We start from the raw sequence: 111,803 nt of genomic DNA, 5'->3' as shown, positions 1-111,803 counted from the left end.
CCTGCTGGGCCGCCTCCCCCTCGACCGGGCGCTGGCGGCGGCCCGCCCGCACTTCCGCATACGCGAGGTGGCGGGCCCCCTCCCGCATGCGATGGAGGCCCTGGCACAGGCGTCGTCCCACGGCAACGCCTTCCTCCTCACCGGCACCGAGGACACGTACCACCTCCTGGACCGCCCCGACCCTGCGCTCCTGGACCGTACGATTCCGGCCGATCGCCCCGAGGCCTGGCGCACGCTCGACGCCACGGTGCTGCACTCCACGCTCCTCGGCCACGTCTGGGGCATTCCGGAGGACTCCCCCACCGACGTCTCGTACATCCACGACACACAGGCGACGGTCGACAAGGCGCGCCGCGACGGCGGCACGGCGGTCCTGATGCACCCGGTCCGCGAGGAGGTCGTCCGCGAGCTGGCCCGCCAGGGCGTGACGATGCCCCGCAAGTCCACGTCGTTCGGCCCGAAGCCGGCCACGGGCCTGGTGCTGCGCACGCTGACGGACGACTGAACCCGGCGACAACGACGAACGGGCGGGCTCCCTGAGGAGCCCGCCCGTTCGTCATGTCACGCTCTACCGCTCGTCGCGCTCGTCACCGGCGCTGTCGTCCTTGGGCGCCGCGGCACCGTCCTCCGCACTGTCGTCGAAGGCGTCCACGAACTCGACACCGTCCAGCTCGGCCAGCCGGTCCGACGCGTCCGTGCTGCCGTCCTTGTCGGCCTCGACGGCCTTGGCGAACCACTCCCGCGCCTCGTCCTCGCGCCCGGCCTCCAGCAGCGCGTCGGCGTACGCGTAGCGCAGCCGAGCGGTCCACGGCTGCGTGGAGTTCGAGGCGAGCTCGGGGCTCTGGAGCGTCACGATGGCGGCGTCCAGCTGCCCCATGTCGCGCCGCGCGCCGGCGGCCACGAGCCGCATCTCGACCTGCCCGGCCTTGTCCAGCTTCGACACCTCGGGGGCGCCAGCCATGTCTAGGGCCTTCTCGGGACGCCCGAGGCCGCGCTCGCAGTCGGCCATGAGCGGCCACAGGTCCACGGTCCCGGTCATCCGCCGCGCGGCCCGGAACTCGGCAAGCGCCTCGCTGTACTTCTGGTTCCCGTACGCGGCGAATCCGGCGGCCTCCCGCACTCCGGCGACGCGCGAGGCGAGCCGCAGCGCGATCCTGGAGTACGCGTACGCGCCCTCCGGGTCCTCGTCGATCAGCCGGGCCACCATCACGAGGTTGTTGGCGACATCCTCGGCGAGGCCCCTCGGCAGGGACTGAAGTTCCTGCTGCACGCTCTTGTCGAGCTCGGCACCGGAGACGTCCTCCGGAATCGGCAGCCGCTTGATCGGCTCACGGTCCCGCTCCCGCTCGTCCCGGAACCTGGACCCACCACCACGCCGGTCATCACGGCGGTCGTCCCGACGATCATCACGCCGGTCGTCCCGCCCACGGAACCCACCGGGACGCCCACCCCGGTCGTCGCGCCGGAAGCCGCCACCACGGTTGTCGTCGCGGCGGTCGTCACGGCGCGGACCACGGTCACGGTCATCGCGACGGAAGCCACCGCCGCGGTTGTCGTCACGGCGGTCGTCACGACGCGGACCACGGTCCCGGTCATCGCGGCGGTCGTCCCGGCGGAAGCCACCGCCGCGGTTGTCGTCGCGCCGGTCGTCACGACGCGGGCCACGATCACGGTCGCCGAACGAACGGTCATCGCGGCGGTCGTCACGGCGCGGACCACGGTCACGGTCGTCGCGACGGAAGCCACCGCCGCGGTTGTCGTCGCGGCGGTCGTCACGGCGCGGGCCACGGTCACGGTCGTCGCGCCGGAAACCCCCGCCACGGTTGTCGTCACGCCGGTCATCCCGACGCGGCCCACGATCACGGTCACCGAACGAACGGTCATCACGCCGATCGTCCCGGCGGAAGCCGCCGCCGCGGTTGTCGTCACGGCGATCGTCACGGCGCGGGCCACGGTCACGGTCGTCCCGCCGGAAACCCCCGCCACGGTTGTCGTCACGCCGGTCATCCCGACGCGGCCCACGATCACGGTCACCGAACGAACGGTCATCGCGGCGGTCATCACGCCGATCGTCCCGGCGGTCGTCGCGACGGAAGCCGCCACCACGGTTGTCGTCACGGCGGTCATCACGGCGGAAGCCACCGCCGCGGTTGTCGTCGCGCCGGTCGTCCCGACGCGGCCCACGATCACGGTCATCACGGCGATCGTCGCGGCGGAACGCAGGACGCTCCCGGTCGCCGTCCCGACGGTCCCGGCGCGGGCCGCCGGTGTTGCCGCGGAACCCGCCCCGGTCGCCACTGTCCCGTCGGCGCTGGTCGCGCTCCGGTCGCTCGTCGGGAGAGTTGGTGGCCATCGGTGGACTCCTGTCTTCGGTACCGCAGTCATTCTCACGCAACCGGGATGCCGGCGCGCTCCGAGAAGAGCACTTGCTCTTGAAATACAAAAAGGACCCTTGGTCCCCAGCATGTGTGCCGGGACCAAGGGTCCTCTCAAAAATAGTTCGGCGGCGTCCTACTCTCCCACAGGGTCCCCCCTGCAGTACCATCGGCGCTGTGAGGCTTAGCTTCCGGGTTCGGAATGTAACCGGGCGTTTCCCTCACGCTATGACCACCGAAACCCTTTCAGACATCCCCCAGAGGGGACATGTGAACAGGGCGGCGAACTAGCACACTCTTCAATTGATTAAGTGAAACTGTTCAGCCAGCACAACTGTTCGTTGTCTGGGAACAACACAGTGGACGCGAGCAACTGAGGACAAGCCCTCGGCCTATTAGTACCAGTCACCTCCACACCTTGCGGTGCTTCCAGATCTGGCCTATCAACCCAGTCGTCTACTGGGAGCCTTAACCCCTCGAGGGGGTGGGAATACTCATCTCGAAGCAGGCTTCCCGCTTAGATGCTTTCAGCGGTTATCCTTTCCGAACGTAGCCAACCAGCCATGCCCTTGGCAGGACAACTGGCACACCAGAGGTTCGTCCGTCCCGGTCCTCTCGTACTAGGGACAGCCCTTCTCAATATTCCTACGCGCACAGAGGATAGGGACCGAACTGTCTCACGACGTTCTAAACCCAGCTCGCGTACCGCTTTAATGGGCGAACAGCCCAACCCTTGGGACCGACTCCAGCCCCAGGATGCGACGAGCCGACATCGAGGTGCCAAACCATCCCGTCGATATGGACTCTTGGGGAAGATCAGCCTGTTATCCCCGGGGTACCTTTTATCCGTTGAGCGACGGCGCTTCCACAAGCCACCGCCGGATCACTAGTCCCGACTTTCGTCCCTGCTCGACCCGTCGGTCTCACAGTCAAGCTCCCTTGTGCACTTACACTCAACACCTGATTACCAACCAGGCTGAGGGAACCTTTGGGCGCCTCCGTTACCCTTTGGGAGGCAACCGCCCCAGTTAAACTACCCATCAGACACTGTCCCTGATCCGGATCACGGACCCAGGTTAGACATCCAGCACGACCAGAGTGGTATTTCAACGACGACTCCCTCGATACTGGCGTACCGAGTTCAAAGTCTCCCACCTATCCTACACAAGCCGAACCGAACACCAATATCAAACTGTAGTAAAGGTCCCGGGGTCTTTCCGTCCTTCTGCGCGAAACGAGCATCTTTACTCGTAGTGCAATTTCACCGGGCCTATGGTTGAGACAGTCGAGAAGTCGTTACGCCATTCGTGCAGGTCGGAACTTACCCGACAAGGAATTTCGCTACCTTAGGATGGTTATAGTTACCACCGCCGTTTACTGGCGCTTAAGTTCTCAGCTTCGCCACACCGAAATGTGACTAACCGGTCCCCTTAACGTTCCAGCACCGGGCAGGCGTCAGTCCGTATACATCGCCTTACGGCTTCGCACGGACCTGTGTTTTTAGTAAACAGTCGCTTCTCGCTGGTCTCTGCGGCCACCCCCAGCTCAGAGTGCAAGACTCATCACCAGGAATGGCCCCCCTTCTCCCGAAGTTACGGGGGCATTTTGCCGAGTTCCTTAACCATAGTTCACCCGAACGCCTCGGTATTCTCTACCTGACCACCTGAGTCGGTTTAGGGTACGGGCCGCCATGAAACTCGCTAGAGGCTTTTCTCGACAGCATAGGATCATCCACTTCACCACAATCGGCTCGGCATCAGGTCTCAGGCACAAGCTGTCCGGATTTACCTGGACAGCGCCCTACACCCTTACCCCGGGACTACCATCGCCCGGGCTGGACTACCTTCCTGCGTCACCCCATCGCTCACCTACTACCAGCTTGGGCCGGCGGCTCCACCACTTTCCATTCCCCGAAGGGTCCGGAACGGCTTCACGGCCTTAGCATCACTGGATTCGATGTCTTTCGCGTCACAGCGGGTACCGGAATATCAACCGGTTATCCATCGACTACGCCTGTCGGCCTCGCCTTAGGTCCCGACTTACCCTGGGCAGATCAGCTTGACCCAGGAACCCTTAGTCAATCGGCGCACACGTTTCTCACGTGTGTATCGCTACTCATGCCTGCATTCTCACTCGTGAACCGTCCACAACTACCTTCCGGTGCTGCTTCACCCGGCACACGACGCTCCCCTACCCATCACAGCGGGCGTTGGCCCTATAGCTGCAATGACACGACTTCGGCGGTACGCTTGAGCCCCGCTACATTGTCGGCGCGGAATCACTTGACCAGTGAGCTATTACGCACTCTTTCAAGGGTGGCTGCTTCTAAGCCAACCTCCTGGTTGTCTCTGCGACTCCACATCCTTTCCCACTTAGCGTACGCTTAGGGGCCTTAGTCGATGCTCTGGGCTGTTTCCCTCTCGACCATGGAGCTTATCCCCCACAGTCTCACTGCCGTGCTCTCACTTACCGGCATTCGGAGTTTGGCTAAGGTCAGTAACCCGGTAGGGCCCATCGCCTATCCAGTGCTCTACCTCCGGCAAGAAACACACGACGCTGCACCTAAATGCATTTCGGGGAGAACCAGCTATCACGGAGTTTGATTGGCCTTTCACCCCTAACCACAGGTCATCCCCCAGGTTTTCAACCCTGGTGGGTTCGGTCCTCCACGAAGTCTTACCTCCGCTTCAACCTGCCCATGGCTAGATCACTCCGCTTCGGGTCTTGAGCGCGCTACTAAATCGCCCTGTTCGGACTCGCTTTCGCTACGGCTTCCCCACACGGGTTAACCTCGCAACACACCGCAAACTCGCAGGCTCATTCTTCAAAAGGCACGCAGTCACGACTGCATGTGCAAGCACATACAGCGACGCTCCCACGGCTTGTAGGCACACGGTTTCAGGTACTATTTCACTCCGCTCCCGCGGTACTTTTCACCATTCCCTCACGGTACTATCCGCTATCGGTCACCAGGGAATATTTAGGCTTAACGGGTGGTCCCGCCAGATTCACACAGGATTTCTCGGGCCCCGTGCTACTTGGGTGTCTCTCAAACGAGCCGCTAACGTTTCGACTACGGGGGTCTTACCCTCTACGCCGGACCTTTCGCATGTCCTTCGTCTACATCAACGGTTTCTTACTCGTCTCACGGCCGGCAGACCGTAAAAGAGAGATCCCACAACCCCGCACACGCAACCCCTGCCGGGTCTCACACGTATACGGTTTGGCCTCATCCGGTTTCGCTCGCCACTACTCCCGGAATCACGGTTGTTTTCTCTTCCTGCGGGTACTGAGATGTTTCACTTCCCCGCGTTCCCTCCACACTGCCTATATATTCAGCAGCGGGTGACAGCCCATGACGACTGCCGGGTTTCCCCATTCGGAAACCCCCGGATCAAAGCCTGGTTGACGACTCCCCGGGGACTATCGTGGCCTCCCACGTCCTTCATCGGTTCCTGGTGCCAAGGCATCCACCGTGCGCCCTTAAAAACTTGGCCACAGATGCTCGCGTCCACTGTGCAGTTCTCAAACAACGACCAACCACCCGTCACAACCCACCGAAGCGGATCTTTACCGGGGCCGGCACTGAAGGCGACCGTTACGGCCGTACCTTCAGACACCCAACAGCGTGCCCGACACCACTCGCCCGTCCATCTCGCTTTCCACGCCGAAGCAGTACTTGCGACCAGAGCAGGTCAAGTGTGCCGAATAATCAACGTTCCACCCATGAGCAACCACCGTCGAACGTGTGCCGACGTAATGGCCCTGGACCACCAGACAATGTCTGGCGGCCTAGATGCTCCTTAGAAAGGAGGTGATCCAGCCGCACCTTCCGGTACGGCTACCTTGTTACGACTTCGTCCCAATCGCCAGTCCCACCTTCGACAGCTCCCTCCCACAAGGGGTTGGGCCACCGGCTTCGGGTGTTACCGACTTTCGTGACGTGACGGGCGGTGTGTACAAGGCCCGGGAACGTATTCACCGCAGCAATGCTGATCTGCGATTACTAGCAACTCCAACTTCATGGGGTCGAGTTGCAGACCCCAATCCGAACTGAGACCGACTTTTTGAGATTCGCTCCACCTTGCGGTATCGCAGCTCATTGTATCGGCCATTGTAGCACGTGTGCAGCCCAAGACATAAGGGGCATGATGACTTGACGTCGTCCCCACCTTCCTCCGAGTTGACCCCGGCGGTCTCCTGTGAGTCCCCATCACCCCGAAGGGCATGCTGGCAACACAGAACAAGGGTTGCGCTCGTTGCGGGACTTAACCCAACATCTCACGACACGAGCTGACGACAGCCATGCACCACCTGTACACCGACCACAAGGGGGCGCCTGTCTCCAGACGTTTCCGGTGTATGTCAAGCCTTGGTAAGGTTCTTCGCGTTGCGTCGAATTAAGCCACATGCTCCGCTGCTTGTGCGGGCCCCCGTCAATTCCTTTGAGTTTTAGCCTTGCGGCCGTACTCCCCAGGCGGGGCACTTAATGCGTTAGCTGCGGCGCGGACAACGTGGAATGTTGCCCACACCTAGTGCCCACCGTTTACGGCGTGGACTACCAGGGTATCTAATCCTGTTCGCTCCCCACGCTTTCGCTCCTCAGCGTCAGTAATGGCCCAGAGATCCGCCTTCGCCACCGGTGTTCCTCCTGATATCTGCGCATTTCACCGCTACACCAGGAATTCCGATCTCCCCTACCACACTCTAGCTAGCCCGTATCGACTGCAGACTCGGGGTTAAGCCCCGAGCTTTCACAATCGACGTGACAAGCCGCCTACGAGCTCTTTACGCCCAATAATTCCGGACAACGCTTGCGCCCTACGTATTACCGCGGCTGCTGGCACGTAGTTAGCCGGCGCTTCTTCTGCAGGTACCGTCACTTTCGCTTCTTCCCTGCTGAAAGAGGTTTACAACCCGAAGGCCGTCATCCCTCACGCGGCGTCGCTGCATCAGGCTTTCGCCCATTGTGCAATATTCCCCACTGCTGCCTCCCGTAGGAGTCTGGGCCGTGTCTCAGTCCCAGTGTGGCCGGTCGCCCTCTCAGGCCGGCTACCCGTCGTCGCCTTGGTGAGCCATTACCTCACCAACAAGCTGATAGGCCGCGGGCTCATCCTTCACCGCCGGAGCTTTTAACCCCCATCCAGGAGAATGGGAGTGTTATCCGGTATTAGACCTCGTTTCCAAGGCTTGTCCCAGAGTGAAGGGCAGATTGCCCACGTGTTACTCACCCGTTCGCCACTAATCCACCCCGAAGGGCTTCATCGTTCGACTTGCATGTGTTAAGCACGCCGCCAGCGTTCGTCCTGAGCCAGGATCAAACTCTCCGTGAATGTTTCCGGGATATCCCGGTGACACACACGAGAGCGGAACAGTCGGAGGAATAATCCGGCCGTTCACAGCGTCCTCGCTGTGCGCCTACCAGCCAATGACCGGCAGGACTTTTCAAAGGAACCTCGTCCCAGCGGATGCTGGAGACGGGGTATCAACAAATTTTGGCGTTGATTTTTGGCACGCTGTTGAGTTCTCAAGGAACGGACGCTTCCTTTGTACTCACCCTCTCGGGCTTTCCTCCGGGCGCTTCCCTTCGGTATTTCGTGTTTCCAACCTTACCAGATCCGTTTTCCGTTCCGTTTCCGGTTCGGATTTCATTTCCGGTGGCCGTTGGCGGGCCTTTGCCTTTCGGCGTGTCCACCACATTAGCCGAATCTCCTGGCAACTCATAATCGAGATTCGCGGGTTCGAATTTCGACATGCGAGCACGCCGAAGAGACCCCGTCGAGGGAGATCGTAATGAGTGGTTTGGCCGCTTCCGGTGGTTGGCTGAGCGCCAGTTCCGGCTTCAGCGGCTCGGGCCACATTACGGATCCCGCAGGGGCGCGTCAAGTTGAGCGGCGGCGGGGCGTGTGGGCCCGATAAGGGCTCACCGTCGGGTCGTTGGCCACCCAGAAGCGCCAGGGGTGGACGCCCCCCTCGCCGGACACTCCGGTGCGTGGGCCGTTGCGTACCTGGTCAGCGGGTACCGGGGTGCCGTGCAGGACGCGCAGTGGGGAGTCCGCTCCGGCGCAGGCGTCGGTGCCGTCCAGGGATCGGTCCACGGCGAGGGCGGTGGCCATGCGGGCCGGGCCTTTGGCCAGTTCCTTGTCGTGCCGGGCCGATAGTCGACGTTCGCGGGCCAGTTCGGCGCCCGCCGTGATCTCGCCGGCGCGGAGGAGTACGGCGCTCGCTCTGCCTTCTTCGCCGCAGACCAGGTTCATGCAGTGCCACATGCCGTAGGTGAAGTAGACGTACACGTGTCCAGGGCGCCCGAACATCACGCTGTTGCGGGCGGTCCGGCCTCTGTAGGCGTGTGACCCGGGGTCGTTCGCACCGTCGTACGCCTCGACCTCGGTGAGGCGGAGCTCGATCGGCCCGTCGGGGGTGCGCCGGACCAGCGTGCGTCCCAACAGGTCGGGGGCTACTTCCAGTACGGGTCGGTCGAAGAACTCACGTACGAGGGGCGTACGGTCAGGGGCCGCGATCATGCCCTCCGAGGGTAGTGGAGCGGGCGGGACGGGGCTCGGCGGAACCGGGCACGGGTGTCCCGCGTTTGTAGTCAGCAGTATCAGCAGTGGTTCGCACACACGGAGGAGATCGGGTCATGGGGTTCAAGCGGCTGTTGGCGAGTCTGGGTGCGGGCGGGGCGTCCGTGGAGACGGTGCTCACCGAGGTCAATGTCGTCCCCGGTGGTGTCGTTCAGGGTGAGGTGCGGATCCAGGGCGGGTCCGTCGACCAGGAGATCGAGGGGCTTTCCGTCGGTCTCCAGGCGCGGGTCGAGGTCGAGGGCAACGACCAGGAGACGAAGCAGGACATCGAGTTCACCAAGGTGCGGCTCGGGGGTGCATTCGAGCTGAAGGCGCAGGCCGTGCACGCCGTTCCGTTCGGGCTCGAGATTCCGTGGGAGACGCCGGTCACGACGATCGACGGGCAGCAGCTGCGCGGCATGAACATCGGCGTGACGACCGAGCTGGAGATCGCCCGGGCCATCGACTCGAGCGACCTCGACCCGATCAATGTGCACCCGCTGCCGTCCCAGCAGGCGCTGCTCGACGCCTTCATCCGGCTCGGCTTCCGGTTCAAGAGTGCGGACATGGAGCGCGGGCACATCCGGGGGACGCGGCAGAAGCTGCCTTTCTACCAGGAGATCGAGTTCCACCCGCCGCAGCAGTACCGGGGGCTCAACCAGGTCGAGCTGAGCTTCGTGGCCGACGACCGGGAGATGGACGTCGTACTGGAGATGGACAAGAAGCCGGGGCTGTTCAGCGAGGGCAGCGACACGTTCCGGTCGTTCGTCGTCGGGCACCACGACTTCCAGGGCACGGACTGGTCCGCGTATCTGAACCAGTGGCTGTCCGAGGTCGGCAGCAAGCGGAACTGGTTCTAGGGTTTCAGGAGCAGGGCCGTCAGGCTCTGTGGGACCAGTGTTTCCGTAGATCCAGGAGGTGTCGTTGTGACCGAGCAGCCCACGAGGGCTTCGCTTCCTCATGACTTTCATCCGCAGGTGCCGTCGTTCACCGTCGTGAGCCAGGACTTCGAGCCGGGCGGGACGCTGGACGACGCGCAGGTGTACGCGGCCGGGAACACGTCGCCGCACCTGCGCTGGGAGGGCTTCCCGGCGGAGACCAAGAGCTTCGCCGTGTCGTGCTTCGACCCGGACGCGCCGACCGGCAGCGGGTTCTGGCACTGGAGCGTGTTCGACATCCCGGCCTCGGTGACCGAATTGCCGGTGGGCGCCGGCAGCGGCAAGTTCGAGGGGCTTCCCGAGGGCGCCGTGCAGGTGCGCAACGACTATGGGACGAAGGAATTCGGGGGCGCCGCGCCGCCGCCCGGGGACCCCGCCCACCGTTATGTGTTCACCGTGTACGCGGTGGATCAGGAGAAGCTCGGTCCGGATTCGGATGCTTCTCCCGCTTTCGTCGGGTTCAACCTGCGGTTCCACACGATCGCCCGGGCCCAGGTCATCGCCGAATACGGGGCTCCCGCCGAGGGCTGATCCGCTTTCCCAGCGTTCACCGAACGTTTGCCCGCCCCTGGTCATGGAATTGATCAGGGGCGGGCAGTTTTTTTCCTGGTCCCCCAGGGGGCCGCAGTTATTGCGTTGTCCATCTCGGCGTGCACGGCCAGAGTTGACGCACGGACGCCGAGGGGCGATCCGCTGCGTACGGGAGGTGGGCAGGGTGCGGGACACACTGGTGCTGAACGCGAGCTTCGAGCCGCTCTCCACTGTGACGCTCAATCGAGCCGTCGTGCTGGTGTTGCAGGACAAGGCCGTCGTCGAGCAGGTCCACCCCGAGCTGCGGATGCGCGGGGCGGCGATCGACATCCCGGTGCCCCGGGTGATCAGGCTGTGCAGGTATGTCCGGGTGCCGTTCCGAAGACGCGCGCCATGGTCCAGGCGGGGCGTACTCGTACGGGATCAGCACCGGTGCGCGTACTGCGGCAAGCGGGCGACGACCGTCGACCACGTGGTGCCGAAGTCGCACGGCGGTGCTGATTCCTGGCTGAACACGGTGGCGTCCTGCGCCGACGACAATCACCGCAAGGCGAACCGGACGCCCGAGCAGGCGGGGATGCCGCTGTTGCGACAGCCGTTCGAGCCGACTCCCGCCGACGCGATGCTGCTGTCGCTCGGTGCCGGCGGGCGGGCCGGGCTGCCGGACTGGCTGGCGCAGACCGCCGCGTAGACATGACAGGGCGAGGGCCCGCCGACCATGTGGTCGGCGGGCCCTCGTCGTGTACGGGCGGGGAACTAGTCGATCGGCGGCTGTTCGCGGCGCGGCTGGGGCGGCGTCGGCATCACCGGCGGCGTCTTCGCGTCGCTGCCGCCCGGCGTGGCGCCGAAGTTGCCGAAGGCGCCCGAGAGGCCCTTGAGGGCGTCGCCGATCTCGCTGGGGACGATCCAGAGCTTGTTGGCGTCGCCCTCGGCGATCTTCGGGAGCATCTGGAGGTACTGGTACGAGAGCAGCTTCTGGTCCGGGTCTCCGGCGTGGATGGACTCGAAGACCGTACGGATGGCCTGGGCCTCGCCCTCGGCGCGCAGGGCCGCGGCCTTGGCCTCACCCTCGGCCCTGAGGATCGCGGACTGCTTCTCACCTTCGGCGGTCAGGATCTGCGATTGCCGGATACCTTCGGCGGTGAGGATCGCGGCGCGCTTGTCACGGTCGGCGCGCATCTGCTTCTCCATCGAGTCCTGGATGGAGGTGGGCGGCTCGATCGCCTTGAGTTCGACGCGGTTGACGCGGATGCCCCACTTGCCGGTGGCCTCGTCGAGGACGCCGCGGAGCGCCGCGTTGATCTCCTCGCGGGAGGTCAGGGTCCGCTCCAGGTCCATGCCACCGATGATGTTTCGCAGGGTGGTGACCGTGAGCTGCTCGATGGCCTGGATGTAGCTGGCGACCTCGTACGTCGCGGCCCGCGCGTCCGTCACCTGGTAGTAGATGACGGTGTCGATGTTGACCACCAGGTTGTCCTGGGTGATCACCGGCTGCGGCGGGAACGGCACGACCTGCTCGCGGAGGTCAATGCGGTTGCGGATCGAGTCGATGAACGGGACGACGATGTTCAGGCCCGCGTTCAGCGTGCGTGTGTAGCGGCCGAAGCGCTCCACGATGGCGGCGCTGGCCTGCGGGATGACTTGGATGGTCTTGATCAGGGCGATGAAGACCAACACCACCAGAATGATCAGGACGATGATGATCGCTGACATCGAGTCTCCCGTGCCCCTCGTACCGTTCGTACCGTCGTGGTTCCGGCGCGCCCGCGCCGGAAGATCATGAGGTCTTGCGCGTCGAGTGTGTCAGAACTGCCCACGTGGCGGGGCTGGTTCGGGCCACATATCGGTTCACATGACGATCGCCGTGGCCCCTTCGATGTCGACCACGTCGACCTGGCGGCCCGGCTCGAACGCCGCGTCCGCGTCGAGGGAGCGGGCCGACCAGATCTCGCCGCCCAGCTTGATCCGTCCGCCCGCCTGTCCGTCGACGCGCTCGACGACGACGGCCTGCTTGCCCTTCAGGGCCTCGATGCCGGTGGCGAGTTGGGGTTTCTGGGAGCGGTGCCGGTTGGCCACGGGTCGTACGACCGCGATGAGCGCGCACGAGACGACCGCGAAGACGACCACTTGGAGTACGACACCGCCGCCCATGCCCGCCGTGACGGCACCTGCGACGGCGCCGACGGCCAGCATGCCCAGTTCGGGCATGGCGGTGATGACGAGCGGGATTCCGAGTGCGGCCGCCCCGATCAGCCACCACACCCATGCGTCGATGTCTGCCACACGGCCATGGTAGATCCGCAACTGCCGCGCGGACAGGGGCCATCCGGTCCGCGCGGGGGCGCGCAGAGGCTCAGCTCAGGGGCAGGCCGGTGGCGGTCCAGCGGCCGTTGCTCTCCTCGACGACCAGCGGGAGGCCGAAGCACTTGGAGAGGTTGCGGGAGGTGAGTTCGAGCTCGATGGGGCCCGCGGCGAGGACCCGGCCCTGGCGGATCATCAGGACGTGCGTGAAGCCGGGGGCGATCTCCTCGACGTGGTGCGTGACCATGATCATCGACGGGGCGATCGGGTCGCGGGCGAGGCGGCCGAGGCGGCGCACCAGGTCCTCGCGGCCACCGAGGTCGAGGCCCGCGGCGGGCTCGTCGAGGAGGAGCAGCTCGGGGTCGGTCATCAGGGCGCGGGCGATCAGCGTGCGCTTGCGCTCGCCCTCGGAGAGCGTGCCGAACTTGCGGTCCAGGTACTCGCTCATACCGAGGCGGTCGAGGAACGCGCGGGCGCGCCGCTCGTCCACGTCCTCGTACTCCTCCTGCCAGCCGGCCGTCATGCCGTAGGCGGCGGTGAGTACGGTCTGCAGGACGGTCTGCCGCTTGGGCAGCTTGTCGGCGAGCGCGATGCCGGCCATGCCGATGCGCGGTCGCAGCTCGAAGACGTCCGTGCCGGGCTTGCCGAGGGTCTCACCGAGGATCGTGGCGGTGCCGGCGCTCGGGTAGAGGTAGCTCGAGGCGACGTTCAGGAGGGTGGTCTTGCCCGCGCCGTTGGGTCCGAGGATGACCCAGCGCTCCCCCTCCTTCACCGACCAGGAGACCTGGTCCACCAGAGCCCGGCCCTCGCGGACCACGGATACGTCCTCCAGCTCCAGTACATCGCTCATGAGCGCGTTGTCTCCCATTGCAGTCTCGTCTGTTCGCCGCGTCCGTCATGCCTTCGCATACTTCCTGCTCGGCACGGCCCCCAGGGAAAACCTACGCCACCGCCCCCGCGGTCCATTCCATCGGTCTGGCTTTTGGCGGCTTTGCGGGCTTCTAAGGTGGGGCGCATGCTCACTGAACCACGCTCTGGACGCCTCGCGGCCTGGGGAAATGCCCTTCTTGGCGGATTTGTCGCACCTGATGACGCGGCGCTCGCGATTGTCGGCGAGGACGCCTCGCACCGGGTGACGGGGCTGCCGGGCGAGGACGGGCCCGTCGGCCTGACGCTGGCGCTCGGCCGTCTGCGGGCGCTGGGCGTCGGCGGGCTGCGGGTGGCACTGCCCGCGCCGGGCCATCCGCTGGGGCTCAGTGGGCCGCCTGAGTTCAACGCGCGGGCCCTGGAGGCCGAGGAGGCGGTGGTCTGTCACGGCGCCGCGCTCGGGCTGGTCCCCGAGGTGTACGAGGCCGGTCCCGAGGGCGACGTGCATGTCGAGGTGGTGTGGCACTGCCTGCCCGTGCGGGAGGCACCGCCGGCGGATGTGCCCTCGCTCTCCGAGGCCGAGCGGGAGCTGGCGGAGGCGCTGCGGGACGCGACCGAGGTGCTGACGCGCCTCGACGTGGCCGGGTCGGGGCCGGTGTCCGAGGCCGCGGTGGACGCGTACCGGGCGCGGGCCGAGCGGGGGCGCGAGGCGCTCGCGCCGGGGTACCCCGGGCGGGCCGTACGGGTGCTGGAGCTGGCGCAGCGGGTGGGGCTGCTGGTCTCCGTGGCGTACGACAGCGGGCACGGGGGCGCGGTCAGCGCGTCGGAGATGGGGGCGCGGGCGCTCGCGCTGCGCCCGGTGGAGCGGACGGCCCGGCGCGCGCAGGTGGCCGCGTACAACGCGTTCGTGGAGGAGCGGGAGCGGGGCTGAGAGCGGGGCCGGGCCAGGCGGCGGGCAGCGCTGCGGGCCAGGCAGCGGGCAGTAGGCAGCAGGCAGGGAAAGGCCCCCACGGAGCGGGTCCGTGGGGGCCTTTCTGTGCCTCGGGGGCAGCGAACCTCAGTTGTTCGCCGCGGTGTTGCCGAAGGCCGGGTTCAGCAGGCCGATCACGTTGACGGAGTTGCCGTCGACGTTCACCGGGACGTGAACCGGAACGCCGACGTTGTTGCCCGAGCCGACGCCCGGGGAGTTCGCGGCCACGCCGTCGGCGTTCGAGTCGGCGAAGGCGGCACCGGCAGAGGCACCCGCGGCGATACCGGCGACGGCGACGGCAACGGCGGCCTTCTTGGCGATGTTCATGAGAAGCGTTCCTCCAGATATTGCGGTCCGACCCCAGCCGCGGGGTCGCACGCTGAGAAACGCGCGGGGCGCGCGACAGACACGGGACGCCCCCTGGATCCGCTCGATTGGATCAATAGGCCGACGATTCGACCAGCCGCGCTATCGAACGGGAGAGCGACCCCCGGAAAAGCGGACCGGCCCCGCGGGGAACACCCCGGGGGCCGGTGAGACCTGAGCGCGCGTCAGCCGTTGTAGCCGTTGTTCGCGAACGCCGGGTTGAGGGCGCCGATCACCGTGGCGGTGTTGCCCACGGCGTTCACCGGAACGTGGATCGGGACCTGAACCAGGTTGCCCGAGCCGACGCCCGGGGACTTCGTGGCGTGGCCGTGGGCCTGCGCGCCGTCGGTGGCAGAGGCGAGTCCCGCACCGGCGGCGACAAGGCCACCGGCCACGAGGGTGACGGCCGCGGCCTTCTTCAGGTTCTTCACTTCTGGATCCTCCTAGCGGTCGCCGCGACACGATCGCCGCAGCACGCATTGGAGAACGCCGCACCGCCCGAAGGGATGCGCCATTCGGGGGACATCTACACGACGGTATGAATTCCAGAACGGAGTATGACGCTCCGCGTTGCCGCCGCTTCGGTGTGCCCGCGCGTGCCTCTCAGCCCGTGACACCGTGCCGCACGGCCCACAGGGCGGCCTGGGTGCGGTCCGACAGGTCGAGTTTCATCAGGATGTTCGAGACATGGGTCTTCACCGTCTTCTCGGAGAGGACGAGGGCGCGGGCGATCTCCCGGTTCGAGCGGCCGTCGGCGATCAGGCCGAGCACCTCGCGCTCGCGCTCCGTGAGGGAACCGCCTCTCCCCTGGCCGTTGTTGCCGTCCTCCTGGGCGAGCAGGGCGCCCGCCACCTCGGGTTGCAGCAGGATGTGGCCCGCGTGGACGGAGCGGATGGCGCCGGCCAGCGCGTCGGGGTCCACGTCCTTGTAGACGTAACCCGCGGCCCCCGCGCGCAGGGCGGGGACGACGGTGCGCTGCTCGGTGAAGCTGGTGACGATCAACACCTTGGCGGGATTGTCGAGTTCGCGGAGCCGGCGCAGGGCGTCGACCCCGTCCATGACCGGCATCTTGACGTCCATGAGGACGACGTCGGGCCTCAGCTCCTCGGCGCGGGCGACTCCTTCGGCGCCGTCCGCCGCCTCGCCGACGACCTCGATGTCGCCCTGCACCTCCAGGAAGGTGCGCAGGCCCCTGCGGACGACCTGGTGGTCGTCGACCAGCAGTACCTTGATCGGGTCAGCCACCGGGGACCTCCATCTCGATCGTGGTGCCCTTGCCGGGCTCCGAATCCACTGTGAGCCGGCCGCCGACACCACCGGAGCGGTCGCGCATGGAGACGAGCCCGAGGTGGCGGCCCGCGCTGCGGATCGCCTGGGGGTCGAAGCCCGCTCCGTCGTCGATGACGCGCAGCACGGCGCCCTGGCCGTGCTTGTCGAGCGTGACCCGCACCTTCTCCGCTCCGGAGTGGCGCAGCGCGTTGTGCAGCGCTTCCTGGGCGACGCGCAGCAACGCCTCCTCCTGGGCGGCGGGCAGCGCCTTTATGCCGCTGGTCGTGAACGTGACGTGCGCCGAGTGGGCGCGGTCGAGCACCTGGGCCTGTGTGCGCAACGTGGCCACCAGGCCGTCCTCGTCGAGGGCCGCGGGGCGCAACTCGACGACGGCCGCGCGCAGTTCGTCCGCCGCCTCCGCCGCGAGCTCCGCCACGTGCCCCAACTCCCCCTTGGCGCGGTCCGGGTCACGGTCCATCAGCGTCGCTGCGGCCTGCGCGGTCAGGCGCAGCGAGAAGAGCTTCTGGCTCACCGCGTCGTGCAGTTCGTGGGCGATCCGGGAGCGCTCCTCGGCGATGGTGAGCTCGCGGCTGCGCTCGTAGAGGCGGGCGTTCGTGAGCGCGATGGCCGCGTGCTGGGCGAGGATCCCGAGCAGTTCCTCGTCGTCCTGCGTGAAGCCGCAACCGCCTTGCGGTTTGGGGCAGTTCTTGTTCGCGAGGAAGAGCGCGCCGATGGTCTCCTCGCCGTCCTTGATGGGCAGGCCGAGGAAGTCGGACATGTCCGGGTGGGCGGAGGGCCAGCCCTCGAAGCGGGGGTCCTTGCGGACGTCCGCGAGGCGCTCGGTCTTCGCGTCGCGCAGCATCGCGGCGAGGATGCCGTGCTGGCGCGGCAGCGGGCCGATGGCCTTCCACTGCTCCTCACTGACGCCGTCGACGACGAACTGGGCGAAGCCCCCGTGGTCGTCCGGCACGCCGAGCGCCGCGTACTCGGCGTCGAGCAGCTCGCGGGCCGAGGCGACGATCGTCTTGAGGACGTCGCGCACCTCGAGATGCCTGCTCATGGCGAGGAGCGCGGCGCTCACCGCGGCCAAGCCTGTACGTGGACCCTGACTCATGACCTCACCGTACCGGCGGGGTGCGACAGCCGGATCGGGCCGACGGCGCCCTTCGCCTAGGTCGGTCGGCGTAGGGCGAAGGACCCTGCGTTGTTGCTGCTCGCGTACGAGGTGCCGAGGGCCGCCGGGTTCCTACGTTGAGGACACGACGCACAACGGATGACGTACTCAAGGGGACGGTTGTCATGGCGGTAGCGATCATCACGGGGGCCTCACGAGGGTTCGGGAGGGCGCTGGCGACGGCGCTGGCGGAGCGGGGCTGGGATCTGGTCCTGGACGCGCGCTCCGCCGGTCCGCTGGAGGACGTCGCGGAGCGGCTGCGCAAGCACGGTGGGGCCGTGAAGGCCGTGCCGGGGGATGTCGCGGACGGCGGGCACCGGGTGGAACTGATCGCCGCGGCGTGGGAGCTGGGCGGGCTCGATCTTCTGGTGAACAACGCGAGCGTGCTGGGCGCGGAGCCGCTGGTGCCGCTCGAGGGGCATTCGCTGGACGACTTCAGGGCGGCGCTCGAGATCAATGTGGTGGCACCGCTCGGGCTGCTCCAGGAGGCGCTGCCGCTGCTGCGCGAGTCCCCCGCCGGGACGGTGATCGCCATGAGTTCGGACGCGGCCACGGAGGCGTACCCCACCTGGGGCGGCTACGGGGCGACGAAGGCGGCCCTCGACCAGCTCGTGGCGGTGCTCGCGGTGGAGGAGCCGGGCCTGCGGGTGTGGGCGGTGGATCCGGGCGGGATGCGCACGGACATGCTGGCGGCGGCCGAGCCGGACGAGGATCTGAGCGAGGTGCCGCGCCCCGAGGACGTGGTGCCCGCGTTCCTGCGCCTCCTGGACCGGCGGCCCGCGAGCGGACGCTACTCGGCCCCGTCCCTCCTGGAGGCGTGATGGCGCTCGCGCTGCGGGTGCCCGAGGAGCTGTCGGCGCGGGTCCCGGCCGAGCAGCGGGGGCCCGGCCGGGACAGATCGTCCGTGCGCCTTCTGGTGTCGCGCGGCACCGCCGCCACCCATCACCGCTTCCCCGAGCTGCCGTCCGTGCTGCGGGCCGGGGACCTGCTCGTCGTCAATACGTCCCCTACATTGGCGGCCGCCGTGGACGGGCGGGTCGGGCACGCGCGCGTGGTCGTGCATTTCTCGACGCGCGGCGACGACGGGCGCTGGGCGGTCGAGCTGCGGGCCCCGGACGAGCGGGGCACCACGGGGCCGCGCCCCGGCGGGCCCGCCGGGTCCGTGGTCGCGCTCCCCGGAGGCGTACGCCTCGTATATGAGGAGCCCCTGGCGGCCGGGAGCGAGCGGCTGTGGTGGGTGCGGGCGACCGGGGACGTCCCGGCGCTGCTCGGCCGGCGGGGGCGGCCCATCCGCTACTCCTATACGGAGCGGGACCAGCCGCTGTCCGCCTACCAGACGGTGTTCGCGCTGCCGTACGCCGCCGGGGCGGGCAGTGCGGAGATGCCGAGTGCGGCGCGGCCCTTCACGGAGTCGATCGTGTCGCGGCTCGTGAGCCGGGGGGTGCAGTTCGCGCCGATCACGCTGCATACGGGAGTGGCGTCCGCCGAGTCGCACGAGCCTCCTTATGCGGAGCGTTTCGAGGTGCCCGAGGCGTCGGCCCGCCTGATCAACGCCGCGCGGGCCGCGGGGCAGAACGTCATCGCCGTGGGGACCACCGCCGTGCGGGCCGTCGAGTCCGCCGTGGACGGCGAGGGGGTCGTGCGGGCGGCGCGCGGCTGGACGGAGCTCGTGGTGACGCCCGAGCGCGGGGTGCGGGTGGTGGACGGCCTGCTCACCGGGCTGCACGAGCCGGAGGCCTCCCATCTTCTGATGCTGGAGGCGGTGGCCGGACGGGCCGCGGTGGACCGTGCGTACGAGGAGGCGCTGCGGGGGCGCTACCTGTGGCACGAGTTCGGCGACGTGCACCTCATCCTTCCGGAGGAGAACCCTCACGCTGTGCGTTGCAGTGGCAACTGCCGGTGAGTTCTGGAGGGGGTGCGTGTGACGCCACCCATAGGGCCCACGTCACGTACGAAGGTCCGTAGTGGATGAGTAAGGGACTTAGGTCCCTTTGCAGCGCCGGGACAGGGAGTCGGACATCGGCTTCCTGTCCCTTTTCGTTCCCCCTCGGCGCACTACCCGGCTTCGTAGATCACACCTTTGCCTCGGCATTTTGCGGCCGCTAAGAATGTCCATCGTTGTTCGGCGCCGCGGGGTCCTACCCGTGGGGTTCGTGTCCTAAACACGACCGCCCGGTCCCCGGGTCGGCGAGCGACTTCCGTTCTTAGAGAGGTCCCCATCTCATGTCCAAGCACGCCAACGCCGGCCATAGTCAGCTGACCCGCACCCACAAGTTCTCGCTCGCCGGTGTCGCCGCTCTCGGTGCCGCCGCCCTCGCGGTGACGCTGGTGCCGGGTCACGACACGCAGGCTTCGGCGAAGGACGAGACGGTCGCCGCCGCTCCGGTCGCCTTCACCACCGAGGCCGGCGCGAAGCAGATCAAGGACGTCCACGCCAGCGTCACCGACCAGCAGGCCGCCGCCAGCGAGAAGGCCAAGCAGGCCGAGGCCAAGGCGAAGGCCCGCCAGGAGGCCGAGGCGAAGAAGAAGGCCGAGGCCGAGAAGAAGGCCCAGGCCGAGGCCCAGGCGAAGGCCAAGGCCGCCGCCGAGGCGAAGGCCAAGAAGGAGCGCGAGGCCCAGGAGGCCGCCGCGCGTGCCGCCGCCCGCAAGCCGGTCTACGCCAACAACCTGGACGGCTGGATCAAGGAATCCCTCGCCATCATGAAGGACAAGGGCATTCCGGGCTCGTACGACGGCCTGCACCGCAACATCATGCGTGAGTCGGGCGGCAACCCGAACGCGGTGAACGGCACGGACATCAACGCCATCAACGGCACGCCGTCCAAGGGCCTGCTTCAGGTCATCCAGCCGACCTTCGACGCGTACCACGTCGACGGCACCGCCAACAGCCTGACCGACCCGGTCGCCAACATCGTGGCCGCGGCCAACTACGCGGCCGACAAGTACGGCTCCATCGACAACGTGGACAGCGCGTACTGATGCCTGTAGTCGGGACCTCCAGGTCCAGCACTCGCTGAACCCCCACGGCACGAAGGGCGGCACCATACGGTGCCGCCCTTCGTGTTTCTTACGTACGTAGTACGTAAGCCGGTCACTTGCGCATGACCTCCGGCTCGTGGCGCCGCAGCAGGCGCGCGACCGCGAAGCCGCAGGCGATGCCGAGCAGGATCAGGACCGTGAGGTTGAGGCCCCACTGGCCGACCGAGTGCTCCCACAGCGGGTCCAGGTCGTTCGGCTTCTGCGGGTCCCACGGCGGCATCAGGTGGCCGAGGTCCAGGGTGGCGCCCGCGGCGCCGACCGCCCAGCGGGACGGCATCAGCCAGGCGAACTGTTCGAGGCCCACGGTGCCGTAGATCTGGAAGAGCACGCCGGTGAACACGACCTGGACGATCGCGAACATGACGAGCAGCGGCATCGTCTTCTCCGAGGTCTTCACCAGCGAGGAGATGACGAGCCCGAACATCATCGACGTGAAGCCGAGCGCGATGATCGAGATGCACAGCTCGGCGGCCGGCGGCAGCACCAGACCTTCCTTCGGAAGGTCACGCGTCGAGAAGCCGATGGCGCAGATGATGACGCCCTGGATGGCCGTGATGAAGCCGAGGACGATGACCTTGGACATCAGGTACGCGGAGCGGGACAGGCCGGTGGCCCGTTCGCGCTCGTAGATGACCCGCTCCTTGATCAGCTCACGGACCGAGTTGGCCGCCGCCGAGAAGCACATGCCGACCGCGATGATCAGCATGATGGTGCCGGCGTCCCCGTTGAACTTGGACGGTGGCTTGGGCGGGCCCAGGCCGAAGTCGGCCGGGATGACCACCGAGACGATGCCGAGGACCGCGGGCAGGATCACCATCAGACCCATGAAGCCCTTGTCCGAGGCGATCACCGAGCAGTAGCGCCGGATCAGCGTGATCAGCTGGGAGCCCCAGGGCTGCGTCTTGGGCGCCTTGATCGCGGCGGGCGGCGACACCGGATCCGACTGCGCGGCGACGGCGTCGATGTCGGCCGCGTACATCTGGTAGTGCTGCGAGCCCTTCCAGCGGCCCGCCCAGTCGTAGTCGCGGTAGTTCTCGAACGCCGAGAACACGTCGGCCCACGTCTTGTAGCCGAAGAAGTTGAGGGCCTCCTCCGGCGGGCCGAAGTAGGCGACCGCGCCGCCCGGCGCCATCACGAGCAGCTTGTCGCAGAGCGCCAGCTCGGCCACGGAGTGCGTGACGACGAGGACCGTGCGCCCGTCGTCGGAGAGTCCGCGCAGGAGCTGCATGACGTCGCGGTCCATGCCCGGGTCGAGGCCGGAGGTCGGCTCGTCCAGGAAGATCAACGACGGCTTGGTGAGCAGCTCGAGGGCCACCGACACGCGCTTGCGCTGGCCACCGGAGAGGGAGGTGACCTTCTTCTCCTTGTGGATGTCCAGCTTGAGCTCGCGCAGTACCTCGTCGATGCGCTGCTGGCGCTCCTGCTCGCTGGTGTCCGCGGGGAAGCGCAGCTTGGCGGCGTACTTGAGCGCCTTCTTGACGGTCAGTTCCTTGTGCAGGATGTCGTCCTGCGGGACCAGACCGATGCGCTGGCGCAGCTCGGCGAACTGCTTGTAGAGGTTCCGGTTGTCGTAGAGGACGTCGCCCTGGTCGGCGGGCCGGTAGCCGGTGAGCGCCTTCAGGAGCGTCGACTTTCCGGAGCCCGAGGGGCCGATGACCGCGATCAAGGACTTCTCGGGGACGCCGAACGAGACGTCCTTGAGGATCTGCTTGCCGCCCTCGACGGTCACCGTGAGATGGCGCGCGGAGAACGAGACGTCACCGGTGTCGACGAACTCCTCGAGCCGGTCGCCGACCAGGCGGAACGTGGAGTGGCCCACGCCCACGATGTCGGTGGCGCCGAGCAGCGCCGTGCCGCCCTTGGGGATCGGCTGGCCGTTGACGTACGTGCCGTTGTGCGAGCCGAGGTCGTGGATCTCGAAGCGGCCGTCGGGCGATGCGTGGAACTCCGCGTGCAGCCGCGAGACCTGGAGGTCGGAGACCACCAGCTCGTTCTCCAGGGAACGGCCGATGCGCATGACGCGGCCCAGTGCCAGCTGGTGGAACGTGGTGGGGCTGCGGTCGCCGTACACGGGCGGGGCCCCCGCGACCCCGCCGGCGCCCTGCTGCTGCGGCACCTTCTGCGCCTGCGGCTGCTGTTGCCACTGCTGCGGTGGCGCCTCGCGCTGCTGGGGCGCCTGTTGGGACCAGCTCGGCTGCTGCTGGTACTGCTGCGGAGGCGGCTGCTGCGCGAGACCCGCGGCCTGCTGCTGCGCCTGGTGCGGCGAGGCAACGGCGGCGGCGCGGGCGCTGCCCTGCACGGTCAGGCAGGGGCCGTCGGTGGAGTTGCCCAGGTGCACGGACGAGCCGGGGCCGATCTCCATCTGGTGGATCCGCTGCCCCTGCACGAAGGTGCCGTTGGTCGAGCCGTGGTCCTCGATGACCCAACTGCGGCCGCCCCAGCTGATCGTGGCGTGCCGCCAGGACACCCGGGCGTCGTCGAGCACGATGTCGCCCTGCGGATCGCGTCCGAGGGTGTACGGCCTGGACGCGTCGAGCGTCCAGGTCCTGCCATTCAATTCCAGTACGAGTTCAGGCACTCCATGCCCCACTGAGTTGTCCCCCGAGTTTTGCCCCGTCATGGGGAGTCTAGGGATGTCGAACATCGTGAGGAACTATTTCAGGAAGCCCTCCGTGACCGAAAGGCGGGCCTTGCGCCGAGCGCGTTCGCACCTCCCGTACGCCCCTTGGCTCCCGCCCCGTTGACGGTACGGATGCGGCCCCGGAGAGTGGTAGTCGCCCACAACTCCCTACGGATCATGAGCAAATGGGGCCTTGGGGACAGGGCGGGGCGGATCGGGGGGGTCCTTGATGGCCTTGGCGGAGAGCGGCCAAGGGGCGAAGCGGCGCGCACGTGTGCCCGTCGGCGATGTCCTGCTGTCCGCGGTGGCGGCGGTGAGCTGGGCGTTCATCGCGATGGCCGGAGTCGCGGCGCTCGGCCTGCACTTGCTGGAGGCGGACACCGCGGCCTCGCTCGGGCCGATGACGGCCGCGGTGGTGGCGCTCGCGGCGGGCGGCAAGGTGACGCCGTCCGGGGACGTCTCGGCCTTCGGGCTCGACGGCGCGCAGGCGAAGACCGCGATCGACATCGCACCGCTCGGCGTGAGCCTGGTGGGCGCGCTCGCTCTCAGCTGGTTCTTTCTGCGTTCCCTGCGGGCGGCGGGGGTGGAGGTGTCCCCCGGTGAACTCCTCGCGCGCGCGGGGGCCCTGGTGGCGCTCTTCGTGGCGATGATGGGCGGCCTCGCCTGGGCCGGTCACGACATCATCACGATCGACGGCTCGCAGCTCGGGCTCGACGACATCACGGGCGGCGGGAAGGGACTTCCGGGGGGCATCGCGGACAAACTGCCGGGCGGGATCGGCGGGTTGCTGCCCGACAAGATCGGCGATCTGGTCGACGCGAAGGCCTCCGTCGGGTTCACCGTGGAGACGGTTCCCTCGCTGCTCGGCGGCGCGGCGTTCGCGGTGGGGGTCCTGGTGATCGCCCTGCTCGCGTCGAGGCGCACTCCGCTGCCGCGCGCGCTCGCCCCGCTGCACGGGACCGTCCGGCCCGCCGCATCGGCGCTCGTCGCGGTGCTGCTGATGGCGGTCGTCGCGGGCCTGGCGGCAGCGGCGTACGCGATGATCGGCGACGACCACCCGAAGCGGATCGCGGGCGCCGCGCTGCTCGGGGCGCCCAACGGGGTGTGGCTCGGCATCCCCCTCGGGCTCTTCGTGCCCTGGGACGGCAAGGCGACGGGCGAGCTGGCGAAGCTGCTGCCGGATCCGCTGGACGAGCTGCTCAGGGCGTCGGCGAACGAGCCGGTGACGCTGGGGCGGCTCGCCGAACTCGACGGCAGGGTATGGCTGTTGGGCGTCGCGGCGGGCGTGATGATGCTGCTGGCCGGGGTGCTGACAGCGGTGCGCTCGCCCGTGACGCGGGGCGTGTGGGGGTTCGCGGGACGGTGCGCGTTTCGCCTCGGGGGCGTGACGGCGCTCGCGCTGCCGCTCCTGGTGTGGCTCACCGAGGTGTCGGCGGGGGCCTCGCTCTCGGTCCTCGGCTTCGACGCGTTCGGGGCGGGCATCGAGCTGCACGGGCGGACCGGGACGGCGGTGCTGCTCGGGGCGGCGTGGGGGGCGGGGGCGGGGGCGCTTGGCGCGGTTCTGGCGTATGCGACCGGGAGGGCCCGGCCGGCGCCGCTCTCGGACGGCGGGCCGCCGGGGGCGTCGGGGCCGTACCGGCCGAGCCGGCCGTACCGGCCGGCCAATCCCGATACGAATCCGTATCTGAAGCCGTATCGACCGTGACGGGTGGTCCGGGGGCGCGGTCTCGGGGCTCTGCCCCGGACCCCGCGCCTCAAGCGCCGGCGGGGCCTGAAGGATCGCCGCAAGAGCTTGATCTGTCGGGCCTGCGCTCAAGGGGTGGGCTTGATTGCGGTGGCCGTACACAGGACCGATAACGTAGGGCCCATCATGAGCGCTTCGCAGCCCCAGCCCACCGCTGATGCCCCGCCCGTGGACGTTCCGGCGGACGTCCCCACTCTTCTGGTCAAGATCTTCGGCAAGGACCGGCCCGGTATCACCGCCGGGCTCTTCGACACCCTCGCCGCCTACTCCGTCGATGTCGTCGACATCGAGCAGGTCGTCACGCGCGGCCGTATCGTCCTGTGCGCCCTGGTCACCCAGCCGCCGGCCGGGCTCGAAGGGGATCTGCGGTCGACCGTCCACAGCTGGGCGGAGTCGATGAAGATGCAGGCGGAGATCATCTCCGGCATCGGCGACAACCGTCCGCGCGGCACGGGCCGCTCCCACGTCACCGTCCTCGGCCACCCGCTCACCGCCGAGTCGGCCGCGTCGATAGCGGCCGCGATCACCGGCACCGGCGGCAATATCGACCGTATCTTCCGGCTCGCGAAGTATCCGGTGACGGCGGTCGAGTTCGCGGTGTCCGGCACCCCGACGGAGGCGCTGCGCACCGTCCTCGCCATAGAGGCCGCGAAGCTGGGCGTCGACGTGGCGGTCGTCTCCGCCGGGCTGCACCGGCGCGCGCAGCGGCTCGTCGTGATGGACGTCGACTCGACCCTCATCCAGGACGAGGTGATCGAGCTGTTCGCGGCGCACGCGGGCTGCGAGGACAAGGTCGCCGAGGTGACGGCGGCGGCGATGCGCGGCGAGCTCGACTTCGAGCAGTCGCTGCACGCGCGCGTGGAGCTGCTCGCGGGCCTCGACGCCTCGGTCGTGGAGAAGGTGCGCAGCGAGGTCCGGCTGACGCCTGGCGCCAGGACCCTCATCCGTACGCTCAAGCGTCTCGGCTACCAAGTGGGGGTCGTCTCGGGTGGGTTCACGCAGGTCACGGACGACCTGAAGGAGCGCCTCGGGCTCGACTTCGCGCAGGCGAACACGCTGGAGATCGTCGACGGGAAGCTGACCGGCCGGGTCACGGGCGAGATCGTGGACCGCGCGGGCAAGGCGCGGCTGCTGCGGCGGTTCGCCACCGAGGCGGGGGTGCCGCTGGAGCAGACCGTGGCGATCGGCGACGGCGCGAACGACCTGGACATGCTGAACGCGGCGGGGCTCGGCGTCGCCTTCAACGCCAAGCCGGTCGTGCGCCAGGCCGCGCACACCGCGGTGAACGTGCCGTTCCTCGACACGGTGCTCTATCTGCTGGGCATCACGCGCGAAGAGGTCGAGGCCGCGGACACCCTGGAGCCGTAGGACAGCGTGCGTGGGGCCCGGTACCGGTGATCGGTACCGGGCCCCTCGTCGTACGTATGACGGAACGGGCGGTGGCGGTTACTCGCTCGGCGCCCAGTAGTCGACGAGCGTGGCGGTGCCGGGCTCCAGGCTCTTCCACGGTCCGGTGAACGTGAGCACGGAGAACGCGGCGGTCGGGAAGCCACGTCGGTTCAGCCGCTGCCGGGCGTCGCCCTCGGCGTCCGCGGCGAGGATCTCGGAGAGGGCCTGCACACCGGGGTTGTGGCCGATCAGCACGGCGTCGTGCACGTCGTCCGGCGTCTCGTTCAGCACCGCGATCAGCTCGCCGGGCGACGCCTCGTAGATCCGCTCCTCGTACACGGTCTTCGGTCGCTCCGGCAGCTCCTGCACGGCGAGCTTCCAGGTCTCACGGGTACGCGTGGCGGTCGAGCACAGGGCCAGGTCGAAGGTGATGCCTGCGTCGGCCAGCTTGCGGCCGGCTACGGGGGCATCCCTGCGGCCCCGCTCGGCGAGCGGCCGCTCATGATCGGAGACCTGCGGCCAATCCGCCTTGGCATGCCGGAAAAGGACAATCCTGCGGGGTTCTGCGACGCTCATGCGTCCCAGCTTCGCATGAAACCCTCGGCCGGGCGCAGGGAGTTGACGGGGTCACTCAGCACGAGTGACGGCGTGCCCGGCACCCAGGGCCTGATCCGAACGACAGGTCCTAAGGCAGTACGAGATCCTTGGCGCTCGCCAGCATGCGCATGATGCTCGGGTCGCCGGAGGCGGCCTGGGCGTCGGACGGGTTGAGGATCAGCAGGAGCAGCGCCACGAAGGCCACGGCCGGAAGCACGATGGCCCACCACGGCAGCCGGATGTCGACGCGACCCGGGGCTGCCGTGCGGGGCCGGGTGTGCGTGGGGGCTGACATCGACATGGCTGCTGCCTCCGGGGGCCGTGATCCGTATGCGCTTCGTGCGGTGTGCCGACGATCTCGGCGGCACTTCGAAGGTACGCAGCCGGGGGCTCCGGTCCCATCCGGTGATCCACCCACTTCACCCTGACACTGGCCCCCTAGGGGATGGTGGAGTTAACCCCACCCCGCCCCGGGGGCCGGTCCTAGGGTGCGGCGATGGACGCGATGATGCCGACGACGACCGTGATGGCCAGCATCGCTCCGAGCACGAGGAGCAGCTTCTTCTGGCCGTTCTGGGGATTCGGCTCGAGCACAGGCGACATGCGCCAAGTGTCGCACCTGTCCCCGCCCCTCAGGACGCCGGGGCCGCCTTGTGCGCCTCGCCCGCCTCGTCCTCGACGGTGCGGTTGCGGCCCGCGAACACGCCCACCACGATCTGCGGCACCATCAGCGCGGCCATGAGCGCGATCGGCGCGCCCCAGCCCCCGCTGTGCTGGTAGAGGACGCCGACGAGCAGCGGCCCGGGGATCGAGATCAGGTAGCCGGTGGACTGCGCGAAGGCGGACAGCTTGGCGACGCCCGCGCCCGTGCGGGCACGCATGCCGACCATGGTGAGCGCGAGCGGGAAGGCGCAGTTGGAGATGCCGAGCAGCAGCGCCCACGCCCACGCGCCGGAGGCGGGGGCGAAGTACAGGCCCGCGTAACCGGCGAGACCGCACAGGCCGAGCGCGATCACCATGGGCCCCTGGCTGGGCAGCCGGGCGGCCATGCGCGGGATGACGAAGCCGAGCGGAATGCCCATCGCCATGGTGACGGCGAGCAGCACGCCCGCGGTCGACGCGGAGACCCCCGAGTCACGGAAGATCTGCGCCATCCAGCCCATCGTGATGTACGCGGCCGTGGCCTGGAGCCCGAAGAAGACGGCGAGCGCCCAGGCGGTACGGCTGCGGGCGATGCGCAGCCCGGTGCCCTCGGCGGCCCGCGTCGCCTCGGCGGCGGGTACCGCGGCGGCCGCCAGGGTGGAGGTGTCCTTCTTGCGGACGAGCGGCAGCCAGGCCAGGGCCGCCGCGACGGCGAGCACCGCCCACACCGCGAGCCCGGCCTGCCAGCTCCCGCCGAGCGCCGAGGTCACCGGCACCGTCGCGGCGGCCGCGGTGGACGTGCCGAGGGCGAGGGCCATCGAGTACAGGCCGGTCATGGTGCCGACCTTGTCGGGGAACCAGCGCTTGACGATGACCGGCATCAGCACGTTGCTGACCGCGATGCCCATCAGGCCGAGCGCGCTCGCCACGAGGAAGCCGGCGGTGCCGCCGGTGAACGGGCGGATGACGAGGCCCGCGGCGATGGCGAACATGCCGGCGCAGACGACGGCGCTCGGCCCGAAGCGCTTGGCGAGCCGGGGCGCCATCACGCCGAAGATCGCGAAGCAGAGCGGCGGCACGGAGGTGAGCAGTCCGGCGACGCTGCCGCTCATCCCGAGCCCGTCGCGGACCTCTTCGAGGAGGGCGCCGAGGCTGGTGATGGCGGGCCGCAGGTTCACCGCGGCGAGCACGATGCCGACCATGACCAGTCGGACCACCCACGCGCGCGGGGCGGGCTGCTCGGTCCGCAGGGGGGTCTGGGGGTCGGCGCTCGGTGGTGCCATCGTCGGGGTTTCCTCACTAGCCATGAGGCCATCTTAGAATCATGGGATGATTGGCTGTCCAATCGTCTCCACGCGCGACTCCAGCACGCCTCCGCCCGCACGAAGGAACGTCATGCCGCTGACCTCGCCCCAGCGCTCGGCCCTGTCCGAGCAGGTCATCTCCGCCCTGCGCGCCCAGATCTCCTCGGGCGAGTGGCCGGTGGGCTCCCGGATCCCGACGGAGCCCGAGCTCGTGGAGCAGCTGGGTGTGGCCAGGAACACGGTGCGGGAGGCGGTCCGCGCGCTCGCGCACAACGGCCTGCTCGACATCCGGCAGGGCTCGGGCACGTACGTCGTGGCGACGAGCGAGCTGGCGGGCGTCATGCAGCGGCGGTTCGCGGAGGCCGCCCCGCAGGACATCGCCGAGCTGCGCGCCACGCTGGAGTCGAGCGCGGCGAAGTTCGCGGCGGAGCGGCGCACCGAGCGCGACCTGAAGCAGCTCGACGCGCTGCTGGTGCGGCGCGAGGAGGCCTGGTCGTCCGGGGACGCCGAGGCGTTCGTGTCGGCGGACGCGACGTTCCACCTGGCCGTGGTGGCCGCGTCCCACAACGAGGTGCTGACGGCGATGTACGCGGACCTCGGCGAGGTCATGCGGGACTGGCTGCGCGAGGACGTGGGCGAGCAGCTCACCGCGGAGAACCACATGGACCACGCGACGCTCGTCGACGCGATCCGGGCCGGGGACGCCGAGGCCGCCGCCAAAGAGGCCGCGCGCTATCCGTTCGACTGCCGACCCGGCCGGCTCAGCGCGCCGGCCTGTGGTGACTGACCCAGGCGGTCCGCACGTTCTTCCAGCACCGGCCGTCCACCCGCAGCGTCTGCGCCGGGAACACCGCCTTCGGGCGTGAATCGGTGTCGATGTCCCACCACTTCGCGCACTCGACGTGCAGGGCGACGCGGTCGACCGTCGGGTACGGGTTGTGGCAGGTGGCGCTCACGCGGTCGCGGTCGATCTCGACCCGGCAGTCCGCGCCGAACCGCTCCCGCTTTTTGTCGGCCACGCGCGCGTGGCCGCCCTTTTCGGCTGTCGTCCCCTGCGCCGGGGCGCATGCGGCGAGGCAGGGCAGCGATATGAGCAGGACGACGGCGGCGGTGAAACGGGGGTGCACACGCACGTAGGGACCTCCTCGCACCAGCGTGCGTGGAGGTCCCTACGGCTCGCCCGGCCGGTGGGCCGAACGAGTGAGCCGGAGATCAGGCGCCGATGGCGTGCAGACCGCCGTCGACGTGCACGATCTCGCCCGTCGTCTTCGGGAACCAGTCCGAGAGCAGCGCGACGACGCCGCGGCCCGCCGGCTCCGGGTCCTCGAGCTTCCACTCCAGCGGGGAGCGGCTGTCCCACACGGACGCCAGCTCGCTGAAGCCGGGGATCGACTTCGCGGCCATCGAGCCGAGCGGACCCGCCGAGACCAGGTTGCAGCGGATGTTCTGCTTGCCCAGGTCGCGCGCCATGTAGCGGCTGGTGGCCTCCAGGGCGGCCTTGGCCGGGCCCATCCAGTCGTACTGCGGCCAGGCGAACTTGGCGTCGAAGGTCAGACCCACGACGGAGCCGCCCTCGGTCATCAGCGGCAGCAGCGCCGTCGTCAGCGACTTCAGGGAGAAGGCGGAGACGTGCATGGCCGTGGAGACGGACTCGAACGGCGTGTTCAGGAAGTTGCCGCCGAGGGCGTCCTGCGGCGCGAAGCCGATGGAGTGCACGACGCCGTCGAGGCGGTCGCCCAGGTGCTCACGGACCTGGCCCTCCAGGCGGGCGAGGTGCTCGTCGTTCGAGACGTCGAGCTCCAGGACCTTGACCTTGTCCGGCTCGGGCAGCTTCTTGGCGATGCGCTCGGTGAGCGTCGGCCGCGGCCAGGCGGTGAGGATGATCTCCGCACCCTGCTCCTGGGCCAGCTTCGCGGTGTGGAAGGCGATGGAGGACTCCATCAGCACACCGGTGATGAGGATCTTCTTGCCCTCGAGGATTCCTGCCATGGTTCAGTGACCCATTCCCAGTCCGCCGTCAACCGGGATGACGGCTCCAGTGATGTACGCGGCGTCGTCGGAGGTCAGGAACTTCACCACTCCGGCGATCTCCTCGACCTGCGCGTACCGGCCGAGCGGCACCTGCGACACGATGCCCTTGCGCTGCTCGTCGGTGAGCGCCTGGGTCATGTCGGTGTCCACGAAACCGGGGGCGACGACGTTGAAGGTGATGTTGCGCGAACCGAGCTCACGGGCGAGCGAGCGCGCGAAGCCGACCAGGCCCGCCTTCGAGGCGGCGTAGTTCGCCTGTCCCGCGGAACCGAGCAGCCCGACGACCGAGGAGATCAGGACCACGCGGCCCTTCTTGGCGCGCAGCATGCCGCGGTTGGCGCGCTTCACGACCCGGAAGGTGCCGGTGAGGTTGGTGTCGAGGACGGACTCGAAGTCCTCCTCGGACATGCGCATGAGGAGCTGGTCCTTGGTGACGCCGGCGTTGGCGACGAGGACCTCGACGTTGCCGTGCTTCTCCTCGATCTCCTTGTACGCGGCGTCCACCTGCTGGGTGTCCGTGATGTCGCAGCGGACGGCGAGGGCGCCGGCGTCGACGAGCTCCTTGGGGGGCTCTCCGGAGCGGTAGGTGAAGGCCACCTTGTCGCCCTGCTCCAGGAAGGCCTGGGCGATGGCGAGGCCGATGCCCCGGTTTCCCCCGGTGACGAGAACCGAGCGGCTCAACGGATCACCCTTTCGTTCGGCGGTCAGGTACCCGTTGAACCTATCCGGCCGCGACACCGGGTGCCGAATCCGGGGGCGACAGGGCGAGGGGGTGCTGTCTGTGGGGTTCCCACAGACAGCACGTGTCGTGGTTCACTCACACGCACCGTGCCGTGACCGAAGGGGAAGCCGCCCATGGCCCATGAGATCGATCAGTCGTTCCTCGCACTGCCCCTACGGGCACTCGCCGACGCCGCCCTCGCGCGCGCACGCGCGTTGGGAGCGGAGCACGCGGACTTCCGTCTTGAGCGGGTGCGCGGGGCTTCGGTGCGGCTGCGGGACGCCAGGCCGTCGGGGTCGTCCGACATCACTGACCTGGGATACGCCGTGCGCGTCGTACATGGCGGAACCTGGGGGTTCGCCTCCGGTGTCGATCTGACGATGGACGGCGCGGCGAAGGTGGCCTCGCAGGCCGTGGCGATGGCGAAGCTGAGCGCGCAGGTGATCGAGGCCGCCGGGTCCGACGAGCGGGTCGAGCTGGCGGACGAGCCGGTGCACGCGGAGAAGACCTGGGTCTCCTCGTACGAGATCGATCCCTTCACCGTGCCGGAGGAGGAGCGGGCCGGGCTGCTCGCCGACTGGAGCGCGCGGCTGCTCTCGGCGGACGGGGTGTCCCATGTGGACGCCTCCTTGTACTGCGTCCACGAGAACAAGTTCTATGCGGACACCGCGGGAACCGTCACGACGCAGCAGCGCGTGCGGCTGCACCCGGAGCTGACCGCGGTCGCGGTGGACGACTCCAGCGGTGAGTTCGACTCCATGCGCACGATCGCGCCTCCGGTCGGGCGCGGCTGGGAGTACCTCACCGGAACCGGCTGGGACTGGGAGTCCGAGCTCGCCGAGATCCCCGAGCTGCTCGCCGAGAAGATGCGGGCGCCGAGCGTCAAGGCGGGCGCGTACGACCTGGTCGTGGACCCGTCCAATCTGTGGCTGACCATCCACGAGTCGATCGGGCACGCCACCGAACTGGACCGCGCGCTCGGCTACGAGGCGGCGTACGCGGGCACCTCCTTCGCCACCTTCGACCAGCTCGGGAAGCTCAAGTACGGCTCCGAGATCATGAACGTCACCGGCGACCGCACCGCCGAGCACGGGCTCGCCACCATCGGGTACGACGACGAGGGCGTGGCCGGGCAGTCCTGGGACCTGGTGAAGGACGGCACCCTCGCCGGGTACCAACTCGACCGGCGCATCGCCAAGTTGACCGGCTTCGAGCGCTCCAACGGCTGCGCGTACGCGGACTCCCCCGGGCATGTCCCCGTGCAGCGCATGGCCAATGTGTCGCTCAAGCCGGATCCGGGCGGGCTCTCGACGGAGGACCTGATCGCGGGCGTCGACCGGGGGCTCTACCTGGTCGGCGACCGGTCGTGGTCGATCGACATGCAGCGCTACAACTTCCAGTTCACAGCGCAACGGGCCTACGCGATCCGGGGCGGGAAGCTCGCCGGGCAGGTGCGGGACTTCGCGTACCAGGCGACGACGACCGACTTCTGGGGCTCGATGGCGGCGGTCGGCGGCCCGCAGACGTACGTCCTGGGCGGCGCCTTCAACTGCGGCAAGGCCCAGCCGGGCCAGGTCGCGTCCGTGTCGCACGGCTGCCCGAGCGCGCTCTTCAAGGGCGTCAACATTCTGAACACCACGCAGGAGGCCGGTCGATGAGCCCGCGTACCAGCAAGCCGTACGAGATCGTCGAGCGCGCCCTGGAGCTGTCGCGGGCCGACGGCTGCGTGGTCATCGCCGACGAGACGTCCACCGCCAATCTGCGCTGGGCGGGCAACGCGCTCACCACGAACGGCGTGACGCGCGGGCGCACCCTCACCGTCGTCGCGACGGTCGACGGCAAGGAGGGCACGGCGTCCGGCGTCGTGTCCCGCTCGGCCGTGACCGCCGACGACCTGGAGCCACTGGTGCGCGCCGCCGAGGAGGCCGCCGCCAAGGCGGGGCCCGCCGAGGACGCGCAGCCGCTGATCGGCGACGTACCGCACTCCCCCGACTTCACGGAGGCGCCCGCCGAGACCTCCTCCGCCGTCTTCGCGGAGTTCGCGCCCGCGCTCGGCGAGGCGTTCGCACGCGCGCGTGCCGGCGGCCGCGAGCTGTACGGGTTCGCCAACCACGAGCTGACCAGCAGCTACCTCGGTACGTCCGCGGGCCTTCGGCTGCGGCACGACCAGCCCAACGGGACCCTTGAGCTGAACGCCAAGTCGCACGGGCGCAGGCGCTCGGCGTGGGCGGGCCGCTCCACGCCGGACTTCAAGGACGTCGACCCGGCGGCGATGGACGCGGAGCTCGCGACGCGGCTCGGGTGGGCCGAACGGCGCATCGACCTGCCGGCCGGGCGCTACGAGACGCTGCTGCCGCCGACCGCCGTCGCGGATCTGCTGATCTACCAGATGTGGTCGTCCGGGGCGCGGGACGCGACCGAGGGCCGCACGGTGTTCTCCAAGCCCGGAGGCGGTACGCGGGTGGGCGAGCGGCTCAGCGAGCTGCCGCTGACCCTGCGCAGCGACCCGCACGAGCCGGGACTCGAATCGGCGCCGTTCGTCCTCGCGCACTCCTCCAGCGACGCCTCGTCGGTGTTCGACAACGGGCTGCCGGTCGGCGCCACCGACTGGATCCACGAGGGGAAGCTCGCGCACCTCACGACGACCCGGCACAGCGCCGGGCTCACCGGTCAGCCCGTCGCCCCCGCGATCGACAACCTGATCCTCGACGGCGGCGGTGCCAAGTCCCTGGACGAGATGGTCGCCGGGACCGAGCGGGGCCTGCTGCTCACCTGCCTCTGGTACATCCGCGAGGTGGACCCGGCGACGCTGCTGCTCACCGGCCTCACCCGGGACGGCGTGTACCTCGTGGAGAACGGCGAGGTCGTCGGCGAGGTGAACAACTTCCGGTTCAACGAGTCGCCGGTCGGGCTGCTCGGCCGGGCCACGGAGGCCGGGCGGACGGAGAAGACGCTGCCGAGGGAGTGGGGCGACTGGTTCACTCGTGCCGCGATGCCCGCGCTGCGGGTGCCGGACTTCAACATGAGCTCGGTCAGCCAGGGCGTCTGAGGCCGGGCGCCGAAGAATCGGGTACGGCGCTGTCGGTGGCCGCCCATAGACTGGCAGGGTTCCAGCAGACCTGTTCAAGGAGAACCAGAACCGTGACCGACATCGTCGACGACCTGAAGTGGCGTGGCCTGTGGGCCCAGTCCACTGACGAGGACGCACTGCGCAAGGCGCTCGCGGACGGTCCGGTCACGTTCTATTGCGGCTTCGACCCCACCGCGGCCTCCCTGCACGTGGGGCACCTGGTGCAGGTCCTCACCATGCGCCGGCTCCAGCACGCGGGCCTGCGCCCGCTCGCCCTGGTGGGCGGGGCCACGGGCCAGATCGGCGACCCGCGCCCGACGGCGGAGCGCACGCTGAACGACCCGGAGACGATCAAGCTCTGGGTCGCTCGCCTGCGCTCCCAGATCGAGCCGTTCCTCGACTTCGAGGGTGAGAACGCGGCGACGATGGTGAACAACCTGGACTGGACCGCGGGCATGTCCGCGATCGAGTTCCTGCGCGACATCGGCAAGCACTTCCGGGTCAACAAGATGCTGACCAAGGACTCCGTGGCCCGCCGCCTGGAGTCCCAGGAGGGCATCAGCTACACGGAGTTCAGCTACCAGCTGCTCCAGGGCATGGACTTCCTGGAGCTGTACCGCCGCTACGGCTGCACGCTCCAGCAGGGCGGCTCCGACCAGTGGGGCAACCTCACGGCCGGGCTCGACCTGATCCACCGCCTGGAGCCGGACGCGGAGGCGCACTGCATCGCGACGCCGCTGATGGTGAAGGCGGACGGCACCAAGTTCGGCAAGTCCGAGGGCGGCGCCATCTGGCTCGACCCGGAGATGACGACGCCGTACGCGTTCTACCAGTTCTGGCTGAACACGGACGACCGGGACATCTCCAAGTACATGCGGATCCTGTCCTTCAAGTCCCGCGAGGAGCTCGAGGAGCTGGAGAAGCAGACCGAGGAGCGGCCGCAGGCCCGTGCCGCGCAGCGCGCGCTGGCCGAGGAGCTGACGACGCTGGTGCACGGAGCCGACTGGACGGCCGCCGTGATCTCCGCGTCGAAGGCGCTGTTCGGCCAGGGCGACGGGAACCTGGCGGACCTGGACGAGGCGACGCTCGCCGCGGCCCTGTCCGAGCTGCCGAAGGCGGAGGTCACCGAGCTCGGCCCGGTCGTCGACCTGTTCGCCGAGGTCGGCCTCGTGGCCAGCAAGTCGGCCGCGCGCCGCACGGTGAAGGAGGGCGGCGCGTACGTGAACAACGTCAAGGTCGCCGCCGAGGACTTCGTGCCCGGCGCGGACGAGCTGCTGCACGGCCGGTGGCTGGTACTGCGGCGCGGCAAGAAGAACCTCGCGGCCGTGGAGGTCAAGGGCGCGTAGGGTTCCCGCCCCGCGCACCTGCCCCGCACACCCGGAAGGCCCGGCCCGCCACTCAGGCGGTGCCGGGCCTTCACCCGTTTCCGGGCCTCGCTCCCGTCGCCGGGCCTCGCTCTCGCTCTCGCTCTATGCCTTGCTCTTGTTTCCGCGCAGCGCCACCCACAACCGGTCGCCCACGCCCACCACGACCACCGCTCCGATCAGCTGGAGCAGATGGCGGATCCAGTCGATGCCCTTGGTGTCGTTGACTCCCATGCCCGTGGCCGCCCAGTTGCCCAGGACGCTGCCGATGATGCCGAAGACCACTGTCAGCCAGAGCGGAATCTGCTGCTTGCCCGGCAGGATCGCCTTCGCGATCAGGCCAAGCACCAGGCCCACGATGATCGCCCACAACCAGCTCATGTCGTTGCCTCCTCGCACGGTGCGGGGGCGCTCAGCGGCCGCCCACGCGATCAGTCTCGCCGCGTACGCCATACGGCGCATGTCGGACAGCTCCGTACGTGGTACAGCGCAGGCCACGCTCCCAGGTCAGGCCCGCCCCCGGTCTCGTAGTCGACGCATACCGGGCGTACCGTGGACGCAGTCCGGTCCGGGGAGAGTCCGGCGAGCTGGCGGGTGGTGGAATGTGATGCGGAAGCGCAAGGACAGCGGTGGGGCAGAGGTTTTCCGGATCACGGGAGCCCGGCAGGGTCTCGCCGACGATGTCCGCGGCCGGCAGCGCCGGTACATCATCTCGATGTCGGTCCGTACCGTTTCGGTGATCCTGACGGCCGTGCTGTGGAACGTGGAGCGGCACGTCGCCATCGTGACGCTGGTGCTCGGCGCGCTGCTCCCCTACGTCGCCGTGGTCTTCGCCAACGCGGGCCGGGAGAACGCCCCCTCGCTTCCGTCGACCTTCGTGCCCGCACCCTCGCGCCCCATGATCTCGCCGGTTCCGGCCGCCGACCCCGCGGAATCCGCCCCGGAGGACCGGGCCTGAGCGACGGCCGGGCCCGGGGTGCAAGCGGTCGACAAAGCTCAAGAAAAGCTCAGATCAATCATGTTGTTCCGGTGCCGGGCGGCGGGTCCCCCGTGACATACTGCGTGAGCGCTCCGCATCCCCCGTCGGAGCGACGGACCGACGCCGGGCAGCTCCCCCCGTGGCTGCTCGGCGTCGCCATTTCCGGGGTCTTCCGAGGGCCTCTCCGGGAGGATTCCCAGGGCGTTTAAGGTTGACGCGTGAACCTCGCGAACCTCTCAGGACCGTCGCCCGAAACTCCCCAGTGCTCGGCCAAGGGCTGTCGCGCCGACGCGGTGTGGGTACTCGCGTGGAACAACCCGAAGCTGCACACGCCGGAGCGCCGCAAGACCTGGCTGGCCTGCGACGAGCACCGCGAGCACCTGACCAAGTTCCTCGGCGTGCGCGGGTTCCTGAAGGACGTCGTGGCGCTCGCGGAGTGGGAAGACCCCGAGGCCGAGGGCACCCAGGGCACCGAGGGCTGAGGGCCCGGCCTCAGCCGCCGATCGCCGACATCGGGCGGTCCGGCTGGAGGAACGACGGGTCGTCGAGGCCCGAGCCCGCCTTCTTGCCCCACATGGCGCGCTTCCAGATGGCGGCCAGCTCCTCGTCCGGCATGTCGGAGCGCAGGGCCGCCCGCAGATCCGTCTCCTCCGTGGCGAACAGGCAGGTGCGGACCTGTCCGTCCGCCGTGAGCCGCGTGCGGTCGCAGGCCGAGCAGAACGGGCGGGTCACCGAGGCGATGACGCCGACGCGGTGCGGTCCCCCGTCCACGATCCAGCGCTCGGCGGGCGCCGATCCGCGCTCGCCGGCCCCTTCCTCCGTCAACTCGAAGCGCGTACGCAGCGAGGCCAGGATGTCGCCCGCGGTGATCATGCCCTCGCGCTTCCAGCCGTGCTGGGCGTCGAGCGGCATCTGCTCGATGAAACGCAGCTCGTACTCGTGCTCGACCGCCCAGGCGAGGAGGTCGGGGGCCTCGTCCTCGTTCAGCCCCGGCATCAGGACGGAGTTGACCTTCACCGGGGTCAGGCCCGCGTCGCGCGCCGCTTCGAGGCCCTCGATGACGTCCTGGTGCCGGTTGCGCCGGGTCAGGGTCTTGAAGACGTCGGGGCGGAGGGTGTCCAGCGAGACGTTGACCCGGTCGAGGCCCGCCTCCTTGAGCGCTCCCGCCGTGCGCTTGAGCCCGATCCCGTTCGTCGTCAGGGACATCTTCGGGCGGTTCTCCAGGGCCGCGACCCGCTCGACGATGCCGACGAGGCCGGGCCGCAGCAGGGGCTCGCCGCCGGTGAAGCGGACGTCGGTGATGCCGAGGTCGGTGACCGCGATGCGGATGAGGCGGACGATCTCGTCGTCGTCGAGCAGATCCGGCTTGGCCAGCCACTGCAAGCCCTCCTCGGGCATGCAGTAGGTGCACCGCAGATTGCACCGGTCGGTCAGCGAGACCCGCAGGTCGGTTGCCACTCGGCCGTATGTGTCGATGAGCACGTGGGCCCCCTCCCTCGGCGGGTTCTTACCTACTGATCCCGAGCCTACGTGACGGGTATGACAGCGACAGGTCGTGCGCCGTCCAAAGTGCGTGCCGTGCCCCTCGTAGGGACCTACGACGCGGGGCACGGCACAAAGGGAGACGTAACGGGTCAGTGGGCTCCGGTACCCGTCAGGGAGCGGACCTCGAGCTCGGCGTACTTGCCCTTGTCGGCCTTCTCCTTGGCGACGTACGTGCCGATGATCCCCAGCAGGAAGCCGACCGGGATCGAGATGATGCCCGGGTTCTCCAGCGGGAACCAGTGGAAGTCGACGCCCTTGAACATCGAGGTCTTCGGATTGCCCGAGACGACGGGCGAGAAGAGGACCAGGAAGACCGCCGTGAACAGGCCGCCGTAGATCGACCACAGCGCGCCGTTGGTGTTGAAGCGCTTCCAGAACAGGGAGTACAGGATCGTCGGCAGGTTCGCGGAGGCCGCGACCGCGAAGGCCAGGGCGACCAGGCCCGCCACGTTCAGGTCGCGGGCGAGCGCGCCCAGCGCGATCGAGACGATGCCGATGAAGACCGTGGCCCAGCGGGCCGCCTTCATCTCCTCCTTCTCGGAGGCCTTGCCCTTCTTGATGACGTTCGCGTAGATGTCGTGCGCGAACGAGGAGGACGAGGCGAGGGTCAGGCCCGCGACGACCGCGAGGATCGTGGCGAAGGCGACCGCCGAGATCGAGGCGAGCAGGATCGCGCCCCAGCTGGAGTCGACGCCGCCCAGATGGAGTGCCAGCAGGGGTGCCGCCGTGTTGCCCGCCGGGTTGGAGGCGATGATCTCGTCCGGCTTGATGAGCGCGGCGGCGCCGAAGCCGAGCGCGATCGTCATCAGGTAGAAGGCGCCGATGATGCCGATGGCCCAGTTGACCGACTTACGGGCCGCCTTGGCGGTCGGCACCGTGTAGAAGCGGATCAGGATGTGCGGCAGGCCCGCCGTGCCGAGCACGAGCGCGATGCCGAGCGAGATGAAGTCGATCTTCGACGTGGAGGTGAGGCCGTACTTGAGGCCCGGCTCGAGGAACGCGGAGCCCTTGCCGCTGTTCGAGGCCGCCGTGCCCAGCAGGTCCGAGACGTTGAAGTTGAACTTCAGCAGGACCAGGAAGGTCAGCAGGATGGCACCGATGATCAGCAGCACCGCCTTGACCATCTGCACCCAGGTGGTGCCCTTCATGCCGCCGATGGTGACGTACACGATCATCAGGACGCCGACGAGCGCGACGATGAGGATCTTGCCCGCGTCCGTGGTGATGCCGAGCAGCAGCGAGACGAGCACGCCCGCGCCCGCCATCTGCGCGAGCAGGTAGAAGATCGAGACGACGATGGTCGAGGTGCCGGCCGCCGTGCGCACCGGGCGCTGCCGCATCCGGTAGGCGAGCACGTCGCCCATCGTGTAGCGGCCGGAGTTGCGCAGCGGTTCGGCGACCAGGAGCAGGGCGACGAGCCAGGCGACCAGGAAGCCGATCGAGTAGAGGAAGCCGTCGTAGCCGAAGAGGGCGATGGCGCCCGCGATACCGAGGAACGACGCGGCGGACATGTAGTCGCCGGAGACCGCGAGGCCGTTCTGGAAGGCGGTGAACTGGCGGCCGCCCGCGTAGAAGTCGGACGCGCTCTTGGTCTGGCGGCCCGCCCAGACGGTGATGACGAGGGTGGCGACGACGAACACGGCGAACAGGCTGATGATCAGCGGCCGGTGCTCGCTGGCCTCGGCGGCCAGGGTGATGTGGGACAGGTGGGGGTTCACGCGCCGCCCTCCAGACGGGACTTGATGGCCTCGGCCTTCGGGTCGAGCTTGGTGGCGGCGTGCCGCGAGTACCACCAGGCGATGAGGAACGTGGTCAGGAACTGGCCGAGCCCGAGGACGAAGGCGACATTGATGTTGCCGAACACCTTGGTGCCCATGAAGTCGCCCGCGTAGTTCGACAGCAGCACGTACACGAGGTACCAGGCGATGAACGCGAGGGTCAGCGGGAAGGCGAACGAGCGGTGCGCGCGGCGCAGTTCACCGAACTCCGCGCCTTCCTGCACCTCGATGAACTTCTCGGTGGAGGGCAGTGCGGGCCCGTCGTGCGGGCTGCCCTGCTGCGGTGGTGGTGCGTCGGTGGCCACGGACTCTCCTCGCGATGGGGTGCTGTCTCTCGAACCTGAACGTGATCTGGATCACGTGGGCCGGGTCGCGATGGTAGAGCTCCCCGACCCCCTGCACAACGGCACGGGAGCACGGTCGACGCGGTTCAACTCACTTTGTTCTTTCGGAACTTCTTTCGGAATTCATTGATGACCTGCGGCGACCAGAGATACCTTCACACCGCACCACGCGTCATGTACCTGCCCGACAACGACTCGTGTACCGGGCATTTCCATAAACGACGGATGATGTGGAGACCCCATGGCTCATCTGCCTTCCAGACGCCTGCCGTCCCGGCGGCGCCTGGCCCTCGCCCTGCCGATCGGTATCGCCCTGACGGCTTCCTTCGGCTTCCTGCCGTCCGCGACAGCGGCACCCGCCACCGACTCACCCTCGGCGGCGGCGAGTTCGGCCTCCGCACTCGCGTACGTGGTGAACACGCGCGGCACCGATGCCCGCACGATCTCCTCGGTGGGCAGGGCGATATCCGCGGCGGACGGCTCCATAGTCGAGACGTACGCGAAGATCGGCGTCTTCGTCGTGCACTCCTCGAACCCCGACTTCGGCAAGCAGCTGCGCGCGGTGAAGGGGGTGGCCTCGGCGGGCGCGACCCGCACGGCGCCGTTCACACCGTCCGGCACCACCGAGGAGGGCGCGGTCCAGAAGCTCTCCAAGGCTGAGGCCAAGTCGCTCGCGGCGAAGGCGGATTCCGCGCAGGAGCCTCTCGAGGCCGACCAGTGGGACCTGCGGGCGATGGGCGCCGACAAGGCCGCGAAGATCAACCCCGGCAGCAAGAAGGTCACCGTCGGCGTCATCGACACCGGTGTGGACGACACCCACCCCGACCTCGCCCCGAACTTCTCCGCGTCGCAGTCCGCCAACTGTGTCGGCGGCAAGGCGGACACCTCGCCGGGCGCCTGGCGGCCCGCGAACCCGGACCACTACCACGGCACGCACGTCGCCGGTGAAATCGCCGCCGCGCGCAACGGGATCGGCGTCGCCGGTGTCGCGCCGGGCGTGAAGGTCGCGGGCATCAAGGTGGCCGACCCGGTCAGCGAGCTGTTCTACCCGGAGAGCGTGGTCTGCGCCTTCGTGTTCGCGGCGGACCATGGCATCGAGGTCACCAACAACAGCTACTACGTGGACCCGTGGCTCTACAACTGCATGGACGACCCCGACCAGCGGGCCATCGTCGACGCGGTGAACAGGTCCCAGCTGTACGCCCAGAAGAAGGGCACCCTGAACCTGGCGTCGGCGGGCAACTCCAACCACGACCTGGACTCCGACGCGATCCTGGACGACTCGAGCCCTGACGACTCGACGCCGGTGAACCGCACGATCGACCCGCACAGCTGCTTCGACGTCCCGACCCAGCTGCCGGGTGTCGTCACGGTGAGCGCGACGGGCGTGACCAAGGCCAAGTCCTACTACTCGACGTACGGCAACGGTGTCATCGACATCGCGGCGCCGGGCGGCGACAAGTACCAGATCCCGGCGGACACCCCGTCGAAGAACGGCCGCATCCTGTCCACGCTGCCGGGCAACCAGTACGGCTGGCTCCAGGGCACGTCGATGGCCTCGCCGCACGCCGCGGGCGTCGCCGCGCTCCTCAAGTCGACGCACCCGAAGGCCACTCCGGCGCAGCTCCAGTCGCTGATGAAGGCGCAGGCCGACAAGGAGCCGTGCCCGACCGCCTACGACGGGGACGGCGACGGCACGGTCGACGCGGTCTGCGAGGGCACCGAGCGGCGCAACGGCTTCTACGGATACGGGATCGTCGACGCGCTGAAGGCCGTCAAGTAACCCGCACCGCGGAGAGCACATGAGCAGGGGCCGGGTGGCGCACGCCACCCGGCCCCTGTGTGCGCCGCCCGTGTGCCGGGGCCAAGTGCTGCGCGATAGTGCGGACATGACACATGCGCCCCATCCCCCGGTCGACGCCCGGGCCGCGTGGGCGGCGCTCGGCGGCGACCCCGCCCTGCTCGCCCGCGTTTCGTACCGCACACGCGCGGGTGCGCTGCCCGCCCGCCTCCCCGTCGTCGACCTGGCCAGAGCCTGCGTCGGCTGCTGCTCCCTCGCGGCCGCCGAACTCGCCGCCACGCGCGCGAGGCATTCCGTCGGCGCCATCCGGGTGCGGGTCGACGACGGAGCGGTGGCCACCGCGTTCACCAGCGAGCGGCATCTGCTGATCGACGGGCGCGCGCCCGTCAACTTCGCTCCGCTGTCGCGCTTCTGGCGGACGCGGGACGGCCGGCTGCGCACCCACGCGAACTATCCGCACCACCGGGCCCGGCTGTGCGCGGCCCTCGGGGTGGCCGCGGACGCCGGCGTGGACGAGGTGGCGGCGCTGCTCGCGGAGCGCTCCGCGTTCGAGGTCGAGGAGACGGTGTACGCGGCGGGCGGCCTGGCCGTCGCCCTGCGCACGCCCGACCAGTGGGCGGCGCATCCGCAGGGCGCGCTCGTCGCCGAGGCACCGCTCCTGACGCTCGACCGGGTCGACACGGCACCGGTCCGTGCGCTGTCGCGCGGGGTGCTCTCGCCCGCGGCCGGGATCCGGGTCCTCGACCTCACGCGGGTCATCGCGGGGCCTGTCGCCACGCGCACCCTGGCGCTGCTCGGGGCGGACGTGCTGCGGGTGGACGCGCCGCAGCTGCCCGAGGCGGCGGACGCGCACGCCGACACCGGTTTCGGCAAGCGCTCGACCCGGCTCGACCTGACGGACGCGGTGGACCGGCGCACCTTCGACGAGCTGCTCGCGGGCGCGGACGTGGTGGTCACGGGGTACCGGCCCGGCGCGCTCGACCGGTTCGGGCTCTCTCCGGAGGCGCTCGCCGCGCGGCGGCCGGGGCTCGTGGTGGCGGCGCTGTCGGCCTGGGGCGGGTACGGGCCGTGGCGCGGGCGGCGCGGCTTCGACAGCCTCGTCCAGGTGGCGGCGGGCATCGCGGCCGCCGAGGGCTCCCCCGAGCGCCCCGGGGCGCTGCCCGCGCAGGCGCTCGACCACGGCACGGGATATCTGCTCGCGGCGGCGGTGCTGCGCGCGCTCACGGAGCAGACGACGGACGGCGGTACCCGGGTGGTGCGCCTCGCGCTCGCGCAGACGGCCGCCTGGCTCCTCCAAGGGGCGCACCCGAAGGACTACGGCGAGCGGGCGGAACCGTACGCGGCGGAGGATCCGGCCGCCTGGCTGACCGAGGCGGACAGCCCGATCGGGCGGCTGCGGCACGCCCTGCCGCCCCTGTCGTTCGGCGGAGGGCCCTCGAACTGGGCGCGTCCCCCGGGGTGTTGGGGCACGGACGAGGCCGGGTGGCTGCCGGCCGGGTGAACCGCGGGGCCGCGAAATCGCGTCCTATGTAGTCGTGAACCGAGTAGTCGTGCACCGATCCGGCGCAGCACCGGACCCCTCCCCACGTCGTCCGGATTCCCATGCCCCACTTGTTGGTCTGCGCTTGCCGGGTCCCGTGCCACCTGGTGAAGATCCAGTGGTGAGCTCCATACCGCCGCCCACCGAGGCACCCGTTCCCGTCGGGGCCGACTTCTCCCTGCGCAGACCCGGCGCGGGGCGCGCCGTCGCCGTGCTCGTGCTCGTCGCCGTGGCCGCGCTGATCCCGCTGCTCGGGCCGCGCGCCGCGCTCGAGGGCACCGGGGAGGCCGCGGCGCCCGGCGTCGGCGTCATCGCGCTCCTGCGCACGGTCCTGTTCGGGGCGTTGTGCGTCCAGGCGGGCGAGGTGTTCGCCGGGTTCCTCGCGCGCAAGGTGGACCCGCTGCGGGAGCCGCCCCGCGCCTGGTCGGCGTACGCGCCGTGGGCCGGGTTCGCGGCCGCGCTCGGGCTCGCCTCCGTGGTGGCGTCGGGGAATCTGCTCCCGAACGGCGTCGCCGCCCTGGACCTGGGCGGCCTGGGCGGGACGCGGGACGGGACGCTCGCGCTGGTGGAGGTCAACGGCTTCCTGCTCGCGGGCCTGTGCGCCCGCCTGCGGCGTCCGGCGACGGCGCTGCTCCCGCTGGCCGCCGTGACGGTCGCGGAAGCGCTGAGGGCGCATCCGGCGGCCGAGGACAGCGCGCTGCTCGGCTCGGGTCTCACCCTGATCCATCTGAGTTGCGCCGCCCTGTGGGTGGGCGGGCTGCTGTACGTGCTGCGCACGACGTACGCCTGGCGCACGAGCGCCCCCGAAGCGGGCACGGCACTGCTCGGCCTCTACGCGCGCGTGGCGGCGGTACTGCTCGCGGCCATCACCGCGACGGGCGTGTGCAGCACCCTGCGCCGGATGCCGCCGAGCACGGTCCTCGACCAGCTGACGACGACGGCGTACGGGCGCGTGCTGCTCGCGAAGGTGCTCCTCGTCGCCGTCGTCGCCGCGCTCGCCCTGGCGGCACGCCTGCGCCTGCGCCGCGCCCCCGACCGCGGGAAGGCGTACGTACCCGCGCGCGCGGAGGTCGTGGTCCTGGCGGTCGTGGTGGCGGTGTCGGCGGCGCTGACGGCGCTGCCGGTGCCGATCCGGTGGTGACCGGCCGCCCGGCCCACAGCGGTCAGTTGGTGACCATCTGGCCCACAGCGGTCAGTTGGTGACCATCACCTTGAGGGCGGCGCGCTCGTCCATCGCCTTGTAGCCACCGGGCACGCCCTCGATGTCGACCGTCATGTCGAAGACGGGCGACGGGTCGATGGACCCGTCCAGGACATCGGGCAGCAGGTCGGGGATGTACGTGCGGACGGGGGCGACGCCGCCGCGCAGCGCGATGTTGCGGTCGAACATGACGCGCAGGTCGACTCCGCCGCCGCTGCCGTGCGGGACGCCCACGAAGCCGATGGCGCCGCCGTCGCGGGTGATGTTCACGGCGGTGTTCATGGACTGCTCGGTGCCGACCGCCTCGATCACGGCGTGCGCGCCCTGGCCGCCGGTGAGTTCGCGGACCGCCGCGACCGCCGCATCGCCGCGCTCGGCGACGACGTCCGTGGCGCCGAAGCGGCGGGCGATGTCGGTGCGGACCTCGTGACGGCCGAGGGCGATGATCCGCTCGGCGCCGAGCCGCGACGCCGCGAGGACGCCGCACAGACCGACCGCGCCGTCACCGACGACGGCGACCGTGGCTCCCTTGCGCACACCCGCGCCGAGCGCCGCGTGGTGGCCGGTGCCCAGCACGTCGGACAGCGTCAGGAGGGCGGAGAGCAGCCGGTCGTCCGAGGCCGCGTCGGCCGGCAGCGCGACGAGCGTGCCGTCGGCGTACGGAACGCGCACGGCCTCGCCCTGGCCCCCGTCGAAGCCGACCGCGCCCCAGAATCCGCCGTGCTCGCACGACGTGGTCAGGCCCTCGCGGCAGTAGTCGCACACCCCGTCGGACCACATGAAGGGCGCGACGACCAGGTCCCCGCGCTTGAAGACGGACACCTCGGAGCCGGTCTCCTCGACGACGCCCAGGAACTCGTGCCCGATGCGCTGCCCGGCCTGCCGCGCGGCCTCGCCCCGGTAGGCCCAGAGGTCGCTGCCGCAGATGCAGGCGCGCAGGACACGCACCACGGCGTCCGTGGGCAGCACGACGGCGGCGTCGGGAACGTCCTCCACGCGCATGTCGAACGGGGCGTGGATGGTGGTGGCGCGCATGGGGGGTCCTTTGTGCAGGTCCCGCAATCGATACAGGTCAGTATCGATGCAGGTCAGTGAGCGACGCGCCGGGTTTCGACGCGCCTTTCACGGTACGCCGAAGGCGGCGCGGCCCGCTCCCCGAGCACGCCCCGGGCGAGCAGGTACTGCGCCGCCACGTAGGTGCCCATGACCCAGAAGTCGGGGCGCGGCAGGGCAGGCCAGTCGGCGATGCCGGTGGCGATGAGCGAGTCCGAGAGCAGGAACAGGGCGCCGCCCACGCCGGCCACCGCCCCGAGCCGCGAGGAGGCGAACGCCATGCAGGTCAGCAGCACGCTGTACGCGGCGACCGGCCCGCGCATGTCGGGTGGCAGATCGGGCCACAGGGCGACCACGGTCACGACGAGCGCGACCCCGTACGCGGCCGCGAGCAGCGCACCACGCGCGCGTACCGTTCCTTGCCGCTTGAACAGCACCAGGTAGCAGACGTGCCCGACGGCGAAGGCGCCCATCCCGGCGAGGAACACGAGGTCCTGGTCGAACAGCAGCGCCACGTCGCCGCACCACCCCAGCAGCAGGGCGGCGCACAGCAACCGGGGGCCTCGGCAGGCGATCACGTAGGCCGCGAGCAGCGGCATGAGCAGGGGCTTGAGGACGACGTGTGCGCCGTGCGCGTCCGCGAGCAGCGCGACGAGGTCCGCGGCGCAGGCCACGAGGAAGAGCGCGCGCCACATCGGTGCGGAAGGCCTCACGCGGCCCCCTCCGTGACCTTCTGCGGCGCGTTCGGGGCGCCGGTGGGCTCCGGCTGCCACCCCGGGCCCCGGAAGACCCTCCCGGCCCGCTCGCGCCAACTGGCGGCCTCCTTGAGGTCCTTGGCGATGGCCGCGTACTCGTGGGTGGCGACGCGCAGCGGGTTGTACGTGTTGATGTTCTTGGTGAGTCCGAACTCGGGGCGCTCGACCTCCGCCACCCACGAACCGAAGAGCCGGTCCCAGACGATGAGGATCCCGCCGAAGTTCCGGTCCAGGTAGCCGCCCTGGGAGGCGTGGTGGACGCGGTGGTGGGAGGGCGTGTTGAAGACGAACTCGAAGGGCCGCCACATCTTGTCGATGCGCTCGGTGTGGATCCAGAACTGGTATACGAGGTTGACCGACGAGCAGAACGCGAGCGCCGCGGGGTGCACGCCGAGCGCGATGAGCGGCAGGTAGAACGGCCACACGGTCAGGCTCGTCCAGGGCTGCCGCAGCGCCGTGGTCAGGTTGAACCTGCGGCTGGAGTGGTGCACCACGTGGCACGCCCACAGGATGCGGATGACGTGGTGCCCGCGGTGCGACCAGTAGTAGAAGAAGTCCTGCCCGAGCAGCATCAGCGGGATCGTCCACCACAGGACGGGCACGCGCAGCGGCGTCAGTTCGTAGACCGCCGTGTAGATCGCGACGATCGGGATCTTCCACAGGAAGTCGAAGACCAGGCTTCCGAGCCCCATGGTGACGCTGGTCGCCGCGTCCTTGGTCTCGTAGCCGGCGGCATCCTCGTCGGGGTGGATCCGGACGCTGACGATCTCCACGATCGTGAGCAGCACGAAGGCGGGGATCGACCACAGCACGGCGTCGGGCAGGTTCGGGGTCGGCATGCCTGCACCGTAAGCGCCCCGACCTGTCCCCGGCTATAGGTAGTTACCGACAAGTAGTACCGCCGGTAAGGGGTCAGACTCCGGCGGCTCCCAACAAAGATCCCGCCGCATACGTGACGCCCATCGCGAGCGCTCCCCCGGCCACGTTGCGCCACACCGCGGGCCGCACCGCCGCGCCGCCCGTCCGGGCGCTGCTGTAGCCGGTGAAGGCGAGCGCGACCAGCACGGAGCCGACCGTGACGGGCAGCCGCCACGCGGAGGGCGGCAGGACGATGGCGAGCAGCGGCAGCAGGGCGCCCGCCGTGAAGGCGAGGAAGCTGGCCCAGGCGGCGTGCCACGGGTTGGTGAGGTCGTCGGGGTCGATACCGAGCTCCACGCGCGCGTGGGCGCGCAGCGCGTCCCGTTCGGTGAGCTGCTCGGCCGCCTCGCCCGCCACCTCGCGGCTGAGCCCGTACCCCTCCAACAGGCCGGTGAGTTCGGCAAGTTCGGCCTCCGGCTGCTCCTTCAGCTCGCGCCGCTCCATGGCGATGGCGGCCATCTCGGAGTCGCGCTGCGTGGACACGGAGACGTATTCGCCCGCGGCCATGGACATCGACCCGGCGAGCAGCCCGGCGAGGCCGGCGGTGAGCAGGGTCGAGCGGTCGTCGGTGGCCCCCGCGACGCCGACGACGAGGCCCGCGGTGGAGACCACGCCGTCGTTGGCGCCGAGCACGGCGGCGCGCAGCCAGTTGAGCCGCGAGCCGAGCGCGCCGCCGTGGGACTCGTCATGGGTGGATTGCGCTCCGGTTTCCGTCACGCGGTGAGCATGCCACCCGGCGCGTCACCACACGCGTACCGACGCCCCTGGCGCGAACACCGGGCTGGTCGCGTCCGCGGGCGGCTCCTTGAGCGGCTCGTCGATCTCCGCGACCGTCGGGCCCACGCGAGCCGCGATCGGGTCGAGGAGGCCGAGGTCGAAGCCGTAGACCCGGGCCGCGTTGCCGCCGACCATCGCGGCGATCTCGTCCTGCGGAAGCCCCGCGTAGGCGATGCGCAGGCCCTCGCGCGTGTACGGGTGCGTGCCCTCGTCGTGCGGGTAGTCGCTGCCCCACATGATCTTGTCGAGGCCGATCCGGTCCCGCAGGGGCACTTCGTGAGGCCGCATGAAACTCGCGCCCACGTAGCAGTTCTCGCGCCACACCGTAGAGGGGCCCTTGCCCATCGAATCGGCGAGCCCGGCGCCGAACTTGGCCTCGGCCGTGTTCGCCTTCGTGGCCGCCCTGACCAGGCGCGCGTGGTAGTAGTCCAGCATGTCAAGGACGCCGGGGATCCAGCCCGAGCCCTGCTCCGTGAGGACGAGCCTCAGGTCGGGGTGCTTGCGGAAGGCGCCGCCGAAGACGAGGTGCCACAGGGCGCGGTGCGAGAACCACGTCGTCTCGACCATGAACACCGCGCGGGCGGCCGGTTCGTCGCCGAGCGGCGGGGACGCGGAGCCCGCGTGGTGGTTGACCGGGACGCCGAGTTCGGCGCAGGTCCGCCAGATCGGGTCGTACGTCGAGGAGTACAGCTCGGGGAGGCCGGAGCCCGGCGGCGTACCGGGCAGCAACAGGCCGCCCTTCAGGCCCGCTTCGGCCGCCCAGCGGATCTCCTTGACGGCCTCGTCGACGTCGTTGAGGAGGATCTGGAAGACGCCCGCCCTGCGGCCCGGCGCCGCGGCGCAGAAGTCCGCCAGCCACCGGTTGTGGGCGCGCAGTCCCGCCCAGCGCTGCTCGAACTCCTCGCGGGTGGGCGCGGGCGCCATGAGCGAGGCGGACGGGAAGAACGGCGGGATGGTGTTCGGGAAGACGACCTCGGCGACGATGCCGTCCTGCTCCAGCTCCCGGACGCGTCGCTCGGAGTTCCAGTTCCGGTCGGCGGTGTCGGCGAGCAGGTCCGCGTAGGGGTTCACGTAGTCGGCCGCCCACGCGTCGAACGCTTCGTGGTGCCGCGTCTCCAAGTACGGCTTGTAGTCGAGGAGATCGGCGCCCGCGTGGCAGTCAGCGGAGATGACGGTGTACCTGTCCTGAGGAGTGTTCACGGGGTCACCCCGATGTGCGGGAAGTCGTTCTCCGTCAGCCAGTGCCGCCCCACCTCGCGCGAGCGCGCCCAGGACGCCTCCACGGCGCTCTGGTCGGCTTCCTGGCCCAGGTCGGCCGGGGTCGGACCGATGCGGGCCGCGAGCGGGGCCAGCTTCGCGGTGTCGAAGCCGAACACCTCGGCGGCGGACAGACCGAGCATCCGCCGGGTCTCGGAGACCGGGATGTCGTGGAAGGTCTTGCGCAACCACGCGCGCGTGTCCGGCCACGTCCCTTCGGGGTGCGGGAAGTCGCTGCCCCACAGGATGTTGTCGACGCCGATCTCGTAGCGCTGGGCGAGTTCGCGGCGCTTGGTGTTGGTGGCGCACACGAAGACCTGCCGGTCCAGGTACTCGGCCGGGGAGCGCTTCAGCTCGGCGAACGGGGACAGCTTCTTGCCGCCGTGCGCACCCAGGTAGAGCCGGTCCATGAACCACAGCAGGTTCGGCAGCCACCAGCACCCCGACTCGGCGACGCCGAACTTCAGCCCCGGGTGCCGCTCGAAGGCGCCCGACCAGAGCAGGAACCACAGGGGCCGCGCCGGCCACCACGTCACTTCACTCACGTAGATGCCCAGATGGTCGCCGTACTCGTGGCGCGGCGCCGCCCCCGAGTGCGTCACCACGGGCATCTCGCACTCGGCGGCGGCCGCCCACACGGGGTCGTAGCGGCGCGCGTGGTACGGGTCCTGGTCGACCCACATGGAGGGGATCATCAGGGCGCCGAGCCCCGACTCCTTGGCGCGGTGGATCTCGGCGACGACCTTGTCGGGGTCGGCGGTGACGGGCAACAGGGCGACGCCGCAGTGCCGTTCGGGGTGCTGCCCCACGAACTCGGCGAGCCACCGGTTGTGGGCCTGCGCGCCCGCCATGCCGAGTTCAGGGTCCTGGTCGCCGGAGAGGCCGAGCCCGACGCCGAAGGGCGCCGCCGTCTGGCTGTCCACGGCGTCCGCGTCGGGGAAGACGACCTCGGCGGCCACCCCGTCGCCGTCGAGCTCCTTGAGGCGCTGTGCGGTGTCCCAGCCGCCGCGCAGGCCCTCTTCGTTGTCCTCGAACCACTTGGCGGCGAACGCGTCGTTGCGGATGCCGAGCCGGGTGGCCTCCTCGCGGCGCTTGTCCCGCTCACCGAGGAATTCGTCGAACTCGCGGTGGAAACGGCTGTCCAGGTAGGGCCGGTACTCCTCGGTCGGCAGGCCGGCGTGGCAGTCGGAGGAGATGATCAGGTACGGGTCTTGGTCGGTCATTCGGTCGTCACACGTCCCCTCGTGCTCAGTTCGTGCTCAGTCGAGAATGAAGCTCTCCAGGTACGCCGGGTTCTCCCGGTCCAGCATCGACTGCGACCGCGCCCGGATCTGCCTGTCGCTGTGCTCGCTCGGCGGGAGGATCCAGAACCGGTCCGCCGCGATGCCCTCGGCCACGAAGTCGGCGACCTCCTCCACGGGCGTGAACGCGATCTCCTTCCCGGCCTCCTTCATGGCGGCCTCCCACTGGTCGAGACTGCGGTACGGCGTCTTGCGCGGCCGCTCCTTCGCGAACCGCTCGGGCCGGTTGCGGTGCGACTCCCACAGACCTGTGCGCAGCATGTGGGGACCGGGGAACAGCACGGACGCGCCCACGCGCGCGTGCTCCGCCTTCAGATGCGCGTACAGCGACTCGGTCATGGTCACGACGGCCGCCTTCGTCACCGCGTACACGGACGCCGTCGGCAGCGGCGCGATGCCGCCGTCCCCGGAGGACGTGTTGACGATGTGGCCCGGCTCGCCGCTCTCGATCATGCGCGGCACGAAGGCCTGGATGCCGTGGAAGACACCCCACACGTTGACGTTGAACGCCCACTTCCAGTCGTTCGGTTCGTGCTGCCACATGCGGCCCTCGGCGCCCGAGCCGACGCCCGCGTTGTTGCACAGCACATGGCAGCCGCCGAACGTCGCGTACGTGTCCGCGGCCAGGTCCATGACCTGCTCGCGCTCTCCGACGTCGACCACGCGCGCGTGCACGGTCGCGCCGGTGCGCCGCAGCTCCTCGGCGGCACTCTCCAGCGCGCCCTTCTCGACGTCGGCGAGGACCACCTTCAGGCCGTCCGCCGCGAACCGCCGCGCCATGGCGAGCCCGATCCCGCTCGCCGCGCCCGTGACGACGGCGACCTGTCCCTCGCGCAGCTCCATGTCAGGCGCTCCCCTCGGGCGGTCCGTCGTGGATCTGCTGGGGGTCGTCGTAGCGCTGGTGGATGTACGGGAGCAGGGCCTGGGCGCTGACCCGCTCGACGACCTTGCCCTTCTGGTCGGTGGTCTTCTCGCCGATGGTGATCTCCACCAGGTTCCGCACCGGAAGGTCGGCGACCGGATCGAACATGGACTCCCGGAGGACGACGTCCCCGGTGATCCGCTCCAGCTTCCTGACCTTCTCGTTGCGCAGGCAGTGCACCAGGACCGGCTCCCCGTCGAAGCCCGAACCGTCCACTCCGGGAAGGAACTTGAAGTAGAAGTCGGTCTTCTGCGTCGGCTCGGGGATCGGCAGGCTCTCGCTGACGGCGCCGCGCACCTCCACGAACGCGATGCCGTGCCGCGCGAGCGCCGCCTTCACCACGAGCCCGTCGCGCTCCACGGTGACCTCGCCGAGCTTCTTCGGTTCGCCGAAGACCTCGCGCCCGCCGATCAGCGCCCGCTCGTGCGTCATCGGCATGACGAGCGGATACCAGCCCTCCACTCCCCCGTGCTCGGCGGCGACGGCCACCGAGCCCGCGCCCAGCGGATAGCCCGGCAGGTCGACATTGCTGATGTTGGCCCGCACCAGGGGCCGCCCGGTGGGCTTCAGGGGCGGCGGCAGCACCGCGGCCACCGCGTCCGGATCGGACTCCCACACGGCCACCACACCGGTGGACCAGATGTCGGGAAGCTTGCTGCTCGCCGAGCGCGAAGCGGCGATCTCCGCCTCACTGCGCGCTCCGTACCGTACGCGTGCCATGTCGTACCACCCTTCGAACGAGACGTGATGGGGGTCGTTCGGTCGTGCGGTCGGTCGGTCGTGCGGTCAGTCGTGCGATGTCGTGCTGTCGTTCCGCGAGGCGCCTGTAACACAGTTACACCGGAGGCGATGAAGGGTAAAGACATGTGCACCGGACAGGGACGGGGAGGCGAGAAGTGACCGCACGCGCACCGCTCACCCGTGAAGAGGTCGTCGCCGTCGCCGCCGGTCTCGTCAAGCAGCACGGCCCGCAGGCGCTCACCATGCGCAAACTCGCGGCCGAACTGGGCACGGCCGTCACGTCGATCTACTGGCACGTCGGCAACCGCGAGTCCCTGCTCGACGCCCTCGTGGAGCGCACGGTCGCCGACCTCGGCGGCTTCCGGCCGAGCGGGACCACGCCACAGGACCGCGTCATCTCCGTCGCCCGCACGCTGCGCCGCCGGCTGCGCGCCCACCCGCACCTGATCGCGATGGTCCACGAACGCGGCCTCACCGAGCGGATGTTCCTGCCCGCGCAGCAGGCTCTGGTGCACGAGGTGCACGCCGCCGGGCTGCGCGGGAAGCCCGCCGCCGAGGCCGTGCGCGCCGTCCTCTTCCACGTCGTCGGCCACGTCCTCGTCGAGCGGAACCGGGAGCGGGCCCCGGCCCAGCACCCGCGCGAGGAAGAACTGTGGGGCGCGCGCTCCGCGGAGGGGGACCGGGAGCTCGCCCGCGCGCTCGCCGCGCCCGCCGACCCGGAGCGGATCTTCACCACGTCCGTGCGTGCCCTGGTGAAATCGCTCCTGGATCCGCCCACTTGAGCCGCGACGTGATCCGCGACACGGCTCGCGGGGAAGGCGCCGACCGGAGTGTCAGTCCCGGCCCGTATCCTCTGGGACCATGCTCGAAGACCATCCGACCGCAGCGTCCGCAGCCTCCTGGCCGGCCGCGTATCCGAAGGGATACGCGGTCGTCGACGTGGAGACCACCGGCCTGTCCCGGGACGACCGGATCATCTCGGCCGCCGTCTACCGCCTGGACGAGCGGGGCGATGTCGAGGACCACTGGTACACGCTGGTCAACCCGCAGCGCGACCCCGGCCCCGTCTGGATCCACGGCCTGACGACGGACGTGCTCACGGCCGCCCCGCTGTTCGCGGACATCGCCGAGGAGTTCGCCGCCCGCCTCGACAACCGCGTCCTGGTCGCGCACAACGCGGTCTTCGACTGGTCGATGATCGCCCGCGAGTACGCGCGCGCGGAGCGCACCGCCCCGGTCCGCCAGCGCCTGTGCACCATCGCGCTCTCCAAGGAGCTGGGCCTGCCGCTGCCCAACCACAAGCTGGAGTCCCTCGCGGCGCACTTCGGCGTCGTCCAGGAGCACGCGCACAACGCGCTGGACGACGCGCGCGTGCTCGCGGAGGCCTTCCGCCCGAGCCTGCGCACGGCCGCGGCGGGGAACGTACGGCTGCCGCTGCTCGAATGCCGCCCGCTCACCGAGTGGTCGGAAGGCTCGGTGCCGCGCCAGTCCGGGTCCTCCGCCTACCGGGGCGGCGGCGGTGGCACCTGGCGCGCCTCCCGCAAGCGCCCCGCCTGCCCGTACCCGAACCCCGGCCGCTACGAGCCGGGCCTGCCGCTCAAGCAGGGCATGCGGGTGGCGTTCTCCGGGGACACGTCGGTCGACCGTGAGCTCCTGGAGGACCGGGCGGTCGACGCGGGCCTCCATGTGGCGACGAGCCTGTCGCGGCTCACCAGTCTCCTGGTGACCAATGACCCGGACTCGTACACGTCGAAGGTCGTGAAGGCGAAGCAGTTCGGGACGCCGGTGATGGACGAGGCGGCGTTCGGACAGCTGTTGCAGGACGTGGCCCCGGCGGACGCCAAGTAGCGCGGCCGCGGACTCCTCGCACGAGGGGGCAGACGGGTGAACGCGGGGCGACTCGCCCCGCCACCGCTCGCCCCGGCACCGCCCGGACACCCACCCTGTGGCGCATGGCACGTTGTGAGGTCTGCGGAAACGACTACGGCATGTCCTTCGAGGTGCACGCGCAGGGCGCGGTGCACGTCTTCGACTGCTTCAGCTGCGCCATCCACCGCATGGCGCCGATCTGCGAGCACTGCCGGTGCCGCATCATCGGGCAGGGCGTCGAGGTCGACGGGCACTGGTTCTGCGGGGCGCACTGCTCCCGCGCGGAGGGGAAGGTGGGCATCGTCGACAACGTCTGAACCCTTCGGCACACGCCCGCCGCAATCGGGCGCACCCCACTGAAAGCACCCCATGCCCGCCGCTGTACGGTCATGGGGTGTACCGCTTCCTGTTGACCCGGCAGTGGGTGATCCTCACCCTGGTCGCCCTCGTCCTCATCCCCACGATGATCCGGCTGGGCATCTGGCAGATGGACCGCTACCACGAGCGCGACGCCCGGAACCAGCTGGTCACGGACGCGCTCAACGCGAAGTCCGTACCCGTGGAGGACCTGGCGTCCCCCGGACACGTCGTCAACAGCCACGAGCGGTACCGCTCGGTGACCGCCAAGGGCCGCTTCGACACCGAGGACGAGCTCGTGGTGCGCCGCCGCGTCAACTCGAACGAAGAGGTCGGCTACCACGTCCTGACCCCGTTCATCCTGAAGGACGGCAAGGTCCTGCTGGTCAACCGCGGCTGGATCCCGGCGAACGGGGCGCAGACCTCCTTCCCGAAGGTCCCCGCCCCGCCGCGCGGCGAGACCACCGTCACCGGCCGCCTGATGCCCAACGAGACGACCGAGGCCAGCGGCATCAAGGACCTCAAGGACCTGCCCGAGCGGCAGATCATGCTGATCAACAGCAAGGAGCAGGCCGAGCGCCTGGGCAGAACGGTCCTCGGCGGCTACGTCGCCCAGACCGCGCCCGAGCCGAAGGGCGGAACCCCCGAACTGGTCGGAGCCCCCGGCAAGGAGGACTCCGCGCTGAACTACGCGTACGCGATCCAGTGGTGGCTGTTCGCCGCCGCGGTGCCCGTGGGCTGGGTGGTGCTGGTGCGGCGCGAGCTGCGGGAGCGGCGCCGCAAGGAAGAAGAGGCCGCCACGGCCGAGAGCGGAACGCCGGCCGCCGTCGCCTGACCGGGCGACGGCCGAAAACTCTCATGCAGCACCCCGCCTCTCACGGGGAACCCATGGCGTGTGCGCCCACATATCGAGGACTACGCCCTCATCGGTGACCACCAGACCGCCGCGCTCGTCGGCAGGGACGGGTCGATCGACTGGCTGTGCCTGCCCCGGTTCGACTCCCCCGCCTGCTTCGCCGCGCTGCTCGGCGGCGAGGACAACGGCCACTGGCGGCTCGCCCCCACAGGAGCGAAAAACTGCACCACGCGCGCGTACCGCCCCGGCTCCCTCGTGCTCGACACCGAGTGGGAGACCCCTGACGGTCGCGTTCGCGTCACCGACTTCATGCCGCAGCGCGACCGGGCCCCGGACGTCGTCCGCATCGTCGAGGGCCTCAGCGGACGCGTCACGATGCGCGGCACCCTGCGGCTGCGCTTCGACTACGGCTCCGTCGTGCCGTGGATGCGCCGCGCCGACGGGCACCGGGTCGCCGTCGCCGGCCCGGACTCGGCCTGGCTGCGCAGCGAACCGCCCGTCCACACGTGGGGCGAGGACTTCGGCACCCACTCGGAGTTCACGGTCGAGGCGGGCGAGAAGGTCGCCTTCGTCCTGACCTGGCACCCTTCGCACGAGCAGCGCCCGCCGCTGATCGACCCGCACGAGTCGCTGCGGCACAGCCTGGAGGACTGGCGGGCGTGGACGGACCACTGCACCTACGAAGGCCCGCACAAGGAAGCCGTACTCCGCTCCCTGCTCACCCTCAAGACCCTCATCTACGCGCCGACCGGCGGCATCGTCGCCGCCCCCACCTCCTCGCTGCCCGAGGAGATCGGCGGCGTACGGAACTGGGACTACCGGTACTGCTGGTTGCGCGACTCGACCCTGACGCTCGGCGCGCTGCTCTCGGCCGGCTACGTCGACGAGGCCGAGGCGTGGCGCGACTGGCTGCTGCGGGCCGCCGCGGGCGACCCGGCCGACCTTCAGATCATGTACGGCCTCGCGGGCGAGCGGCGCCTTCCCGAGCAGGAGCTCGACTGGCTGAGCGGCTACCGCGACTCCCGTCCCGTGCGCGCGGGCAACGACGCCGCGCATCAGCTCCAGCTGGACGTGTACGGCGAGGTCGTCGACTCCCTCGCGCTCGCACGCCGCGCGGGGCTGAAGGCCGGGGCGCACGCCTGGCGGCTCCAGTTGGCGCTGCTCGACTTCCTCGACGCGTCATGGCGCGAGCCCGACGAAGGGCTGTGGGAGGTGCGCGGGCCCCGCCGGCACTTCGTGCACTCGAAGGTGATGGTGTGGGTCGCCGCCGACCGCACCGTGCGCGCCATGGAGGACGACCCGAGCCTGCCCGGCGACATCGACCGGCTGCGCAAGCTGCGCGACGCCGTCCACCGGGAGGTGTGCGAGCGCGGCTACGACACGGAGCGCGGCACGTTCACCCAGTTCTACGGCTCGTCCGAACTGGACGCGGCCCTGCTGCTCATCCCCCGCGTCGGCTTCCTGCCACCGGACGACCCGCGCGTGATCGGCACGGTCGACGCGGTCCGGGACGAGCTGTCGTACGAGGGTCTCCTGCGCCGCTACAGCGCCGACGGGACCGGCGTGGACGGGCTGCCAGGACAGGAGGGCGCGTTCCTGGTCTGCGCGTTCTGGCTCGCGGACGCCCTGCACATGACGGGGCGCACGAAGGAGGCACGCGAGCTGTTCGAACGCCTTGTGGCGCTGCGCAACGACGTGGGGCTGCTCGCCGAGGAGTACGACCCCGTGGCGGGCCGGCAGCTCGGCAACTTCCCGCAGGCGTTCAGCCACATCGGCCTCGTCGGCACGGCGCTGACCCTGTTCGGCACAGCGGGCGAACGAGAGGGAGGATAGGACCATGGATCTTGGACTGAAGAACCGTGTGTACGTAGTCACCGGCGCGACGCGGGGCCTCGGCAACGCTGCCGCGCGCGAGCTGGTCGCCGACGGCGCGAAGGTCGTCATCAGCGGACGCGACGAGCAGAAGGCCAAGGAGGCGGCGGCCGAACTCGGGCCGAACGCGTACGGCGTCGCCGCCGACAACTCCGACCCGGACGTCGCCGAGCGCCTCATCGGGGCGGCCCGCGAGCAGTTCGGATCCTTCGACGGGATCCTGGTGAGCGTCGGCGGGCCCGCGCCCGGCTTCGTCGCCGACAACACGGACGAGCAGTGGACGGCCGCGTTCGAGTCCGTGTTCCTCGGGGCAGTGCGGCTCGCGCGGGCCGCCGCGGCGCAGCTGGAGGAGGGCGGCGTCATCGGGTTCGTGCTGTCGGGCTCCGTGCACGAGCCGATCCCCGGCCTCACCATCTCGAACGGGCTGCGCCCCGGGCTCGCCGGTTTCGCGAAGTCCCTGGCGGACGAGCTGGGGCCGCGCGGCATCCGCGTGATCGGGCTGCTCCCGGCACGCATCGACACGGATCGCGTGCGCGAGCTGGACGGCCTCGCGGCGGACCCGGAGGCGGCGCGGACGGCGCAGGAGTCCCGTATCCCGCTGCGGCGGTACGGGACTCCCCAGGAGTTCGGGCGGACCGCGGCGTTCTTCCTGTCCCCCGCCGCGTCCTACCTCACGGGTGTGATGCTGCCGGTGGACGGGGGCTTCCGGCACGGCTTCTGACGGCCGGCGGCAGGGCTCAACTGACCCGTTCCGCGCGGTGCTTGACCGCCCGCAGGCGGACCTCCGTCGGAAGTTCCGCGAGGCCCGCGGAGTCCCTCGCCTGCTTCAGGGAGTCCTGGCTCAGCAGGCGCAGGGCCTCGCCGGGAACCGCGTGCGGCTCCAGGCTGAGGGTCGCGCGGGCCTGCGGAGTGGAGCGGCGGCCGGTCAGCCGCACGCCGGCCCGGTGGACCCCGTCCAGGGACTCCGCACCACTCGCGAGGACGTTCTCCAGGGCCCGGCCCCGCAGCAGCGCCCCCTCGCCGTCGCCGCTGTCGACCAGCACCTCGGCGAGCCTGCGGCGCCGCAGCTGGGCCACCAGCCACCACAGGGCGAGCAGCACGACGACGCCGAGCACGGCGATCACGGTCGGCCAGAACCAGCCCTCGTCGTGCCAGCGCGCCCGGTCGGCATCGCTGACCAGCACGTCGTCCGGTCCGTCGTGGATCCACCACGACGGCGGCTTCACCCCGAGCCCCACGGCGAGCACCGAGCCGCCGCCGAGTACGAGGACGAGCCCGAGCAACCCGAGCACGATCCGGTTGACGGTCCTGAGCACGCCGCTCACCCCTTCTTCCCCGGCCGCGCGACCCGCACGGACAGACCCGGCGCCTTGCCGAGCCCCAGCGCCTTGATCCCGTCGCCGAGCGTGGCGTCCAAGTCGGCGCGCACGTCGTCGAGTTCACGGAAATGCGAGAGTGCCCGCACGTCCACCTTGGAGCGCTTCACCCGGACCCGTACGGACTGCACGCCCGAGACCTCCATGGCCCGGTCGCGCAGCACCATCGCCGCGGCGTCCCGGTGCAGCACCGCGCGGACGTCGGGGTGGGTGCGGCGCATCGGCAGCAGCGCGCGCAGGCCCGGCGTCGCCGCGAGCAGGATCAGCCACAGGCCGAGCGCGGCCGCGACGCCCGCGCCGACGAGGACGGCGGTGTCGTCGAGGGTCCGCGTGGCGAGCTCGTCCGCGAGCGTCTGCCGCCACGACATGGACTCGCGGCCCGCCCGCACCGCGGCCACGTCGTAGAGCAGCAGTCCCGCGGCGGCCAGGATCACCAGGGCCACGAGGGCCGCGGGGACCCGCCGCGCCGCCCAGAGGCGGCTCGCCTTCGGTTCGCTCTCCAGCGTGGGATGCGGTTCGTACGAGGCTGCGGACGCCGACTGGTCGAGCGTGCTGCCGTCCCTCTCGACCACCGGAATCGGCCGGGTGGGTTCGCTCATCGGATTCTCCCCCGGTCCGTTCCACGGGTGTGCGCCGAGTGCAGCCGCTCGACCTGGACGGCCACCTCGGGCACTTCCATTCCCGCCAACTCCCTTACCCGCTGCGACACTTGACGACGCACGGCACCGCACTGGCGGCCGATGTCCGTCGGGTACTCCAGCTCAAGGCTGATCCGCACCCGCGCGCTGCCCTGCCGTACGGTGACCGTGGCGCCCGGCGCCGCCCCGTCCTCGGGGACCCGGTCGAGTGCCTCTCGTGCCGCGTGCGCGGCGATCTTCGCGACGACCCGGTCGGCGATCCGGGTCGCGCCGCGCTCGGCCGGCGCGACCTGTGCCGCCATCGGTCACCCCCGCCGATCGCCGCGCGAACGGAAGAACTCGCCGAATTCCAGGTCCCCTTCCAGGAACCGGCCCGCGACGAAGCCGATGGCGCCGAGCGCCGCCACCAGCAGGAAGGCCCCGAAACCGCCGAAGTATCCGGCGAATCCGAGGGCCATGCCGGCGATCATGCCGACCACGGCCAGATTCATCGTGCGCTCCTCCTAGGGAAGCCCGTAGCTACGCGGACGGATCTCACTGGAGCCGGGACTCCGGCTCCTCGTCCTCCTCGTCCGGCAGCTTCACGTCGCTGACGGCGATGTTCACCTCGACGACCTCGAGCCCGGTCATGCGCTCGACGGCGACGATCACGTTCTCCCTGACGGCGCGTGCGGTGTCCGCGATCGACACGCCGTACTCGACGACGATCTCCAGGTCGAGCGCCGTCTGTACCTCGCCGACCTCGGCCTTCACCCCGCGCGACACGGACTTGGCGCCACCGGGAACCCGGTCGCGCACCGCGCCGAACGTGCGGGAGAGGCCGCTACCCATGGCGTGGACGCCGTCGACGTCGCGCGCCGCGAGGCCCGCGATCTTCTCGACGACGCCGTCGGCGATCGTCGTCCGCCCCCGGCCTGCGGGGTCGCCGCCGCCCCGCTTGGTCACATTGGTCTTGGCTGCGGCCGAACCGGGCGTCTCGCCCGGCTTCTGCGCGGTGTCACTCATCGGGCCGTCCCCTCGGTGAGGTGGGATCTCGGTGGGTGCTGCTTTCTTTTGCCCACATTAAGTCCAGCAACAGGAAGGCGCGCTCGCTATGGGGCAGCCTGGGGCAATGACGGCTGATCGATGGACACAGGCAGTGCGCACGCAGCTGGGGCTCGGCAGGCTGCTGCCGCTCGGCGGGCCGCTGGACGGCGCGTGGGTCACGGAACCGGCGGCGGCACAGGCGCTGCGCCGTGCGGTGCAAGGGGTGCGCGGCGTGCGGCTCGGCGCGCTGCGCATCGGTCTCGCCGACCCGGACACGGTGGCGGAGGCGGCGGTTCCGGCCCCGCCGAGTGCCCTGCCGCCGGGGGCCCTGCGGCTCACGGCGGACTGTGCGGCGACGGCGGAGGAACCGCTGCCGGTTTCCGCCGATCGGCTGAGGGAGGCGCTCGCGGGGGCGGCGGAACGGGTGGGGCTCGTGGTGTCGGAGGTGGATCTCCAGGTCACGGCGCTGCTCGATGAGGCCGATCGGGCGAAGGAGGCTCCGGATTCCGGTTCCGTCGGTGAGCCGGAAGCCGCCGCGTCGAATCCGGGCGGATCCTCCGGGGACGCGGCTCGCGTTGCCGAGGCGGCGCTCGGGGTGCCGGGGGTGACTCGGCTGACCGGGGCGCTCGGTGGTCTCGGCCGGGCGGTCCACATCGAGGAGTCACCGGGCGGGGCCGCGCTCCCCCGTCGTCATGTGCGAGTGGAGCTGGCGGTGGCGGCGGACGTCCGCGCGATCGAGGTGACCGGGGCGGTCCGGGCGGCGGTGGCCAAGGCCCTCCCGAACAACCCGACGGTCGCGGTACTGGTCACGGAACTCACGACGTAGACCGCCCCCGCCGCCCCTTCCCGTCCCGCCCCTGGGGGCTACGCCCCCCCCAGACCCCCTGTCCTCAATCGCCGGACGGGCTGGAAGGGCGGAAGGGCGGCGTCGGGTGGGCTGGGCGTCAGTCGCCGAGGCCGGACAGGTCGCGCAGGCGGCGGCCCTGGGCGGCTCGTTCCGCGGCGCGCTGCTCGTCGAGGGTGCGGCCGGTGACGCCCTGGAGGAGCGCCTTCGTCTCGATCACGGCGTCGCGGGGCGCGGCGACGAGGGCCGCGACCAGGTCCTGGGTCGCGTCCGCGAGCTCGCTCGCGGGGACGGACACATTGGCCAGGCCGCTGCGGACGGCCTCGTCGGCGTGGATGTAGCGGCCGGTGACGCAGATTTCCAGGGCCCGCGCATAGCCGACCAGCGAGACGAGCGGGTGCGTGCCCGTCAGGTCCGGCACCAGGCCGAGGCTGGTCTCGCGCATGGAAAATTGCACGTCGTCGGCGACGACGCGCAGATCGCAGGAGAGGGCGAGCTGGAACCCTGCCCCGATGGCATGCCCCTGCACCGCGGCGACGGTCAGGATGTCGCTGCGCCGCAGCCAGGTGAACGCGTCCTGGTACTCGGCGATCGTCGCGTCCAGGACGTCGTCGTCACCGCGCGCCAGGTCGATGAAGGACGGCTCGCCGTCGAAGCCCTCGGGCGTGAAGGCCTGCCGGTCGAGGCCCGCGGAGAAGGACTTGCCCTCACCGCGCACCACGACGACCCGCACGGACCCCGGCAGGGCACGCCCGGCCTCGCCCAGCGCCCGCCACAGGGCGGGACTCTGGACATTGCGCTTGTCCGGGTTGGTCAGGCAGACCGTGGCGATCGCATCGTCGACGGTGAGCCGGACGCCGTCCTTGTCGAGCAGCGGTGCGGGCTGGTTCATCTGGACCTCCGGGTCTGCGCAGCCGTACGGCACGTCGTCGTACGCGACGTAAGTGACTGCACAGTAACCACCCGGCCGGACAGCGGACCGACCGGGTGGTCAGTTGGGCCCAGTGAGCCGAGCGAGCCCCGCGAGGGTCAGGCCGACGCGGCCTTCTTGCCTCGCGTGGCCCCGCCGCGACCGCGCAGCGTGACCCCGGATTCACTCAGCATCCGGTGGACGAAGCCATACGAGCGACCGGTTTCCTCGGCCAATGCCCGAATGCTTGCACCGGAGTCGTACTTCTTCTTCAGGTCTGCCGCGAGCTTGTCGCGCGCGGCGCCGGTTACCCGGCTGCCCTTCTTCAGAGTCTCGGCCACCCGTGCCTCCTCGTGGGAAGTGCGCTCTGGATTTCCCATGATCACCCCTTGCGGCGTTCCTGGCCACCCATTCGGCAAGGTCCATAGACCCCCAATTCCGGGCTCGCCGGGGATCCACACGAGTGGAATCCGGAATTCCGGCGGGGTTTCGGGGCCCTCGAATGCGCCTGCACGAAAGAAGCGGCAGGTCAGCCATGGGCCAGGCGCCACAAGGGCGCCATGGCCGACGCGGCCCCAAAATCCGTGCACGACACACCTGGGTACGAGGCGATCTCACCCAGATGAAGGATCACGGATCGGCCGAATGATCCAGATGGAGTGGATCAGCCAGTGGATCAGTCGGCGGATCACTCGGTGATCAATCAGTGGATCACCTAGTGATCAAGGAATGGATCGCCGGCCGGGCCGCCGTTCCGATCATGCGAGGGCGACGAGATCCGCGTACGTCTGGCCCCACAGGTCCTCGATTCCGTCCGGAAGGAGAATGATCCGCTCCGGCTGGAGGGCCTCCACGGCACCCTCGTCGTGCGTGACGAGGACGACGGCGCCCTTGTAGGTGCGCAGCGCGCCGAGGATCTCCTCGCGGCTGGCCGGGTCGAGGTTGTTCGTGGGCTCGTCGAGGAGCAGCACGTTCGCCGAGGACACCACGAGGGTGGCGAGGGCGAGACGGGTCTTCTCGCCGCCGGAGAGGACCCCGGCCGGCTTGTCGACGTCGTCGCCGGAGAACAGGAACGAGCCGAGCGTCTTGCGCACCTGGATCAGGTCGAGGTCCGGGGCGGCGGAGCGCATGTTCTCCAGGACCGTGCGCTCCGGGTCGAGGGTCTCGTGCTCCTGCGCGTAGTAGCCGAGCTTGAGGCCGTGGCCCTCGATGACCTGGCCCGTGTCGGGCTTCTCGGCGCCGCCGAGGAGCTTGAGCAGGGTCGTCTTGCCCGCGCCGTTGAGGCCCAGGATGACGACGCGCGAGCCCTTGTCGATGGCCAGGTCGACGTCCGTGAAGATCTCCAGGGAGCCGTACGACTTCGACAGACCCTCGGCCATGAGCGGCGTCTTGCCGCACGGCGAGGGCTCGGGGAAGCGCAGCTTGGCGACCTTGTCGGACTGGCGGACCTCTTCGAGACCGGCGAGGAGCTTGTCGGCGCGCTTGGCCATGTTCTGCGCGGCGACGGTCTTGGTCGCCTTGGCACGCATCTTGTCGGCCTGCGCGTTCAGCGTCGCGGCCTTCTTCTCGGCGTTCTGCCGCTCGCGCTTGCGGCGCTTCTCGTCCGCCTCGCGCTGCTGCTGGTAGAGCTTCCAGCCCATGTTGTAGACGTCGATCTGGGAGCGGTTGGCGTCCAGGTAGAAGACCTTGTTGACGACCGTCTCGACCAGTTCGACGTCGTGGGAGATCACGATGAAGCCGCCGCTGTACGTCTTGAGGTAGTCGCGCAGCCAGATGATCGAGTCCGCGTCCAGGTGGTTCGTGGGCTCGTCGAGGAGCAGCGTGTCCGCGTCCGAGAAGAGGATGCGGGCCAGCTCGATACGGCGCCGCTGACCGCCGGAGAGCGTGTGCAGGGGCTGGCCCAGCACACGGTCGGGGAGGTTGAGCGCGGCGGCGATGGTTGCGGCCTCGGCCTCGGCGGCGTACCCGCCCTTGGTGAGGAACTCCGTCTCCTGGCGCTCGTACTGCCGCAGGGCCTTGGCCTGCGTGGCGCCCGAGCCGTTCGCGATGCGCTGCTCGTTCTCGCGCATCTTGCGCATCAGGACGTCGAGGCCGCGGGCCGAGAGGATGCGGTCACGGGCCAGCACGTCGAGGTCGCCGGTGCGCGGATCCTGCGGCAGATAGCCGACCTCGCCGGAGCGCGAGATGGTGCCGCCGGCCGGCTGGCCCTCGCCCGCCAGGCACTTCGTGAGGGTCGTCTTGCCCGCTCCGTTGCGGCCGACGAGGCCGATGCGGTCGCCCTTGGCGACACGGAAGGAGGCGTTCTCGATGAGGATGCGCGCGCCGGCACGCAGTTCGATACCCGATGCGGTGATCAAGGGAGGTACTCCAGGACAGGATTAACGGCTGGTTGACAGGGCGGGGGCCAATCAGCGCCGCTAATGCACCCAGAGAAGGAACGTCATACGAACCAGTTTAACGGTGCCGTGCAAGCTCTTTTCCCAGCCGCCCGCGTCCCCCGTTCGGCCCCCCGCATCAGGCCGCTCCGACCAGGGACGTAACAGGATGAGGGGTCGATGCCCGGCGAGAAGGCGGTGCGCATGCAGTTCGACGACGACGCGCGTCTGGACACCTCGGAGGTCCAGGACGTGCGCGGCAGCCGGCTCCCCGGCGGGCGGGCCACCATGGGCGGCGGCCTCGTGGGGGTGATCGCGCTCGTCCTCGGGCTGCTCTTCGGCACGGACCAGTTCGGGCTCTCCGACGGGACCACCGGCGCCCCGGCGGCGCGGATGTCCAGCGAGGCGCAGGTCCAGGACCAGTGCAGGACGGGCGCGGACGCGAACAGCAGGCAGGACTGCCGGACGGTCGCCGTGGTCAACAGCGTGCAGGACTTCTGGGGCGCGGAGTTCCGGCGCAGGGGCGCCACGTACACGCCCGCTTCGACGGTGTTCTTCACCAACCAGGTCGCCACCGCGTGCGGCTCGGCGACCTCGGCGGTCGGGCCGTTCTACTGCCCCGGGGACCGGCGGGTCTATCTCGACCTCGGCTTCTTCGACGAGCTGCGCACGAAGTTCGGTTCGAGCGGCGGGCCCTTCGCGCAGGCGTACGTGGTGGCGCACGAGTACGGGCACCACGTGCAGAACCTGACGGGGACGCTGAACCGCGCCCAGGACGGGCGCACGGGCGAGAACAGCAACGCGGTCAAGGTCGAGCTCCAGGCCGACTGCTACGGCGGCGTGTGGGCGCGGCACGCGACGCGCACGCCCACCGAGTCCACCGGCAGGCCGCTGATCACCAGCCTGACCGACGCGGACATCCGCGACGGCCTGGACGCCGCCGCGGCGGTCGGCGACGACCGGATCCAGGAGCGGTACCAGGGCCGTGTGACGCCCGAGACATGGACGCACGGCTCGGCCGCGCAGCGCCAGCAGTGGTTCTACCGGGGCTTCGAGAGCGGCGACATGGCCCAGTGCGACACCTTCCGGTGAGCCCGGGCCACTGACCTCCTACGCCCCGCCCGTGTGCACCTGGAAGGCCGCCCTGCGGACCGCCTTCGCGAGCGCCGGGTCGGGGTGCGCGGCGGCGAGCGCGACGAGCACCTGCACCGTGCGCGGGTGCCCGACGGCGCGCACCTCCTCGATCAGCGCGGGCACCGTGGGCTGCACCGCGGCCTCCAAGTGCCGTACGAGGAGCGGGGCTTCGCCGTGGTCGGCGACGGCGGCGGCGGTGTCGACCCACAGCCAGGTCGCCTCCTCGCGGCTGAGGACCGTGTGCACGTCCTCGGGGTCGGCGCCCTCGTACTCGGCGAGCCACAGCAGGGCGTAGGGGCGCAGGTGCGGGTCGTCGGCGGCGCGCCGGACCTCGGGCTCGGCGGGGGCGCCGACGACGCGCAGCGCCTCGAAGGCGAGTCCGCGCAGCAGGGCGTCCTCGCCGCGCGCGGCGTCGAGGAGGTCGGTGACGGCGGTGCCGATGTCGCGGGCGGCGAGCCAGGCCCGGTACTCGTCGCGCGCGGCCTTCGGGCGCAGGCGGGCGCAGCCGCGCAGCATGTCCTCCGCGGACACCTCGATGTTCCCCGCCGGGGACTGGGCGGCGACGCAGATCTGCTCCAGCTTGACCCACACCGCCCAGCTGCCGAGCGGGGTGAGGGTGGCGTGCCCGTCCTCGTACGTGAGCGCGCCGACGGCGGCGAGGCCGCGCAGGGACCATTCGAGCAGCGGGAGCAGCGGGGTGTCCTGCGGCGGGGTCGGCTCCGGCTGGGGCCCGAAGGGGATCTCGCAGCGTTCGTTGCGCAGCTCGGTGACGCGCTGGTCGAGGAGGTCCAGGAGCTGGACGGCGGCGACCCGGTCGGCCATCAGCTGGAGGAAGCTCAGCAGCTGCGGCACCGCCTCGACGACCTCGGCCACCGCGGCGGGGTCGACCTCCTCCGGCGCCGGGTGCACCAGCGACCAGGCGTCGAACAGGGCGACCCAGCCGCGCAGCACGGCGGTGTCGTCACGGTCCCAGGCGCGCAGCCGCCAGCCGGGCCGGGCGCTGGCCCCGTGCACCTCGACGAGCCCGGCGAGGCGGGCCGTGTCCCAGTCCGCGCGGACCTGATCGACCGTCAGTCCCAGCTCGTCAGCGGCGCGCAGGGCCGTCGCGTCGGCGAGGGTGCCCTTGCCGTCGCGGGCGGCCATGCTGTTGCCGGGGCCGATCCTGGTGTCCGCCCAGCGGGCCACGCGGACGGCGGCGGCCAGGTCGCGGCGCGCGGCGCGGGCGAGCTCCGCGGGCGGTGGGGTGCCCTCCGGTGGGCGGGGGGCGGGACGGCGTGCGGCGACCGGCCGCGGGGTCGGGGCGGCCAGGGGCTGGCGGCGCGGGCTGACGAGTCGGAGCCGGGAGTCGCGCGGGGTACGGGACGTCACGAAGGGCAGTCTCCCGGTTGACCCTGCCAATTCCCAAACGGGGGCCCTGTACTGCCGTTACATCAACGGCGTCAGGAACCTTCGCAGCGCCTCCTCGTAGCCCTTCGCGTCCGCGTTCCACATCGCGTTGTGCGGGGCCTCGTCGACCTCGTGGAGGGTGACCAGGTCCGGGCGGCGGTCCGCCAGGCGGCGGGAGAGCGCCCACGGTGACACCTCGTCGCCGGGGCCGTGGACCAGGAGCGTGGGGACCTTGAGGGCGCGCGGGTCCGCGGCCTCCGAGAGGCGCTCGCCGGTCAGGCCCGTGCGGCCCTGGGCGGCGCGGACCGCGAGCGGGAGCAGCGCGCCCGGGCTGCGGCGGGCCCGCGCCAGGGCGCGCAGCGTCGCGTCCCAGCTGAGCACCGGCGAGTCGAGGACGAGGCCCTTGATCCGGTCGCGCAGGGCCGAGTGGGCCGCCGCGTGCAGGGCCATCGCGGCGCCCGTCGACCAGCCGAGCACGATGACGTCGCGGGCGCCGTAGCGCACGGCGTAGCGGATCGCCGCGTCCAGGTCGCGCCACTCCGTCTCGCCCAGGTGGTTCAGGCCGTCCGGAGAACGGGGCGCGCCGAGGTCGCCGCGGTAGGCGAGGTCGAGCACCGGGAACTGGTGGTGGTGCAGGAACTCCATGAGGTTCATGGGGTGTTCGCGGGTGGTGCCGAGCCCGTGCACGGCGATCACCCAGGTGTCGCGGGAGCCGGGCAGGAACCAGGCGGGCAGCGCGCCGAGCTCGCCGGGCACGTCGACGTCGGCGTGGTCGAGGCCGAGCGCGGCCTTGGGGTCGCCGATGTGCACCTGGGGCGTGAGCCAGGCCTTGGCGCCGGGTTCGAGCGTCCCGTGGGTGACCCGCTCCAGGCGGCGTACGACGGTGTCGGCGGAGGTCGTGGCCGATTCGACGACCGGGCCGACCACCGCGTGGTAGCCGTCGCCCTGCAACCCGTACCTGCCGGGGCGCAGCGAGGCCAGGTCGCGGGTCAGGGTGACCTGGCCGGCGGCGGTGGCGTGCACGGTGAGTCTCGGCTCGGTGGGCAGCGGACGGCCCGCGGGCGCCTTGAGCGCGGCGTCGCTGGCCAGACGGCCCGCGGCGATCGCGGCGACCGAGGCCCCCAGGGCGGCGGTGACGGCAACGGCCGTCGCTTTGGCGGTGCGCACCCGTCCAGTGTCGGGGCCCGGGCCCGCCCCGGCCAGTGGGGCGACGGTCACGGGTGACGCGAACGGCGCGTACCGGTCAGCCGGCGCCCTGCTGCCCGTACCCGCCGAGCCGCTCCCCCACCTCCCGCAACTGCTCCCCGGTCAGCAATGAAGGGGTGCGGCCGGGGACGGAGTGGGCGGTGAGCCACAAGCGGCACATCCACTCCAGTTGGGCGGTGCGGTCGTAGGCGGCGGCGAGGGTGGCTCCGTATGTGAGGGCGCCGTGGTTCTGGAGCAGGCAGCCCGTGCGGTCGGCGAGCGCGCGCAGCATGTTCTCGGCCAACTCCCGCGTGCCGTACGTGGCGTAGGGGGCGACCCGGACGGGTCCGCCGAGCGCCGCCGTCATGTAGTGCACGGGCGGAAGCTCGGACACGAGGGTGGAGACCGCGGTGGCGTGCACGGCGTGGGTGTGCACGACGGCGCGGGCGTCGGTGTGCCGGTAGACGGCGAGGTGCATGGGCAGCTCGCTGGTCGGCTTCAGGGTGCCGGCCCGTCGCTCGCCGTCGAGGCCGACGGCGAGCAGATCGTCCGGGCCGAGCTCCTCGTACGGGACGCCGGTCGGGGTGACCAGCACGGTGTCGCCCACCCGCGCCGAGACGTTGCCCGAGGTCCCGACGACCAGGCCGTCGGCCACCGTCCGGCGGGCCGTCGTCACGAGGTCCTGCCATGCCGCGTCGAGTTCCCGGAGCTGTGTCATGGCGCGCATCCTGCCAGCCACTTGGCGGAGGCCGAGCCTCCGGAATACCCCATATGGGCATTGATCACCCTCAGGGGTTGTATGGCCGACCTTGACCGGGTAACTGATGATCTCTCGCTACTCTCTGGGAGTTCCCTGGGGATTTGTCATGCACGTCGTCACTTTCGGGGGGTATCCATGGCTCTCAGCCGCACCGCGTCCCCGCGTCGCCACCGCGTCGCCGCACTCACGTCCGTCGCCGCACTGACCATCGGCGGCACCCTGCTCGCGGAGCTGCCGGCCCAGGGCGCGGGCAAGCCGCGCGGGCACGACGTCTCGTCGCACCAGAAGAACGTGAACTGGCAGAAGGCCCGGAACCAGGGCGCCCGTTTCGTCTACGTCAAGGCGACCGAGTCGACCAACTACCGCAACCCCTACTTCTCCCGGCAGTACAAGGGCGCCCGGAACGCCGGCATCATCCGCGGCGCCTACCACTTCGCACTGCCGCACAAGTCCTCCGGTAGTGCGCAGGCCTCGTACTTCGTGCGCAACGGCGGGGCGTGGCGGCGCGACGGCTGGACGCTGCCGCCGGCGCTCGACATCGAGTACAACCCGTACGGCAAGGGCAAGCACCCCTGCTACGGGCTGCGGAAGTCGACGCTGGTGTCCTGGGTCAAGTCCTTCAGCGACCAGGTCGTGCGCAGCACGGGACGCCGTCCGGTCATCTACACCAACGCGCGATGGTGGAAGCAGTGCACCGGAAACAGCCGGGCCTTCGCCGGCAACCACGCGTTGTGGCTCGCCCGGTACGACCGGAGCGCGGGCGCACTACCGGCGGGCTGGGGCTACTGGACGTTCTGGCAGCACGCCGACAGCGGCCGCCTGCCAGGTGATCAGAATCTCTTCAACGGCTCGATGTCCCAGCTCAAGCGGTTCGCGCGGGGGTAGCCGAAAGGCCCGGCCGAAGGTCCCCGGAGCCCATGGTTCCGGGGCCGGAGGCGGCTCGAACCGGAACCCGGGGCGCCGCCTGCCGACAAGCGGAGCGACCGCCCTCCGGATCGGGTCACCGGGGCGCCCGGCCCAGTTCATCTTCCGTTCACTCGGGCTCTTTACGTTCCAAGAACCACTGACGTCCAACCGAAGCCTGGGTAAATGGAACACATCACGCTGCTCCTAGCGATCGTGATCGTTACCGCGCTGGTCTTTGATTTCACCAACGGTTTCCACGACACCGCCAACGCGATGGCCACGACCATCTCGACAGGCGCCCTCAAGCCGAAGACGGCGGTGGCCATGTCCGCCGTGCTGAACCTCGTCGGAGCGTTCCTCTCCGTCGAAGTGGCCAAGACGATCTCCGGCGGCATCATCAATGAGAACGGCCTCAAGACGGAGGTCATTTTCGCGGCGCTGGTAGGCGCCATCCTCTGGAATCTGCTGACCTGGCTGCTCGGCCTGCCGTCCAGCTCCTCGCACGCCCTGTTCGGTGGCCTCATCGGCGCCGCGGTCATGTCGATGGGCTGGTCCTCGGTCAACGGCGGCACCGTCGTCACCAAGGTGCTGCTGCCCGCGGTGGCCGCGCCGCTCGTCGCCGGCATCGCCTCGATGCTGGCCACCCGCCTCACGTACCGCATCAGCAAGAAGACGGACGAGAAGGCGACCGCCAAGGGCTACCGCGCCGGGCAGATCGCCTCCGCGGGCCTCGTCTCCCTCGCGCACGGCACGAACGACGCGCAGAAGACGATGGGCATCATCACCCTCGCTCTGATCACCGGCGGCGTCATCGCGCCGCACGCCGACCCGCCGCTGTGGGTCATCGTCTCGGCCGGTGTGGCCATCGCCCTCGGCACGTACCTGGGCGGCTGGCGCATCATCCGCACCATGGGCAAGGGCCTCACCGAGCTCGCCCCGCAGCAGGGCTTCGCCGCCCAGACCAGTGCGGCGACCGCGATCCTGGCCTCCTCGCACCTGGGCTTCTCGCTCTCCACCACGCAGGTCTGCTCCGGCGGCGTGATGGGCGCGGGCCTCGGCCGCAAGGGCGGCGTCGTCCGCTGGTCGACCGCCTCCCGGATGTTCATCGCGTGGGGTCTGACGCTGCCGGCCGCTGGCCTGGTGGGCGCGGGCGCCGAGTTCCTGACCAAGCAGGGCCCGTGGGGCATCGGTCTCACCGCGGCGCTGCTCGTGACCGGCTCGGCGATCATCTGGAAGCTGTCGCGCCGCAACTCCATCGACCACACCAACGTCACGGCCGACGAGCCGCACGCCGCCCCCGCGCAGGAGGCTCCGGGCGTCGTCACGACCGCGATCGCCTCGGTCACCCCGCCGCCGGCGGGCACGGTCGAACCGGCCGGGTCCGAGGCGAAGAGCACCGAGCGGCCGAAGGCCGGAGCGGTGAACGACCCCGCGCGCCCCGCCGGCGCCACGCTGTAAGGAAGCAGGACAGGTATGAAGATCGACTGGGCGGCCCTCGGCTCCGTCTTCGGTGTCTCGCTCGTGGTCACCGTGGCCCTCGTCGGCCTGTTCACCCTCGGCATCGTCGGCCTCTCCAAGCGGGAGTCCACGGCGCGCGAGGGCGGCTCGGCGGCGGTCGCGACGTCCGGCGCCTACGCCTGCTTCGCCCTGTGCGCGGCGGCCGTGGCCTACGGGATCTATCTGATCGTGGCCTGACAGGGCCCGATGACGCACGGATGGGGTGCGGGACGTGCGACGTCCCGCACCCCATCCGCGTACTGAACAGCAAGTTGACGTGCCAACTCGGCGCGTGGTGGACTTCCCCCGCCATATACGGCAGCAGTTGAGGAAGCCGGTGCGAATCCGGCGCGGTCCCGCCACTGTGAGCCCCCTTCTCCAAAGGGGCGAGCCAGGAACTCTCGCTGCCGGTCTCGTCGAACCAGGGCGTGGACACCCTGAGTGAGGACACCACCGCCATGTTCGCCCCGCGCGGCACTTGGCGGCACGAGCGCGTGTACGCGTGCGGTGCCGCCGCCGGAATCTTCGCCGACCTTCTGCTCGGCGATCCGCGCCGAGGGCACCCCGTCGCCGGATTCGGCCGCGCCGCCGCGGCCGTCGAGCGCGGGCTGTGGCGCGACCACCGCGGCGCGGGCGCCCTGCACACCGTGGTGTGTGCCGGAGGCGCCGCCGCTCTCGCCGCCGTCGCCTCCCGTGCCGTACGCCGCTCCCCCGCCGCCTCCGTCGCGCTGACGGCCGCCGCCACCTGGGCCGTCGTCGGCGGCACCTCGCTCGGCCGCGAGGCGCGCGGCGTGGGGTCCGCCCTGGAGGCCGGGGACGTGGAGCTTGCGCGGGAGCTGCTGCCCCGGCTGTGCGGCCGTGACCCGCAGGGACTCGACGCCGACGGGATCGCCCGCGGCGTCGTCGAGTCCGTCGCCGAGAACACCTCCGACGCCGTCGTGGGCGCGCTCGTGTGGGGCGCGATCGGCGGGGTGCCCGGCCTGGTCGCCTTCCGCGCGGTGAACACGCTCGACGCGATGGTCGGGCACAAGTCCGCGAAGTACCGGCGGTTCGGCTGGGCCTCGGCCCGCCTCGACGACGTGGCCGGCTGGCCGGGAGCGCGCCTGACCGGCGTCCTCGCGGTCCTCGCCGGTGGCAGGCCCCGGCAGGCGCTGGAGGCGTGGCGGGCGGACGCCGGGCGGCACCCGAGTCCGAACGCGGGCGTCGTCGAGTCCTCCTTCGCGGGGGCGCTCGGGGTGCGGCTCGGCGGGACGTTGGCGTACGGCGGCCGGGTCGAGCACCGGCCGGTGCTGAACGCGCCGGGGCGCGCGGTCGAGGTGCGTGATGTGGATCGGGCCGTGCGGCTGTCACGGCGGGTGTCTCTGTTGGCGTTGGGAGTCTGTGTGGGTGCGCGACTGGCTGTACGGGCGCGGGGGCGGCGATGACGGGCGGAGGGCTGCTCGTCGCGGGGACGACCTCCGACGCCGGGAAGAGTGTCGTCACCGCCGGGATCTGCCGGTGGCTGGTGCGCCAGGGCGTGAAGGTCGCGCCGTTCAAGGGGCAGAACATGTCCCTGAACTCGTTCGTCACCCGCGAGGGCGCCGAGATCGGGCGCGCGCAGGCCATGCAGGCGCAGGCCGCGCGGGTCGAGCCGAGCGCGCTCATGAACCCCGTCCTGCTCAAGCCGGGCAGCGACCGCAGCAGCCAGGTCGTCCTCATGGGCAAGCCCGTGGGCGAGCTGAGCGCGCGGGGCTACCACGGGGGGCGGCAGGCCTCGTTGATGGACACCGTCGTCGGGTGCCTGGAGGAGCTGCGGGCCACCCATGACGCCGTGATCTGCGAGGGCGCCGGATCGCCCGCCGAGATCAATCTTCGGCGCACCGACATCGTGAACATGGGGCTCGCGCGGGCCGCGCGGCTGCCGGTGCTCGTGGTGGGCGACATCGACCGGGGCGGGGTCTTCGCCTCGTTCTTCGGGACGACGGCGCTTCTCGCTCCCGAGGACCAGGAGCTGCTCGCCGGGTATCTCGTCAACAAGTTCCGGGGCGATGTGAGCCTGCTGGAACCCGGGCTCGACATGCTCAAGTCCCTTACGGGACGCGACACTTACGGCGTCCTGCCGTTCCAGCACGGCCTCGGCATCGACGAGGAGGACGGGCTCCGGGTGTCCCTGCGGGGCGCCGTTCGGGAGTCGCTCGTGGCGCCGCCCGTCGGCGAGGACGTGCTGCGGGTCGCCGTGTGCGCGGTGCCGCTGATGTCGAACTTCACCGATGTGGACGCGCTGGCCGCCGAGCCGGGTGTCGTCGTGCGGTTCGTGGACCGGGCCGAGGAGCTCGTCGACGCCGATCTCGTGGTGGTGCCGGGGACGCGTGGGACGGTGCGGGCGCTCGACTGGCTGCGCGAGCGAGGGCTCGCGGACGCCCTTGCGCGGCGGGCGGCCGAGGGCCGTCCCGTGCTCGGGATCTGCGGCGGGTTCCAGCTGCTCGGCGAGACCATCGAGGACGAGATCGAATCCCGGGCCGGGACCGTCGACGGGCTCGGACTGCTTCCCGTACGGGTGCGGTTCGAGGCGGAGAAGACCCTCGCGCGACCGGTCGGCGAGGCGCTCGGCGAGGACGTCGAGGGGTACGAGATCCATCACGGCGTCGCCGAGGTGCTGGGCGGGGAGGCCTTCCTCGACGGGTGCCGGGTCGGGGCCGTGTGGGGGACGCACTGGCACGGGTCGCTGGAGTCGGACGGGTTCCGGAGGGCGTTCCTGCGGGCTGTCTCCGATGCGGCGGGGCGGCGGTTCGTGCCGGCGCCGGACACGTCGTTCGAGGCGCTTCGGGAGGAGCAGCTCGATCGGCTCGGGGATCTGATCGAGCGGCATGCGGATACGGCGGCGCTCTGGCGGTTGATCGAGGGTGGGGCTCCGGGCGGGTTGCCGTTCGTGCCTCCCGGGCCGCCGTGATGGGAAGTCTCCCCCGCCGCCCCTTCCCGTCCCGTCCCCGGGAGCTGCGCCCCCGGACCCCCCTAAAGGATTGCGCAGTTCCCCGCGCCCCTAAAACGTTCCACTCACTGGAGGTTGACGGCTGATGGCCACCCCTTACCCGTTCTCCGCCGTCGTCGGGCAGGACGATCTGCGGCTCGCCCTGTTGCTCAATGCCGTGTCGCCCGCCGTTGGTGGTGTGCTCGTGCGCGGGGAGAAGGGGACCGCGAAGTCCACCGCCGTACGTGCCCTGTCCGCGCTCATGCCGGGCATCGACGTCGTCTCCGGATGCCGGTTCTCATGCGATCCGGCGGCGCCCGATCCGCAGTGCCCGGACGGGCCGCACGATGACGCTCCCGGCGGCCAACGGGACGCCCGTATGGTCGAGTTGCCGGTCGGCGCGTCCGAGGACCGGCTCGTGGGCGCGCTCGACATCGAGCGGGCGCTCTCCGAGGGCGTGAAGGCCTTCGAGCCGGGGCTGCTCGCCGACGCGCACCGCGGGATCCTGTACGTCGACGAGGTGAACCTGCTGCACGATCACCTCGTCGACCTGTTGCTCGACGCCGCCGCCATGGGTGCCTCGTACGTCGAGCGCGAGGGCGTCTCCGTACGGCACGCCGCGCGCTTCCTTCTCGTCGGGACGATGAACCCCGAAGAGGGCGAACTGCGGCCGCAGTTGCTCGACCGGTTCGGGCTGACCGTCGAGGTCGCGGCCTCGCGCGAACCGCAGCAGCGGGTGGAGGTCGTCAAGCGGCGGCTCGCCTACGACGACGACCCCGAGGGCTTCGTGGGCCGGTGGGCCGAGGACGAGGCCGAGGTACGGGCCCGGATCGTCGCCGCGCGCGAGCTGCTGCCCCACGTGCGGCTCGGCGACCGGGCGTTGACGCAGATCGCGGCGACGTGTGCGGCGTTCGAGGTGGACGGCATGCGCGCCGACATCGTGATGGCGCGCACGGCCACCGCGCTCGCCGCGTGGGCGGGGCGCGAGGACGTCCTGGCGGAGGACGTGCGGCAGGCGGCGCTGCTCGCGCTGCCGCACCGCAGGCGCCGGAACCCCTTCGACGCGCCGGGCCTCGACGAGGACAAGCTCGACGAGACCCTGGACGAGTTCGGTCCTGAGGAGGAGCCCGAGGGTCCGGAGGGCGACGACGACCCCGACGGTCCCGGCGGCGGCCCGGACGGCGGCGGTCCCGGTGGCGGTGTGCCGCCGCAGCAGGACGGCCCGCACGACGCCCCGCAGGAGACCGGGGACTCCCAGGGCCCGCAGGAGACGCAGGACGCCCCGGCCGGTGACGACCGGGAGGACTCCCCCGAGGAGCCCGCCGCCGCCCCCGCGTCCGGAGGCGCCGCCGCCGAGCAGAAGCCCGTGGCGGCCGGTGAGCCCTTTCGTACGAAGATGCTGAGCGTGCCCGGCCTCGGCGAGGGCGCGGCGGGGCGCAGGTCCCGCGCGCGTACCGAGCACGGCCGCACCACGGGCGCGACGCGGCCCCGTGGCGCCCTGACGAAGCTGCACCTGGCGGCGACCGTGCAGGCCGCCGCCCCGCACCAGCGGGCGCGCGGGCGTTCGGGCCGGGGGCTCGTCGTACGCCGTGACGATCTGCGGCAGGCGACCCGCGAGGGGCGCGAGGGGAACCTCGTCCTGTTCGTGGTCGACGCCTCCGGGTCGATGGCGGCGCGGCAGCGGATGACCGCCGTGAAGGGCGCCGTGCTCTCGCTGCTGCTCGACGCGTACCAGCGGCGGGACAAGGTCGGGCTCGTGACCTTCCGGAAGTCGGCGGCCGAGGTCGCGCTGCCGCCCACGTCGAGCGTGGACGCGGCGGCGAGCCGCCTGGAGTCGCTGCCGACCGGCGGGCGCACCCCGCTGGCGGCCGGGCTGCTCAAGGCGCACGACGTGCTGCGCGTGGAGCGGCTGCGGGATCCGGCGCGGCGGCCGCTGATGGTCGTCGTGACCGACGGGCGGGCGACCGGCGGCCCCGAGCCCGTGCGGCTGGCGGGGCGGGCGGCCGGGCTGCACGCCGCCGAGGGCACCGCGTCCGTGGTCGTCGACTGCGAGACGGGCATGGTGCGGCTCGGGCTCGCCACGGAGCTCGCCGGACGGCTCGGCGGCACCGCCGTCACGCTCGACGAGCTGCGGGCGGACTCGATCGCCGGGCTCGTGAAGGACGTCACTGGAACGCAGAACACCATCAGGAGGGCCGCTTAAATGCCGCAGGGACAGCCGAGCGTCGTACCGAACGACGGGCTGACGACACGTCAGCGCCGCAACCGCCCGCTGGTGTTCGTGCACACCGGCATCGGCAAGGGCAAGTCCACGGCCGCGTTCGGGCTCGCGCTGCGCGCCTGGAACCAGGGCTGGCCGATCGGGGTGTTCCAGTTCGTCAAGTCGGCGAAGTGGAAGGTCGGCGAGGAGAACGCGCTCAAGACGCTCGGCGCGAGCGGCGAGGGCGGCACCGTGGCCTGGCACAAGATGGGCGAGGGCTGGTCGTGGGTGCAGCGTGACGACCAGGCCGACAACGAGGAGAAGGCGCGCGAGGGCTGGGAGCAGGTCAAGCGCGACCTGGCCGACGAGACGTACAAGCTGTACGTGCTCGACGAGTTCGCCTACCCGATGCACTGGGGCTGGATCGACGTGGACGACGTCGTCGAGACCCTGCGCAACCGTCCCGGGCAGCAGCATGTCGTGATCACCGGCCGCAACGCCCCCGAGAAGCTGGTCGAGTTCGCGGATCTCGTCACCGACATGTCGAAGGTGAAGCACCCGATGGACGAGGGCCAGAAGGGCCAGCGGGGCATCGAATGGTAGGTACGCGGACCGTGGGCGTGCCGCGCCTGGTGGTCGCCGCCCCGGCCTCCGGGACCGGGAAGACGACCGTGGCGACGGGCCTGATGGCGGCGTTCGCCGAGCGCGGGCTCGCCGTGTCGCCGCACAAGGTGGGGCCCGACTACATCGACCCCGGCTACCACGCGCTGGCGACCGGCCGCCCCGGGCGGAACCTCGACGCGTACATGTGCGGGCCCGAGCTCGTCGCGCCGCTGTTCGCGCACGGGTCCGCGGGGTGCGAACTCGCCGTCGTGGAAGGCGTGATGGGGCTGTTCGACGGCGCGTCGGGAGAGGGCGAGCTGGCGTCCACGGCCCATGTGGCGAAGCTGCTCAAGGCGCCCGTCGTGCTCGTCGTCGACGCCTCCTCGCAGTCGCGGTCGGTGGCGGCGCTCGTGCACGGCTTCGCCTCCTTCGACCCCGAGGTGCGCCTCGCGGGCGTCATCCTCAACAAGGTCGGTTCCGACCGCCACGAGGAGCTGCTGCGCGAGGCCATGGAGGAGGTCGGGGTCCCCGTTTACGGGGCGTTGCGCCGCACGCCGCAAGTGGCGACTCCGTCACGGCACCTGGGGCTCGTGCCGGTGGCCGAGCGGAGTACGGAAGCCGTGGATTCGGTTCGGGCCGCGGCGGCGATGGTGCGGGAGGGGTGTGACCTGGAGGGGTTGTTGGGCCTTGCCCGTAGCGCGCCGGCTCTCCGTACGGATGTGTGGAGTCCTGGTTTGCCGGGAGCGCTGGGCGAAGCCGGGGTTGACGTCGCGGGACTCCGCCCCGGACCCCGCGCCTCAAACGCCGGCGGGGCTGGATTTGCCCAGCCCGTCGTCGCGGTCGCCGGAGGCGCCGCGTTCACCTTCTCGTACGCCGAGCACACGGAACTGCTGCGTGCGGCGGGCGCGGATGTCGTCGCCTTCGATCCGTTGCGCGACGAGCAGCTTCCCGAGAACACCGCGGCCGTGGTGATCGGCGGCGGTTTCCCCGAGGTCTACGCCCCCGAGCTGTCCGCCAACGAACGGCTTCGCAAGGCCGTGGCCGAACTGGCCCGCGGCGGCGCCCCCGTGGTCGCCGAGTGCGCGGGGCTGCTCTATCTGTCCCGCTCGCTCGACGGGCAGCCGATGTGCGGGGTGCTGGAGGCCGACGCGAAGATGTCGGGGCGCCTCACCCTCGGCTACCGGGACGCCGTGGCCCTGTCCGACGGCCCGCTCACCGCGGCGGGCGCCCGGCTGCGCGGTCACGAGTTCCACAGGACCGTACTTGAGCCGGGCGCGGGGCCCACGCCCGCGTGGGGCATGCGGCTGCCGACGCGGCGCGTCGAGGGCTTCGTGCAGGGCGGCGTGCACGCCAGCTATCTGCACACGCACTGGGCGGCGCTGCCGGACATCGCGCACCGCCTGGTCCGGTGGAGCGGCGCACGGTGAACGGAGAGCGGTGGCTCCGACACGGGCTCTCAGCCCGCGATGCCCACCACGAGCCAGATGAAGGCCGCGCCCGCGACGGTGCACAGCAGCGTCGAGCGCGCCGGGTGCTCGTGGTGGGCCTCGGGGAGGATCTCGGCGGCGGCCAGGTACAGCAGCACTCCGCCGAAGAAGCCGAGATAGCCGCCGAGCAATTGCTCCGGAATGGTGAACAGGAGCGTGGAGGCGGCGCCCACGACGGGCGCCGCCGCGTCCGCGAACAGCATGATCAGCGCCTTGCGGCGGGCGTTCCCGTAGAGCCGGGTGATCGTGTACGTGTTGAAGCCGTCGGCGAAGTCGTGGGCGATCACGGCGAGCGCCACGGCCGCGCCCATGCCGCCGCCGATCTGGAAGGCGGCGCCGATCGCCATGCCGTCCATCAGGCTGTGCCCGACCATCGCGGACGCCGCCGTGAGCCCCACCTCGGGGGCCCGGCCGTTCGCCCCCTCCTCCGCCCCGTGGGCGGCCTGCCGGCGGGCCAGCAGGTGCTCCATGATGTGCGCCCCGAGGAACCCGGCCACGAACAGCAGGAACGCCACGGGCACCCCGTGCACCTCGCCGCCCACCGCCTCCAGGGCCTCGGGCAGCAGGTCGAGACCGACGACGCCGAGCATCAGGCCACCGGCGAGGCCGAGCACCAGGTGGCGCCGGTCGGTGACCCGCTGCGCGGTCCAGCCGCCGACCAAAGTCATCAAGAAGGCGCTGAGCGCCACGATCACGGCCATGGCCCCTTGCTAACCCATCCGGGGGCCTGCGCGCACATCCTGCGTGGCGTGGTCGTCGGTGTCGGCGCCCGGTCCGGCGCCCCGGCGGGCGAGGTCATCGGGCTCGTCCGGGCCGTCCTCGCCGAGGCGGGCGCGACGGACGTCCTGGCGCTCGCGACGCTCGACACCAAGGGCCGGGAGCCCGGCATCGTCGCGGCGGCGGAGGCGCTGGGCGCGCCCCTGGAGACGTACGCCGCCGAGCGGCTCGCCGCCGTCCCCGTGCCGCATCCGTCCGCGCGGGCCCGCGCCGCCGTGGGCACCCCTTCGGTCGCCGAGGCGGCCGCCCTCGTACGCGGTGGTGAACTGCTCGTCCCGAAGCGGACGTCGGCCGGGGCGGGCGTGGGCCCTGGCCAGGTGACGTGTGCGGTGGCCCGGCCAGGGTAGGGACCGGCCCGGCTTCTCCTTCCCCCCGGATTCCCCGCTCGATCCCCGCCCGGTCCCCGCTCGATCTCCCGCAAGGAGCCCGTCCCCATGCACACCCCTCCCCCGGCCCTGCTCGCCGCTCTGGAGCAACGGCTCGACGACGTTCTCGGCGGCGGCCCCCGGACACCGCGCGACCGCGCCGATGTGACCGTGCTGCTCGTCGGGGCCGGCTCGGCCGATTCCGCCGCCAACGCCGAACTCGCCGCCGCAGCGCGGCTGTTGTGGGAGGGCAGCGGCTACGCGGGCGTGGAGCCGGCGTATGTGTCGGCGGCGCCCGACGTGCCCGCGGGACTCGACCGGTGCGCGGCGCTCGGCGCGCGGCGGGTCGTCGTGCTGCCCTACGGAACCGTGCCGTCGGAGCGCTTGCACGCGCAGGCCGTGGGGTGGGCCGCGGCGCATCCGGAGGTCGATGTGCGCTGCGCGGCAGCACCCGCCGTGCCGGATCCGGCCGGCGGGCCCGATCTGCGGCACCACGGTGACGCCGAAGTCCGGGACGACGGCGAGAAGTTGACGGATCTCGCGGTGAACGTGCGCACGGGCACGCCGCCGGCCTGGCTGCGGGAGCACATCGCCGGGTCGCTGGACGGGCTCGCCGCGTATCCGGACGGGCGGGCCGCGCGGGCCGCGGTGGCGGCGCACCACGGGGTGCCGGTGGAGCGGGTGCTGCTCACGGCCGGGGCGGCGGAGGCGTTCGTGCTGCTCGCACGGGCGCTGCGGGTGCGCAGACCCGTCGTCGTGCACCCGCAGTTCACCGAGCCCGAGGCCGCCCTCGAGGATGCCGGGCACGCGGTGGGGCGGGTGCTGCTGCGGGCGGCGGACGGCTTCCGTCTCGATCCGGCGCTCGTGCCGCACGACGCGGATCTGGTGGTGGTCGGGAACCCGACCAATCCGACGTCGGTGCTGCATCCGGCGGACGAGCTGCGGAGGCTGGCGCGGCCGGGGCGGTTCCTGGTGGTCGACGAGGCGTTCATGGACGCGGTGCCGGGCGAGCGGGAGTCCCTGGCGGGGCGGACGGATGTGCCGGGGCTCATCGTGCTGCGGAGCCTGACGAAGACGTGGGGCCTGGCCGGGCTGCGGGTCGGCTATGTGGTGGCGGAGCCGGAGGTGGTGGCCTCCCTCGAGCGGGCGCAGCCGCTGTGGCCGGTGTCCTCGCCCGCGCTCGTCGCGGCGCAGGCGTGCGTGTCCGCTCGCGGGGTGGCGGAGGCGGCGGACGCGGCGCGTGCCGTTGCGGAGGACCGGGAGTATCTGGTGGGGCTGCTGCGGGAGTTGGCGGCGTACGGGGTGTCCGTGGCCGGGCCGGCGGAGGGCCCGTTCGTCCTCGTCCGCATCCCCGGTGCGCATGCCGTGCGGGAGCGGTTGCGGGGGGCCGGGTTCGCGGTGCGTCGCGGCGACACGTTCCCGGGCCTCGGTCCGGACTGGGTCCGCCTTGCGGTCCGGGACCGCGCCACCAGCGACACATTCGCTGCCGCGTTGACCGGGATCCTCAAATCAAGCCCAAGCGGCGATTGAGCAGCACCGATCAAGCCCCTGCGGCGATTGAGCAGCGGGGTATGGGGCAGAGCCCCAATCCTTTGAGCCCCTGCGGCGTTGCGGCCACGGGGCTCCGCCCCGGACCCCGCTGCTCAATCGCCGCAGGGGCTTAAAGAGCGACCGAACAGCTACACCCGGTTGCGGCCCCGGCGGGCCATCGCCACCGCTCCACCGCCGGCGGCGAGCAGCACGATCGCGCCGCCCGCCATGTACGGCGTCGTCTCATTGCCACCGGTCTCCGCGAGGTCCCGCGTCTGCGTCTTCTCGACCGGGACCGCACCCTTCTCGCCCTGAGGCTCCGGCTTCGGCTTCGGCGCGGGCGCCTGCGCCGCCTTCGGCGTCTCGCATGTGGCCTCCGCGAGCGTGACCTCGCCGTCGACCTCCGCGACGTTGAGGTTCAACGGGTTGACGTGGACCTTGAGCTGGAGGGCGGAGGCCGCGGCCGTGGTGTCCGTCGTGGAACGGTTGGAGAGGCCGAGCGTCACCTCGCCGACCCCCGGGACCTTGACGGCCGTCGTGCCGCCGGTCGACAGGGTGATCTTCTTGCCGAGGACGGTGACGCCGCCCAGCAGGTTCGACTCGGCGACCGGCTTCTCGCCCGCCACGCACAGCGCCCGGGACGTGACCTGGTCGACCTCGATGAGGGAGAGCAGCGGAAGGCCGGGGACGTGCACCTTGGCATGGGCGAGCCGGGTGAGCCCTTCCGCCTTTCCGCCCTCGACCGTGGCCTTCGTCCGCGCCACGTCCGCGCGCAGCACACTGAACGGCTGACCGCCGTCGACCCCGTCCAACTGGGCGGTCAGCGCGGTCCTGTCGGCGCTCTTGGGCGCCTGCACCTCGTTCAGGGAGACCTTGAGCGGGACGTTCACGGTCTTGTTGAGGAGCGATACGTCGAGTCCCGTGCGGAGCACGACGGCGCCGGCCTTGCCGCCGCTGTGCTCGGTGGCGGCGGCCGGGCCCGCGGTCGCGAGCACGGTGGGGCCGAGGGCGAGCGCGGTGGCGGCGGCGGTCGCGGCGACGCGGCGGGCGGGCGTGCGCAGGACGGTGGGCAGGGTGGAGCTGGGCATGGCGGTGGGACCCCCAAGTAGCAACCAGGACCGTGCGTGACGGGACAGCACGGAACCAGGAAGGAAGGAATGAGACGGATGAGGCGGAACGGGACGGAACCGCCTCGACTGGTCATCGGTAAGGGAATCTTTACGCACTGAGAGTGAACGGGCGACCACGTTCATCGAGTTCACCCCAAAGTGGCGTTTCCGTGCACACCTTCGAATCACGATGCTCGTCCGCCCCACCGGTCACGCACCGTCAACTCGGCAGGTCAACCCACCACGTTGCCCCGCAGCACGATCCTGCGCGGTGCCGCCAGCGCCCGGACGTCCTCGCGCGGGTCCGCCCCGTAGACCACGAGGTCCGCGGGCGCGCCCTCTTCCAGGCCGGGGCGGCCGAGCCAGGACCGCGCGCCCCACGCCGTCGCGGAGAGCGCCTCGACGGGCGGGATGCCGGCCTTCACCAGCTCCTCGACCTCGCCCGCCACGAGGCCGTGCGCGAGGGAGCCGCCCGCGTCCGTGCCGACGTAGACCGGGATCCCGGCGTCGTAGGCGGCCCGGACGGTGTCGTAGCGGCGGTCGTAGAGGCGGCGCATATGGGCCGACCAGTCGGGGAACTTGGCCTCGCCGCCCGCCGCGAGCTGCGGGAACGTGGCGATGTTGACGAGGGTCGGGACGATCGCGACGCCGCGTTCCGCGAACAGCGGGATGGTGTCGTCGGTCAGGCCCGTGGCGTGCTCGATGCAGTCGATGCCCGCCTCGACGAGATCGCGCAGCGAGTCCTCGGCGAAGCAGTGGGCCGTGACGCGGGCGCCGAGCCGGTGCGCCTCTGCGATCGCCGCCTCGACGGACTCGCGCGGCCAGCAGGCGCTCAGATCCCCGGTGCCCCGGTCGATCCAGTCGCCGACGAGCTTGACCCAGCCGTCGCCCCGCCGGGCCTCCTGGGCGACGTACGCGACGAGCTCGTCCGGCTCGATCTCGTGCGCGAAATTGCGAATGTAACGGCGGGTGCGGGCGATGTGCCGTCCCGCGCGGATGATGCGCGGCAGGTCCTCGCGGTCGTCGACCCAGCGGGTGTCGGAGGGGGAGCCCGCGTCGCGCAGCAGCAGCGTGCCGTGGTCGCGGTCGGTGAGGGCCTGCTTCTCGGCGGTCTCGGCGTCGACGGGGCCGTGCGTGCCGAGCCCGACGTGGCAGTGCGCGTCGACCAGGCCCGGCAGCGTCCAGCCCTCGACCGTGGTGACGTCGAGGCCCGCGGAGCGCGGTCGTTCGTATGCGATCCGGCCGTCCACCACCCACAGTTCGTCGCGTACGTCGTCGGGCCCGACGAGGACCCGCCCCTTCACGTGCAGTACCCCGCCAATACTCATGCGCGCAGCCTATGAGGCGGTCGGTACGCTCGACACCGGCACCCGTACGAACCCGTGAGCGAAGAGAGCCCCACCGTGACGCATCCGTTTCTCGACCTGGCCCCGTTGAGCGCCGAGCATTTCGCCTCCATCGAGGACCGCGTCGCCCGGCTCATGGACACCTCTCAGGACGTCGTGATCATGCAGGGTGAGGCGCTGCTTCCGCTGGAGGGCGCGATCCGTGCCGCCGCGGGGCCCGGCACGGTGGCGCTGAACGTGATCACCGGTCCGTACGGGCAGACCTTCGGCGACTGGCTGCGCGACTGCGGCGCCACGGTGCACGACCTCGCGGTGCCCTTCCACACGGCCGTCACCGCCGAGCAGATCGGGCAGGCGCTCGCCGAGCACCCCGAGATCGACTTCGTGTCCCTGGTGCACGCGGAGGCGGCGACCGGCAACACCAACCCGGTGGCCGAGATCGGTGAGGTGGTGCGGGCGCACGGCGCCCTGTTCTACCTGGACGCCGTGGCGTCGATCGCCGCCGAGCCGGTGCTCCCCGACGCGTGGGGCGTGGACCTGTGCGTGATCGGCGCGCAGAAGGCGATGGGCGGCCCGGCCGGCGTCTCGGCCGTTTCGGTGAGCGCGCGGGCCTGGGAGCGGATGGCCGCCAACCCGCACGCGCCGCGGCACTCCTACCTCTCCCTGCTCGACTGGAAGCAGCGGTGGGTGGACGGCGGCCGCAAGGCACTGCTGCACGCGCCCGCGCAGCTGGAGATGCTCGCCCTGGAGGCGTGCGTGGAGCGCATCGAGAGCGAGGGCCTTCAGGCGCTGACGGCGCGGCACTCCTCGGCCGCCGCCGCCACGCGCGCCGGAACGCTCGCGCTGGGCGGTGGACTTGAGCCATACGTCCACGAAGCCCGTGACGCCGCGCCTGTCGCCACTACACTGCGCGCCCCTGCCGGTACGGACGCCCGTGAGCTGGTGGCGAGGGCGCTGGCAGTGGACCCGGTCCTTCCGCTGGTCGCGGGGGGCGGCGCGCTCGCTCAGGAGATGATCCGGGTCAACCACTACGGCCCGCAGGCGACCCGCGGCGTCGTGCAGTCCTCGCTCGCCGCGCTCGGCGGGGCGCTCGCGGAGGCCGGGTTCGAGGTCGATCTGGAAGGGGCGCGAAAGGCGGTCGCGGCCGCCTGGGAATAAGCACCCCGGCGCACGAACCAGCGCACTCGACTCCAGGCGCCGTCCTTTTCAGGGCGGCGCCTTTCACTTTATCCAAGAATTATTCAGACAGAATTGTCCCGCACTTTATCGAAGGCATCCGGCCAGCCTTCCTGTACTGCTTCTGCCCGCTTCCTCGCGACGTAAACACTGAGATTTCATCAACGGGAACCGACGTAATTCGGACGCGTCTCGTGGCGATTACGGTGCTGTGACGCACTCCACACCAATTCGCGTACGCCCGCTTTGCCCCACCCAAACCGGGACATACCGCCGCGATTTCGTGCGCGCGCCCACCTGCGCGCGATAACACACAACCCTGCTTTACGTAACCCCTTCCGCGGGTGCAATCCCGCAAATTGCTCGGTAAATTCAATTTGCATGACCGCCGCACAAGCGCAATTCCTGGAAGTCGCCGAAGTGGCCCCGGTCCCCGACGGACTGAAGATCGTCCACCCAGAGGTGGCCGACGGAGCCGCGATCTGGCGTATCGCCCGCGACTCGAAGGTGCTCGACCTCAACTCCTCCTACAGCTACCTGCTGTGGTGTCGCGACTTCGCCGCCACGTCGGTGATCGCCCGCGACGAGAAGGGTGAGGTGGCCGGTTTCATCACCGGTTACGTACGTCCCGACCGACCCGACATCCTCGTGGTGTGGCAGGTCGCCGTGGACGCTGCGCACCGCGGGCGCGGCCTCGCCGCCGCGCTGCTCGACGGGCTGGCCGCGCGGGTGGCGGCGGCGCGTCCGGTCACCACGCTGGAGACGACCATCACGCCCGACAACGCCGCGTCCCAGGCCCTGTTCACCTCGTTCGCCCGCCGGCACCGTGTCGGCGTGGCCCGCACGGTGCTGTTCGACGCGGGCCTGTTCCCGGACGACGGGCACCTGCCCGAGGAGCTGTACCGCATAGGCCCGCTGGCCTGAGCGCGCCCTCGCCCCACCCACCCCGAACCCCCCTCAACTTTCCCTCCCTAGAGGAGTTTTTGCTGTGACCATCACCCAGCCGGACCTGAGCGTCTTCGAGACCCTTGAGTCGGAGGTGCGCAGCTACTGCCGCAGCTGGCCCACCGTCTTCGACCGGGCCCAGGGCAGCCGTATGTACGACGAGGACGGCCACGAGTACCTGGACTTCTTCGCCGGTGCCGGTTCGCTCAACTACGGCCACAACAACCCGGTCCTGAAACGCGCCCTGATCGACTACCTGGAGCGCGACAGCGTCGTGCACGGGCTCGACATGTCGACCACGGCCAAGCGCAACTTCCTGGAGTCCTTCCAGAACATCATCCTGCGGCCGCGCGACCTCCCCTACAAGGTCATGTTCCCGGGCCCGACGGGCACCAACGCCGTCGAGTCCGCGCTGAAGCTGGCCCGCAAGGTCAAGGGCCGCGAGTCCATCGTGTCCTTCACCAACGCCTTCCACGGCATGTCGCTCGGCTCGCTCGCCGTGACCGGCAACGCCTTCAAGCGGGCCGGCGCCGGCATCCCGCTGGTGCACGGCACGCCGATGCCGTTCGACAACTACCTCGACGGCCAGACGCCGGACTTCATCTGGTTCGAGCGCCTCCTCGAGGACTCCGGATCCGGCCTGAACACCCCGGCCGCCGTGATCGTCGAGACGGTCCAGGGCGAGGGCGGCATCAATGTCGCCCGTGCCGAGTGGCTGCGCAAACTGGCAGATGTCTGCGAACGTTGGGACATGCTCCTGATCGTCGACGACATTCAGATGGGCTGCGGCCGCACCGGCGCCTTCTTCTCGTTCGAGGAGGCGGGCATCACGCCTGACATCGTGACCGTTTCGAAGTCCATCAGTGGGTACGGGCTCCCCATGTCCCTGTGCATGTTCAAGCCGGAGCTCGACGTCTGGGAGCCGGGCGAGCACAACGGCACCTTCCGCGGCAACAACCCGGCGTTCGTGACGGCGGCCGCTGCCCTGGAGACGTACTGGACCGACGGCGCGGCCATGGAGAAGCAGACCCTGGAGCGCGGCGAGCAGGTCGACGAGGTGCTCAGCGCCCTGCGTACGGAGTACGCGGACGAGATCGTCGAATACCGCGGCCGCGGTCTGGTCTGGGGCATCGAGTTCCGTGACAAGGACCGGGCCGGCAAGGTCGCCAAGCGGGCCTTCGAGCTGGGCCTGCTCATCGAGACCTCCGGCCCCGAGAGCGAGGTCGTCAAGCTGCTTCCGGCGCTGACGATCACACGCGAGGAGCTGGACGAGGGGCTTCGCACGCTCACCCGAGCCGTGCGCGAGACCGCCTGACCAGCACAACCAAGTTTACGAGGAAAGGCAGCAACTCACCGTGATTGTCCGTTCGTTCAAGGAGATCGAGAACACCGACCGGCATGTGAAGTCGGCGACCGGCACCTGGGAGAGCAAGCGCATCGTGCTTGCGAAGGAGAAGGTCGGCTTCTCTCTGCACGAGACGATCCTGTACGCGGGCACCGAGACCGACATGTGGTACGCCAACCACATCGAGGCCGTGCTGTGCGTGGAGGGCGAGGCCGAGCTCACCAACCGGGAGACCGGTGAGACGCATTGGATCGAGCCAGGAACGATGTACCTCCTGGACGGTCACGAGAAGCACACCATGCGCCCGAAGACCGACTTCCGCTGCGTCTGCGTGTTCAACCCTCCGGTGACCGGACGGGAGGACCACGACGAGAACGGCGTCTACCCGCTGCTGACAGAGGACGAGGAGGCCTGATCCCGATGACGACCGCACCCGACATCACGGACCTGTACCCGACGCGAGGCGCCTCCGAGGTGGCCACGCCGCGTGTCGACCCGGTCGTCTGGTCGGCGGAGGGAGCGCGAGGGCCGATCCGCCAGTCGGACCTCGCCTCCTTCGAGCGGGACGGCTTCCTCGCCATCGACGAGCTGATCGGCCCGGACGAGATCGGCACCTACCAGGCCGAGCTGAACCGTCTGGTGAACGATCCGACGATGCGCGCCGACGAGCGCTCCATCGTCGAGAAGCAGTCGCAGGAGATCCGCTCGGTCTTCGAGATCCACAAGATCAGCGAGGTCTTCGCCAACCTGGTGCGCGACGAGCGCATCGTGGGACGGGCGCGTCAGATCCTCGGCTCGGACGTCTACGTCCACCAGTCGCGGATCAACGTCAAGCCCGGTTTCGGGGCCCGGGGCTTCTACTGGCACTCGGACTTCGAGACCTGGCACGCCGAGGACGGCCTGCCGAACATGCGGACGGTGTCCGTCTCCATCGCGCTGACGGAGAACTACGACACCAACGGCGGCCTCATGATCATGCCGGGTTCGCACAAGACGTTCCTCGGCTGCGCGGGCGAGACGCCGAAGGACAACTACAAGAAGTCGCTGCAGATGCAGGATGCGGGCCTGCCCTCGGACGAGGCCCTGAGCAAGTTCGCCGATGCCCACGGCATCAAGCTGTTCACCGGCAAGCCCGGCTCGGCGACCTGGTTCGACTGCAACGCCATGCACGGCTCGGGCGACAACATCACCCCGTACCCGCGCTCGAACGTGTTCATCGTGTTCAACAGCGTGGAGAACACGGCGGTGGAGCCGTTCGCGGCGCCGGTGCGGCGTCCCGAGTTCATCGGGGCGCGTGATTTCACTCCGGTGAAGTGATCCTCGTACGCGCATGAGTCGGGGCGGGACCGTCTTCGGTCCCGCCCCGACTGCTGTGTCCGGGACTATCGGGCCGGGTAGTCCGTGTAGCCCTTCTCCGTGCCTCCGAAGAAGGTCGCCGGGTCCGGGGCGTTGTACGGACCCTCGCTCCTGAGACGGTCCGGCAGGTCCGGGTTGGCGAGGAAGAGGGCGCCGAAGCTGATGATGTCGGCGACGCCGTCCTCGATCAGGCCGAGGGCCCGGTGGTCGGTGGGGCCCTCGGTGTGCGCGTTGAGCACGAACGGGCCGCTGAACCGCTTGCGCAGATCGGCGGTCACCTCGCGGCTCTGCTCCCCCACCTCCAGTACGTGCAGGTAGGCGAGGCCGAGCGGTTCCAGGGCGTCGACGAGCGCGGTGTAGGTCTCGACCGTGTCGTGGTCCCCCATGGAGTTGTACGGGTTGCCGGGCGAGAGGCGGATGGCGGTGCGCTCGGCGCCGATGGCGTCGGCGACGGCCTTGACGGCCTCCACGGCGAACCGGATCCGGTTCGCCACGCTGCCGCCCCACTCGTCGGTGCGCAGGTTCGTGCCGGGCGACAGGAACTGGTGGATCAAGTAGCCGTTGGCGCCGTGCAGTTCGACACCGTCGAAGCCCGCCGCGACGGCGCCGCGGGCGGCCTCGGCGAAGTCGGCCACGGTCGCGCGGACCTCGTCCGAGGTCAGCTCGCGCGGGGTCGTGAAGTCCTGGAAGCCCTCGTTCGTGAAGGCCTTGCCCTCCGGGGCGACGGCCGACGGGGCGACCGGCGCGCCGCCGTCCGGTTGCAGCGACGGGTGGCTGATCCGGCCCGCGTGCATCACCTGGGCGAAGATCTTGCCGTCCTTGGCGTGCACGGCCTCGGTGACCGGGCGCCAGGACTCGATCTGCTCCGGTGTGTGCAGGCCCGGCGTCCAGGCATAGCCCTGGCCCACGGCCGAGGGCTGGATCCCCTCGGTGACGATGAGCCCCGCGGAGGCGCGCTGCGCGTAGTACTCGGCGGTCAGGGCGGTGGCGGTGCCGCCCTCGCCGGCCCGGCTGCGGGTCATGGGGGCCATGGCTATGCGGTTGGCCAGGCGGGTGCCGGGGAGGTCGATGGGGTCGAAAGCGGTGGTCATGGCTACTCCGATTCACAGGACTACGGCGGACGCACAGGACAGCGACGGATGCACGGGACAGCGACGGAAATATTGGTCGGCCAAGCAATCGAGCCGCCTTCACTGTAGCGCATTACTTGGTCGGCCAAGGTAATCTTGTGGACAAGTCGAGAGGAGCCCCCCATGTCCCCCACCGCCGACGAGCCCGCCTGTACCGCCCAGCTTCCGGTCGCCGCCCGCAGCGGCCCGGTCAGCCTGGCCCTGTCCCGCGTCGCCCGGCTGCACCGGATCGCCGCCGGGCAGCGGCTGCGCGGGCTCGGGCTCTATCCGGGGCAGGAGTTCGTGATGATGCACCTGTGGGACAAGGGGCCCGTGCGTCAGTCCGAGCTGATCAAGACGCTCGACCTGGATCCGTCCACGGTCACGAAGATGCTCCAGCGCCTGGAGCAGTCCGGGCACGTGCGCCGCACGCCCGACCCGCGCGATCGCCGCGCGTCACTCGTCGAGGCGACGGACCGCAGCTGCGGGCTCCTGGAGGACGTGGCCGGGGTGTGGGGAACGCTGGAGGAGCAGACCCTCGCGGGGCTCTCCGAGCGGGACCGGGCGGAGTTCGCGCGGCTGCTGGCGCTGGTCGAGGGCAATCTGTGCGCGGAGGCCGGGGCGGAGGAGTGCCCCTAAGGCCTGCCCGGAGTCTGCCCTGGGGCCGCCCGGCTCCGGCCACCGGGGTTCACAGCCAGGCCAGTTGAGCCGCCCGGTCCAGGAGGGTGCGGGCCGCCCTCGGGTCGCCGGTGCCCGGCGGGAGGCTGTCGGGGGCCGCGCGACCGCCGATGAGCAGGCAGAAGTCGACCGGATCGAGGGTGACTTCGGCGCGGACCGGTTCCCCCTCGGAGCCGAGGACCCACTCCGTGGAGCGGCTCGCGTCCGCCACGGTCAGAGCGACGGGTGTGGCCCGCGGGCCGAGCGCCTGGCCGAGGATCCGTACGGCGAGGCGGACCAGGCACCACAGGTGACCGGCGGGCGGCGGGGGCACGGGGCGGTCCAGGGCGCGGCCGATGTCGTGGCTGTGGATCCACGTCTCGAAGGCCCGGACCAGGAAGTGTTCGGCGACGGGGAGCCGTGCGCCCATCAACGTGGCGGCCTGTGCGGCGAGTTCGGCGTCGTGGGCGGCCGGCGCCGCGAGCAGCTCGTCGGCGCGGGCGCGCCAGACGGCCACGGTGGCGTGCGGGTCACGCGCGCGTTCATGGGCGATGACGGTGCGGGTGCGGGCCTCCCAGGCGGTGTGCCAGTCGCTGCCCTGCGGCTCGTCGGCGGGCGGTTCGTGGCCCGGCAGGCCGAGGTGGACGGCCAGCGGCTCGTCGGCGGCGATGAGGTGCGCGACCGTGTCCCGCACCGTCCACCCGTGGACCACCTCGGTCGACCACGCGTCGTCCGCCTCGGCGAGCAGCGCCTGGAGGGCGGCGACCGTGGCCGCGTAGGGCTGGGCGTGCGGGGCGGTGTCGGACGATGCAGGGGGTACGGGCGGGCGGTGCGCCAGGGCCGCGGCGAGGGGTCCTGTGCCGGTACGGAACGGGAGACCGGCCGTGTGGGCCCGCGGCTCGCCGACCGCACCGTGCCCGCTCGAACCGTGCCCGCTCGAACCGTTCTCGTTTCCGTCCGGACCGCTCTCGTTCCCGTTCGGACCGTCCAGGGACCGTACCGTCGCCCGCAGCCGTTCCGCCTCGGCGGCGCACTCCTCGCAGTCCGCCAGATGCGCGGGGACGGCGCGCTGCTCGCCGGCGGGGAGGGCCCGCAGGGCCCAGGCGCCCAGGAGTTCGCTCACCGTCGCGTGGTCGTGCGCGTCCGCGGCCATCAGGCACCCCTTTCGTGAGCCTCGAAGTCCGGCTCCGCCGGGTCCGCCAGGGTTTCGGCCAGGCGGTGCAGTGCGGTGCGCAGGCGGGTCTTGGCGGTCCCTTCCGGGATGCCGAGTTCCGCCGCCGCCTGACGGTACGTCCGGCCGGCGAAGTACGCCAGATGCACCACCTGCCGCTGCGGCAGCGGGAGTTGGGCCACGGCCGAGTGCAGGAGCAGCGAGCGCTCGCGGTCGACGACCCGCTCGTCGGGCCCCGGCTCCGAGGCCGGGATGGCGTGCAGCGCCGCGTCGTCCGCGGTCACGGCCTTGCGGTGGCGGGCCTCGCTGCGCACCCAGTCGACCGCGCGGCGGTGCGCCAGCATGGTCAGCCAGGTGCGCAGCGAGCCGCGCCGCGCGTCGAAGGCGTAGGGCCGCGCCCAAAGATGCGCGAAGACCTCCTGTGCCACGTCGTCCGCCGCTCCCGCCGAGCGGGTCACGCGCACGGCGACACCCCGGACGAGCCCGCCGTACACGTCGTACGCCTCGGAGAGCGCGGCCTCGTCGCCGTAGACGAGACGTCGGTGCAGTTCGGCGTCGTCCGCGGCCCGGTCCTTGGGGTCGTACGCATCCGTACGGGGCACCGGCACCACCACCTCGTACTGCCTTCCTAGCGTCCTGGGGAGCGGGACGCCAGAGGGCGGCCGGAGTTCAGGCGGAGAGCGCGTCGAGGAGGCGGTCGACGTCGGCGGGCGTGTTGTAGAGGTGGAAGGAGGCCCGCAAGTTGCCCGCCCTGTTGGAGACTTCGATGCCCGCGCGCTGCAACTCGGCCTGCTTCACGCCGAGTTCGGGCACGGAAACGATCGGCGAGCCCGGCGAGGAGACCGGTTCGTGCCCGATCCGGGCGAGGCCCGTGCGGAACCGGTCCGCGAGCGCCAGGTCGTGGGCGTGGATCGCCTCCGGGCCCAACTCCTCGATCACGGCGAGGGACTGGCGGGCCCCGGTGTACGCGACGAGGCTCTGGCTCTCGTCGAACCGGCGGGCGGAGCGGGCGGGTTCGGTGACGGGCCCGTAGCAGCTGTCCCAGGGGTTCTCCCCCGAGACCCAGCCGCCGAAGACGGGCGCGAGCGCGTCGAAGCCCTCGGTGTCGGCCGGGCCGACGAAGAAGACGGCGCCGCGCGGGCAGGTCAGCCACTTGAAGGCGACGGAGGCCAGATAGTCGGCGTCGGCCGCGTGCGCGGCGACCGGGTACCAGCCGGACGCCTGCGAGACATCGACGTAGAGCCGGGCGCCGTGCGCACGCGTGGCGGCGCGCAGTGCGGGCACGTCGGCGATCCGGCCGTCGGCCGACTGGGCCGCGCTCACCGCGACGAGCGCGGTGCCGGGGCGGACCGCGTCGGGCAGCGCGTCGAGCGGCACGGCACGGACCTTGAGGTCGCCGCGTACGTGGAAGGGGTTGACGGTCGAGCTGAAGTCGCCCTCCGCCGTGAGGACTTCGGCCCCCGCGGGCAGGGAGGCGGCTATGAGTCCGCTGTAGACGGCGACGGACCCGCCGGTCGCGACCCGGCCCACCGGGACGCCGGCGATCCGCGCGAACGCGGCGCGTGCCTCCTCGACGTCGGCGAAGAGCGAGTCGGGGGAACGGCCCGCGGCCATGTCGCCGATCGCGGACCGCATCGCGTCCGCGGCCCGCGCCGGGAGCAGTCCGGAACTCGCGGTGTTCAGGTAGGTGGTGGCGGGGGTGTACTGCGCGCGGACCAGCTCCGCGTCGAGGACCTGGGCGGCCGTGGCCCGGGCCTGGTGCTCACCGGAAGTCTCCATGGCACCCACTGTGCCCCGCCGCCAACTACCCGTCCATTGCGAATATTTACCGAGTACACCTAAGCAACCCTTATGCGTGCAGGTCAGGTGGGTGGCGGGGCCGGGAGCCGGCTCAGGCCCGCGGGACGGCGCAGCCGTCGGGGCCGCAGGCGTCGCCGCCGTCCGCGCTGTCGATGACGGTGAGCGGGGAGCGGTCGGCCCAGGCCTGGGTCAGCGCCTGCGTGAACACCTCGGCGGGCTGGGCGCCGGAGACGCCGAACTTGCGGTCGAGGACGAAGAACGGCACGCCGTTCGCGCCGAGCTCGGCGGCCTCGCGCTCGTCGGCGCGCACCGCGTCCGCGTACGCCTCGGGGTCGGCGAGCATCGCCCGGACCTCCGCCTCGTCGAGGCCGGCGTCGACGGCGAGCCGCACGACGGTCTCCTCGTCGCCGAAGACGGAGGACTCCTCGGCGAAGTTGCCTCGGTACAGGGCGTCGATCATCGCGTCCTGCACACCCTTGTCCTTGGCGAGGTGGAGCAGCCGGTGCAGGTCGAAGCTGTTGCCGAAGTCGCGGCCCTCGGTGAGGTACGGCAGGCCGAGGGCGCCGGCCTGCTGGCCGAGGCCCTGCTCGTTGGCGGCGGCCTGGGCCTCGCTGATGCCGTACTTCTTGGCGATGTACGGGACGACGAGGCCGGTCTCCCCCGGCTTGGCGTTCGGGTCGAGCTCGAAGGACCGATGCACGACCTCAACGTCGTCCTTGTGCGCGAACCCGTCGAGCGCCTCCTCGAAGCGGGCCTTGCCGATGTAGCAGAACGGGCAGTTGATGTCGGTCCAGATCTCGACGCGCATGGGGTTCTCTCGGTCTCTCGTTCCGGGGGTGCGGCTGCGCAGGGCGGGGTGGTGACCCTGCGCTCCGCTACAACCGGATGGGGCCTCCGGTCATTCCCCGCCCGGTGTGAACCGCATCCGGCGGTGCGAGCCCCCGCGGCCCTCCTGGCCCTCGTCGATCCAGCCGTGGCGGGCGTAGAAGGCCTGGGCGCGGGTGTTGTCCCCGTGCACGATGAGGTGGACCTCGGCGACGCCGTCGACCCGCCACTGCTCGACGCAGGCGGCGTGCAGTTCCGTGCCGATGCCGCGGCTCCAGTGGTCGGGGTCGACCTGGAACTGGTACAGCACGCAGGCGTCGGCCGGGGCCTCGTCGGGGCGCCGGAAGGAGGCGAGCCCGACGACGACGCCGTCCCTGACACAGACGAGTACGTGCCCGTGCGGCCGGGCTATGGCCACCTCCCACCGCTCGACCCACGCGCCCGGGTCCCCGTCGTCCGGGAGCCCCTCCCGGTAGTACGTGGCACGGGCCCTGCGGTGCAGGGCGGCGAGAACGGGGGCGTCGGCGGCTACGGCGGTACGGATCATGCCCCTCAGGACGCGGTTCACCGCCGCCGGGGTTTCGCCGTGGGGGTCGGACGACGTGTTTTGTGCGGGTGGGTGTGGTGGTGGGGGCGGGGAGGTGGTGTGGCGGGGATGTTGCGGGAGGCGAGGTGGGGGTGGGTCGATGTGGCGGTGGGCGTCTGCCGGGGCGGGAGGCGGGGCGGGCGTCTGCCGGGGGCGGGCCTACGTCCGAGGTGGCCGATTGGTGCGGCGGGGCGGGGGCGGCTGCGACGGTCGGCACGCGGTACCGACCGTCGCGGGCTGCCCACGGCACCGTGCGAGCCACCCCGACGGTCGTGCACGCCGTCCGCGCCTTCCGCGCCGTCCACGCCGTTCCTGGCCCACCTCCCACCCACCCGCCCCCTCCGGGAGCTTCGGTCGGAGTGCGTGGGCCTGGCCGGCCGAGCAACGGGAACCGACCTGAGCCGAGCCGCAGGCAAGCGGACGCGGATGGGCCGTCGCCGAGCTGGAACGGGCCGTGTCGGGCTCCCGCCCGGAACGGTCATCGCGAGCCGAGCCAATCCGGGCCGAAGCCTCCGGAGGGGGCGGGTGGGTGGGAGGTGGCCGAGGAGTGGGATCCGGGCGCCGAGCCACGGCGCGGGCCGAGCGGGCCAGGTCGCAGGCCGAGCGGCAGTCCGCGGGGCCGTCCCTCAGGAGCCGTCCCGCAACCCCTTCGGCCATGTCGCGCGGTGTTCGATGTGGTCGTAGGTGACGACGCAGCCCTCGCCCACCGGGGACTGGGCCAGGAAGCCGACCAGGGCGGCCGACGCGGACTTCTCGTCGCCGAGGGAGAAGATGCGGATGAAGGTCCACGTCTCGCCGTCGGTCGAGGCGTGGAAGGCGAAGGCCGAACCCGTGCGGCTGACGCGGAGCCACACCGAGGAACCCGGCACCACGAAGGCGTTCGCGTCGTCGGAGTGACCGCGGGTGACGACCGTACAGATCGTGGGCTCGTCCGGGGACCGCTCGAAGCAGAGCTTCGCCCACTCCCGGTCGCCCACGTGGACGTAGAGGACCCCCGCGTCGAAGGCCGCCGCGAAGCCGACCGTGACGCGGGCGATCAGCTGGAAGTCACCGTCGGGCGCGCCAAGGAGGCGCGGCGCGTCCGACGCCGGTTCCAGCGCGGAACCGGTCGGCGGCACGAAGCGGTCCTGGCGCGGCCCCGCCCACCCGGTGAGCACCCCGTCCTCGTACGACCAGTGGCCGTCGGGTCCGTACGTGCGCAACGGGAAGGGCAGGGGCGGTATTTCGAGATCCATGCCGCCAGTCTCGCAGGGGCCCGCAGGTCCGCGGGCCCCGTCCGGTCAGTTCTCCAGGCGGCCGTTGAAGCGGCGCGGCAGCCCCAGCGGGTTGTCGTCGCGCAGCTCCGGCGGGAGGAGCGCCTCGGGCGTCGTCTGGTACGAGACCGGGCGCAGCCAGCGCTCGATCGCGGTGCCGCCCACGGACGTGGACGTCGACGTCGTCGCCGGGTACGGGCCGCCGTGGTGCTGCGCGGGCGCGACCGCGACACCGGTCGGCCAGCCGTTGACGAGGACGCGGCCCGCGATGGGCGTCAGCTCGGCGAGGATCTCCGCGCCGCGCCCCTCACCGGCGGCCTCGCCCGAGGACAGCTGGACCGTCGCCGTGAGGTTGCCGGGCAGCCGGTTCAGGACCGCCGTGATCTCGTCGGCCGTCTCGTAGCGGGCGACGACCGTCACCGGGCCGAAGCACTCCTCCAGGAGGAGGTCGTGCGCGCCGCCCTCGGTCGCGAGCCGGGCGGCCGGGACCGTGAGGAAGCCGGGCGCCACCGTGTGCTCGCTGCCCGCGCCGGGCGTCACGGGCGCCTCCACGTCGGGAAGCTCGGCCCGCGCGGCGACACCGGCGACGAAGTTGTCGCGCATGCGGTGGTCGAGCAGCACGCCGGAGGCGGTGTCGCTGACCGCCGCCGTCAGGGACTTGATGAGGCTGTCGCCCGCCTCGCCCTTGGGCGCGAAGACGAGACCGGGCTTCACGCAGAACTGGCCGACGCCCAGTGTCATGGAACCGGCGAGCCCGGTGCCGATCTGGTCGGCGCGCTCGGCGGCCGCGGCCTCGGTGATCACGACCGGGTTCAGCGAGCCCAGTTCGCCGTGGAACGGGATCGGCACCGGGCGCGAGGACGCCGCGTCGAAGAGCGCGCGCCCGCCGCGCACGGAACCGGTGAAGCCGGCCGCGGCCACCAGGGGGTGCTTGACGAGCTCGACGCCCGCGTCGAAGCCGTGCACGAGGCCGAGCACGCCCTCCGGGATGCTGTGCTCCGCGGCGGCCCTGCGGATGGTGGCGGCGACCAGCTCGGAGGTGGCCGGGTGGTCGGGGTGCGCCTTGACGACGACCGGGCAGCCGGCGGCCAGCGCGCTCGCCGTGTCGCCGCCGGGCACGGAGAAGGCGAACGGGAAGTTCGACGCCGCGTAGACGGCGACGACGCCCAGCGGGATCTTGTAGCGGCGCAGGTCCGGGATGGGCGGCGTCGCCGTGTCGTCGGGGTGGTCGATGACGACGCCGAGGAAGGCGCCCTCGTCGACGATGTCCGCGAACTTCCTCAACTGGAAGCAGCTGCGGGCGAGTTCACCGGTGAGCCGGACCGGACCGAGCGCGGTCTCCGCGTCCGCCGCCTCGACGAGGTGGTCCTTGGCCTCTTCCAGGCGGTCGGCCGCGGATCGCAGGAACGCGGCGCGGACGGTGCGGTCGGCGAGGGCGGCGCGGGCGTCCTGTGCGGCGCGCACCGCCTCGTCCACTTCCTGCGCCGTGGCCTCGTCCGCGACCTGCTCCCGCTGCTTCCCGGTTCGGGGGTCGACACTCCAGACTGGTGTTGCTGCCACGGCACATTCCTCCAGCTTTTCTCGCCGCGCACCAGGGTGAGCGACGAGCATCGTTCGATATACTGAACGCTGTCTCTGATGATGAACTAATCACCGAGACTATTTCTCGTCGAACGAAGGGGTCAAGGGCGATGTCGGCAGACGAGACGGGGGCCGCGGCAGGCGGCGGGCAGGTGAAGTCCGCGGTGCGGACCGTGGAGTTGCTCGAATACTTCGCGGGCCGCCCCGGGATGCACTCCCTGGCCGCGGTGCAGGAGGCCGTCGGCTACCCGAAGTCCAGCCTGTACATGCTGCTGCGCACGCTCGTGGACCTCGGCTGGGTGGAGACGGACGCGACCGGCACGCGGTACGGCATCGGGGTGCGCGCCCTGCTCGTCGGCACCTCGTACATCGACGGCGACGAGGTCGTGGCGGCGGCCCGCCCCACACTCGACCGCCTCTCCGACGACACGACGGAGACCATCCACCTGGCCCGGCTCGACGGCACGAACGTCGTCTATCTCGCCACCCGCCAGTCGCAGCACTATCTGCGCCCCTTCACCCGCGTCGGCCGCCGGCTGCCCGCCCACTCCACGTCGCTGGGCAAGGCACTGCTCGCCACCCACACCGACGAGCAGGTGCGCAAGCTGCTCCCGGAGACGCTGCCCTCGCTCACCGAGCACACCACCACCGACCGCGAGAAGCTCATCGAGGAGCTGCACCAGATCCGGGAGCAGGGCTTCGCGGTCGACCGCGAGGAGAACACGCTGGGCCTGCGCTGCTTCGGCGTGGCGATCCCGTACCGCACCCCGGCCCGCGACGCGATCTCCTGCTCGGTCCCGGTGGCGCGCCTGACGCCCGCCCACGAGCAGATGGTCAAGGACGCACTGTTCGACGCCCGCGACCGGTTGACCTTGGCGACGCGGAGACTCTGACACGGTCGCGGGGCGCTGCCCCGGATCCCGCGCCCCAATCGCCGGCGGGGCTTGATCCGGCTCGGTTGTTCAAGCCCCTGCGGCGATTGAGCAGCGGGGTCCGGGGCAGCGCCCCGAGGCCGCAACGCCGGTGCCGCGCCACATGAACGTACGGTGAGAAAACGCACGGTCAGGAACGATTCGCACCGGTCCGCTCGTCTTCCCGTACGCAATGAACAAGACGATCAGGCGCGCCTCCGTCTTCACGCTGCTCCTCGTGTTCGCCCTGCTGGTCAGGGCGACCTGGGTGCAGTTCTACGACGGCCAGGCCCTCGCCAACAGCGACGACAACCGACGGAAGACGATCTCGCAGTACGCGAATCCGCTCGGCGACATCATCGTGGGCGGAAAGGCGGTGACCGGTTCGACGAAGACGGGCGACTCCAGCGACCTGAAGTACAAGCGGACGTACACGGACGGTTCGCTGTACTCGGCGGTGACCGGTTACACCTCGCAGGTGTACGGCGCCACCCAGCTGGAGGGGATCTACCAGAGCGTGCTCGACGGCACCGACACGCAGCTGAAGAACCCGCTGGACACGCTCACCGGCAAGAGCACCACCCCCGGTGACGTGATCACGACGATCGACCCGGGCGTGCAGAAGGCCGCGTACAGCGCGCTCGGCGACAAGAAGGGCGCCGCCGTCGCCATCGACCCGGACTCCGGCAAGATCCTCGGCATGGTCTCGACGCCGTCGTTCGACCCGTCGAAGATCAGCGGCTCGGGTTCCTCGGACGCCTCGGCGTGGAAGAAGCTCTCCAAGGACGAGGACTCGCCGACCGTGAACCGGGCGCTCAAGCAGGCGCTGCCGCCCGGCTCGACGTTCAAGCTGGTGGTCGCGGCGGCGGCGCTCGAGGACGGTCTGGTCTCGTCGATCGACGACAAGACGGACACGCCGAACCCGTACAGGCTGCCGGGTACGAGCACGTACCTGAAGAACGAGACCACCTCGATGCCCTGCGAGAACGCCTCGGTCCGCACGGCGCTCCAGTACTCCTGCAACACCGTCTTCGGAAAGCTCGCGGCCGAACTGGGCGGGGACAAGGTCCGGGCGATGGCCGAGAAGTTCGGCTTCAACGACGAGAAGACCGACGTTCCGGTGCGGGCCGCCAAGAGCAACTACCCGTCGAAGATGGACGACGCGCAGACGGCCCTGTCCGGCATCGGCCAGTTCGACGTGACGGCCACGCCGCTCCAGATCGCGATGGTCTCCGCGACCATCGCCAACGGCGGCGAGCAGGCGTCCCCGCACATGGTCTCGCAGGTGACGGACGCCGACGGCGACGCGGTCAAGTCCTTCGAGGACGGCGACGACACCCGCGTGATCAGCGAGGCGACCGCCTCGCAGCTCCAGTCCGCGATGCAGACCGTGGTCTCCAAGGGCACCGGTACGGTCGCGCGGATGGACGGCGCGACGGTCGGCGGCAAGACCGGTACGGCGCAGCACGGCGAGAACAACAGCGAGACCCCGTACGCCTGGTTCACCTCGTACGCGAAGGACGACTCGACCGGCAAGAAGGTCGCCGTGGCGGTGCTCGTCGAGCAGTCGGACGCGGCCCGCTCCGAGGTCAGCGGCAGCGGCCTCGCGGGTCCTGTCGCCAAGGCGATGATGCAGGCGGCGCTCAAGAACTGACGCCTCCTCAATTCCAGTTCCACCGAAGGGTGTCCGGCATCACCGCGAACTGGCCCACCTGGCCCACCTGTTGACGGGTGAGGTCCGACCTGACCTACGACTGAGCCGACAAAGGCCGTGGGGTGCGGCCGCCCGGCGGCGGCCGCACCCCACGGGACCGTCGGTGTCAGCCCACGTAGTACGTCGGGTTCGGGAGCTTGTACGTCTTGTTCGCGTACCCGCCCTCCAGGTCCGAGTACTGGTCGCCGAAGTTGCCGACGATGTCGTAGCCCTGGGACTCGATGTGCTTCCGCGTCGCCGACTTGTACTGCACCGTCGTGCAGTTCCAGGCGGCGGCCGTGGCGCAGTCGGCCAGGTACGCGGGCGGGTTCGCCTTGTCCTTGAGGAAGACGTGGTCCGCGTCGAGGTTGACGTCGATGCCGACCTTCTTCAGGTTCTCCACGGCGGCCGGGCGCTGCGACTCACCGAGCCCGGAGTTGTAGAAGACCTCGACGCCCTTGGACTCGGCGTACTGGATGAGCGCGGGCGTGCCGAAGACGGCGGGGCGGTCCGCCTTGCCCACGTACTCCTTCCAACTGGCGTCGTTGTAGACGTAGTTGGTCTTCTTCTCGTAGTCGAGGCTGAGCAGCAGCGTGTCGTCGATGTCGAAGACGATCGCTGGCCTGTCGCCCTTGCCGTGGTGCTGCCGGGCCGCCGCGGCGATCTGCCGCTTCGCGCCCTTCTCGATGCGGGCGAGGTCGTCGGCGTACGGGCTGTCGGGCGAGGCCTGCCAGACGCCGTCGGCGTCCTGCTTCGCGCCGTAGTAGGAGTCGATCTCCTTGGTGAGAAGGCCGATGTTGTGCGGCTCGGCCGTGGCCTTGTCGCCGGTGGAGCCCGCGTCGGCGGAGCCGGCGGTGACGACGCCGGCGAGTACGAGGGAAGCGACCGTCGCTGTGGCGGCGGCGAGATGGCGCTTGCGCATCGGTGACGTGATCCAATTCTGGCCGTGACGACTGCGAGAGCCGTCGAGGACGGGGGGATTCGTGCAGGTGAATGCATGTCTACGCGCATCACATGAGTCCCGCGACCGGCTTTACCCGATCGATACCCGACGCCGATATGGCCGCACCATTGCTCCTGCATGGCGCCTTGTTGACCGTGCCTTGAAGGGGCCCCTTCTAGGGTCGGAGGAAGCGCTTCGACCCAGAGAATGCAGGCCCCACCGTGACCGTGACCCCGACGAGTCTTCTCCCCCTCGCCGCCGGCGACCGCGCCACATCGCCGGTCCTCCTCGGCTTCTTCGCCGTGGGCGGGGTCGTCGCCATATCGGCCGGTCTCAGCTGGGCGTTCGACCTCCGCGGCCTGGCGCCCGTGGGCTACCTCCGCGTCCTGGGCGCGGCCCTGACCTTCGCGGGCCTGGTGCTGCTGTTCGTCACCTATGCCCTGTGGCACCTGGGCTGACGGGCTTCAGAGCTCCGCGAGCGCCCCCGCCACCGCCGCGAGGTCCCCGTCCGAGGCCAGCCCCGCGTGGTACAGCCGCAGCTGCGTCGCGCCCAGGTCACGCGCCGCGCGCGCGTCGTCCGCGAGGGTGGCGGGGCTGCCGCCCATCCCGCGTACGACGGTGAGGTTCGCGGCGACGACCCCCTTCCCCCGCTCCGCGAACGGACGCACCAGGCCCGCGCCGCCCGTGCAGGGCACGACGACGCCGTCGGCGACGGAGAGGATGTGCCCCGGGTCGACACCGGCGTTGGCACCGCAGTGGTACGAGACCGGGTCGGCGTGCAGCAGCACCTGGAAGCCGGCGGGGGCCGCGGCCCGGACCGCCGCCACGGCCGCCTCCTGGAGGGTGCGGGCCGTGGTGTCGCGGTACGCGCGCGTGGCGGCCGCGGTCTCGGCGCCGAGCAGCTTCTCGACCGCCGCCCAGCCGTCGTCCGTCGCCCTCCCCCGCCACACGGGGTCCAGGGCGGACCGGACGGAGCCCGCCAACTCGACAGGGTCCAGGCCGTGTTCGGCGTACCCCTCGCGGCACGAGGGGCAGAAGCACAGCGACATCAGGTACTCCCCGGCCTCGCCGAGTCCGACGCCGCCGGTCTTGTCGTGGGCGTGCAGGTGCGCGAGGCCGTACCAGCCGAGCGACTCCAGTTCGGTGCCGCGCGCGCCCGGCCGGGTGGCCGCCTCCGCCGCCAGGTCGACGAGGTACGCGCGCGTGGCGGGCTGCGCGATGCACGGCGCCCAGGGGTAGCGGTCGCCGTACGCGTTGACGACGGAGGTGTCCGGATGCTCGGCGCCCATCCGGGAGTTGTGGGCGAGCACGACCCATGTGTGGACGTCGAGCCCGGCGCCCGCGAGGGCCTCGGCGGCCTCGCCGAAGGCGTTGCCGGGAGCCCAGCCCCCGGCCTCGTACGGCACCAGTTTCCTTCCCTGCCAACGCTGTTGGTCGGGTGGGTAAAGGACGGCCGCGTGCTCCGCCGTCACGATGCGGTGGCGCGGGTGGCGGGGCGTGAGCGCCCGCGTGGAGTGGTACGCGGCGGCGAGGGTGACCTGCTGGACGCCGAGGTCGGCGATGCGGCGTGCGGCGTCCGGGTCGCCGTTGACGTCCCAGGGGTAGACGAAGGCGGAGGTCCTCACGCGTCGGCTCCTTCCAGCAACGTGGCGCCCTGCTCGATGAGTTCGACGAGGCGCTCGACGTGTTCCTCGCGCGGCTCGTGCAGCGGTGGCCTGACCCCGCCGACGTCGAGCCCGCCGAGCCGCACCCCCGCCTTCACGAGGGAGACCGCGTACCCCCTGCCCTGGTTGCGCAGCTCGACGAGGGGCCGGTAGAAGCCGTCGAGGAGCCGGTTCACCGTGGTGTCGTCGCCCGCGGTCAGCGCCTTGTGGAAGGCCTGCGCCAGCTCGGGCGCGAAGGCGAAGACGGCGGAGGAGTAGAGGGTGATGCCGATGCCGCGGTAGGCGAGGCCGGTGAGTTCGGCGGTGGGCAGCCCGTTGAAGTAGAGGAAGTCCGCCGCCCCGTCCGTCCGTACGGCGCTGACGGTCCGCTGCATCAGATCCAGGTCGCCCAGTCCGTCCTTGAGCCCGATCACCTTGGGGTGCCGGGAGAGCGCGACGACGGTCTCGGGGGTGAAGACCGCGTTGTCGCGCTGGTAGACGATGATGTCGAGGGAGGTCGCTTCGGCCAGCTCCGTGTAGTGCCGGAGCAGCCCCTCCTGTCCGGCGACGACGAGATAGGGCGGCATCGCCAACAGGCCGTCCGCGCCCGCGCGTTCGGCCGCGCGGGCGTACCGGACGGCGAGCGCCGTGCCGTATCCGGCACCCGCGACGACGGGCACCCGGCCCGCCGCGGCCTCGACCGCGGCCGCGACACAGTCCTCGAACTCCTCCGGCGTGAGGGCGTGGAACTCCCCGGTGCCGCAGCAGGCGAACACGGCGGCGGCCCCGGCCTCGACGCCGCGCCCCACATGGGTGCGGTAGGTGTCGAGGTCCACGGCCCCGTCGGATCCGTAGGCGGTGACGGGGAAGAACAGCGGCCCGCTGGGAATGCCGAGGCGAGCGGCGAGAGGGACTGAGGTCACGAGCTCTCCCTGGACGACGCACACACCGCACGATGTGCACGTTTGTGATTCACGTTTATATTTCTGAACAATGCCACGGTAGGACGGCCTCCAACGGCCGGTCAAGCACGCAAAACACGCGAACTCACTCCGCAGGCAGGCCTCTTGACTGGCCCTGGGAGCGCTTCATAGCGTTGACCCCGTATCCATGAATGTGAATGCCGCTCACGCAACCGGAGATCACACGCATGCCAGTCCCCTCCCGTTCCCGCACCATCCTGCTCACCGGCGCGGCCGGCGGACTCGGCACCCTGATGCGGGAGCTGCTGCCCCAGTACGGCTACGAGCTGCGCCTGCTCGACGTGCGCCCGATCGAGGACGCGCCCGACGCGATCGTCGCCGATCTGGGCGACACGGACGCCCTGCGCGAGGCGGTGCGCGGCGTCGACGGCGTGCTGCACCTCGCCGGGATCTCCCTCGAGTCGACCTTCGAGAAGCTCCTCGACTCCAACATCAAGGGCACGTACCACCTGTACGAGGCCGTACGCGAGGAGGCCGCGTCCCGCGCCGACGGCATCGCGCCCCGCGTCGTCTTCGCCTCCTCCAACCACGCGATCGGCTACACGCCGCGCCCGCGCGTGGAGGACGGCGCACCGCTGGTCCCGGTCGAGACGCCGCGCCGCCCCGACACGTACTACGGCCTGTCGAAGTCGTTCGGCGAGGACCTCGCCCAGTTCTACTGGGACCGGCACGGCATCGAGACCGTCTCCGTGCGCATCGGCTCCTGCTTCAAGGAGCCCACGGACGTCCGCATGATGTCGGTGTGGATGAGCCCCGCGGACGGCGCCCGGCTCTTCCACGCGGCGCTGACCGCCGAGAAGGTCGGCCACACCGTCGTCTACGGCTCGTCCGCCAACACCCGCGTCTGGTGGGACCTCTCCAGCGCCCGCGCCCTCGGCTACGAGCCGCGGGACGACTCGGAGGTGTACGCGGAGAAGCTGCTGGCCGAGTACGGCCCGCTCAGCGACGACAACCCCGCGCACCGGTACATGGGCGGCCGCTTCGTCAACGACCCGCCGATCTGGCCCCACTGAGCACGGCCTCGGCCCTGCTGGGCACCGCGTTTCCGAGCGGGCCGGGCACGGCACTTTCGGGCGGGCGGGCATCGAACGGGCCCGCCCGTCGCCCTGTTCGGGCATCCGTCCCGCCCGAACCCACACGATCCCCCGCTCCCCCGCAGGTCCGCGCCGCACCGCGCACCCCGCGAAACGGGCAGGAACGGGCGGCATCGGGCCCGCTCCAGGCCTGTTCACCTCGGCGTACCCCCGGTACAACTTCCGGTGCGGGCCCTTCCGGGCCCGAACGGGCAGTGACAGGCACGGAGGAGGCCGGCGGGCATGAGCGCCGAGGAACGACAGCGGGAGATCGTGCGGGCGGCGCGGCACTCCGGGTCCGTCGACGTCACCGAGCTCGCGAACGCGCTCGGTGTCGCCAAGGAGACCGTGCGCCGCGATCTGCGGGCCCTTGAGGACCACGGCCTGGTGCGGCGCACGCACGGCGGGGCGTATCCGGTGGAGAGCGCCGGGTTCGAGACGACGCTGGCGTTCCGTACGACGATGCACGTGCCGGAGAAGCGGCGGATCGCCTCGGCCGCCGCGGAGCTGCTCGGCGACGCCGAGACGGTCTTCGTCGACGAGGGCTTCACACCGCAGCTGATCGCCGAGGCGCTGCCGCGCGAGCGGCCGCTGACGGTCGTCACCGCCTCCCTCGCCACCGCGGGCGCGCTCGCCGAGAACGACAACACGACCGTGATCCTGCTCGGCGGCCGGGTCCGGGCGGGCACGCTCGCGACCGTGGACCACTGGACGTCGAAGATGCTCGCCGGCTTCGTCGTCGACCTCGCCTTCATCGGCGCCAACGGCATCTCCCGCGACCACGGCCTGACCACCCCCGACCCGGCCGTCAGCGAGGTGAAGTCGCAGGCCATCCGGGCGGCGCGGCGCACCGTCTTCGCGGGCGTGCACACCAAGTTCGGCGCGGTCAGCTTCTGCCGCTTCGCCCCGGTGGGCGCCCTTGAGGCGATCGTCACCAGCACCCAGCTGCCCGCGTCCGAGGCCCATCGCTACTCGCTGATGGGGCCGCAGGTCATCCGCGTCTGATCCGCCCACGCACCACTCCCCGGCACGCGGGCGGGTTCCGCACACCCGTCGACGTACCGCTTCATCCAGGTAAATCCCCTTCATCCCTTACGTCCAGGAGCATCGATGCGAACCCAGAGCCGACGCCGGCCACCGGGCCCCCTGCTCGCGATGGCCGCCGCAGGGACGCTGCTCACCCCCCTCCTGTCCGGCTGTTGGGCCGGCGCCGGCGGGCTCGGCAGCGGCGGTGACTCCCTCAACGTCCTGATGGTCAACAACCCGCAGATGGTCGAGTTGCAGAAGCTCACCGCGAAGCACTTCACGCGGGAGACCGGCATCAAGGTCAACTTCACGGTGCTGCCGGAGAACGACGTCCGCGACAAGATCAGCCAGGACTTCGCCAACCAGGCGGGTCAGTACGACGTCGCGACGCTCTCCAACTACGAGATCCCGATCTACGCCCGCAACGGCTGGCTCCGCCCGCTCGGCCCCTACGTCGGCAAGGACAAGGCCTTCGACCAGAAGGACATCCTCGCCCCCATGCGCGAGTCGCTCACCGGCGACGACGGAAAGCTCTACGGCCAACCGTTCTACGGCGAGTCGTCCTTCCTCATGTACCGCAAGGACGTCTTCGCCAAGAAGGGCCTGAAGATGCCCGAGCACCCGACCTGGCAGCAGGTCGCGGACCTGTCGGCGAAGGTGGACGGCGCCGAGAAGGGCATGAAGGGCATCTGTCTGCGCGGGCTGCCCGGCTGGGGCGAGTCCATGGCACCGCTGACCACCGTGGTGAACACCTTCGGCGGCACCTGGTTCGACAAGGACTGGAAGGCCCGCCTCGACGACAAGGGCTTCAAGGACGCGACCAAGTTCTACGTCGATCTCGTCCGCAAGCACGGAGAGTCCGGCGCCGCCCAGTCCGGCTTCGCCGAGTGCCTCAACAACCTCACCCAGGGCAAGACCGCCATGTGGTACGACGCGACCTCCGCGGCGGGCTCCCTCGAAGCGTCCAAGTCCCCGGTCAAGGGCAAGATCGGCTACGTCTCCGCGCCCGTCGAGAGGACGAAGTCGAGCGGCTGGCTCTACACCTGGGCCTGGGGCCTGCAAAAGGCCTCCCCCAACCCGGACAAGGCCTGGAAGTTCATCTCCTGGGCCTCCGGCAAGGAGTACGAGAAGCTCGTCGGCGAGAAGTTCGGCTGGGCCAATGTGCCGGCAGGCAAGCGCGCCTCCACGTACGACATCCCGCAGTACCGCGAGGAGGCCGCCCCGTTCCAGGCGCAGACGCAGGCCGCCATCGAGAACGCGCGGCCCGGCGACCCGGGCGTGCAGCCGCGGCCCGCGCCCGGCATCCAGTTCGTCGGCATCCCCGAGTTCACCGACCTCGGCACCAAGGTCTCGCAGGAGATCAGCGCGGCCGTCGCCGGACGCCAGTCGGTCGACACGGCGCTCGCCAAGTCCCAGAAGCTCGCCGCCGAGATCGCGAAGGAGTACGAGGGCCGATGACCACGACCACCGCTCCGGCGCCCCCTGCCACCCGCGCGCCGGTCACCCCGAACACCCCCGGCAGACTGCGCGCCTGGGCGACCCGCGCGCCACTGCTGCCCGCCCTGGTCTTCATGATCGTGGTCACCCAGCTCCCCTTCGTGGCCACGCTCGTCATCTCGTTCTTCGACTGGAACGCGCTGTACCCGGACGCCCGGCACTTCACAGGACTCGGCAACTACTCCGAGGTCCTCACCGACCCGGACCTGCGCAAGTCGGTCCTGACCACGATCGTCCTGACGGTGTCGGTGGTCGTGGCGAGCCTGGTCATCGGCCTCGCCCTTGCGCTGCTGCTCGACCGGCGCTTCAAGGGCCGCGGCCTCGTCCGTACGCTGCTGATCGCGCCGTTCCTCGTCGTGCCGGTGGCCGCGGCACTGCTGTGGAAGCACGTCCTCTACAACCCCGAATACGGGCTGCTCAACGGCCTGTTGCACTACGTGGGCGGACCCCAGCCCGACTGGATCTCGAACACCCCGCTGCTCGCGGTGGAGCTCTCGCTCGTCTGGCAGTGGACCCCGTTCATGATGCTGATCCTGCTCGCGGGCCTCCAGTCGCGCTCCGCCGAACAGATCGAGGCCGCCCGCGTGGACGGCGCGGGAGCCTGGCAGATCTTCCGCCATCTCACGCTGCCGCACCTGCGCAGGTACCTGGAGCTCGGCGCGCTGCTCGGCTCGATCTACATCGTGCAGAACTTCGACGCCGTCTTCACCATCACGTCCGGCGGCCTCGGCACCGCCAACCTGCCGTACACCGTCTACCAGTCCTTCTACCAGGCCCACGAGAACGGCCTCGCCTCGGCGGCCGGTGTCCTGGTCGTCATCGGCTCGATCATCATCGCGACGTTCGCCCTGCGCGTCGTGTCGTCCCTGTTCCGCGAGGAGGTGTCACGCTGATGACGTTCCCAACGTTCCTGCGCAGCAAGGGACTCGGGCTGCTCGCGTGGCTGGCCGGCATCGTCTTCTTCCTGCCGATCGCCTGGATGGCGCTGACGTCCTTCCACTCGGAGGCGGACGCCGCCACCAACCCGCCCTCCTTCGCCGCCGCGCTCACCCTCGACGGCTACCGCGACTTCTTCGGCGCGGACGGCGGCGCGAGCCCCTGGCCCGCGCTCATCAACTCGACGGTGGCCTCGCTCGTCGCGACGCTGTTCGTCCTTGTACTCGCGCTTCCGGCGGCGTACGCGCTGTCGATCCGCCGGGTCCGCAAGTGGACCGACGTCCTGTTCTTCTTCCTCTCCACGAAGATGCTGCCGGTGGTGGCGGGGCTGCTGCCGATCTACCTCTTCGCGAAGAACACCGGCTTCCTCGACAACATCTGGCTGCTCGTCATCCTCTACACGTCGATGAACCTGCCGATCGCGGTGTGGATGATGCAGTCGTTCCTGGCGGAGGTGCCGGTGGCGGTGATCGAGGCGGCGCAGATCGACGGGGCACGCCTGCCGACGGTCCTGACGCGGGTGGTGGCCCCGATCGCCCTGCCGGGGATCGCCGCGACCGCTCTCATCTGCTTCATCTTCAGCTGGAACGAACTCCTCTTCGCCCGGGTGCTGACCGGCGTCGTCGCCCAGACCGCACCCGTCTTCCTGACCGGATTCATCACGAGCCAGGGCCTGTTCCTGGCGAAGGTGTGCGCCGCGTCCCTCGTGATCTCCCTGCCGGTGCTCGCGGCAGGGTTCGCCGCCCAGGACAAGCTCGTCCAGGGCCTGTCCCTCGGCGCGGTGAAGTGAACCGAACGAGCAGCTGTCACAACTCCCGTACGTGCTTTGGAGGTTGTCCATGAAGGCCGCGATCGTCGAATCGGTGGGCAAGGTCGTCGTCGGCGAGGTGCCGGACCCGACACCAGGTCCCCGCGACGTGATCGTCGAGGTCGCGGCCTGCGGGCTCTGCGGCACCGATCTGCACATCCTCCAGGGCGAGTTCGCCCCCACACTGCCGGTGGTGCCGGGCCACGAGTTCGCGGGCACGATTGCCGAAGTGGGCTCCCAGGTAACGGAGTTGAGGGTCGGCGACCGGGTGGCGGTCGACCCCTCGCTGCACTGTCACGAATGCCGCTACTGCCGGGCCGGGCGGGGCAATCTGTGCGAGCGGTGGGCGGCGATCGGGGTGTCGACGGCGGGCGGGGCCGCCCAGTACGCGGTCGCGCCGGTCGCCAACTGCGTCCCGCTCCCCGACCACGTACAGACACAGGACGCGGCGCTCATCGAGCCGCTGTCCTGCGCGGTGCGCGGCTACGACGTCCTCCAGTCGCGGCTCGGCTCGCACGTGCTGATCTACGGCTCGGGCACGATGGGCCTGATGATGCTGGAGCTGGCCAAGAAGACGGGCGCGGCGAGCGTCGACGTGGTGGACCTCAACCCGGACCGCCTGGCGACGGCCCAGCACCTCGGCGTCTCGGCCTCCGCCGCGAACCCCGACGAGCTCGACCGCCCCACGGGCTGGGACGTCGTCATCGACGCGACGGGCAACGCGGCGGCGATCCAGGACGGCCTCGGCCGCGTCGCCAAGGCGGGCACGTTCCTCCAGTTCGGTGTCGCGGACTACGCGACGCGCGTGGAGATCGACCCGTACCGCATCTACAACCAGGAGATCACCATCACCGGCTCGATGGCGGTCCTGCACAGCTACGAGCGGGCGGCTGAGCTCTTCGCGGGCGGCGTCCTCGACCCGTCCGTCTTCATCAGCGACCGCCTCCCGCTCGACAAGTACCCGCAGGCGCTCGACCAGTTCGCGTCGGGCGTGGGCCGGAAGATCGTGGTGGTGCCCTGACGCGCCCCGGGCGCACGGCAGTGCGGGCCCGCGCCTTCCGGCCGGGCCCGCACTGCCGTCCGCCGCGGTCAGTGCCGCGGGCCGCGACGGCCCCGGCCCTCGCCGGGCATGCCGTCGTCCTTCGGACTGTCGAACTCGATCTTCTCCTTGCGGACGGTGTCGGAGACCTCCTTCGTCTCCGTGACCTTCTCGGTCTCGAGCCGGACCCGCTCGACCGGGACGGTCTCCTTGCGGACGACCGCGCGCTCCGCGTGCAGCGTCACCTCGGTCTCCGCCTCGCCGATCGTGCCCTTCTGGCCGTCGCCCTCACGGATCGGCTCGCGCACGACGCGAACCTCCTCGTGGGAGATGGGCACCGACGTGGTGACGTTCTCCGTCTCCACCGTCTTGCGCAGGTGCGCGTGGCCGACCTCCTGCTCCTCGACGCCCACCCGCAGGCGCTCCTCGGAGCGGATCATCTCGTCGGCCTTGCCGTCGCCGCCGGGCCCGGAGCGCATCGCCGGCTCGCGTGCGGCGGCACCCGCGTGCCGTCCGGCGTCCGAGCGCGCACCGGCTCCGGCGCCCGCTCCGGCACCGGCGCCCATGGCACCGGCCGCGCCCGCCGCACCGGCCGTGCCCGCGGTGCCCGCCGTGCCCATCCGGCCCGTGTCGGCCTGGCCCGGTCGCTGGGGCTGCGTGCCGGCCGCGCCCGCCGCCGAGGGGCGGGTCATGCCGTAGTGCCGGTACAGCTCGTTCTTCTCGTCCTCGTCGAGGTGCTGGTCGGCGTCCACCCGCGGCGCGTCCTTGACCGCTTCCTTGGTGTACCGCACGTTGAGCCGGTCGCTGTCGTGCGTGGCCCCCATCAGCGGCACGAAGGTCTCCTTCATGCCGAAGAGGCCCGTCTTGACCGTCACCCAGTCGGCGTTGCCGGTCCTGTCATCGAGGTAGACCCGCTCGACGCTGCCGATCTTCTCCCCGGTGCGGTCATAGGCGGTGAGCCCCACAAGGGCATCGGGGTTGTTGATCTCGCTCTGCGTCATGCGTGATCACTCCCTTCGGGACATGGAGGCGGCTGGTGGCCGCCGCTTGGGCCATGTGCCTCAGGTCCATCCCGCGCCGGACCTGGGGAGTTCGCAACAAGGAGCTTCACTCGGCGTAGCCGTAAGGCCTGGTGGACGCGCCTTCGCGGCCCCACGGAGGGCCGCGGGGCACGGCCCGGCCGAATACGCCGAGTGCCGCCATCCGGGTGAACGGTTGCCGTTCACAACAGTCCGCGCGCCCCTACAGTGCCTTCGCCGCCGGCTTCACCATGCCGCGCACCGTCCGTGACTTCACGAACTCGCC

Annotated in this window: 107 protein-coding genes, 3 rRNA genes, 2 pseudogenes and 1 riboswitch (2 of these 113 running past the window's edge); of the genes and pseudogenes, 52 read left to right on the top strand and 60 right to left on the bottom strand. The window is 70.7% G+C overall.

What is annotated here, in order from left to right; all coding sequences use genetic code 11:
* Positions 1–505: the end of a DUF1015 family protein gene (locus tag ACNYS0_RS31140; RefSeq protein ID WP_422478251.1), read on the top strand. Its footprint begins 797 nt before the window's first position; 505 of the gene's 1,302 nt are visible here — the last part of the coding sequence; its start codon lies off the left edge, out of view; the stop codon is at positions 503–505.
* Between the two features lie 63 nt (positions 506–568).
* Here the strand turns inward: ACNYS0_RS31140 and ACNYS0_RS31135 are convergent, their stop codons facing one another.
* From ACNYS0_RS31135 to ACNYS0_RS31110, 6 genes are all read right to left on the bottom strand, one after another.
* Positions 569–1,270 (bottom strand): tetratricopeptide repeat protein, encoded by a 702-nt coding sequence (locus tag ACNYS0_RS31135; protein ID WP_422478249.1) that lies wholly within the window; start codon positions 1,268–1,270, stop codon positions 569–571.
* The gene (locus ACNYS0_RS31130) at positions 1,207–2,196 is read right to left on the bottom strand and encodes a hypothetical protein (RefSeq protein WP_422478247.1); all 990 of its coding nucleotides are present in this window, start codon (positions 2,194–2,196) and stop codon (positions 1,207–1,209) included. Before ACNYS0_RS31130 ends, ACNYS0_RS31135 begins: the two co-directional genes overlap by 64 nt.
* A 302-nt stretch (positions 2,197–2,498) precedes the next feature.
* A 5S ribosomal RNA gene (rrf, locus tag ACNYS0_RS31125) occupies positions 2,499–2,615 on the bottom strand.
* Between the two features lie 135 nt (positions 2,616–2,750).
* A 23S ribosomal RNA gene (locus tag ACNYS0_RS31120) occupies positions 2,751–5,872 on the bottom strand.
* Between the two features lie 310 nt (positions 5,873–6,182).
* Positions 6,183–7,708: ribosomal RNA gene (locus tag ACNYS0_RS31115) — 16S ribosomal RNA — on the bottom strand.
* Together the 16S, 23S and 5S rRNA genes form the textbook arrangement of a ribosomal RNA operon.
* A 549-nt stretch (positions 7,709–8,257) precedes the next feature.
* Complete coding sequence (locus ACNYS0_RS31110) at positions 8,258–8,899, bottom strand: DNA-3-methyladenine glycosylase (protein ID WP_422406497.1); 642 nt, start codon at positions 8,897–8,899, stop codon at positions 8,258–8,260.
* 116 nt (positions 8,900–9,015) lie between these two features.
* On the opposite strand from ACNYS0_RS31110, the gene ACNYS0_RS31105 reads away from it, so the two are divergent.
* The 3 genes from ACNYS0_RS31105 (at position 9,016) to ACNYS0_RS31095 (ending at position 11,098) form a co-directional block, all read left to right on the top strand.
* Positions 9,016–9,798, top strand: coding sequence for a sporulation protein (locus tag ACNYS0_RS31105; protein WP_422406498.1), 783 nt, complete (start codon positions 9,016–9,018; stop codon positions 9,796–9,798).
* A gap of 66 nt (positions 9,799–9,864) precedes the next feature.
* The gene (locus ACNYS0_RS31100) at positions 9,865–10,407 is read left to right on the top strand and encodes a YbhB/YbcL family Raf kinase inhibitor-like protein (protein ID WP_399239521.1); all 543 of its coding nucleotides are present in this window, start codon (positions 9,865–9,867) and stop codon (positions 10,405–10,407) included.
* Between the two features lie 184 nt (positions 10,408–10,591).
* Positions 10,592–11,098 (top strand): HNH endonuclease, encoded by a 507-nt coding sequence (locus ACNYS0_RS31095; protein WP_385766647.1) that lies wholly within the window; start codon positions 10,592–10,594, stop codon positions 11,096–11,098.
* Positions 11,099–11,163: 65 nt separating this feature from the next.
* On the opposite strand, the gene ACNYS0_RS31090 is transcribed toward ACNYS0_RS31095, so the two are convergent.
* The 3 genes and pseudogenes from ACNYS0_RS31090 to ACNYS0_RS31080 all read right to left on the bottom strand — a co-directional run.
* Positions 11,164–12,120, bottom strand: coding sequence for an SPFH domain-containing protein (locus tag ACNYS0_RS31090; RefSeq protein WP_422406500.1), 957 nt, complete (start codon positions 12,118–12,120; stop codon positions 11,164–11,166).
* A 135-nt stretch (positions 12,121–12,255) separates the two neighbouring features.
* Positions 12,256–12,690 carry an NfeD family protein gene (locus ACNYS0_RS31085; RefSeq protein ID WP_422478245.1) on the bottom strand — a complete coding sequence of 145 codons (435 nt, stop codon included), beginning with the start codon at positions 12,688–12,690 and terminating at the stop codon, positions 12,256–12,258.
* Positions 12,691–13,027: 337 nt separating this feature from the next.
* Positions 13,028–13,558, bottom strand: a pseudogene (locus tag ACNYS0_RS31080) (ABC transporter ATP-binding protein); the annotation flags it as partial.
* A 165-nt stretch (positions 13,559–13,723) separates the two neighbouring features.
* Between ACNYS0_RS31080 and ACNYS0_RS31075 the strand changes: the two are divergent.
* Positions 13,724–14,506: a hypothetical protein gene (locus ACNYS0_RS31075; protein ID WP_422478243.1), complete on the top strand. Its 783-nt coding sequence runs from the start codon at positions 13,724–13,726 to the stop codon at positions 14,504–14,506.
* Positions 14,507–14,632: 126 nt separating this feature from the next.
* On the opposite strand, the gene ACNYS0_RS31070 is transcribed toward ACNYS0_RS31075, so the two are convergent.
* From ACNYS0_RS31070 to ACNYS0_RS31055, 4 genes are all read right to left on the bottom strand, one after another.
* The gene (locus tag ACNYS0_RS31070) at positions 14,633–14,872 is read right to left on the bottom strand and encodes a chaplin (protein ID WP_385766661.1); all 240 of its coding nucleotides are present in this window, start codon (positions 14,870–14,872) and stop codon (positions 14,633–14,635) included.
* A 224-nt stretch (positions 14,873–15,096) separates the two neighbouring features.
* Entirely contained in the window at positions 15,097–15,342 is a 246-nt protein-coding gene (locus tag ACNYS0_RS31065) for a chaplin (RefSeq protein WP_422478241.1), read from the bottom strand.
* A 172-nt stretch (positions 15,343–15,514) separates the two neighbouring features.
* The gene (locus ACNYS0_RS31060; RefSeq protein ID WP_422406505.1) at positions 15,515–16,156 is read right to left on the bottom strand and encodes a response regulator; all 642 of its coding nucleotides are present in this window, start codon (positions 16,154–16,156) and stop codon (positions 15,515–15,517) included.
* Positions 16,149–17,294, bottom strand: a complete 1,146-nt coding sequence (locus tag ACNYS0_RS31055) for a GAF domain-containing sensor histidine kinase (protein WP_422478239.1) — start codon at positions 17,292–17,294, stop codon at positions 16,149–16,151. The genes ACNYS0_RS31060 and ACNYS0_RS31055 overlap by 8 nt, the downstream gene beginning before the upstream one ends.
* A gap of 185 nt (positions 17,295–17,479) precedes the next feature.
* On the opposite strand from ACNYS0_RS31055, the gene ACNYS0_RS31050 reads away from it, so the two are divergent.
* From ACNYS0_RS31050 to ACNYS0_RS31040, 3 genes are all read left to right on the top strand, one after another.
* Complete coding sequence (locus tag ACNYS0_RS31050; RefSeq protein ID WP_422478237.1) at positions 17,480–18,175, top strand: SDR family NAD(P)-dependent oxidoreductase; 696 nt, start codon at positions 17,480–17,482, stop codon at positions 18,173–18,175.
* Complete coding sequence (locus ACNYS0_RS31045; protein WP_422478235.1) at positions 18,175–19,257, top strand: S-adenosylmethionine:tRNA ribosyltransferase-isomerase; 1,083 nt, start codon at positions 18,175–18,177, stop codon at positions 19,255–19,257. The genes ACNYS0_RS31050 and ACNYS0_RS31045 overlap by 1 nt, the downstream gene beginning before the upstream one ends.
* A 320-nt stretch (positions 19,258–19,577) precedes the next feature.
* Positions 19,578–20,333, top strand: a complete 756-nt coding sequence (locus tag ACNYS0_RS31040) for a transglycosylase SLT domain-containing protein (protein WP_422478233.1) — start codon at positions 19,578–19,580, stop codon at positions 20,331–20,333.
* 112 nt (positions 20,334–20,445) lie between these two features.
* Here ACNYS0_RS31040 and ACNYS0_RS31035 read toward each other — a convergent pair whose 3' ends face one another.
* Entirely contained in the window at positions 20,446–22,971 is a 2,526-nt protein-coding gene (locus ACNYS0_RS31035) for an ABC transporter ATP-binding protein/permease (RefSeq protein WP_422478231.1), read from the bottom strand.
* Between the two features lie 271 nt (positions 22,972–23,242).
* On the opposite strand from ACNYS0_RS31035, the pseudogene ACNYS0_RS31030 reads away from it, so the two are divergent.
* Positions 23,243–24,703, top strand: a pseudogene (locus ACNYS0_RS31030) (streptophobe family protein); the annotation flags it as partial.
* Between the two features lie 180 nt (positions 24,704–24,883).
* The gene (gene serB, locus ACNYS0_RS31025) at positions 24,884–26,125 is read left to right on the top strand and encodes a phosphoserine phosphatase SerB (protein WP_422478229.1); all 1,242 of its coding nucleotides are present in this window, start codon (positions 24,884–24,886) and stop codon (positions 26,123–26,125) included.
* A 78-nt stretch (positions 26,126–26,203) separates the two neighbouring features.
* Here the strand turns inward: serB and ACNYS0_RS31020 are convergent, their stop codons facing one another.
* The 4 genes from ACNYS0_RS31020 to ACNYS0_RS31005 form a co-directional block, all read right to left on the bottom strand.
* Positions 26,204–26,722 (bottom strand): SixA phosphatase family protein, encoded by a 519-nt coding sequence (locus ACNYS0_RS31020; protein WP_399239551.1) that lies wholly within the window; start codon positions 26,720–26,722, stop codon positions 26,204–26,206.
* Positions 26,723–26,831: 109 nt separating this feature from the next.
* The gene (locus tag ACNYS0_RS31015) at positions 26,832–27,038 is read right to left on the bottom strand and encodes a hypothetical protein (RefSeq protein WP_422482822.1); all 207 of its coding nucleotides are present in this window, start codon (positions 27,036–27,038) and stop codon (positions 26,832–26,834) included.
* Positions 27,039–27,226: 188 nt separating this feature from the next.
* A complete protein-coding gene (locus ACNYS0_RS31010; RefSeq protein WP_403850079.1) occupies positions 27,227–27,337 on the bottom strand; it encodes an SGM_5486 family transporter-associated protein in 111 nt (36 codons plus the stop codon).
* Positions 27,338–27,375: 38 nt separating this feature from the next.
* Positions 27,376–28,668: a CynX/NimT family MFS transporter gene (locus ACNYS0_RS31005; RefSeq protein ID WP_422482821.1), complete on the bottom strand. Its 1,293-nt coding sequence runs from the start codon at positions 28,666–28,668 to the stop codon at positions 27,376–27,378.
* Between the two features lie 112 nt (positions 28,669–28,780).
* On the opposite strand from ACNYS0_RS31005, the gene ACNYS0_RS31000 reads away from it, so the two are divergent.
* Positions 28,781–29,476 carry a FadR/GntR family transcriptional regulator gene (locus ACNYS0_RS31000; RefSeq protein WP_422482820.1) on the top strand — a complete coding sequence of 232 codons (696 nt, stop codon included), beginning with the start codon at positions 28,781–28,783 and terminating at the stop codon, positions 29,474–29,476.
* On the opposite strand, the gene ACNYS0_RS30995 is transcribed toward ACNYS0_RS31000, so the two are convergent.
* The 3 genes from ACNYS0_RS30995 to fabG form a co-directional block, all read right to left on the bottom strand.
* Positions 29,451–29,822, bottom strand: coding sequence for a hypothetical protein (locus tag ACNYS0_RS30995; RefSeq protein WP_422478227.1), 372 nt, complete (start codon positions 29,820–29,822; stop codon positions 29,451–29,453). The two genes, ACNYS0_RS31000 and ACNYS0_RS30995, sit on opposite strands and share 26 nt — an antisense overlap.
* Positions 29,823–29,901: 79 nt before the next feature.
* A complete protein-coding gene (fabI, locus tag ACNYS0_RS30990) occupies positions 29,902–30,678 on the bottom strand; it encodes an enoyl-ACP reductase FabI (protein WP_422478225.1) in 777 nt (258 codons plus the stop codon).
* A gap of 3 nt (positions 30,679–30,681) precedes the next feature.
* The gene (gene fabG / locus ACNYS0_RS30985) at positions 30,682–31,401 is read right to left on the bottom strand and encodes a 3-oxoacyl-[acyl-carrier-protein] reductase (protein ID WP_422406517.1); all 720 of its coding nucleotides are present in this window, start codon (positions 31,399–31,401) and stop codon (positions 30,682–30,684) included.
* Positions 31,402–31,575: 174 nt separating this feature from the next.
* On the opposite strand from fabG, the gene ACNYS0_RS30980 reads away from it, so the two are divergent.
* The 3 genes from ACNYS0_RS30980 (at position 31,576) to tyrS (ending at position 35,857) form a co-directional block, all read left to right on the top strand.
* On the top strand, positions 31,576–33,099 hold the full coding sequence (locus ACNYS0_RS30980; RefSeq protein ID WP_422478223.1) for a TldD/PmbA family protein: 1,524 nt from the start codon (positions 31,576–31,578) through the stop codon (positions 33,097–33,099).
* On the top strand, positions 33,096–34,490 hold the full coding sequence (locus ACNYS0_RS30975) for a metallopeptidase TldD-related protein (protein ID WP_422478221.1): 1,395 nt from the start codon (positions 33,096–33,098) through the stop codon (positions 34,488–34,490). Before ACNYS0_RS30980 ends, ACNYS0_RS30975 begins: the two co-directional genes overlap by 4 nt.
* 92 nt (positions 34,491–34,582) lie before the next feature.
* Positions 34,583–35,857, top strand: coding sequence for a tyrosine--tRNA ligase (gene tyrS / locus ACNYS0_RS30970; RefSeq protein WP_422478219.1), 1,275 nt, complete (start codon positions 34,583–34,585; stop codon positions 35,855–35,857).
* Between the two features lie 123 nt (positions 35,858–35,980).
* Here the strand turns inward: tyrS and ACNYS0_RS30965 are convergent, their stop codons facing one another.
* Complete coding sequence (locus tag ACNYS0_RS30965) at positions 35,981–36,256, bottom strand: GlsB/YeaQ/YmgE family stress response membrane protein (protein WP_385766708.1); 276 nt, start codon at positions 36,254–36,256, stop codon at positions 35,981–35,983.
* 226 nt (positions 36,257–36,482) lie between these two features.
* Here ACNYS0_RS30965 and ACNYS0_RS30960 point away from each other — a divergent pair, with 226 nt between their 5' ends.
* Positions 36,483–36,833: a DUF3099 domain-containing protein gene (locus ACNYS0_RS30960; protein WP_422430196.1), complete on the top strand. Its 351-nt coding sequence runs from the start codon at positions 36,483–36,485 to the stop codon at positions 36,831–36,833.
* 239 nt (positions 36,834–37,072) lie between these two features.
* Entirely contained in the window at positions 37,073–37,336 is a 264-nt protein-coding gene (locus ACNYS0_RS30955) for a hypothetical protein (RefSeq protein WP_422478217.1), read from the top strand.
* Positions 37,337–37,346: 10 nt separating this feature from the next.
* On the opposite strand, the gene moaA is transcribed toward ACNYS0_RS30955, so the two are convergent.
* From moaA to ACNYS0_RS30940, 3 genes are all read right to left on the bottom strand, one after another.
* The gene (gene moaA / locus ACNYS0_RS30950) at positions 37,347–38,336 is read right to left on the bottom strand and encodes a GTP 3',8-cyclase MoaA (RefSeq protein WP_422478215.1); all 990 of its coding nucleotides are present in this window, start codon (positions 38,334–38,336) and stop codon (positions 37,347–37,349) included.
* A gap of 152 nt (positions 38,337–38,488) precedes the next feature.
* The gene (locus ACNYS0_RS30945; RefSeq protein ID WP_422478213.1) at positions 38,489–40,117 is read right to left on the bottom strand and encodes a solute symporter family protein; all 1,629 of its coding nucleotides are present in this window, start codon (positions 40,115–40,117) and stop codon (positions 38,489–38,491) included.
* Complete coding sequence (locus tag ACNYS0_RS30940; protein WP_422406526.1) at positions 40,114–40,482, bottom strand: DUF485 domain-containing protein; 369 nt, start codon at positions 40,480–40,482, stop codon at positions 40,114–40,116. Before ACNYS0_RS30940 ends, ACNYS0_RS30945 begins: the two co-directional genes overlap by 4 nt.
* A gap of 280 nt (positions 40,483–40,762) precedes the next feature.
* Here ACNYS0_RS30940 and ACNYS0_RS30935 point away from each other — a divergent pair, with 280 nt between their 5' ends.
* The 3 genes from ACNYS0_RS30935 (at position 40,763) to ACNYS0_RS30925 (ending at position 45,003) form a co-directional block, all read left to right on the top strand.
* Positions 40,763–42,304: a S8 family serine peptidase gene (locus ACNYS0_RS30935; RefSeq protein WP_422478211.1), complete on the top strand. Its 1,542-nt coding sequence runs from the start codon at positions 40,763–40,765 to the stop codon at positions 42,302–42,304.
* Positions 42,305–42,410: 106 nt separating this feature from the next.
* The gene (locus ACNYS0_RS30930; protein WP_422478209.1) at positions 42,411–43,823 is read left to right on the top strand and encodes a CoA transferase; all 1,413 of its coding nucleotides are present in this window, start codon (positions 42,411–42,413) and stop codon (positions 43,821–43,823) included.
* 160 nt (positions 43,824–43,983) lie between these two features.
* Entirely contained in the window at positions 43,984–45,003 is a 1,020-nt protein-coding gene (locus ACNYS0_RS30925) for a CopD family protein (RefSeq protein WP_422478207.1), read from the top strand.
* Between the two features lie 51 nt (positions 45,004–45,054).
* On the opposite strand, the gene ACNYS0_RS30920 is transcribed toward ACNYS0_RS30925, so the two are convergent.
* The 8 genes from ACNYS0_RS30920 to ACNYS0_RS30885 all read right to left on the bottom strand — a co-directional run bounded on the left by ACNYS0_RS30920 (position 45,055) and on the right by ACNYS0_RS30885 (position 52,766).
* Entirely contained in the window at positions 45,055–46,098 is a 1,044-nt protein-coding gene (locus ACNYS0_RS30920; protein WP_422478205.1) for a zinc-dependent alcohol dehydrogenase family protein, read from the bottom strand.
* Between the two features lie 53 nt (positions 46,099–46,151).
* On the bottom strand, positions 46,152–46,811 hold the full coding sequence (locus ACNYS0_RS30915) for a lysoplasmalogenase (protein ID WP_422482819.1): 660 nt from the start codon (positions 46,809–46,811) through the stop codon (positions 46,152–46,154).
* A 14-nt stretch (positions 46,812–46,825) separates the two neighbouring features.
* Positions 46,826–47,710 carry a sterol desaturase family protein gene (locus tag ACNYS0_RS30910; RefSeq protein ID WP_422478203.1) on the bottom strand — a complete coding sequence of 295 codons (885 nt, stop codon included), beginning with the start codon at positions 47,708–47,710 and terminating at the stop codon, positions 46,826–46,828.
* A gap of 73 nt (positions 47,711–47,783) precedes the next feature.
* A complete protein-coding gene (locus ACNYS0_RS30905) occupies positions 47,784–48,506 on the bottom strand; it encodes a VIT1/CCC1 transporter family protein (RefSeq protein WP_422478201.1) in 723 nt (240 codons plus the stop codon).
* Between the two features lie 24 nt (positions 48,507–48,530).
* Complete coding sequence (locus ACNYS0_RS30900; protein WP_422478199.1) at positions 48,531–49,766, bottom strand: amidohydrolase family protein; 1,236 nt, start codon at positions 49,764–49,766, stop codon at positions 48,531–48,533.
* Entirely contained in the window at positions 49,763–51,046 is a 1,284-nt protein-coding gene (locus ACNYS0_RS30895) for an amidohydrolase family protein (RefSeq protein ID WP_422478197.1), read from the bottom strand. Before ACNYS0_RS30895 ends, ACNYS0_RS30900 begins: the two co-directional genes overlap by 4 nt.
* A 36-nt stretch (positions 51,047–51,082) precedes the next feature.
* Positions 51,083–51,967, bottom strand: coding sequence for an SDR family NAD(P)-dependent oxidoreductase (locus ACNYS0_RS30890; RefSeq protein ID WP_422478195.1), 885 nt, complete (start codon positions 51,965–51,967; stop codon positions 51,083–51,085).
* 1 nt (position 51,968) lies between these two features.
* On the bottom strand, positions 51,969–52,766 hold the full coding sequence (locus ACNYS0_RS30885; protein ID WP_422478193.1) for an acetoacetate decarboxylase family protein: 798 nt from the start codon (positions 52,764–52,766) through the stop codon (positions 51,969–51,971).
* Positions 52,767–52,942: 176 nt separating this feature from the next.
* Between ACNYS0_RS30885 and ACNYS0_RS30880 the strand changes: the two genes are divergently transcribed.
* The 6 genes from ACNYS0_RS30880 (at position 52,943) to ACNYS0_RS30855 (ending at position 58,462) form a co-directional block, all read left to right on the top strand.
* Complete coding sequence (locus ACNYS0_RS30880; RefSeq protein WP_422478191.1) at positions 52,943–53,569, top strand: TetR/AcrR family transcriptional regulator; 627 nt, start codon at positions 52,943–52,945, stop codon at positions 53,567–53,569.
* Positions 53,570–53,648: 79 nt separating this feature from the next.
* Positions 53,649–54,635 (top strand): DEDDh family exonuclease, encoded by a 987-nt coding sequence (locus ACNYS0_RS30875; protein WP_422478189.1) that lies wholly within the window; start codon positions 53,649–53,651, stop codon positions 54,633–54,635.
* 104 nt (positions 54,636–54,739) lie between these two features.
* Positions 54,740–54,973 (top strand): hypothetical protein, encoded by a 234-nt coding sequence (locus ACNYS0_RS30870; protein ID WP_266721084.1) that lies wholly within the window; start codon positions 54,740–54,742, stop codon positions 54,971–54,973.
* Positions 54,974–55,050: 77 nt separating this feature from the next.
* Positions 55,051–55,848 carry an SURF1 family cytochrome oxidase biogenesis protein gene (locus ACNYS0_RS30865; protein WP_422478187.1) on the top strand — a complete coding sequence of 266 codons (798 nt, stop codon included), beginning with the start codon at positions 55,051–55,053 and terminating at the stop codon, positions 55,846–55,848.
* Between the two features lie 60 nt (positions 55,849–55,908).
* Positions 55,909–57,702: a glycoside hydrolase family 15 protein gene (locus tag ACNYS0_RS30860; protein ID WP_422478185.1), complete on the top strand. Its 1,794-nt coding sequence runs from the start codon at positions 55,909–55,911 to the stop codon at positions 57,700–57,702.
* A gap of 4 nt (positions 57,703–57,706) precedes the next feature.
* On the top strand, positions 57,707–58,462 hold the full coding sequence (locus ACNYS0_RS30855; protein ID WP_422478183.1) for an SDR family oxidoreductase: 756 nt from the start codon (positions 57,707–57,709) through the stop codon (positions 58,460–58,462).
* A 16-nt stretch (positions 58,463–58,478) separates the two neighbouring features.
* Here the strand turns inward: ACNYS0_RS30855 and amaP are convergent, their stop codons facing one another.
* From amaP to ACNYS0_RS30830, 5 genes are read right to left on the bottom strand one after another with little or no spacing between them, the layout of a single operon-like run.
* On the bottom strand, positions 58,479–59,066 hold the full coding sequence (gene amaP, locus ACNYS0_RS30850) for an alkaline shock response membrane anchor protein AmaP (protein WP_422478181.1): 588 nt from the start codon (positions 59,064–59,066) through the stop codon (positions 58,479–58,481).
* Positions 59,063–59,716 carry a DUF6286 domain-containing protein gene (locus ACNYS0_RS30845; protein WP_422478179.1) on the bottom strand — a complete coding sequence of 218 codons (654 nt, stop codon included), beginning with the start codon at positions 59,714–59,716 and terminating at the stop codon, positions 59,063–59,065. The genes amaP and ACNYS0_RS30845 overlap by 4 nt, the downstream gene beginning before the upstream one ends.
* On the bottom strand, positions 59,713–60,057 hold the full coding sequence (locus ACNYS0_RS30840) for an Asp23/Gls24 family envelope stress response protein (RefSeq protein ID WP_422478177.1): 345 nt from the start codon (positions 60,055–60,057) through the stop codon (positions 59,713–59,715). The genes ACNYS0_RS30845 and ACNYS0_RS30840 overlap by 4 nt, the downstream gene beginning before the upstream one ends.
* A gap of 3 nt (positions 60,058–60,060) precedes the next feature.
* Positions 60,061–60,246 (bottom strand): hypothetical protein, encoded by a 186-nt coding sequence (locus tag ACNYS0_RS30835; RefSeq protein WP_351336504.1) that lies wholly within the window; start codon positions 60,244–60,246, stop codon positions 60,061–60,063.
* Between the two features lie 43 nt (positions 60,247–60,289).
* Positions 60,290–60,760, bottom strand: a complete 471-nt coding sequence (locus ACNYS0_RS30830) for an Asp23/Gls24 family envelope stress response protein (RefSeq protein WP_422406547.1) — start codon at positions 60,758–60,760, stop codon at positions 60,290–60,292.
* Positions 60,761–60,866: 106 nt separating this feature from the next.
* Here ACNYS0_RS30830 and ACNYS0_RS30825 point away from each other — a divergent pair, with 106 nt between their 5' ends.
* Entirely contained in the window at positions 60,867–61,607 is a 741-nt protein-coding gene (locus ACNYS0_RS30825) for a nucleopolyhedrovirus P10 family protein (protein ID WP_422478175.1), read from the top strand.
* A gap of 118 nt (positions 61,608–61,725) precedes the next feature.
* Here ACNYS0_RS30825 and ACNYS0_RS30820 read toward each other — a convergent pair whose 3' ends face one another.
* From ACNYS0_RS30820 to ACNYS0_RS30810, 3 genes are all read right to left on the bottom strand, one after another.
* Positions 61,726–62,517, bottom strand: a complete 792-nt coding sequence (locus ACNYS0_RS30820; RefSeq protein ID WP_422478173.1) for an enoyl-CoA hydratase/isomerase family protein — start codon at positions 62,515–62,517, stop codon at positions 61,726–61,728.
* A 137-nt stretch (positions 62,518–62,654) separates the two neighbouring features.
* Positions 62,655–62,876 carry a helix-turn-helix domain-containing protein gene (locus tag ACNYS0_RS30815; protein WP_006123601.1) on the bottom strand — a complete coding sequence of 74 codons (222 nt, stop codon included), beginning with the start codon at positions 62,874–62,876 and terminating at the stop codon, positions 62,655–62,657.
* Between the two features lie 417 nt (positions 62,877–63,293).
* The gene (locus ACNYS0_RS30810) at positions 63,294–64,892 is read right to left on the bottom strand and encodes an ABC-F family ATP-binding cassette domain-containing protein (RefSeq protein WP_422478171.1); all 1,599 of its coding nucleotides are present in this window, start codon (positions 64,890–64,892) and stop codon (positions 63,294–63,296) included.
* 222 nt (positions 64,893–65,114) lie between these two features.
* On the opposite strand from ACNYS0_RS30810, the gene ypfJ reads away from it, so the two are divergent.
* Entirely contained in the window at positions 65,115–66,002 is an 888-nt protein-coding gene (ypfJ, locus tag ACNYS0_RS30805) for a KPN_02809 family neutral zinc metallopeptidase (protein ID WP_422482818.1), read from the top strand.
* Positions 66,003–66,020: 18 nt separating this feature from the next.
* Here ypfJ and ACNYS0_RS30800 read toward each other — a convergent pair whose 3' ends face one another.
* The 3 genes from ACNYS0_RS30800 to ACNYS0_RS30790 all read right to left on the bottom strand — a co-directional run bounded on the left by ACNYS0_RS30800 (position 66,021) and on the right by ACNYS0_RS30790 (position 69,333).
* Complete coding sequence (locus ACNYS0_RS30800; RefSeq protein ID WP_422478169.1) at positions 66,021–67,412, bottom strand: hypothetical protein; 1,392 nt, start codon at positions 67,410–67,412, stop codon at positions 66,021–66,023.
* 57 nt (positions 67,413–67,469) lie between these two features.
* Positions 67,470–68,597 carry an alpha/beta hydrolase gene (locus ACNYS0_RS30795; RefSeq protein ID WP_422478167.1) on the bottom strand — a complete coding sequence of 376 codons (1,128 nt, stop codon included), beginning with the start codon at positions 68,595–68,597 and terminating at the stop codon, positions 67,470–67,472.
* 76 nt (positions 68,598–68,673) lie between these two features.
* A complete protein-coding gene (locus ACNYS0_RS30790; RefSeq protein ID WP_422478165.1) occupies positions 68,674–69,333 on the bottom strand; it encodes a class II aldolase/adducin family protein in 660 nt (219 codons plus the stop codon).
* Between the two features lie 177 nt (positions 69,334–69,510).
* Here ACNYS0_RS30790 and ACNYS0_RS30785 point away from each other — a divergent pair, with 177 nt between their 5' ends.
* The 8 genes from ACNYS0_RS30785 (at position 69,511) to ACNYS0_RS30750 (ending at position 78,955) form a co-directional block, all read left to right on the top strand.
* On the top strand, positions 69,511–70,260 hold the full coding sequence (locus ACNYS0_RS30785; RefSeq protein WP_422478163.1) for a lysozyme: 750 nt from the start codon (positions 69,511–69,513) through the stop codon (positions 70,258–70,260).
* Positions 70,261–70,464: 204 nt separating this feature from the next.
* The gene (locus tag ACNYS0_RS30780; RefSeq protein WP_422478161.1) at positions 70,465–71,739 is read left to right on the top strand and encodes an inorganic phosphate transporter; all 1,275 of its coding nucleotides are present in this window, start codon (positions 70,465–70,467) and stop codon (positions 71,737–71,739) included.
* Between the two features lie 15 nt (positions 71,740–71,754).
* Positions 71,755–71,976, top strand: coding sequence for a hypothetical protein (locus tag ACNYS0_RS30775; RefSeq protein WP_422478159.1), 222 nt, complete (start codon positions 71,755–71,757; stop codon positions 71,974–71,976).
* 80 nt (positions 71,977–72,056) lie between these two features.
* Positions 72,057–72,199, top strand: a riboswitch (cobalamin riboswitch).
* 37 nt (positions 72,200–72,236) lie between these two features.
* A complete protein-coding gene (locus ACNYS0_RS30770) occupies positions 72,237–73,202 on the top strand; it encodes a cobalamin biosynthesis protein (RefSeq protein ID WP_422482817.1) in 966 nt (321 codons plus the stop codon).
* Positions 73,199–74,707 (top strand): cobyric acid synthase, encoded by a 1,509-nt coding sequence (locus tag ACNYS0_RS30765; protein ID WP_422478157.1) that lies wholly within the window; start codon positions 73,199–73,201, stop codon positions 74,705–74,707. The genes ACNYS0_RS30770 and ACNYS0_RS30765 overlap by 4 nt, the downstream gene beginning before the upstream one ends.
* 124 nt (positions 74,708–74,831) lie before the next feature.
* Positions 74,832–76,928 carry a putative cobaltochelatase gene (locus tag ACNYS0_RS30760; protein WP_422478155.1) on the top strand — a complete coding sequence of 699 codons (2,097 nt, stop codon included), beginning with the start codon at positions 74,832–74,834 and terminating at the stop codon, positions 76,926–76,928.
* Complete coding sequence (gene cobO / locus ACNYS0_RS30755; protein WP_351336537.1) at positions 76,929–77,528, top strand: cob(I)yrinic acid a,c-diamide adenosyltransferase; 600 nt, start codon at positions 76,929–76,931, stop codon at positions 77,526–77,528.
* Complete coding sequence (locus tag ACNYS0_RS30750) at positions 77,522–78,955, top strand: cobyrinic acid a,c-diamide synthase CobB (RefSeq protein ID WP_422478153.1); 1,434 nt, start codon at positions 77,522–77,524, stop codon at positions 78,953–78,955. The genes cobO and ACNYS0_RS30750 overlap by 7 nt, the downstream gene beginning before the upstream one ends.
* A gap of 29 nt (positions 78,956–78,984) precedes the next feature.
* On the opposite strand, the gene ACNYS0_RS30745 is transcribed toward ACNYS0_RS30750, so the two are convergent.
* A complete protein-coding gene (locus ACNYS0_RS30745) occupies positions 78,985–79,716 on the bottom strand; it encodes a ZIP family metal transporter (RefSeq protein ID WP_422478151.1) in 732 nt (243 codons plus the stop codon).
* 48 nt (positions 79,717–79,764) lie between these two features.
* Here ACNYS0_RS30745 and ACNYS0_RS30740 point away from each other — a divergent pair, with 48 nt between their 5' ends.
* Together ACNYS0_RS30740 and cobC are read left to right on the top strand one after the other, a co-directional pair.
* Positions 79,765–80,139, top strand: coding sequence for a cobalamin biosynthesis protein (locus ACNYS0_RS30740; RefSeq protein ID WP_422478149.1), 375 nt, complete (start codon positions 79,765–79,767; stop codon positions 80,137–80,139).
* An 87-nt stretch (positions 80,140–80,226) separates the two neighbouring features.
* The gene (gene cobC / locus ACNYS0_RS30735) at positions 80,227–81,687 is read left to right on the top strand and encodes an Rv2231c family histidinol phosphate aminotransferase CobC (RefSeq protein WP_422478147.1); all 1,461 of its coding nucleotides are present in this window, start codon (positions 80,227–80,229) and stop codon (positions 81,685–81,687) included.
* Positions 81,688–81,836: 149 nt separating this feature from the next.
* Here cobC and ACNYS0_RS30730 read toward each other — a convergent pair whose 3' ends face one another.
* On the bottom strand, positions 81,837–82,775 hold the full coding sequence (locus tag ACNYS0_RS30730; RefSeq protein ID WP_422478145.1) for an SCO1860 family LAETG-anchored protein: 939 nt from the start codon (positions 82,773–82,775) through the stop codon (positions 81,837–81,839).
* Between the two features lie 254 nt (positions 82,776–83,029).
* Positions 83,030–84,124 (bottom strand): amidohydrolase family protein, encoded by a 1,095-nt coding sequence (locus ACNYS0_RS30725; RefSeq protein WP_422478143.1) that lies wholly within the window; start codon positions 84,122–84,124, stop codon positions 83,030–83,032.
* A 75-nt stretch (positions 84,125–84,199) separates the two neighbouring features.
* Between ACNYS0_RS30725 and ACNYS0_RS30720 the strand changes: the two genes are divergently transcribed.
* The 5 genes from ACNYS0_RS30720 (at position 84,200) to thpD (ending at position 88,925) form a co-directional block, all read left to right on the top strand.
* Positions 84,200–85,300, top strand: coding sequence for a pyridoxal-phosphate-dependent aminotransferase family protein (locus ACNYS0_RS30720; protein WP_422478141.1), 1,101 nt, complete (start codon positions 84,200–84,202; stop codon positions 85,298–85,300).
* 399 nt (positions 85,301–85,699) lie between these two features.
* Positions 85,700–86,242, top strand: a complete 543-nt coding sequence (gene ectA, locus ACNYS0_RS30715) for a diaminobutyrate acetyltransferase (protein ID WP_351343109.1) — start codon at positions 85,700–85,702, stop codon at positions 86,240–86,242.
* Between the two features lie 64 nt (positions 86,243–86,306).
* Positions 86,307–87,578 (top strand): diaminobutyrate--2-oxoglutarate transaminase, encoded by a 1,272-nt coding sequence (gene ectB / locus ACNYS0_RS30710; protein WP_422478139.1) that lies wholly within the window; start codon positions 86,307–86,309, stop codon positions 87,576–87,578.
* A 40-nt stretch (positions 87,579–87,618) separates the two neighbouring features.
* Positions 87,619–88,023 (top strand): ectoine synthase, encoded by a 405-nt coding sequence (locus ACNYS0_RS30705; RefSeq protein WP_266721029.1) that lies wholly within the window; start codon positions 87,619–87,621, stop codon positions 88,021–88,023.
* Positions 88,024–88,028: 5 nt separating this feature from the next.
* Complete coding sequence (gene thpD / locus ACNYS0_RS30700; RefSeq protein ID WP_422478137.1) at positions 88,029–88,925, top strand: ectoine hydroxylase; 897 nt, start codon at positions 88,029–88,031, stop codon at positions 88,923–88,925.
* Between the two features lie 65 nt (positions 88,926–88,990).
* On the opposite strand, the gene ACNYS0_RS30695 is transcribed toward thpD, so the two are convergent.
* Positions 88,991–90,055 (bottom strand): alkene reductase, encoded by a 1,065-nt coding sequence (locus ACNYS0_RS30695; RefSeq protein WP_422478135.1) that lies wholly within the window; start codon positions 90,053–90,055, stop codon positions 88,991–88,993.
* Between the two features lie 162 nt (positions 90,056–90,217).
* On the opposite strand from ACNYS0_RS30695, the gene ACNYS0_RS30690 reads away from it, so the two are divergent.
* Positions 90,218–90,712, top strand: coding sequence for a MarR family winged helix-turn-helix transcriptional regulator (locus tag ACNYS0_RS30690; protein WP_422478133.1), 495 nt, complete (start codon positions 90,218–90,220; stop codon positions 90,710–90,712).
* Positions 90,713–90,761: 49 nt separating this feature from the next.
* Here ACNYS0_RS30690 and ACNYS0_RS30685 read toward each other — a convergent pair whose 3' ends face one another.
* From ACNYS0_RS30685 to ACNYS0_RS30655, 7 genes are all read right to left on the bottom strand, one after another.
* Entirely contained in the window at positions 90,762–91,883 is a 1,122-nt protein-coding gene (locus ACNYS0_RS30685) for a maleylpyruvate isomerase family mycothiol-dependent enzyme (RefSeq protein WP_422478131.1), read from the bottom strand.
* Positions 91,883–92,515, bottom strand: coding sequence for a sigma-70 family RNA polymerase sigma factor (locus ACNYS0_RS30680; protein WP_422478129.1), 633 nt, complete (start codon positions 92,513–92,515; stop codon positions 91,883–91,885). Before ACNYS0_RS30680 ends, ACNYS0_RS30685 begins: the two co-directional genes overlap by 1 nt.
* A gap of 55 nt (positions 92,516–92,570) precedes the next feature.
* Positions 92,571–93,680 (bottom strand): aminotransferase class V-fold PLP-dependent enzyme, encoded by a 1,110-nt coding sequence (locus ACNYS0_RS30675; RefSeq protein ID WP_422478127.1) that lies wholly within the window; start codon positions 93,678–93,680, stop codon positions 92,571–92,573.
* 112 nt (positions 93,681–93,792) lie between these two features.
* On the bottom strand, positions 93,793–94,509 hold the full coding sequence (locus ACNYS0_RS30670; RefSeq protein ID WP_422478125.1) for a DsbA family oxidoreductase: 717 nt from the start codon (positions 94,507–94,509) through the stop codon (positions 93,793–93,795).
* Positions 94,510–94,599: 90 nt separating this feature from the next.
* Positions 94,600–95,073: a GNAT family N-acetyltransferase gene (locus tag ACNYS0_RS30665; protein ID WP_422478123.1), complete on the bottom strand. Its 474-nt coding sequence runs from the start codon at positions 95,071–95,073 to the stop codon at positions 94,600–94,602.
* Between the two features lie 665 nt (positions 95,074–95,738).
* Positions 95,739–96,347, bottom strand: a complete 609-nt coding sequence (locus tag ACNYS0_RS30660; protein WP_422478121.1) for a DUF1349 domain-containing protein — start codon at positions 96,345–96,347, stop codon at positions 95,739–95,741.
* Between the two features lie 45 nt (positions 96,348–96,392).
* Positions 96,393–97,925 carry an aldehyde dehydrogenase (NADP(+)) gene (locus ACNYS0_RS30655; protein WP_422478119.1) on the bottom strand — a complete coding sequence of 511 codons (1,533 nt, stop codon included), beginning with the start codon at positions 97,923–97,925 and terminating at the stop codon, positions 96,393–96,395.
* 131 nt (positions 97,926–98,056) lie between these two features.
* Here ACNYS0_RS30655 and ACNYS0_RS30650 point away from each other — a divergent pair, with 131 nt between their 5' ends.
* Together ACNYS0_RS30650 and ACNYS0_RS30645 are read left to right on the top strand one after the other, a co-directional pair.
* Complete coding sequence (locus tag ACNYS0_RS30650; protein ID WP_422406576.1) at positions 98,057–98,839, top strand: IclR family transcriptional regulator; 783 nt, start codon at positions 98,057–98,059, stop codon at positions 98,837–98,839.
* A gap of 211 nt (positions 98,840–99,050) precedes the next feature.
* Positions 99,051–100,511, top strand: coding sequence for a peptidoglycan D,D-transpeptidase FtsI family protein (locus ACNYS0_RS30645; RefSeq protein ID WP_422478117.1), 1,461 nt, complete (start codon positions 99,051–99,053; stop codon positions 100,509–100,511).
* Between the two features lie 166 nt (positions 100,512–100,677).
* Here the strand turns inward: ACNYS0_RS30645 and ACNYS0_RS30640 are convergent, their stop codons facing one another.
* Entirely contained in the window at positions 100,678–101,472 is a 795-nt protein-coding gene (locus tag ACNYS0_RS30640) for an HAD family acid phosphatase (RefSeq protein ID WP_422478115.1), read from the bottom strand.
* A gap of 248 nt (positions 101,473–101,720) precedes the next feature.
* Here ACNYS0_RS30640 and ACNYS0_RS30635 point away from each other — a divergent pair, with 248 nt between their 5' ends.
* Positions 101,721–101,951, top strand: a complete 231-nt coding sequence (locus tag ACNYS0_RS30635) for a hypothetical protein (protein WP_422478113.1) — start codon at positions 101,721–101,723, stop codon at positions 101,949–101,951.
* 6 nt (positions 101,952–101,957) lie between these two features.
* Here the strand turns inward: ACNYS0_RS30635 and ACNYS0_RS30630 are convergent, their stop codons facing one another.
* Complete coding sequence (locus ACNYS0_RS30630; protein WP_422478111.1) at positions 101,958–103,118, bottom strand: hypothetical protein; 1,161 nt, start codon at positions 103,116–103,118, stop codon at positions 101,958–101,960.
* The gene (locus tag ACNYS0_RS30625; protein ID WP_422478109.1) at positions 103,115–104,059 is read right to left on the bottom strand and encodes a 5-dehydro-4-deoxyglucarate dehydratase; all 945 of its coding nucleotides are present in this window, start codon (positions 104,057–104,059) and stop codon (positions 103,115–103,117) included. The genes ACNYS0_RS30630 and ACNYS0_RS30625 overlap by 4 nt, the downstream gene beginning before the upstream one ends.
* Positions 104,060–104,286: 227 nt before the next feature.
* Between ACNYS0_RS30625 and ACNYS0_RS30620 the strand changes: the two genes are divergently transcribed.
* From ACNYS0_RS30620 to ACNYS0_RS30595, 6 genes are all read left to right on the top strand, one after another.
* Positions 104,287–105,132: an NAD-dependent epimerase/dehydratase family protein gene (locus ACNYS0_RS30620; protein ID WP_422478107.1), complete on the top strand. Its 846-nt coding sequence runs from the start codon at positions 104,287–104,289 to the stop codon at positions 105,130–105,132.
* 303 nt (positions 105,133–105,435) lie between these two features.
* Complete coding sequence (locus tag ACNYS0_RS30615; protein ID WP_422406596.1) at positions 105,436–106,197, top strand: DeoR/GlpR family DNA-binding transcription regulator; 762 nt, start codon at positions 105,436–105,438, stop codon at positions 106,195–106,197.
* 105 nt (positions 106,198–106,302) lie between these two features.
* A complete protein-coding gene (locus tag ACNYS0_RS30610; RefSeq protein WP_422478105.1) occupies positions 106,303–107,676 on the top strand; it encodes an ABC transporter substrate-binding protein in 1,374 nt (457 codons plus the stop codon).
* On the top strand, positions 107,673–108,608 hold the full coding sequence (locus ACNYS0_RS30605; protein WP_422478103.1) for a carbohydrate ABC transporter permease: 936 nt from the start codon (positions 107,673–107,675) through the stop codon (positions 108,606–108,608). The genes ACNYS0_RS30610 and ACNYS0_RS30605 overlap by 4 nt, the downstream gene beginning before the upstream one ends.
* Positions 108,608–109,441, top strand: coding sequence for a carbohydrate ABC transporter permease (locus ACNYS0_RS30600; protein ID WP_422478101.1), 834 nt, complete (start codon positions 108,608–108,610; stop codon positions 109,439–109,441). Before ACNYS0_RS30605 ends, ACNYS0_RS30600 begins: the two co-directional genes overlap by 1 nt.
* Before the next feature lie 49 nt (positions 109,442–109,490).
* Positions 109,491–110,480 carry a zinc-dependent alcohol dehydrogenase family protein gene (locus tag ACNYS0_RS30595; protein ID WP_422478099.1) on the top strand — a complete coding sequence of 330 codons (990 nt, stop codon included), beginning with the start codon at positions 109,491–109,493 and terminating at the stop codon, positions 110,478–110,480.
* 68 nt (positions 110,481–110,548) lie between these two features.
* On the opposite strand, the gene ACNYS0_RS30590 is transcribed toward ACNYS0_RS30595, so the two are convergent.
* Positions 110,549–111,499, bottom strand: a complete 951-nt coding sequence (locus tag ACNYS0_RS30590) for a PRC and DUF2382 domain-containing protein (RefSeq protein WP_422478097.1) — start codon at positions 111,497–111,499, stop codon at positions 110,549–110,551.
* Positions 111,500–111,740: 241 nt separating this feature from the next.
* A protein-coding gene (locus tag ACNYS0_RS30585; RefSeq protein WP_422482816.1) for a TerD family protein crosses the window boundary here: on the bottom strand, positions 111,741–111,803 show its end. Its footprint extends 1,182 nt past the window's final position; only the last 63 of its 1,245 coding nucleotides appear in the window; the start codon falls outside the window, past its right edge; its stop codon occupies positions 111,741–111,743.

The sequence above is a fragment of the Streptomyces anthophorae genome (assembly GCF_049310305.1).
Classification (GTDB): Bacteria; Actinomycetota; Actinomycetes; order Streptomycetales; family Streptomycetaceae; genus Streptomyces.
Note: the sequence above shows the minus strand (reverse complement) of the source record. Positions and strands in the feature narration are given on the sequence as shown.

Coding starts and splice junctions, on each gene's coding strand:
- ACNYS0_RS30780 (WP_422478161.1), top strand. CDS start 70,465: ATGGAACACATCACGCTGCTCCTAGCGATCGTGATCGTTACCGCGCTG.
- ACNYS0_RS30600 (WP_422478101.1), top strand. CDS start 108,608: ATGACGTTCCCAACGTTCCTGCGCAGCAAGGGACTCGGGCTGCTCGCG.
- ACNYS0_RS30790 (WP_422478165.1), bottom strand. CDS start 69,333: ATGACACAGCTCCGGGAACTCGACGCGGCATGGCAGGACCTCGTGACG.
- ACNYS0_RS30615 (WP_422406596.1), top strand. CDS start 105,436: ATGAGCGCCGAGGAACGACAGCGGGAGATCGTGCGGGCGGCGCGGCAC.
- ectA (WP_351343109.1), top strand. CDS start 85,700: ATGACCGCCGCACAAGCGCAATTCCTGGAAGTCGCCGAAGTGGCCCCG.
- fabI (WP_422478225.1), bottom strand. CDS start 30,678: ATGGCAGGAATCCTCGAGGGCAAGAAGATCCTCATCACCGGTGTGCTG.
- ACNYS0_RS30910 (WP_422478203.1), bottom strand. CDS start 47,710: ATGCCGACCCCGAACCTGCCCGACGCCGTGCTGTGGTCGATCCCCGCC.
- cobC (WP_422478147.1), top strand. CDS start 80,227: ATGCACACCCCTCCCCCGGCCCTGCTCGCCGCTCTGGAGCAACGGCTC.
- ACNYS0_RS31050 (WP_422478237.1), top strand. CDS start 17,480: ATGGCGGTAGCGATCATCACGGGGGCCTCACGAGGGTTCGGGAGGGCG.
- ACNYS0_RS30930 (WP_422478209.1), top strand. CDS start 42,411: ATGACACATGCGCCCCATCCCCCGGTCGACGCCCGGGCCGCGTGGGCG.
- ACNYS0_RS30690 (WP_422478133.1), top strand. CDS start 90,218: ATGTCCCCCACCGCCGACGAGCCCGCCTGTACCGCCCAGCTTCCGGTC.
- ACNYS0_RS30650 (WP_422406576.1), top strand. CDS start 98,057: ATGTCGGCAGACGAGACGGGGGCCGCGGCAGGCGGCGGGCAGGTGAAG.
- ypfJ (WP_422482818.1), top strand. CDS start 65,115: ATGCAGTTCGACGACGACGCGCGTCTGGACACCTCGGAGGTCCAGGAC.
- ACNYS0_RS31130 (WP_422478247.1), bottom strand. CDS start 2,196: ATGACCGTGATCGTGGGCCGCGTCGGGACGACCGGCGCGACGACAACC.
- ACNYS0_RS30980 (WP_422478223.1), top strand. CDS start 31,576: ATGGCCCATGAGATCGATCAGTCGTTCCTCGCACTGCCCCTACGGGCA.
- ACNYS0_RS30640 (WP_422478115.1), bottom strand. CDS start 101,472: ATGCGCAAGCGCCATCTCGCCGCCGCCACAGCGACGGTCGCTTCCCTC.
- ACNYS0_RS30890 (WP_422478195.1), bottom strand. CDS start 51,967: ATGGAGCTGCGCGAGGGACAGGTCGCCGTCGTCACGGGCGCGGCGAGC.
- ACNYS0_RS30760 (WP_422478155.1), top strand. CDS start 74,832: ATGGCCACCCCTTACCCGTTCTCCGCCGTCGTCGGGCAGGACGATCTG.
- ACNYS0_RS30960 (WP_422430196.1), top strand. CDS start 36,483: ATGCGGAAGCGCAAGGACAGCGGTGGGGCAGAGGTTTTCCGGATCACG.
- ACNYS0_RS30835 (WP_351336504.1), bottom strand. CDS start 60,246: ATGAATCTGGCCGTGGTCGGCATGATCGCCGGCATGGCCCTCGGATTC.
- ACNYS0_RS30670 (WP_422478125.1), bottom strand. CDS start 94,509: ATGCGCGTCGAGATCTGGACCGACATCAACTGCCCGTTCTGCTACATC.
- ACNYS0_RS30765 (WP_422478157.1), top strand. CDS start 73,199: ATGACGGGCGGAGGGCTGCTCGTCGCGGGGACGACCTCCGACGCCGGG.
- ACNYS0_RS31015 (WP_422482822.1), bottom strand. CDS start 27,038: ATGTCAGCCCCCACGCACACCCGGCCCCGCACGGCAGCCCCGGGTCGC.
- ACNYS0_RS30895 (WP_422478197.1), bottom strand. CDS start 51,046: ATGACCGACCAAGACCCGTACCTGATCATCTCCTCCGACTGCCACGCC.
- ACNYS0_RS30590 (WP_422478097.1), bottom strand. CDS start 111,499: ATGACGCAGAGCGAGATCAACAACCCCGATGCCCTTGTGGGGCTCACC.
- ACNYS0_RS30750 (WP_422478153.1), top strand. CDS start 77,522: ATGGTAGGTACGCGGACCGTGGGCGTGCCGCGCCTGGTGGTCGCCGCC.
- ACNYS0_RS30685 (WP_422478131.1), bottom strand. CDS start 91,883: ATGGCCGCGGACGCGCACGACCACGCGACGGTGAGCGAACTCCTGGGC.
- ACNYS0_RS30915 (WP_422482819.1), bottom strand. CDS start 46,811: ATGTGGCGCGCGCTCTTCCTCGTGGCCTGCGCCGCGGACCTCGTCGCG.
- ACNYS0_RS30855 (WP_422478183.1), top strand. CDS start 57,707: ATGGATCTTGGACTGAAGAACCGTGTGTACGTAGTCACCGGCGCGACG.
- ACNYS0_RS30610 (WP_422478105.1), top strand. CDS start 106,303: ATGCGAACCCAGAGCCGACGCCGGCCACCGGGCCCCCTGCTCGCGATG.
- ACNYS0_RS30620 (WP_422478107.1), top strand. CDS start 104,287: ATGCCAGTCCCCTCCCGTTCCCGCACCATCCTGCTCACCGGCGCGGCC.
- ACNYS0_RS30785 (WP_422478163.1), top strand. CDS start 69,511: ATGGCTCTCAGCCGCACCGCGTCCCCGCGTCGCCACCGCGTCGCCGCA.
- ACNYS0_RS30595 (WP_422478099.1), top strand. CDS start 109,491: ATGAAGGCCGCGATCGTCGAATCGGTGGGCAAGGTCGTCGTCGGCGAG.
- ACNYS0_RS30935 (WP_422478211.1), top strand. CDS start 40,763: ATGGCTCATCTGCCTTCCAGACGCCTGCCGTCCCGGCGGCGCCTGGCC.
- ACNYS0_RS31075 (WP_422478243.1), top strand. CDS start 13,724: ATGCTCACTGAACCACGCTCTGGACGCCTCGCGGCCTGGGGAAATGCC.
- ACNYS0_RS30840 (WP_422478177.1), bottom strand. CDS start 60,057: ATGGCGGCACAGGTCGCGCCGGCCGAGCGCGGCGCGACCCGGATCGCC.
- ACNYS0_RS31055 (WP_422478239.1), bottom strand. CDS start 17,294: ATGAGTCAGGGTCCACGTACAGGCTTGGCCGCGGTGAGCGCCGCGCTC.
- ACNYS0_RS30775 (WP_422478159.1), top strand. CDS start 71,755: ATGAAGATCGACTGGGCGGCCCTCGGCTCCGTCTTCGGTGTCTCGCTC.
- ACNYS0_RS30645 (WP_422478117.1), top strand. CDS start 99,051: ATGAACAAGACGATCAGGCGCGCCTCCGTCTTCACGCTGCTCCTCGTG.
- ACNYS0_RS30875 (WP_422478189.1), top strand. CDS start 53,649: ATGCTCGAAGACCATCCGACCGCAGCGTCCGCAGCCTCCTGGCCGGCC.
- ACNYS0_RS30885 (WP_422478193.1), bottom strand. CDS start 52,766: ATGGCACGCGTACGGTACGGAGCGCGCAGTGAGGCGGAGATCGCCGCT.
- ACNYS0_RS30695 (WP_422478135.1), bottom strand. CDS start 90,055: ATGACCACCGCTTTCGACCCCATCGACCTCCCCGGCACCCGCCTGGCC.
- cobO (WP_351336537.1), top strand. CDS start 76,929: ATGCCGCAGGGACAGCCGAGCGTCGTACCGAACGACGGGCTGACGACA.
- ACNYS0_RS31020 (WP_399239551.1), bottom strand. CDS start 26,722: ATGAGCGTCGCAGAACCCCGCAGGATTGTCCTTTTCCGGCATGCCAAG.
- ACNYS0_RS31040 (WP_422478233.1), top strand. CDS start 19,578: ATGTCCAAGCACGCCAACGCCGGCCATAGTCAGCTGACCCGCACCCAC.
- ACNYS0_RS31105 (WP_422406498.1), top strand. CDS start 9,016: ATGGGGTTCAAGCGGCTGTTGGCGAGTCTGGGTGCGGGCGGGGCGTCC.
- ACNYS0_RS31090 (WP_422406500.1), bottom strand. CDS start 12,120: ATGTCAGCGATCATCATCGTCCTGATCATTCTGGTGGTGTTGGTCTTC.
- ACNYS0_RS30845 (WP_422478179.1), bottom strand. CDS start 59,716: ATGAGCGAACCCACCCGGCCGATTCCGGTGGTCGAGAGGGACGGCAGC.
- ACNYS0_RS30830 (WP_422406547.1), bottom strand. CDS start 60,760: ATGAGTGACACCGCGCAGAAGCCGGGCGAGACGCCCGGTTCGGCCGCA.
- ACNYS0_RS30870 (WP_266721084.1), top strand. CDS start 54,740: ATGGCACGTTGTGAGGTCTGCGGAAACGACTACGGCATGTCCTTCGAG.
- ACNYS0_RS31005 (WP_422482821.1), bottom strand. CDS start 28,668: ATGGCACCACCGAGCGCCGACCCCCAGACCCCCCTGCGGACCGAGCAG.
- serB (WP_422478229.1), top strand. CDS start 24,884: ATGAGCGCTTCGCAGCCCCAGCCCACCGCTGATGCCCCGCCCGTGGAC.
- ACNYS0_RS30770 (WP_422482817.1), top strand. CDS start 72,237: ATGTTCGCCCCGCGCGGCACTTGGCGGCACGAGCGCGTGTACGCGTGC.
- ACNYS0_RS30920 (WP_422478205.1), bottom strand. CDS start 46,098: ATGCGCGCCACCACCATCCACGCCCCGTTCGACATGCGCGTGGAGGAC.
- ACNYS0_RS30730 (WP_422478145.1), bottom strand. CDS start 82,775: ATGCCCAGCTCCACCCTGCCCACCGTCCTGCGCACGCCCGCCCGCCGC.
- ACNYS0_RS30820 (WP_422478173.1), bottom strand. CDS start 62,517: ATGAACCAGCCCGCACCGCTGCTCGACAAGGACGGCGTCCGGCTCACC.
- ACNYS0_RS31045 (WP_422478235.1), top strand. CDS start 18,175: ATGGCGCTCGCGCTGCGGGTGCCCGAGGAGCTGTCGGCGCGGGTCCCG.
- thpD (WP_422478137.1), top strand. CDS start 88,029: ATGACGACCGCACCCGACATCACGGACCTGTACCCGACGCGAGGCGCC.
- ACNYS0_RS30605 (WP_422478103.1), top strand. CDS start 107,673: ATGACCACGACCACCGCTCCGGCGCCCCCTGCCACCCGCGCGCCGGTC.
- ACNYS0_RS30725 (WP_422478143.1), bottom strand. CDS start 84,124: ATGAGTATTGGCGGGGTACTGCACGTGAAGGGGCGGGTCCTCGTCGGG.
- ACNYS0_RS30660 (WP_422478121.1), bottom strand. CDS start 96,347: ATGGATCTCGAAATACCGCCCCTGCCCTTCCCGTTGCGCACGTACGGA.
- ACNYS0_RS30665 (WP_422478123.1), bottom strand. CDS start 95,073: ATGATCCGTACCGCCGTAGCCGCCGACGCCCCCGTTCTCGCCGCCCTG.
- ACNYS0_RS30745 (WP_422478151.1), bottom strand. CDS start 79,716: ATGGCCGTGATCGTGGCGCTCAGCGCCTTCTTGATGACTTTGGTCGGC.
- ACNYS0_RS31000 (WP_422482820.1), top strand. CDS start 28,781: ATGCCGCTGACCTCGCCCCAGCGCTCGGCCCTGTCCGAGCAGGTCATC.
- ACNYS0_RS30675 (WP_422478127.1), bottom strand. CDS start 93,680: ATGGAGACTTCCGGTGAGCACCAGGCCCGGGCCACGGCCGCCCAGGTC.
- ACNYS0_RS30965 (WP_385766708.1), bottom strand. CDS start 36,256: ATGAGCTGGTTGTGGGCGATCATCGTGGGCCTGGTGCTTGGCCTGATC.
- ACNYS0_RS31070 (WP_385766661.1), bottom strand. CDS start 14,872: ATGAACATCGCCAAGAAGGCCGCCGTTGCCGTCGCCGTCGCCGGTATC.
- ACNYS0_RS30975 (WP_422478221.1), top strand. CDS start 33,096: ATGAGCCCGCGTACCAGCAAGCCGTACGAGATCGTCGAGCGCGCCCTG.
- ACNYS0_RS31110 (WP_422406497.1), bottom strand. CDS start 8,899: ATGATCGCGGCCCCTGACCGTACGCCCCTCGTACGTGAGTTCTTCGAC.
- ACNYS0_RS30825 (WP_422478175.1), top strand. CDS start 60,867: ATGACGGCTGATCGATGGACACAGGCAGTGCGCACGCAGCTGGGGCTC.